The organism is Micromonospora sp. WMMD712 (assembly GCF_029581295.1).
Lineage (GTDB): Bacteria > Actinomycetota > Actinomycetes > Mycobacteriales > Micromonosporaceae > Micromonospora > Micromonospora carbonacea.
In genome coordinates this window covers 2,233,339-2,348,681 of sequence record NZ_CP120743.1, presented here as the reverse complement: position 1 = coordinate 2,348,681, position 115,343 = coordinate 2,233,339, and the positions used below count along the sequence as shown (strand labels likewise).

Sequence of the window (115,343 nt, the reverse complement as noted above, 5' to 3'; positions counted from 1 at the left end):
GTGGTCAAGACCGCCGAGGGGGCCGTCTACGCCCAGCCGCAGCCGGAGCAGCCGATCGCCGCCGACGGCTGGTTCAGCCTGCTCGGGCTCGGCTTCGGCGTGCTCGCCGCGCTGGGCCTGTGGGTGCTGCTGCGGCGGCGGCGCGGCCCCGTCGGGCTGCTCGCCGGTGCGGCCGGTGGCCTCGGCGCGGCCCTGGTGGCCTGGCAGGTCGGCCGGCGGGTGGGCCTGTCGGCGTACGAGCGGCTGCTGGCGACCGCGCCGGACGGGGAGGCGTTCACCAAGCCCGCCGACCTGCGCGCCGGTGGCCTGCACCGGCTGTTCGACGTGCTGCCCCTGCCGTACGGCAACCTGCTGCTGCCGGCGTTCGGCGCGGCCGTGACGTACACCCTGCTGGCCGGCTGGTCGCGGTGGCCGTCGCTGCGCCCGGAGCCCGAGCCGGACCTGTCCTGGGCCTACGCCGCCCCGCCCGCCACCGGGCCGCAGGTCAGTTCGGGGCCGGCGGACTCGCCAGCTCCGACAGCGGCACCGGAACCGCCCGCACCTGGCGCAGCAGGGTCGCCTCGCGGTTGAGCAGCCGCAGCTCGGCGCGGAGCCGGGCGGCGGTGTCGTCGACCGCGAGCAGCCGCTGCCGGTCGTCGACGGTCAGCATGGCGGTCGCGGCGACCAGGTGGGACAGCACCGTCGGGTCCTCCGGAAGCTGCTCGGAGATGTCCTCCGGGTCGGGGCGGATCAGCCCGAGATATTGCCGGAACACCGCGATCACCCGGGCCGCGAGCAGGTCGGCGGCCTCGTCGGGGCCGCCCGGCTCGGGCAGCCACTCGACCTCGGCCGTCAGGTAGGGCTCGGTGGTCTCGTCGAGCCGCACGACGCGGAACCGCCGCCGCCCCACGGTGACGATGTCGAACCCGCCGTCGGCCAGCTCGGTCACCTGCCGCAGCTCGGCGGTGCAGCCGACCTCGTGCAGCGTGACCCCGCCGACCCCGGGCACGGGCCGCCCCGGCGTGCCGGGGGCGACCTCCCAGCCGGCCCGGATGGCCACCACGCCGAACTCCCGGGGCGCGCCCTCGGGCAGGCCCGTGAGGTGGCGCACGAGGGCCCGGTAGCGCTCCTCGAAGATGTGCAGCGGCAGCACCAGGCCGGGGAAGAGCACCGTCCCGAGGGGGAAGATCGGCAACCGCGCAGTCACGGGATCGAGCCTAGCCCGCCCGCGCCGTCCCGGCGGGGCCCGTCCCGCCCCGCGGCGCCCGCCGGCCCCCGGCGGGGCCGCCCCGGCGGGTCTCCCGGCCGCCCGGCGGCCGGCGTGGCTCGGCTCACCGTCCCGGCGTGCGGGCGGCGCGGGCCGCCGCCGGCCCGGCCGCCTAGACTCGCAGGCGTGTTGAATCGGATCGACCTGCGCGGCGGCGTCCGTGACCCCCGCCGCCTGCTGCCCCGTGCCCAGCTCGACGTCTCCGTGGCGGTCGAGCGGATCCGCCCCCTCGTGGAGGCGGTCCGCGAGCATGGGTACCCGGCGATCCGCGAGGCCAGCGCGCGCTTCGACGGGGTCTCGCCGGAGCGGCTGCGGGTGCCGGCCGAGGCGATCGCCGAGGCCGAGGGGACGCTCGACCCGCAGGTCCGCGCCGCCCTGCTGGAGTCGATCAGCCGGGCCCGCAGGGTGCACGCCGACCAGCGCCGGGTCGACCACACCACCCAGGTGGTGCCCGGCGGCACCGTCACCGAGCGCTGGGTCCCCGTCGACCGGGTCGGCCTCTACGTCCCCGGCGGCCTGGCGATGTACCCGTCGACCGTGGTGATGAACGTGGTCCCCGCCCAGGCGGCCGGCGTCCGGTCGCTGGTGGTGGCCAGCCCGCCGCAGCAGGAGAACGGTGGCCTGCCCGACGCCCGGGTCCTCGCGGCCTGCGCGCTGCTCGGCGTCGACGAGGTCTACGCCGTCGGCGGCGCGCAGGCGGTGGCGATGCTGGCCTACGGCGCGACGGTCGACCCCGACGGCGCGCAGCGCTGCGACCCCGTAGACATGATCACCGGCCCGGGCAACATCTGGGTCACCGCCGCGAAGCGGCTGCTGCGCGGCGTGGTCGGCATCGACGCCGAGGCCGGCCCCACCGAGATCGCGATCCTCGCCGACGACACCGCCGACCCGGCGCACGTCGCCGCCGACCTGGTCAGCCAGGCCGAGCACGACCCCCTCGCGGCCAGCGTGCTGGTCACCTGCTCGGTCGCGCTGGCCGACGCCGTCGAGGCCGAGCTGGCCCGGCAGGTGCCGGCGACCAAGCACGCCGACCGGGTCACCACCGCGCTGACCGGCGAGCAGAGCGGCGTGGTGCTGGTCGACGACCTGGAGGCGGGCCTGCGGGTGGTCGACGCGTACGCCGCCGAGCACCTGGAGATCCAGACCGAGAACGCCCGCGAGTGGGCGCTGCGGGTCCGCAACGCCGGGGCGATCTTCGTCGGCGCGTGGTCGCCGGTGTCGCTCGGCGACTACTGCGCCGGCTCCAACCACGTGCTGCCCACCGGCGGCTGCGCCCGGCACTCCTCCGGCCTGTCCGTGCAGTCCTTCCTGCGCGGCATCCACCTGGTGGAATACACCCACGACGCGCTGCGCGAGGTGGCCGGGCACGTGGTGACCCTGGCCGGCGTCGAGGACCTGCCGGCCCACGGCCAGGCGGTCGCCGTCCGCTTCCCGGGGGAGGGCCGGTGACGACCCTCGACGAGCTGCCGATCCGCGACGACCTGCGGGGCCTGACGCCCTACGGCGCCCCGCAGCTCGACGTGCCGGTGCGGCTGAACACCAACGAGAATTCCTACCCGGTGCCCGAGGCGGTGGTCGACGCGATCGGCAAGGCCCTCGCCGCCGAGCTGCGCGACCTCAACCGCTACCCCGACCGCGACGCCGTGGCGCTGCGCGCCGACCTGGCGGCCTACCTCGGGCACGGGCTCACCGCCGGGCAGGTCTGGGCGGCCAACGGCTCCAACGAGATCCAGCAGCAGCTCCTCCAGGCGTTCGGCGGGCCGGGGCGCACGGCGCTCGGCTTCACGCCGGCGTACTCGATGCACCCGCTGCTGGCGCTCGGCACCGGCACCCGGTGGGTGCCGGCGGAGCGCGGGGTCGACTTCGGGCTGACCGCCGACGAGGCGGTCGCCCAGGTCCGCGCGCACCGCCCCGACGTGGTGTTCCTCTGCTCGCCGAACAACCCGACGGGCACGGCGCTGGACCCGGCGGTGGTCGCCGCAGTCCTCGACGCCGCGCCCGGCATGGTGGTGGTCGACGAGGCGTACGCCGAGTTCGCCCGCCCCGGCACGGTCAGCGCCCTCGCGGTGCTGCCCGGCCACCCGAGGCTGGTGGTGACCCGCACGATGAGCAAGGCGTTCGGCTTCGCCGGCGGCCGGCTGGGCTATCTCGCGGCCGACCCGGCGGTGGTGGCGGCGGTGCAGCTCGTGCGGCTGCCCTACCACCTGTCGGCGCTCACCCAGGCCGCCGCCCGCGCGGCGCTGGCGCACCGCGACGCCCTGCTGGCCACGGTCGAGGCGATCATGGGGCAGCGGGACCGGATCGTCGCCGGGCTGCGCGCCCGCGGTCTGCGGGTCGCCGACAGCGACGCCAACTTCGTCCTGTTCCGGGTCGGCGGCGACCAGGCGGTGGCCTGGCGCGCGCTGCTGGAGCAGGGGGTGCTCGTGCGCGACGTCGGGCTGCCCGGCTGGCTGCGGGTCACCGCCGGCACCCCCGCCGAGACCGACGCCTTCCTCACCGCGATGGAGAGTTTGTGATGAGCCGCACCGCCCGGGTCGAGCGGATCACCAAGGAGACCAAGGTGCTCGTCGAGATCGACCTCGACGGCGCCGGCCGGGCCGAGATCGGCACCGGCGTCGGCTTCTACGACCACATGCTGCACCAGATCGCCCGGCACGGCGGCTTCGACCTGACCGTGCGCACCGTCGGCGACCTGGAGATCGACGCCCACCACACGATGGAGGACACCGCGCTCGCCCTGGGCGCCGCGTTCGACCAGGCGCTGGGCGACAAGGCCGGCATCCGACGGTACGGCTCGGCGACCGTCCCGATGGACGAGGTGCTCGTCCGGGCCGCCGTCGACCTGTCGGGCCGCCCGTACGTGGTGCACGACGAGCCGGCGCTGGCCCCGTACATCGGGCCGGTCTACCCGACCAGCATGACCCGGCACATCTGGGAGTCCTTCGGCCAGGCGGCCCGCATCACCCTGCACGTGGACGTGCTGCGCGCGGCCCGCCCCGGCGGCCGCCCCGACGCCCACCACGTCGTGGAGGCCCAGTTCAAGGCGGTCTCCCGCGCCCTGCGGGAGGCCACGGCGCTCGACCCCCGGTCGGCCGGCGCGATCCCCAGCACGAAGGGCGCGCTGTAGCCGTGGGCGGGGTGCTGCCGACCCTGCTGCTGATCCTCGCCGGGGTGCTGGTCGGCGGGGCGGTCTCGCTGCACCGCCAGGGCGCGACGCGCGGCGCGGTGGTGGTCACCGCGGTGCTGGCGGTGCTGGCCACGGCCGGCGGGGTGCTCTGGCTGCTTCCCGGGGAGGGCTGATGGGCGATCTGGTCAAGCGGGTCGTGGTGCTCGACTACGGCTCGGGCAACCTTCGTTCGGCCGAGCGGGCCCTGGCGCGGGCCGGCGCCGACGTCACCGTCACCGCCGACCTGGCCGCCGCCGCGGCTGCCGACGGCCTGGTGGTGCCGGGCGTGGGCGCGTACGCCGCCTGCATGGCCGGCATCGAGGCGCTCGGCGCGGGCCCGGTCATCGCCGAGCGGGTCGCCGCCGGGCGGCCGGTGCTGGGCATCTGCGTGGGCATGCAGGTGCTCTTCGAGCACGGCGACGAGCACGGCGTGGTCACCAAGGGGCTCGGGCTGCTGCCGGGCGGGGTGACCCGGCTGCCCGCCGCCCGGCTGCCGCACATGGGCTGGAACACGGTGCGGCCCCCGGCGACGTCGGTGCTCTTCGCGGGCCTGCCCGCCGACAGCCGCTTCTACTTCGTCCACTCCTACGGGGTGGTCGACGCGGGCGCGCTGGCGGCGTCGGGCGCGGCGGTGACCACCGCCCAGCACGAGGCGGACTTCGTGGCGGCGGTGGAGCGGGGCGCGCTCTCGGCCGCCCAGTTCCACCCGGAGAAGTCGGCCGACACCGGCGCGGCGCTGCTGCGCAACTGGCTCGGCACCGTGCCCGCCGGTGGCTGAGCGGGGCCCGCGCGGCCGGGGCACCGGGCCGGGGGGAGCGGCGTGAGCAAGGAGCGGGCCCGCCGCCGGGAGGCCCGCGAGGCCCAGTTGGAGCGGGAGCGGGCGGTGCGCCGCCGCCGGGTGGCCCGCCGGGAGCGCCGCCGCGCGGTGGTGCGCCGGCTGACGCCCCGCTGGCCGCGCCGCCGCAGCGGCCGGCTGGCCCGGCACTCCCGGGGCGAGCGGGCGGCGATCGTCGGCCTGACCGGCGTGGCGCTGGTCGCCATCTGGAGTTTCGTCGACGACCTGGCGCTGCGGGTGGTGCTTGTCGTGTTGTTGCTGCTGGTGTTGCCGGCGGCCGTGGTGATCGCACTGGGCCGCCGGTCCTGACGCGCACGTTATCGATCCGAGGAGAAGAGCGTTGAGCCTCACCCTGTTGCCCGCCGTGGACGTCGCCGACGGCCAGGCCGTCCGGCTCGTGCAGGGCGCCGCCGGCAGCGAGACCGCCTACGGCGACCCCCTGGAGGCGGCGCTGGCCTGGCAGCGCGACGGCGCGGAGTGGATCCACCTGGTCGACCTGGACGCCGCGTTCGGCCGGGGCTCCAACGCCGCGCTGCTGGCCGACGTGGTGGGCCGGCTGGACGTGCAGGTGGAGCTGTCCGGCGGGATCCGCGACGACGCGTCGCTGCGGGCCGCGCTGGGCACCGGCGCGGCGCGCGTCAACATCGGCACCGCCGCGCTGGAGGACCCGCAGTGGTGTGACCGGATCTGCGGCGAGTACGGCGACCGCGTCGCCATCGGCCTGGACGTGCGCGGCCGTACCCTGGCGGCGCGGGGCTGGACCCGCGACGGCGGCGACCTCTACGAGGTGCTGGAGCGGCTCGACAAGGCGGGGGCCTCCCGCTACGTGGTGACCGACATCACCAAGGACGGCACGATGCGCGGGCCGAACCTGGACCTGCTGCGCGAGGTCTGCTCCCGCACCGACGCCCCGGTGATCGCCTCGGGCGGCGTCTCGACGCTGGACGACCTGCGCGCCCTGGCCACTCTGGAGCCGGTCGGCGTGGAGGGCGTGATCGCCGGCAAGGCGCTGTACGCGGGCGCGTTCACCGTGCGGGAGGCCCTCGACGTGCTCGCCGCCGCGTGACGGTCACCCGGCTGGGCTCGGGCGGCCCCTGGGAGGCGCTCTACGGCTACTCCCGGGTCGTCCGGGCCGGCGACCGGGCCGTCACGGCCGGCTGCACGGCGACCGTCGACGGCCGGGTGGTGCACGTGGGGGACGCCGCCGCGCAGACCGCGCAGGCGCTGCGGATCGGCCTGGCGGCCCTCGCCGAGGTCGGCGCGGGGCCCGGCGACGTGGTGCGCACCCGGATGTACGTGACGGACCGCGCGCACGCCGACGAGGTGGGCCGGGCCCACAACGCGGTGTTCGGGGCGGTCCGGCCGGCGGCGACCCTGGTCGTGGTGGCCGCCCTGCTCGACCCGGAGCACCTGGTCGAGGTGGAGCTGGAGGCGTACCTCGGCGACCGCTGACCCGGCCCGCCCCGCCCGCCGGGGCGCCGGGCCGGCGGTGGTGCGTGGGGCGGTGGCGGTGAGCCGGGGCACAGTGCGGGCCATTAGGTTGTGCACAACTCAATTGCGCACTATGTTTTCCCCGTGACCGACGATCTGGTGCTGGGACGGCAGGTGTGCTTCGCGCTCTACGCCGCGTCGCGCGCCCTCACCGACGTCTACCGGCCGATCCTCGACGAGTTCGGGCTCACCTACCCGCAATACCTTGTGCTGCTGGTGCTCTGGGAGCGCGGCGACGACGCGCCCACCGTCTCCGAGCTGGGCGCCGCCCTGCGGCTGGACTCCGGCACGCTCTCCCCGCTGCTCAAGCGGCTGGAGGCCGCCGGGGTGCTGGTCCGGTCGCGGTCCGCGGCCGACGAACGGCGGGTGGAGGTGCGCCTCACCGACGCGGGCCGCGCGCTGCGCGAGCGGATGTGCGGCGTGCCGCTGCGGGTGGCGCTGGCCACCGGGCTCACCGAGGCCGAGCTGATCGGGCTGCGCGACACCCTCAACCGGGTCACCGAGACGATCCACCGACAGAAGGAGAAGTGATCGCCATGCAGGTCCTCTACACCGCCAACGCCCGCGCCACCGGCGACGGCCGCGACGGCCACGTCCGCACCTCTGACGGCACCTTCGACCTCGACCTCGCGGTCCCGAAGGAGATGGGCGGCGCGGGCGGCGCGGCGAACCCGGAGCAGCTCTTCGCCGCCGGCTACGCCGCCTGCTTCCACTCCGCGCTGCGCCTGGTGGCGCGGCGGGCCAAGGCCGACGTCACCGGCTCCGTCGTCGACGCCGAGGTGGGCATCGGCGCCAACGGCAGCGGCGGCTTCGGCCTGGCCGTCACGCTCGTGGTGGACCTGCCGGCCGTCCCCCGGCCCGCCGCCGAGCAGCTCGTCGAGCAGGCCCACCAGGTCTGCCCCTACTCGAACGCGACCCGGGGCAACGTCGAGGTCGCCCTCACCGTCCGCGAGGCCCTCGCCGCCTGAGCCGTGGCGCGCGGCGTCGGCGCACCCGTCTGCCGCCGCGCGCCGCGCCCCGCCTGACACAGCCCCGACCAGCGACCGAGAGGACGACCGACACCGTGACCGTCAACCGTGAGATCCACCTCGCCTCCCGCCCCGAGGGGTGGCCGACCGCCGACAACTTCCGGCTCGTCGAGACCGAGGTGCCCACCCCGGGTCCCGGGCAGCTCGTGGTCCGCAACCAGTTCATGTCCGTCGACCCGTACATGCGGGGCCGGATGAACGACGTCAAGTCGTACGTGCCGCCGTTCGCCCTCGACGCCCCGCTCGACGGCGGCGCGGTCGGCGAGGTGGTGGCCGGCGAGGGCAACGGGATCGGCCCCGGCGACACCGTCCTGCACGGCCTCGGCTGGCGGGAGTACGCCCTGGTCGACGCCAGGGGAGCCCGCAGGGTCGACCCGACGATCGCCCCGGTGAGCGCCTACCTGGGCGTGCTCGGCATGACCGGGCTGACCGCGTACGCCGGCCTGCTCGACGTGGCCGCCATGCAGCCCGGGGAGAGCGTCTTCGTCTCCGGCGCGGCCGGGGCGGTGGGCAGCATGGTCGGCCAGATCGCCAAGCTGAAGGGCGCCGCCCTGGTGGTCGGCAGCGCCGGCTCGCCGGCCAAGGTCGAGCGGCTGCGGGCGCTCGGCTTCGACGCCGCGTTCGACTACCACGACGGCCCCGTCGCCGACCAGCTCAGGGCCGCCGCCCCGAAGGGGATCGACGTGTACTTCGACAACGTCGGCGGCGAGCACCTGGAGGCCGCGATCGGCGCGCTGCGCCTGCACGGGCGGGCCGCGATCTGCGGCATGATCGCCCAGTACAACGCCACCGAGCCGCCGGCCGCCCCGCGCAACCTGGCGCAGCTCATCGGCAAGCGGCTCACCCTGCGCGGCTTCCTCGTCGGCGACCACGGCCACCTGCGCGACCAGTTCGTCCAGGAGGTCGCCGGCTGGCTGCACGAGGGCAGGCTCTCGTACGACGAGACGGTCGTCGACGGCATCGCCGCCGCCCCGGACGCCTTCCTCGGCCTGCTGCGCGGCGACAACCTCGGCAAGATGCTGGTGCGCCTGTAAGGAAGGGCCCCTTGTTAACGCTTCCGGTAGAGAAGGGTCCCCTTCTCACCCCGCCCCGGAGCGCGCCGCGGCGCGGAGCCGGAGCCGCCCGCGGAGCCGCGGCGCGGAGTCGGGGCGCGGAGCCGGGCCTGCCCGTCGCCGGTGGTCGGCCTCACGTCGGCGGCCGCCGGGACGGGCGGGGCGATAGGCTTCCCGGCATGACGGTGGCGGTGCGGGTGATCCCGTGTCTCGACGTGGACGCCGGGCGGGTGGTCAAGGGGGTCAACTTCCTCGACCTGCGCGACGCCGGCGACCCGGTGGAGCTGGCGGCGGCGTACGACCGGGCGGGCGCGGACGAGTTGACCTTCCTGGACGTGACCGCCTCCTCCAGCGACCGGGGCACCATGCTCGACGTGGTGCGGCGCACCGCCGAGTCGGTCTTCATCCCGCTCACCGTGGGCGGCGGCGTGCGGCAGGTCGCCGACGTCGACACGCTGCTGCGGGCCGGGGCCGACAAGGTCGGGGTGAACACCGCGGCCATCGCCCGGCCCGAGCTGATCGCCGAGATCGCCGACCGGTTCGGCCGGCAGGTGCTGGTGCTCTCCCTCGACGTTCGCCGCGCCCCGGCCGGCACCACCGCGAGCGGCTTCGAGGTCACCACCCACGGCGGCCGCCGGGGCACCGGGCTCGACGCCGTCGAGTGGGCGCGGCGCGGCGCCGAGCTGGGCGCGGGGGAGATCCTGCTCAACTCGATGGACGCCGACGGCACGAAGGCCGGCTTCGACCTGGAGCTGATCGGCGCGGTCCGCGCCGTCGTCGACGTGCCGGTGGTGGCCAGCGGCGGGGCGGGCGAGGTGGCCCACTTCCCGCCGGCCATCGCCGCCGGTGCCGACGCGGTGCTCGCCGCCAGCGTCTTCCACTTCGGCGAGCTCACCGTCGCCGAGGTCAAGGACGCCCTGCGCGGCTCGGGCCACCCCGTGCGCTGACTGTGAGGCTGCCCAGTCGGTCCGTCGGTGATGGGCTGATGTCGGCAGTGGTGGACGTGACTCCTGCGCTGACCCGCCCCGGCGGCGCCGGGCGATCCGGTCCCGCCCGTCGTGCGGGGCCGGGCCGACGCGGTGGCGCGGCCCCGTGGCGGCCGCCGGGTCGGTCGACGCCCGGCGGCACGCCCCCGCCCGTCAGGGCCGCCCGGAGTGGCCTTCCGGCGAGCGGCGCGGGGCCGGGATCGAGCGGACGGCGTATTCCTGCACGGCGGCGGCGTGCTCGTCCTCGGGGAGGGTCCACTCGGCGCTGCCCGGGGCGTGCCGGCGGCTCAGCACGCCCTGCACGGTGTCGACGGCGGTGGCCAGGCCGGCGCTCGGCCGGGAGCGCCAGAGCCGCTCGCCGTCGGGGGTGAGCCGGAACCAGCCGTCGGTCACGCTCACCAGGCCGGCCCCGACGAGCCGGCGAACTGCGGTCTCCACCTCGTGCCGTTCGGGGATGGCGTGGTTGAGGTGGTCGGCTGTGGAGAGCACGTCAGCGAGCCGGACGCCCTCGGGGCGTCGGGTGGATGCCGACCTGCGGTGCCGGCCGGCACCGTTGGCGATCACCAGCGAAACGAAGATCCAGGCGTCGGTCCAGCGCCATCCGCTCTCCCCCATGCAGGAATGATGCCGTGCGTCGCCCTCGGAGGAAACACCTACTTTTCCGGTACGGGCGTCACCGCAGCTCAGCGCGGTGACGTGGTCACGGTCCGGCGGGGCGTGGCCCGGCGGCCCCCACCTCGACCGGTCCCGCCGGTTGCGCGTCGACGGTGAACGGGGGCAGGAACAGTTGGGTCAGCGGCCCGATGGCGAGGGCGTACGCGACGGTGCCGACGCCGACGGTGCCGCCGAGCAGCCAGCCGAGGGCCAGCACGGTGACCTCGATGACGGTGCGCACCAGCCGGACCGACCGGCCCGGGCGGCGCGCCACGTAGCCGGTCATCAGGCCGTCGCGGGGGCCGGGGCCGAGCCGCGCGCCCAGGTAGAGGGCGGTGGCGGCGCCGTTGGCGACGATCCCGACGACCAGCAGCGTCGCCCGTGCCGCCAGCGGGGCGTCGCCGGGCAGCAGGGCCAGGGTGGCGTCGACCACGAGCCCGATGACCAGCACGTTGCTGACCGTGCCGAGGCCCGGTCGTTGCCGCAGCGGGATCCACAGCAGCAGCACGAGCGCGCCGACGGCGATGGTGACGGTGCCGAACGACAGCCCGGTCCGCCGGGCGACGCCCTGGTGGAAGACGTCCCACGGGTCGAGGCCGAGGCCGGAGCGGATCATCAGCGCCATGCTGACGCCGTAGAGGGTCAGCCCCGCGTAGAGCTGGACCAGCCGCCGGGCGGGCCGGTGCCGCAGATTGCCAATTGCCACCATGCATGCCACCCTAGGTGCCAATCCGGCGATGGGGAGAGCCAATATCGGGAGGGTGGCCATGACGAGCCAGGTGCGGGGGACCCAATTGGCTCGGCTCCTCGGGCAGTGGCACGCGCTGCCCGGCCGCCGCCGCAGCCCGGACTACGCCGCGCTCGCCGGCGCCGTCCGGGGGCTGCTCGCCGACGGCCGGCTGCCCCTGGGGGTGCGCCTGCCGGCCGAGCGGGAGCTGGCCGAGGCGCTGCGGATCAGCCGGACCACGGTGACCGCCGCGTACCGGCAGTTGCGGGAGAGCGGCCACCTGGCCAGCCGCCGGGGGGCGGGCAGCTGGACGATGCTCCCGGGCACGCACCGGGTGGCCAGCACCGGCCTGTGGACCCCGCTGGACGACCGCGACATGATCGACCTCGGGGTGGCCGCGCTGGCCGCCCCGCCCGAGCTGCTGCCCGCCGCCCGGGCCGCCGCCGAGGACCTGCCCCGCTACCTGGGCGGGGCCGGCTACCACCCGACCGGCGTCATCGAGCTGCGCGAGGCGGTCGCCGCCGGCTACACGGCGCGGGGCCTGCCCACCTCGCCCGACCAGATCATGGTCACCAGCGGCACCCAGCACGCGCTGGACCTGGTGCTGCGGCTGGCCCTGGCGCCCGGGGGCAACGTGCTGGTCGAGTCGCCGACGTACCCGAACGCCCTCGCCGCCCTCGCCGCCCGCCGGGCCCGGATCACCACGCACGGCCTGGCCACCGACGCCGCCGGCTGGGACGCCGACCTGCTGTTGGGCAGCCTGCGCCAGGGGCGGCCGAAGCTGGCCTACCTGATCCCCGACTTCCAGAACCCGACCGGGCACCTGATGCCGGCCGAGCTGCGCGAGCGGGTGGTCGCCGCGGCCCACGCCGCCGGCACCGACCTGGTGATCGACGAGTCGTTCGTGGACCTGCCGCTGGACGGCACCGAGCTGCCCCCGCCCGTCGCCACGTTCGACAGGCACTCCCGGGTGATCTCCATCGGCGGGATGAGCAAGCCCTACTGGGGCGGCCTGCGCATCGGCTGGGTCCGCGCGTCCGCCCCGCAGGTGCAGCGGCTCGCCGCCGCCCGGGTCGGGGTGGACATGGCCAGCCCCGTGCTCGACCAGCTCGTCGCGGTCCACCTGCTCGCCGACGCGCCGGCCATCGTGGCCGCCCGCCGCACCCAGCTCGCCGCCCAGCGCGACGCCCTGACCGACGCGCTCGCGCGCCGCCTGCCCGACTGGCGGGTCACCGCGCCGCGCGGCGGGGTGACGCTCTGGGTGGAGCTGGACGGGCCGATCTCCAGCGCGCTGGCCCGTGCCGCCGAGGAGGTCGGCGTACGGCTGGCCCCCGGTCCCCGGTTCGGCCTGGACGGCACCCTCGAACGCTTCCTGCGGCTGCCGTTCACGCTGCCCGCCGCGGACCTCGCGGAGGCCGTCGGGCGGCTCGCGGCGGTCCGCTACGACCTGGACCGCGCCGGCCGCCCGCGCTGGCAGGAGCCGGCCGTCATCGCCTGACCGCCCGCGCTGGCAGGAGCCGGCCGTCATCGCCTGACCGCCCGCGCCCGCGCGGTCCACCGATCCGGCCGAACCCGGCCGCCCGGGCCCCGGGGTTGGGAGACTGCGGGGGTGCGCAGCGGGGGATGGTCGCTCGGTGTGCGACCCGGCGCGCCCGGCTCGCGCACCACCCGGCTGGAGCTCTTCTACGACCTGGTCTTCGTCTACGCGTTCCTGAACGTCACCACGCTGACCGTGTACGACCCGAGCCCCGTCAGCCCGTTCCGCTGCCTGCTCGTGCTGGGGCTGCTGTGGTGGTGCTGGACGGGCTTCGCCGGGCTCGGCAACGCGGTCCGCGCCGACCAGGGTGTCCTACCGCTGGTCGGCTTCGTCACGGTCGCCGCGACCTTCCTGCTGGCCCTGAGCATGCCGGGCGCGTTCACGGACCGCCCCGGGGGGCTGAACGGCCCGCTGGTCTTCGCGAGCTGCTACTTCCTGGTCCGCGCCACGCAGCTCGCGGTCTTCGGCTGGGTGGCCCGGGGCGACCCGGCCCGGCTGCGCCGCTGGGCGCTGCTGGCGGTGCTGCCGGTGGTCGCGGCGGCCCTGCTCGTCGCGGCCGGGCTGGTGCCGCCGCGGATCGCCCACGACGGCACGGCGACGGCCCTGCAACTGGCCTGCTGGGCCGCCGCGCTGACCCTGGAGTACGTGGCCGGGACGATCCTCGGCGGCCCGTACTGGGCGGTGGTGTCGGCCGGGCACTGGGCCGAGCGGCACGCCCTCATGGTGCTGATCGCGCTCGGCGAGTCGATCATCGCGTTGGGGCTGGGTCCGAAGTTCGTCACCGGCCTGCCGCTGACCTGGCCGGTGGTGGTCGCCGCGGTGACCGGCGTCGTCATCGCCGCGGCGCTGTGGTGGGCGTACTTCGACGTCCTGGCGCTCGCCGTCGAGCAGGCGCTGCACCGGGCCCGCGACCCGGTGACGCGGGCCCGGCTGGCCCGCGACGTGTACACGTACCTGCACCTGCCGATCGTCGCCGGGGTGATCTTCTTCGCCGTCGGGATCAAGGACCTGCTCGTCGAGGCGGCGGACCCGACCAAGCCGGACTGGGGCGAGCCGCTGGGGGCGTTGTGGATCCTCGTCCTCTACGGCGGGGTCGGCCTCTACCTGCTCAGCCTCGTCGCCTGCGGGGTGCGGGTGCTGCGGGTGCTGCGCTGGCCGCCGGTGGTCGCGGTGGCGGTGCTGGCCGTGCTGTCGCCGGTGGCCGCCCGGATCGGGGCCCTGCACGCGCTGCTGCTGCTGGGGGTGGTCTGCGTGGTGCTGACGGTGGTGGAGACCCGGGGGGAGGGACGTCGCCGGCACCGGGTCCGCCAGTTGGCGCTGGCGGAGCAGGCCGAGGCCGAGGCCGAGGCGAGCCGGTGGCGCGCCGAGCACCTGTGAGCCGGGCCGCTGCCGTCGCGTGCCGACCGGGCGACCGGCGGCCGTGCCCCGGGACGGTGGGGCACGGCCGCCGGCGGGTCGCCGGCTCAGATCTCGGCGAGGCTGCCCTCGTACATCCGGTCGATCTCGGCCGCGAAGTTGCTCTCCACGCCCCGGCGCTTGATCTTGAGGGACGGGGTCATCTCGCCGTCCTCGATGGTCAGGTCGCGGGGCAGGACGGTCACCTTCTTGATCGTCTCCCAGCGGTTGAGCTTGGCGTTGAGCTGGGCGACGTACCCCTCGACCATGGCCCGGGCCTCGGCGGAGGCGGCGATCTCGGCGTAGCTGCGCCCCTCCAGCGGGCCGCCGGCCGCCCAGCCCAGGATCGCGTCCGGGTCGAGGCTGACCAGCATCGTGCAGTAGTTGCGGGCCTGGCCGATGACGACCGCCTGCGACGTGTACGGGCACAGCGCCTTGAACATGCCCTCGATGTGCGAGGGGGCGACGTACTTGCCGCCGGAGGTCTTGACCAGGTCCTTCTTCCGGTCGGTGATGCGCAGGTAGCCGTCGTCGTCGAGGCTGCCGATGTCGCCGGTGCGGAAGAAGCCGTCCTCGGTGAACGCCGCGGCCGTGTCCTCGGGGAGGTGGTGGTAGCCCCGCATGACCGGCCGGCCCCGGACCAGGATCTCCCCGTCGGTGTCGATCCGGCACTCCAGGTCGCCCATCGCCCGGCCGACGGTGCCGATGCGCAGGCCGCCGGGCGGGTTGACGAAGTTGCCGGCGCTGCTCTCGGTGAGGCCGTACCCCTCGGAGATCGGCAGGTTGGCGGCGGCGAAGAAGGTGGCGATCTCCTTGCTCAGCGGCGCGGAGCCGGAGACCAGCACCCGGATCCGGCCGCCGAGGCGGGCCTGGAGCTTGCTGAACACCAGCTTCTCGGCCAGCGCGTAGCGCAGCCTCAGCCCGGCGGGGACGGGCCGCCCGGCCTGCTCCAGCCCGACCTTCTCCTTGCCGACCCGCACCCCCCAGGCGAAGATCTTCGCCTTCGCGCCGCCGGCGCCCTGCGCGGTGGTGACCGCCTTGTTGTAGACCTTCTCGAAGACCCGGGGCGCCCCGCACATCAGCGTCGGCCGCACGACGGCCAGCAGCTCGACCAGCTTCTCGACCCGGCCGTCGACGTAGGTCGGCAGGCCGACGTGGGTCGCGCCGCAGAGCAGGGTCTTGCCGAACGAGTGGGCCAGCGGCAGCCACAGGTACTGCAGGTCGTCGGTGCGCAGCAGCCCCACCTCGGCCTGCGCGACGCCCTCCCAGCACCACCCGCCGTGCAGCAGCTCGACGCCCTTGGGCCGGCCGGTGGTGCCGGAGGTGTAGATGAGGGTGGCCAGGTGGTCGGGCCCGAGGTCGGCGGTCAGGCGCTCGATCAGCTCCGGGTCGTCGGCCAGGGCCCGGCCGCCGCGCTCCTCCAGCTCGGCGAGGGTCAGCTGCGGCACGGCCGCCGCCGGGTCGGGCGTGCCGTCGAAGAGCACCACGTGGGTCAGGGCCGGTAGCGTCGCACCGGCGATCTTGGCGGCCTGGGCCGGGTTCTCCGCGAACAGCACTCGCGAGCCGGAGTCGGCGACGATGTACGTGGTGTCCTCGGGCTCGGTGGTCGGGTAGACGGTGGTGGTGGCGCCACCCGCGCACATGATGCCGAAGTCGGCGAGCACCCAGTCGAGCCTGGTGCTCGACAGGATCGCCACCGGGTCCTCGCGGCCGACACCGAGCCCGTGCAGCCCCGCCGCGATCGCCCGGGCCCGCTGCCCCACCTGGGCCCAGGTCAGCCAGACCGGCCCGGAGTCGTCGGGGGCGGGGTGGGCGAACGCGGGGCGGTCGGGGGTGGCCGCGACGCGCTTGAGGAACATGTCGGGGATGGAACGGTACGGTACATCGAGAGACATCGCTGTAGCCGCCTTCGGGGGGTGGAGGCGTGACGGGGGTCACGTCGTTTGCGGTTACCGAAGGGTATTGCCTGCACCGCGCATCGGCTAGTCCTCGCGCCGGCCCGCCGACGCGGCGTAGGTCAGATGCCGAGCTGGGCGGCCCGGAGCCGGTCCACCACCGCCGCCGGCCCCTCCACCTGCACCCGCGAGACCCGCTGCCGGCCGGTGAGGAAGAGCGTCAGCTCGCCCGGCGCGCCGACCACCCGCACCCGTGGCCCGCCCCGCCCCGCCGACAGCGCGCCGTGCCCGGGCGCCTGCACCAGCAGGTCGGCCGGGAAGCGGCGCAGCGCCAGCCGGCCGAGCACCGAGGCCCGCCGCCACAGCACCGCGTCCAGCCCGGCCGGCAGGTCGCGCGGGCCCCACCCCGCCCGGGCCCGCCGGACGTCCTCGTGGTGGATGTAGAACTCCATGGCGTTGACCAGCTCGTCGGTGAGGGGATTGCTCAGCGGGCTCCACAGCGGCGGCCGGCGCACCTGCGCCACCAGCTCGTCGAAGGGCCGCGCCGCGACCCGCAGGCGCACCCGTTCGGCGTACCCGCGCAGCGGTGGCAGCGCGATCCCCCCGGCGGCGTCCGGCCGCCGCTCCCGCACGACGAGGTGGGCGGCGAGGTCCCGGACCGACCAGCCCTCGTTGACGGTCGGCGCATCCGGACCCAGGGTCTGCATGAGGTCGGCGAGCGCCTCGCGCTCCGACCGGGCGTACCGCGGCATGGCCCGATCGTAGGCCGGCGCGCCGCCGTCGGCCCGTCGTGGCGGGGACGGCCCCCGACGTGACCGCCGACATACCCGTTCCGGGACAGCGTGGCTGGACCCGTCCGGTAAGGATGAGGGGGATAATGTGCAACTTACGGCGGGGGAGAGCGTGACCAGCAGGACAAGTCGGGACGTGCTCCGCAGGGGGCTGTCCGTGCTCGGCCGGGCGATCCGGGAGCAGCCCCGGATCTTCGCGGTGGCGGTCAGCGGCAGCGTGCTGTTCGGCGGGCTGGTGATCGCCAGCGCGTACGTCGTCGGCGCGGTGGTCGGCGACGTCGTGGTGCCGGCGATCGCGCGCGGGTCGGTGGGCGTCGCCGCCCTCGCCCTCGCCGCCGGGGCGCTGTTCGGCATCAGCGTGCTGCGGGTGGTCGGCATCTTCGGCCGCCGGCTCGGCGCGGGCTACATGCAGTTCCGGCTCCAGGCCGCCTACCGCCGGCAGGTCACCCGCCGCTACCTGGACCTGCCGCTGTCCTGGCACCAGCGCAACGCCACCGGCACCCTGCTGTCCAACGCCAACTCCGACGTCGAGGCGGCCTGGTACCCGATCGCCCCGCTGCCCTTCGCCGTCGGCACCGTGGTCATGCTGGTCGGCGCGATCGCGTCCCTGTTCGTCACCGACTGGGCGCTGGCCCTCGTCGGCCTCGCGGTCTTCCCCGCCCTGTTCGCCCTCAACGTGGTCTACTCCCGCCGGATGGCCCCGCGCCAGGCCCGCGCCCAGCGGCTGCGCGCCGAGGTCAGCGGCATCGCCCACGAGAGCTTCGACGGCGCCCTGGTGGTCAAGACCATGGGCCGCGAGGCGCAGGAGACCGCCCGGTTCGCCGCCCGCGCCGGCGAGCTGCGAGACGCGCTGATCTCCGTCGGCCGGCTGCGCGGCGTCTTCGACCCGATGCTGGAGACCCTGCCCAGCCTCGGCACCCTCGCCGTGCTGGTGGTCGGCGCGTTCCGTCTCCGGCAGGGCGCCATCTCCGTCACCGACCTGGTCAGCGTGGCCTTCCTGTTCACCGTGCTCGCCTTCCCCGTGCGGGCCATCGGCTGGGTGCTGGCCGAGCTGCCGCGCAGCGTCGCCGGCTGGGACCGGGTGCGCCGGGTGCTCGACGCCACCGGCGAGATGCCGTACGGCGACGTCGCCCTCGACCCGGCCGACCCGACGCCGGCCACGCTCGCCTTCGCCGACGTCGGCTTCGCCTACGAGCCCGCCGAGGCGCACCTGCCCGGCGCCGAGGTGCTCGGCGAGGTCACCTTCACCGTGCCCGCCGGGAAGACCGTGGCCCTGGTCGGGCCCACCGGCTCGGGCAAGTCCACCATCGCCGCGCTGGCCGTGCGGCTGGTCGACCCGCACACCGGCACGGTCAGCCTCGACGGCGTCGACGTCCGCCGGCTCACCGCCGCCTCGCTGGCCGGCACCGCCGCTCTGGTCGCCCAGGTGCCGTTCGTCTTCGACGACACCGTGCGGGCGAACATCGCGCTGGACCGGCCCGGCGTCACCGACGACGACGTCTGGGCCGCGCTGCGGCTCGCCGAGGCCGACGGCTTCGTGGCCGCGCTCCCCGAGGGGCTCGACACGATGGTCGGCGAGCGGGGCACCTCGCTCTCCGGCGGGCAGCGGCAGCGGCTCACCCTGGCCCGGGCCCTGGCCGGGCGGCCCCGGCTGCTGGTCCTCGACGACGCCACCAGCGCGGTCGACCCGAGGGTGGAGGCGGCCATCCTCGCCGGGCTGCGCGCCCCGGCCGCCGGCGGCCCCGCCGCCTCGATCCTCGTGGTGGCCTACCGGCGGGCCACCATCGCCCTCGCCGACGAGGTGATCTACCTGGAACAGGGCCGGGTCGTCGCCCGGGGCACCCACGCCGAGCTGCTCGCCACCGTCTCCGGCTACGCCGACCTGGTCACCGCCTACGAGCAGGCCGAGGCCGAGAGCGAGCAGCAGCCCCGCCCGTACGACGAGGTCACCCCGCTGACCTCCGGCCTGGAAGTCGAGGTGGACCGGTGAGTGTGGTGGAGGCCGAGCAACCGGCGGAGAACACCTGGCGCACGCTGCGGCGGGGCCTGGCCCTCTCGCCCGAGCTGCGCACCGGCCTGGCCGGCACCCTCGCCCTGGCGCTGATCTACATGGTGGGCCGGGTCGCCGTGCCGGTGGCCGTGCAGCAGGGCATCGACGAGGGTATCGTCGGCGGGCTCGACCTGGGCGTGGTGTGGACCGTCGTCGCGGCGACCGCCGCCGTGCTGGTGGTGACCACCACCTGCGGCTACCTGATGATGCGCCGGCTGTTCACGGTCAGCGAGACGGCCCTGGCCAACGTGCGCACCCGGGCGTTCCGGCACGTGCACGACCTGTCGATGCTGCACCAGCAGTCCGAGCGGCGCGGCTCGCTGGTCTCCCGCGTCACCAGCGACGTCGACCAGATCACCCAGTTCCTCCAGTGGGGCGGGGTGATCCTCATCGTCAACCTCGGCCAGCTCGCGGTGACGACGGCCGTCATGCTCGCGTACTCCTGGCAGTTGACCCTCGTGGTGCTCGCCGCGTTCGCGCCGGCGGTGCTGGTGATCCGGCAGCTCCAGCGCCGCCTCGCCGGCGCCTACGGGGTGGTCCGGCAGCGGATGGGCACCCTGCTCGGCACGATCGGCGAGAGCGTGGTCGGGGCGCCGGTGATCCGGGCGTACGGGATTGCCGGGCGGACCGCCCGGCGGCTCGACGTGGCGATCGAGGGGCAGCAGCGGGCCCAGCAGCGGGCCATCCGGATCAGCATCATGGGCAGCTCCGTGGGGGAGCTGGCCGCCGGGTTGGCGCTGGCCGGCGTCGTGGTGCTCGGGGTGCTGCTCGGCGTGGACGGCACCCTGTCGATCGGGCAGCTCACCGCGTTCCTGTTCCTGGTGACCCTGTTCATCCAGCCGGTGCAGATCGCCACCGAGGTGCTCAACGAGGCGCAGAACGCGATCGCCGGCTGGCGGCGGGTGCTCGACGTGCTCGACGTCGCCCCGGACGTGGCCGACCCCGGCGAGCAGGGGCGGGACCTGCCGTCGGGGCCCCTGGACATCCGCTTCGCCGGGGTCGGCTTCGCCTATCCGGGCGGGCCGCCGGTGCTGCACGACGTGACCCTGGACATCGCGGCGAAGAGCCGGGTCGCCGTGGTGGGCGAGACCGGCAGCGGCAAGACCACGTTCGCGAAGCTGCTCACCCGCCTGATGGACCCGACCGACGGGGCGGTGCTGCTCTCCGGTGTGCCGCTGACCGAGGTCCGGTTCGCCTCGCTGCGTTCCCGGGTGGTGATGGTGCCGCAGGACGGCTTCCTGTTCGACGCCACCGTCGGGCAGAACGTCCGCTTCGCCCGGCCGGAGCTGACCGACGCGGAGCTGACGGCCGCGTTCACCGAGCTGGGGCTGGCCGACTGGCTGGCCGGGCTGCCGGCCGGGCTGGACACGCCGGTCGGCGAGCGGGGCGAGGCGCTGAGCGTGGGGGAGCGGCAGCTCGTGGCCTTGGCGCGGGCGTACGTGGCGGACCCCGACCTGCTGGTGCTCGACGAGGCGACCAGCGCGGTGGACCCGGCGACCGAGGTGCGCCTCCAGCGCACCCTGGACGCGGTGACCCGGGGCCGGACCACCCTCGCGATCGCCCACCGGCTCTCCACCGCCGAGGCCGCCGACGAGGTGATCGTGGTGGACCGGGGCCGGATCGTGCAGCGCGGGCCGCACGAGGAGCTGATCCGCGACCCCGACTCGGTCTACGGCCTGCTGCACGCCTCCTGGCTGGAGCAGACCCGCTGACGGTCCGGGCGGGCGAACCGGCGGTGCGGTGGACGCGGGGAAGCGCATGGTCTACGGTGCTGATTAGGTAAGCCTAACCTTCGGAGGTGGGTCATGCGCCCCAGTCCCGCCCTGCGCCCCACGCCCGCCGAGACCGTCCGGACGCTGGTCGCCGGCCGGCTCCCGGCCCTGGTGCACCTGGCCCAGCGGCCCGGCCCGTTCCACGTCCGGCACGCCACCGACGTCGACGGGCGGGTGCTGCTGCTCGTCGGCGTGCACAGCGACCTGGCGGCGGCGCTGCCCCGGGGCGAGGGCTCCGACGTCGCCGTGGCGCTGGACGTGCTGGACCTGCCGCCGGCCGCCGGCGCCCCGTCGCTCGGCCGCGCCTGGGTCTCCGGGTGGGCCGCCCCGCTGCACGGCGACGCGGCCCGCCAGGCCACGCTGGACTTCGCCGAGGTGGACCCGACCGGCGACCTGCTCGACGTGGGCACCCGCTTCCGGCTCTACCGCTTCGAGGTGGCCGAGGCCCGGCTGGAGCGCCCCGACGGGCTGCTGCGGATCGACCCCGTGGCGTACGCCGAGGCGGAGCCGGACCCGCTGCACCCGGTGGAGCCGGAGCTGCTGACCGAGCTGGCCGTGCACCACGGCCGGGAGATGGCCGCGTACGTCCGGCGGCAGCTCGGCCTGGTCGAGTCCGGCCCCGACGGCCCGCCCCGCGTGGTCCGCGTCGACCGGTACGGGCTGCTGGTCTCCCTCGGCCGGCCCGGCGCCCGGCGGCGGGCCCGGCTGGCCTTCCCGCGTCCGGTGGCCGACCACCGGGAGCTCGCCCGGCTGCTGCACCCGATGCTCTGCCAGCACCCGCACTCCGCCGCGCCCCGCGGCTGAGCGCCCCGCCGCCCGCTGGGGCGCGGGCTGTGCCGGTGGGCGCGGGCCGTGCTCCGGGAGGTGAGCGGGGCACCCCGCTCTACCGGATGCGTTAACAAGGGGCCCTTTCTTACCCCAGCCCCCCGCGCAGGTAGCGCTGGACGGTGGGGCCCACCGCCGCGACCAGGGTCTCCGCCGGGGCGGAGGCGACCGGCTCCAGCCGCACGACGTGCCGCATGAGGGCCAGCCCGACCAGCTGGCTGGCCACCAGCGACCCGCGCAGCGGCAGCTCGGCCGGGTCGACGTCGAGGTGCTGGAGGATCCGGCGCAGCACCTGGGTGACCAGGAACTCCCGCAGCAGCCGGGCCGTCCACTCGTTGCTCACGGCCGAGCGCAGCAGGGCCACCGCGGCGACGCCGGCCGGGGAGTCCCAGACGCCGAGGAAGGTGCGCACCAGCCGCTCGCCGACGCCGTCGGGGTCGCCGGCCAGCACCCGGGGCAGCAGCTCGCCCGGGTCGAGCGGGGCGCCCATCGCGGCCAGGAAGAGCTGGTCCTTGCCGCCGAAGTAGTGGTGCACCAGCGCCGGGTCGACCCCGGCCGCGGCGGCGATCGACCGGATCGAGGACGCGTCGAAGCCCCGCTCGGCGAACGCGGCGCGCGCCGCGTCGAGGATCGCCCCGCGGGTGCCCGGGTTGCCGGGCCGCCGGCCGGTGCGTCGCGGCGTCGCCATCGTCCCGCCCCGCCCGCGCGTCAGCCGCTGCGGCGGCGCAGGGTGGCCGCGGCCAGCGCCAACGCCAGCACCGCCGCCCCGGCCACCACCCCGAGGTCGCGCCACATGGTGGCCGTCGGCTCGGCGTGCGTGCCGACCTCCTGCAACGCCTCGACGGCGTACGACAGGGGGAGCGCGTCGCTGACCGCCTGCAACCAGCCGGCCATCTCGTCGCGGGCGACGAACAGCCCGCACAGCAGCAGCTGGGGGATCACCACGACGGGCATGAACTGCACGGCCTGGAACTCGGTGCGCGCGAAGGCGCTGCAGAGCAGGCCGAGGGCGACGCCGAGCACCGCGTCGACCACGGCGATCGCGATCACCAGGGCGCTGCTGCCGGCGGTGGTCAGCCCGAACACCCGGTAGGCCACCCCGGCGGCGATCGCGGCCTGGCCGGCGGCGGCGAGGCCGAACGCGATGCCGTAGCCGAAGAGCAGGTCGAGCCGGCCCAGCGGGGTGGTGAGCAGCCGTTCCAGGGTGCCGGAGGTGCGCTCGCGCAGCATCGCGATGCTGGTCACCAGGAACATGATCACGAAGGGGAAGACGCCGAGCATCACCAGGGCCACCCGGTCGAACATGCTCGGCTGGCCGGGCGGGGTGGGCTGGTCGGCGTACATGTAGTAGACGAGGGTGAGCAGCAGGGCCGGCACCAGCACGAGCAGGGCGACGGTGCGCCGGTCGTGCCGCAGCTGGCGCAGGACGCGGCCGGTGGTGGCGGTCAGGATGCGCGCGTTCACGCCGCCGCCCCCTCGCCGGCCGCCCGCCCGGTGCCGCCGGCCGGTGTGCCGCCGGCCGGTCCGGCGGCCGCCTCGCTGGCCCGGATCAGCCGCAGGAACGCCTCGTCGAGGTCGTCGACCCCGGCGGCGGCGCGGACCGCGTCGGGGGTGTCGTCGGCGACGAGCCGGCCCTCGCGGATCAGCAGCAGCCGGTCGCAGCGGGCCGCCTCGTCCATCACGTGACTGGACACCAGCAGGGTCGTCCCGGCGGCGGCGAGGGCGTGGAACCGGGCCCACAGGTCGGCCCGCAGCACCGGGTCCTGCCCGACCGTCGGCTCGTCGAGCACGACCAGCTCCGGCTCGCCGACGAGGGCGCAGGCCAGCGACGCCCGGCTGCGCTGCCCGCCGGAGAGGGCGCCGACGAGCTGGCCGGCGGCCCCGGCCAGCCCGACGTCGGCCACGGCGCGGTCCGCCTCGGCCCGGCCCCGGCCGTGCAGGGCGGCGAAGTAGCGGGCGTTCTCGGCGACGGTGAGGTCGGCGTAGACGCTGGGCGCCTGGGTCAGGTAGCCGACCCGGCTGCGCAGCGCGGGGGAACCCGCCGGTCGGCCGAGGGCGGTCACCGAGCCCGAGCGGACCGTCTGCACGCCGACCACGGCCCGCATGAGGGTGGTCTTGCCGCTGCCGCTGGGCCCGAGCAGGCCGGTGACGGCCCCGCGCGGCACCGCGCAGGTCACGCCGTGCAGCACCCGGCGTCGGCCCCGGTCCACGACCAGGTCGCGGACCGCGATCGCATGGTCCATCGCCACTCCCCTGAGAAGGAATTCATCACCCGATGAACTCCACGGTAGGCGAGGGAGGGCGCCGTCCGCAACGGGCCGCCGCCGGAGCGTCCGCGACGGCGGCGGCGAAAGGTACCCCGGGGCAGGAAAGAGAACCCTCGGGCACTAGCCTTCGGACCGGGCGTCAGCCTTCCGACCGGACAGCCCGTCCGGCATCGGGCATTGCGCCCCGATCGGGCGTACGGCACGATGGCGCGGTGGGTCACGCTGCGTCACCGGAAAGTGGATTCTTCGACGACTGGGCCGCCCGGTTGCGGCAGGCGGCCGAGCGCCCCGTCGTCGGCATCCTGCTGCGGGGCAGCCACGCCCGCCGGGCCGCCACGGCGCACAGCGACGTCGACCTCGACGTGCTGGTCACCGACGCGCCGCCGCCCCGCCCGGCCGGGCCGCCGATCAACGCCCCGTACGCCGCCCGCCGCGCCTACCTGGCCGAGAACGGCGGCCGGCTCACCCACGTCTCGGTGGCGGTCCGCGACGTCCGCTCCTGGCTGGAGCGGCTCGCCCAGCCGGCCGAGTGGGCGTTCGGGCTGCCGGTCACCGCGCCGATCCGGCTGCTCTGGGCCGACGAGCGGTGGCGGGCCCGCATCGACCTGCCGGTGCTCTGCCAGCCCGCCGACGAGCCGCGGCTGGAGGAGCTGATCGCCACGCTCGGTAAGGTCGCCGGGGCCCGGGCCCGGGGCGACCACCTCGGCGTCCGGCTGGCCGCCGCCGACCTGGCCCGGCTCTGCCCGTCCGTGCTGCGGCTGGCCAACCCGTCGGTGCGGGTGGTGTCCCGCCGGGCGGCGTTCGCCGCCGCCCTCGACCTGCCGGTCGCCCCGCCCGGATACCGCGACGACATGCTGCTCTGCCTCGGCGTGCGCCCCGGCTCCGTCGGCCAGCTCTGGGCCGCCGCCGGGCGGCTGGTCACCGGCACCGTCCCGCTGGTCCGCCCGTACGCCGAGGAGATCGCCGCCGGCGCCGGCGCGGACCTCGCCGAGGCGCTGTCCGACGGGCGGCTGGACCGCTACCTCGCGCAGCTCACCGGCGGGCCCGGGCCGGCGCGGGCCTGCGTGCCGGGCCCGACCCCCCTCGCCCGGCGGGAGCCGTCGCCGGTGCCCGCGCCGCGTGCGGGAGAATGGGTGACTGTGCCCGTACCTGACGCGCCGGTGACCGGCGCCAACGCCCGCAAGACCCCGGCGGCGACGCCCGGCCCGGCCCGCCCGTCCCGGCTCGACCCGGCCGTCGCCGCGCGGCTGCGCCGCACCCCCGACGGCCTGGTGGCCGCCGTGGTGCGCCAGCACGACACGGGCGAGGTGCTGATGGTCGCCTGGATGGACGACGAGGCGCTGCACCGCACCCTCACCACCGGGCTGGCGACCTACTGGTCGCGCAGCCGGCAGGAGTACTGGGTCAAGGGGGCCACCTCCGGCCACCTCCAGCACGTCCGCTCGGTCGCGCTGGACTGCGACGGCGACGCGCTGCTGGTCAGCGTCGACCAGGTCGGCGCGGCCTGCCACACCGGCGAGCGCACCTGCTTCTTCACCGAGCTGCCGGTCACCACCAGCGGGGGGCCCGCATGACCGACGGCGTCGTCAGCCCCGACCAGGCCACCTTCGCCGACCTGGCGGCCCGCTGGCGGGTCGTCCCGGTCACCCGGCGGCTGCTCGCCGACGCGGAGACCCCGGTGGGCGTCTACCGCAAGCTGGCCGGCGGCCCGGGCACGTTCCTGCTGGAGTCCGCCGAGCAGGGGGCCGGCTCGGCGGGGATGGCCTGGTCGCGGTACTCGTTCATCGGGGTGCGCAGCAGCGCCACCCTCACCGAGCGCGACGGCGCGGCGTGCTGGACCGGCCAGCCGCCGGCCGGGCTGCCCGCCGGCGGCGACCCGGTGCGGGTGCTGCGCGAGACCGTCGAGGCCCTCGCCGGCCCGGCCTGGGACCCGGCCAGCGGCATGCCGCCGCTGACCGGCGGCATGGTCGGCTACCTGGGATACGACCTGGTCCGCCGCTTCGAGCGGCTGCCCGAGCTGACCGAGGACGACCTCGGCCTGCCCGAGCTGGGCATGATGCTCGCCACCGACCTGGTGGTCCTCGACCACTACGACGGCTCGGCGATCCTGATCGCCAACGCGGTGCTGCCGCCGGCCGACGAGCCGGACCGGGACGCCCTGGTCGCCGCGGCCTACCACCACGCGGTGGGGCGGCTGGACGCGATGACCACGGCGCTGTCCCGGCCCATCCCGCCGATGATCTCCACGGTCGACCGGCCGGCCGTCGGCGACGTGGTCAGCCGCACCGACCCGGGCGGCTACCCGAAGGCCGTCGAGGCGGCCAAGGAGGCGATCCGGGCCGGGGAGTGCTTCCAGATCGTGCTGGCCCAGCGCTTCGAGCGGCCCACCGACGCCGACCCGCTGGACGTCTACCGGGTGCTGCGCACCACCAACCCGAGCCCGTACATGTACCTGCTGCGCTTCGACGGCTTCGACGTCGTCGGCTCGTCGCCGGAGGCGCACCTGAAGGTCAACGCCGGCGCTGACGGTCGACGCCGCGCGCTGCTGCACCCGATCGCCGGCACCCGCCCGCGCGGCGGCACGCCGGACGCCGACGCCCGGCTCGCCGCCGAGCTGCTCGCCGACCCGAAGGAGCGCTCCGAGCACGTCATGCTCGTCGACCTGGGCCGCAACGACCTGGGCCGGGTCTGCCGCCCGGGCACGGTGGAGGTGCCGGAGTTCGCCACCATCGAGCGCTACAGCCACGTCATGCACATCGTCTCGACCGTGGTCGGCGAGCTGCGCCCGGAGCAGACGGCGTTCGACGCGCTGGCCGCGACCTTCCCCGCCGGGACCCTGTCCGGCGCGCCGAAGGTCCGGGCCATGGAGATCATCGAGGAGCTGGAGCCGGTCCGGCGCGGCCTCTACGGCGGCACGGTCGGCTACTTCGGCTTCGGCGGTGACCTGGACATGGCGATCGCCATCCGCACCGCGCTGATCCGCGACGGCCGCGCGTACGTGCAGGCCGGCGCGGGGGTGGTGGCCGACTCCGACCCGGCCGCCGAGGACCGGGAGACCCGCGACAAGGCCGCCGCCGTGCTCGCCGCCATCGCCGCCGCCGAGACGCTGCGGCCCGCCCGGTGAGCGCGGCGGTGCGGCCCGTCGCGGCACCGGGCGGAGGGTGGCCGCGGTGACAGCGCCGGCGACCGGCGGGGAGACCTCCGGGGCCGGCGCGCCGGCCGCGCGGGCGCGCCGCGAGCTGACGTACGCCGTGCTGCTCTGCCTGGCCGGCGCGGGCCTGGCGCTGTGGGCCTCGACCCGGACCTGGGCGGTGGAGCTGGCCGCCCGGCCGGCGCCGCTGCCCCCGGTGCGCGCGGCCCGCACCGGGGCGGGCCTGCTGCCCTGGCTGCCCGCGCTCGCGGTGGTCGGGCTGGCCGGGGGCGGGGCGGTGCTGGCCACCCGGGGGGTGCCGCGCCGGCTGGTCGGCGTCCTGCTGCTGGCGCTCGGCGTGGCCGTGGCTGCCGGCGGCGGCTACGGCCTGGTGGCCGCGTTCGACGGCACGGTGAGCCGGCAGTGGCCGGCGTTCTGCCTGGTCGGGGGCCTGCTCGCCGCCCTCGGCGGCGGCGGTGTCGCGCTGCGCGGCGGGGGCTGGCCGGCGATGGGGGCGCGCTACGAGCGCCCGGCCCGGCCCGGCGTCGGCCCTGCCCCGGCGGAGCCCGCCGCGGCGGGCCCGGTGGCCGGGCGGCGGACCACCGAGGCGTGGGACGCGCTGGACCGGGGCGAGGACCCGACGGCCGACTGACCGGCGCACCGTTCGCCCGGCGAATGGACCGCCCGGCGCACCGGACGCCCGGCGAACGGACTGACCGGCGAGCCGGACGCCCGGCGAAGGGGCTGACCCGCGAACCGGCCGACCGGCGACCTCGCGGCCTGGTCCGGCCGGCGGAGCCGGCGGCCGGGGTCAGCCGACCGGCTGGCGGTCCGGCGTCGCGGCGCGGGCGGCGGCCAGCTCGGCCACCAGCCGGTTCAGCTCGGCGCGCTGGTCGGCGCGGGCCCGGTCGGCGCAGACGGCCTCCCAGGCGTTGCCGCGCGCGGTGCGCACCCGGGCGTCGCCCACGACGGCCCGCTCCAGGGTGTGCACCACCCCGACGGCCAGCGACGCCACGGTGCGGGAGATGGTGGTCAGTCCGATGGTCGGGTTGGGCCCGGCAGTGCTCATCTGGTCACCCCACACGAGATCGTTCCGACGGCGCGGGCGGCGGCTCGCCGCGACCGCCCGATGGGCCGTGGGCAGGCCCCTCGTCGAGTCTGCCCGAGTCCCACGGTGCCCGGTTCACGTTTCGCCGTGGTCACCGCCACGTCAACTGTCCGCCGGGTCCGGCCACCTGGGCAGGGCCGTTCAGCCTTGAGCTTCGTCACAACATCGACCGGCGTGCGCGCGGCCGCGCCGCCGGTGGGCGCGCGGGCCGCCGGCCGGTCGCGCCGGTGTCGACGGGCGACGTGCGCCCGGCGCGCCGCCGACGGACAATGATCCGATGAAGATGGGCGATCATCGATGGCCTGGCGGGCGGTGGCGTCACCGCGATCGATGTGTCAGGTCGCGCTCGGTGATCCACCGTTCACCGGAAGTCGGCCATTATGCCGCAGCCCATCTCGTGAGGCGCGCCATACCCCCGGCACGTGCTGCCAGGTGGCGCCCCCTAGCATCGGCCCATGACACCCGGAGAGGGGAGTCCGTTGGTGACTGCTGAGCATGCGCACGCGGAGGGGGACGGGGCCGGTCCGGCGGCGTCCGGAAGCGTCCTCGACGAGATCCTGGCCGGCGTCCGCGAGGACGTCGCCCGACGGCAGGAGCAGGTTCCGCTGGAGCGGATCCGTGAGCTCGCCGCCGCCGCGCCGCCACCGCTGGACGCGTACGCGGCCCTGCGCCGCCCCGGCGTGGCGGTGATCGCCGAGGTGAAGCGCTCGTCGCCGTCCAAGGGCCAGATCGCCGAGATCGCCGACCCGGCCGTTCTCGCCGCCGACTACGCCGCCGGGGGCGCGCGGGCCATCAGCGTGCTCACCGAGGGGCGCTGGTTCGGCGGCTCGCTGGACGACCTGGCCGCCGTCCGGGCCGCGGTCAAGGTGCCCGTGCTGCGCAAGGACTTCGTCGTCTCCAGCTACCAGGTGCACGAGGCCCGCGCGCACGGCGCGGACCTGGTCCTGCTGATCGTGGCCGCGCTGGAGCAGAACGCGCTGGTCGGGCTGCTGGAGCGGATCGAGTCCCTCGGCATGTGCGCGCTGGTCGAGGTGCACACCGAGGAGGAGGCCGACCGGGCCATGGAGGCCGGCGCGCAGGTGATCGGGGTCAACGCCCGCGACCTGCGTACCCTGGAGGTCGACCGGTCGGTGTTCGAGCGGATCGCCCCCGGCCTGCCCAGCAACGTCGTCAAGATCGCCGAGTCCGGCGTGCGCGGCCCGCACGACCTGATCCGGTACGCCTCGGCCGGCGCCGACGCCGTGCTGGTCGGCGAGGGCCTGGTCACCCAGTCCAGCCCCCGCGAGGCGGTGGCCGCCCTGGTCAACGCCGGCAACCACCCGGCGACGCCCCGTCCGGCGCGCTGAGCCGCGCCGGGCTCCCGCCCGGCGCGCCGAGCAACCCGGGGCGAGAAGTCAGCAGCGAGAGGACACCGCCATGAGCGCCACCGAACCGGCCCCGGCCGGTCAGCTCCCCGACGCCGCCGGTCACTTCGGCCGGTTCGGCGGCCGGTTCGTCCCGGAGGCGCTCGTCGCGGCGCTCGACGAGCTCGACGCCGCCTACCGCAAGGCGATGTCCGACGAGTCGTTCCGCGCCGAGTTCGACGCGTTGCTGCGCGACTACGCGGGCACCCCCTCGCTGCTCTACCCGGCGCACCGGTTCTCCGCCCAGATCGGCGCGCGGGTGCTGCTCAAGCGCGAGGACCTCAACCACACCGGCGCCCACAAGGTGCGCAACGTGCTCGGCCAGGCGCTGCTGACCAAGCGGATGGGCAAGCGGCGGGTGATCGCCGAGACCGGCGCCGGCCAGCACGGCGTGGCCACCGCGACGGCCGCCGCCCTGTTCGACCTCGAATGCGTGGTCTACATGGGCGAGGTCGACACCGAGCGGCAGGCGCTCAACGTGGCCCGGATGCGGATGCTCGGCGCCACCGTCGTCCCGGTCACCACCGGCTCGCGTACCCTCAAGGACGCGATGAACGAGGCGATGCGGGACTGGGTCGCCAACGTCGACGAGACGCACTACCTCATCGGCACGGCCGCCGGGCCGCACCCGTTCCCCGAGCTGGTCCGGGACTTCGTGCGGGGCATCGGCGTCGAGGCCCGCGCGCAGTGCCTGGAGGCGACCGGCGCGCTGCCCGACGCCGTCGCGGCCTGCGTCGGCGGCGGCTCCAACGCGTTGGGCATCTTCCACGCCTTCGTGCCCGACGAGGGCGTGCGGCTCTACGGCTTCGAGGCCGGCGGGGAGGGCGTGGACACCGACCGGCACGCGGCCAGCATCACCGGCGGCACCTCCGGGGTGCTGCACGGCGCGCGCACCTACGTGCTCCAGAACGCCGACGGGCAGACCATCGAGTCGCACTCCATCTCGGCCGGTCTGGACTACCCGGGCGTCGGGCCGGAGCACGCGTGGCTGCACGACAGCGGCCGGGCGAACTACCTGCCGGTGACCGACGCCGAGGCGATGGCCGCGTTCGAGCTGCTCTGCCGCACCGAGGGGATCATCCCGGCGATCGAGAGCGCGCACGCCCTCGCCGGCGCGCGCAAGATCGCCCCGGGGCTCGCCGCCGAGCTGGGCCGGGAGCCGGTCATCCTGGTCAACCTCTCCGGCCGCGGCGACAAGGACGTGCACACCGCCGGCGAATACTTCGGCATCCTCGACAAGGAGCAGTGACTCGTGAGCCGCATCGGGGTCGCGTTCGACAAGGCCCGGGCCGACGGGCGGGCCGTGCTGGTGGGCTGCATGCCGGCCGGCTTCCCGACCGTCGAGGGCAGCATCGCGGCCATGAAGGCGATGGTCTCCGCCGGCGTGGACGTCATCGAGCTGGAGATCCCCTACTCCGACCCGGTGATGGACGGCCCGGTCATCCAGAAGGCCAGCGACATCGCCCTGGCCGGCGGCGTGCGCACCGCGGACGCGCTGCGCATCGTCGAGGCGGTCGCGGCCACCGGCGCGCCGGTGGTCACCATGACCTACTGGAACCCCATCGAGCAGTACGGCGTCGACGCGTTCGCCCGGGACCTCGCGGCGGCCGGCGGCACGGGCCTGATCACCCCCGACCTGATCCCCGACGAGGCCGACGAGTGGCTGGCGGCCTCGGACGCGCACGGCCTGGACCGCACCTTCCTGGTCTCCCCGTCGTCGACGGACGCGCGGCTGCGGATGACCGCGGAGCACTGCCGGGGCTTCGTCTACGCCACCGCCATCATGGGCGTCACCGGCGCCCGGTCGCAGACCTCGGAGGCCGCGCCGATCCTGGTCTCCCGGCTGCGCGAGGTGACCGATCTGCCGGTCGGCGTCGGGCTCGGCGTCGGCACGGGCGCGCAGGCCGGCACCGTCGCCGGGTACGCCGACGGCGTGATCGTCGGCAGCGCCCTGATCCGCTGCCTGCTCGACGCGCCCGACCCGGCCGCCGGCCTGACCGCCCTGCGGGCGCTGAGCGCCGAGCTGGCCGAGGGCGTCCGCCACCCGCAGCGCTGACCCGCCCCGCCCAGCGCCGCCCCGCCCGCCCTCCGCCGCGCCGCTCCGCCCCGCCCGGCTCGCCGCCACCCCACCCCCACCCCCGCCGCCACCCCACCCCCACCCCCGCCTCCGCCCTCCGCCGCCCCGCCCGGCACCGCTCGCGCGCGCCGTGCGGGGTGAGAAGGGGACCCTTCTCGACCCCAGGCGTTAACAAGGGGCCCTTCCTTGCACCCGGCCCGGGGTGCCGCCGGGGCGGTGGGCGGCGGTAGCGTGTGCAACCGTGACCCTCGTCTCCACGATCCCCCAGGCGGTCCTGCCGAGCCCCAGCACGGCCGTCTGGCAGCTCGGCCCGCTGCCGCTGCGGGCGTACGCGCTCTGCATCATCGCCGGCATCGCGGTGGCCTGCGTGGTGACCGAGCGCCGGCTGCGCCAGCGCGGCGTCGCCCCCGGCGCGGTGCTCGACATCGCCGTCTGGGCGGTGCCGACCGGCATCATCGGCGCCCGGATCTACCACGTGATCACCTCGCCGGAGAAATACTTCGGCGCGGGCGGCGAGCCGCTCAAGGCGTTCGCCATCTGGGAGGGCGGCCTCGGCATCTGGGGCGCGGTGGCGGGTGGGGCGCTCGGCGCGTGGCTCGCGGCCCGCCAGCTCGGCATCCCGTTCGCGGTGGTGGCCGACGCGCTCGCCCCGGGGCTGCCGCTCGCGCAGGCCGTCGGCCGGGTGGGCAACTGGTTCAACAACGAGCTCTACGGCGGCCTGACGACCCTGCCGTGGGGGTTGCAGGTGCACGACATGGATCCCCGCAACCCGGGCCACGCCAAGGTCGTCGACGGCGAGCCGGTGCTGCTGCCGGGGCTCTACCATCCGGCGTTCCTCTACGAGGCGCTGTGGAACGTCGGCGTCGCCGCGCTGGTCCTCGTCCTCGACCGGCGGCTGCGCCTGGGCCGGGGGCGGGCGTTCGCGCTCTACGTCATGGGCTACACGGCCGGCCGGTTCTGGATCGAGCTGATGCGCACCGACGAGGCCAACCACATCCTCGGCCTCCGGCTCAACGTCTGGACGGCCGCGCTGGTCTTCGTCGGGGCGCTGGTCTACTTCCTGCGCGTGCGCGGGCCCCGGGAATACCTCGTCCCGTTGGGCGGCCCCGCCCCGGCTCCGGTCCCGACGACCGGGGGCGACGTGTCCCAGGTCGACCTGTCCGAGCGGGAGGCCGGCGCGCGGGCAGCCGCCCCGGCGGGTTACCGGGTGGTGAGCGAGGAGCAGTTCCGCGCGTACGAGGAGACCGGGGCCGTCCCCGACGACCCCACCGCGACCGGCGACGCCGACGGTGGGGCGGCCGGGCCCGACGGGGCGGGCGACGAGGCGGCCGGGGCCACCGGCTCCCGCGCCGCCGACCGCGAGAGCTGAGCGGGAGGGCCGGCATGCGTACCGCGGTGGTGGTCGGCGCCGGCATCGGCGGCCTGGCGGTCGCCGGCGCGCTGGCCCGGTCCGGCTGGCAGGTCACCCTCCTGGAGCGCGCCGACCGGGTCCGCCCGGACCCGACGGCCGTCGTGCTCTGGCCCAACGGGGTACGCGCGCTGCGCGCCCTCGACCTCGGCGCGGGGCTCGACGCGATCGCCACGCCGCTGCCCGACGGCGGCGTGCGCCGCCCCGACGGGCAGTGGCTGGTGCAGCCCCGCCCCACCCCGGCCGACCGGATGCCCGTCGTGGTGCACCGGGAGGACCTGCACGACGCGCTGATCGCCGGCCTCGGCGAGCGGGTGGAGCTGCGCACCGGCGTGTCGGTGCGCACGGTGCGGGCCGAGCCGGGCCAGCGCCCGTCGGTCGGCGACGGCCGGCAGCGCTTCGAGGCCGACCTGGTCGTCGCGGCCGACGGCACCGACAGCGAGATCCGCCGGCAGCTGGCCCCCGAGTCCCGGGTGGTCAGCTCCGGCTGCGCCGCCTGGCGGGCGGTGATCCCCTGGTACCGCGCGCCCCGGCTGCCGGCCGACGCGCCCGTGGGCGGGGAGACGCTGGGGGCCGGGTACCGCTTCGTGGCCGTCTCGCTGGGCGAGCGCGGCTCGTCGGGCGCGTCGAGCCGGGGCGGCATCTACTGGGTGGCCACCGCTGCGGGCGCGCCCCGCCCGGAGCCGCCGGAGACCCAGCTCACCCTGCTGCGCCGCTGGTACGCCGGCTGGCCCGCGCCGGTCGGCGAGCTGCTCGACGCCACCGACCCGGCCGACCTGGTGCAGCAGGAGATCCGCGAGCTGCGCCCGCTGCCCCGCTCGTACGGCTTCCCGGCCGGGCCGGGCGGGGTGGTGCTGCTCGGCGACGCCGCGCACGCCATGCCCCCGCACCTCGGCCAGGGCACGTGCCTCGCCTTCGAGGACGCCGCGACCCTCGCCTCGCTGCTGCGCGAGTCGCGCCTGCCGGACGCGGTCGCCGCGTACGACCGGCTTCGCCGGCCCCGCGCGGCGACGGTGGTGCGGCAGACCCGCCGGATGTCGGCGGTGCTCCAGGCGCGGGGCCGGCTCGCCCTGCGGGCGCGCGACGCCGCCCTCGGCGCGATCAGTCCCCGCCTGCTCTCCGGCGCGGCGGCCTCCGCCGCGCAGTGGCGTCCCCCGTCCTGACGGCCCAGGGCCGGCGCGGCCCGACGGCGCGCCCCCGCCGGCCGGCCCGGCGTCAGATGATCGCGGCGGGCTCGGCGATGCAGGCGGTGCCGATCCGGCGGAAGCCGACCCGCACGTAGACGCGGGCGATGTCCTCGCTGCCGGCGGAGAGGAAGACCAGGTCGGTGCCGGCGGCGCGCAGCGCGTGGGCGAGGGCGGCGGTGACCGCCGCGCCGAGCCCCCGGCGGCGGGCGGCCGGCAGGGTCGCCACCCCGGCGATCTCGGCGGTGTCGCCGACCCGCATCGCCATCCCGCTGGCCAGCGCCCCCTCGCCGGGGGCCTCGGCGAGCGCGGACAGCCGTCGGCCGTCGGCGATGCGCGCCCGCTCCTCCTCCAGCGCGGCCACGTCCAGCTCGGTGATCGCCGCGTCCCGCTGCGCCGGGCCGGCGTCGCCCCGGGCGGTGCCCGCGGCGGCGAAGCCCACGACGGCGACCGCCCGGCGGGCGGCCACGTCGGCGGCGAGGCCGGGGGAGGCCGCGTCGAGCAGGCGCACCGGCACGGCGGCGAAGCCGCCCGGGTCGGCCAGGGCGGCCGGGTCGAGGACCATCAGCGGGGCCTCCAGGACGGTCAGCCCGGCCGCGCGGGCCACCGCGAGCAGGTCCGGGTTGCGCTCGTGCACCCACTCGAACGCCTCCGGCAGGCCGAGTTCCCGCTGCCGCTGGCGCACTGCGGTAATGTCGGCCACGGAGGGCGGCCCGGCGGCGTCGAGGCGGGGCCGCGCGTAGAACGGCCATCCCTCGCCTTCCCGGACGAACAGGACGAGGGGGCCGTGCTCCTCCGCGCGGGCCACGTCGCGGGGCACGGCGTCGTAGAACCGCTCCAGCCGGTCGAACGTCTCGGTCGTCTCAGCGCGTACGTGATCCACCGCGCGAGACTACCTTCCCAGGATCTGGAAGTGTGATCAATCTGAACTGGCCTTGCGCGCCCACCCCTAACGTAGACTCAATAGACCCATAAGGGCCGACGTCGTCCCGACCATGATCCAACCTGAGTGACGACAGGAGGCCCGGTGGCCTTTCCGTACCCTCTCAGCCAGCAGTCGGCCCCGCCCGCGGCCGGGCTGTACGACCCCGCGCACGAGCACGACGCGTGCGGGGTGGCGTTCGTGGCGGACCTGTACGGCCGGCGCTCCCACTCGGTCGTCGCCAACGGTCTCGGCGCGCTGCTCCGGCTGGACCACCGGGGCGCCCGGGGCGCGGAGCACAACACCGGCGACGGCGCGGGCATCATGATCCAGGTGCCGGACGCTTTCCTGCGCGAGGTCGTCGACTTCCCGTTGCCGCCCGCCGGGGAATACGCCACCGGCCTGGTCTTCCTGCCGACCGACGACGACGCGGAGGCGCGCGCCCGCCGGGTGCTGGAGAAGTACGCCCTGGTCGAGGGCGCCGAGGTCCTCGGCTGGCGGGACGTGCCCACCGACCCGAGCGGCCTCGGCGAGACCGCCCTGGCGGCGATGCCCCGGGTGCGGCAGGTCTTCCTGGCCGCCCGCCGGCTCACCGACACCCCCGCCGGCCCGGCCGGCTCGCCGCTGTCCGGCCTCGACCTGGACCGGGTGGCGTTCTGCGTCCGCAAGCAGGCCGAGCGGGAGACCGCCGAGCGGGGCGTGCCGGCCTACTTCCCGTCGCTGTCCTGCCGGACCATGGTGTTCAAGGGGATGCTCACCCCCGACCAGCTCCCCGAGTTCTTCCCCGACCTGACCGACGGGCGGGTCGACAGCGCCATCGCGCTGGTGCACTCCCGGTTCTCCACCAACACGTTCCCGTCGTGGCCGCTGGCCCACCCGTACCGGATCATCGCCCACAACGGCGAGATCAACACGATCCGCGGCAACCGCAACTGGATGCAGGCCCGCGAGGCGCTGCTGCGCAGCCCGAACCTGCCCGGCAACATCCGCCGGGTGTTCCCCGTCTGCACCCCGGCGGCCTCCGACTCGGCGAACTTCGACGAGGTCCTGGAGCTGCTGCACCTGGCCGGGCGCAGCCTGCCGCACGCCGTGCTCATGATGATCCCCGAGGCGTGGGAGAACGACCCCGACATGCGCGCCGACAAGCGCGCCTTCTACCGGTTCCACGCGAGCCTGATGGAGCCGTGGGACGGGCCGGCGTCGGTCGCGTTCACCGACGGCGAGGTCGTCGGCGCGGTGCTGGACCGCAACGGGCTGCGCCCGGGGCGCTGGTGGCGTACCGCCGACGGCCTGGTGGTGCTCGGCAGCGAGGCGGGCGTGCTCGACCTCGACCCGGCCACCGTGGTCGCCAAGGGCCGGCTCCAGCCGGGCCGGATGTTCCTGGTCGACACCGTCGCCGGCCGGATCGTCTCCGACGACGAGATCAAGACCGAGCTGGCCGCCGCCCAGCCGTACGCGGAGTGGCTGCACGCCGGGCTGATCGACCTGGGCGACCTGCCGCCGCGCGAGCACATCGTCTACACCCACGACTCGGTGCGCCGCCGCCAGCAGACCTTCGGCTACACCGAGGAGGAGCTGAAGATCCTGCTCGCCCCGATGGCCCGCACCGGGGCCGAGCCGCTCGGCTCGATGGGCACCGACACCCCGATCGCCCCGCTGTCGACCCGGCCGCGGCTGCTCTACGACTACTTCCACCAGCTCTTCGCCCAGGTCACCAACCCGCCGCTGGACGCCATCCGCGAGGAGCTGGTGACCAGCCTCCAGCACACCATCGGCGCGGAGGGCAACCTGCTCGACCCGGGCCCGGCGAGCTGCCGGCAGATCGTGCTGCCCGGCCCGGTGATCGACAACGACGAGCTGGCCAAGATCCTCTCCATCGACGAGGACGGCGACCTGCCCGGCTTCAAGGCCGTGCGGGTCTCCGGGCTCTACCGGGCCCGCGACGGCGGGGCCGGGATCAAGGCCCGGCTCACCGAGATCTGCCGGCACGTCTCCGAGGCGATCGAGGACGGCGTGCGCATCCTGGTGCTGTCCGACCGCGACTCCAACGCCGACCTCGCCCCGATCCCGTCGCTGCTGCTCACCGCCGCCGTGCACCAGCACCTCGTGCGCGAGCAGACCCGCACCCAGGTGGCGCTGGTCGTCGAGTCCGGCGACTGCCGCGAGGTGCACCACGCGGCCGTGCTGATCGGCTACGGCGCGGCGGCCGTCAACCCGTACCTGGCCTTCGAGTCGGTCGAGGACATGATCGCCACCGGCGCGCTGACCGGCGTCGAGCCGGCGAAGGCGGTGCGCAACTACGTCAAGGGGCTCGGCAAGGGCGTCCTGAAGATCATGTCCAAGATGGGCATCTCGACCGTGTCGTCGTACTGCGGGGCGCAGGTGTTCGAGGCCGTCGGCCTGGACGCCCGCCTCGTCGAGCGCTACTTCCGGGGCACCCCCAGCACGATCGGCGGGGTCGACCTGCACGGCGTGCACGCCGAGGTGGCCGCCCGGCACTCGCTGGCCTGGCCGGCGCCGGGCGCGGCGGCGACCGACCGGCTGGAGGTCGGCGGCGAATACCAGTGGCGGCGCGAGGGCGAGCTGCACCTGTTCAACCCGGAGACCGTCTTCCTGCTCCAGCACGCCACCCGCAGCCGCCAGTACGACGTCTTCCGGCAGTACACGGCCAAGGTCGACGAGCTGGCCGCGAAGGCCGGGTCGCTGCGCGGGCTGTTCACCCTGCGCACCGGCGTCCGCCCGCCCGTGCCGCTGGACGAGGTCGAGCCGGCCAGCGAGATCGTCAAGCGGTTCGCCACCGGCGCGATGTCGTACGGGTCGATCTCCGCCGAGGCGCACGAGACCCTGGCCGTCGCGATGAACCGCCTCGGCGGCAAGTCCAACACCGGCGAGGGCGGCGAGGACGTCGACCGGCTGCACGACCCGGCCCGCCGCTCGTCGGTCAAGCAGATCGCCAGCGGCCGGTTCGGCGTGACCAGCGAATACCTGGTCAACGCCGACGACCTCCAGATCAAGATGGCCCAGGGCGCGAAGCCCGGCGAGGGCGGGCAACTGCCCGGCAACAAGGTGTGGCCGTGGATCGCCCGCACCCGCCACGCCACTCCCGGGGTCGGCCTGATCTCCCCGCCGCCGCACCACGACATCTACTCGATCGAGGACCTGGCGCAGCTCGTCCACGACCTCAAGTGCGTCAACCCGGCCGCCCGGGTGCACGTCAAGCTGGTCAGCGAGACCGGCGTCGGCACCGTAGCGGCCGGCGTGGCCAAGCTCAAGGCCGACGTCATCCTCATCTCCGGCCACGACGGCGGCACCGGCGCGTCCCCGCTCAACTCGCTCAAGCACGCCGGCACCCCGTGGGAGCTGGGCCTGGCCGAGGCGCAGCAGACCCTGCTGCTCAACAAGCTGCGCGACCGGGTCACCGTGCAGGTCGACGGCCAGCTCAAGACGGGCCGGGACGTGCTGGTCGCGGCGCTGCTCGGCGCGGAGGAGTTCGGCTTCGCCACCGCCCCGCTCATCGTCGAGGGCTGCGTGATGATGCGGGTCTGCCACCTCGACACCTGCCCGGTCGGCATCGCCACCCAGAACCCGGTGCTGCGCGAGCGGTTCACCGGCAAGCCGGAGTTCGTGGAGAACTTCTTCCTCTTCCTCGCCGAGGAGGTCCGGGGCTACCTCGCCGAGCTGGGCCTGCGCTCGATCGAGGAGGCGATCGGGCAGACCGAGCTGCTCGACGTCGTGCCGGCCATCGACCACTGGAAGGCCCACGGCCTCGACCTCGGCCGCGTCCTGCACCTGCCGGAGCTGCCGGCCGACGCCGCCCGGCGCGGCGTGCGGGCCCAGGAGCACGGCCTGGAGCTGGCGCTGGACAACGAGCTGATCGCCCTCGCCCAGCCGGCGCTGACCGACGGCACGCCGGTGCGGGTCGAGGTGGCGGTGCGCAACGAGCACCGCAGCGTCGGCGCGATGCTCGGCGGCGAGGTCACCCGCCGCCGCGGCGGGGCCGGCCTGCCCGCCGACACCATCGAGTTCCTGCTGCGCGGCACCGCCGGGCAGTCCTTCGGCGCGTTCCTGCCCAGCGGGGTCACCCTGCGGCTGCACGGCGACGCCAACGACTACGTCGGCAAGGGGCTCTCCGGCGGCCGGCTCGTCGTCCGCCCGGACGCCGCCGCGCCGTTCGTCGGCGGCGAGGCCGCGCCGGGGGAGCGGGCCGAGGACCAGATCATCGCCGGCAACACCATCCTGTACGGGGCCACGGCCGGCGAGGTCTTCCTGCGCGGCCGGGTCGGCGAGCGGTTCGCCGTGCGCAACTCGGGCGCGGTGGCGGTCGTCGAGGGCGTCGGCGACCACGGCTGCGAGTACATGACCGGCGGCACGGTGGTGGTGCTCGGCGAGACCGGGCGCAACTTCGCCGCCGGCATGTCCGGCGGCACCGCGTACGTGTGGCGGCTCGACGAGCGGCGGGTCAACACCGAGCTGGTCGACCTGTCCCCGCTCAGTGACGAGGAGTCCGACCGGCTGCACGAGCTGGTGCACCGGCACTTCGCCGAGACCGGCTCGGCGGTCGCCGAGGCGCTGCTGAAGCGCTGGCCGGAGGCGGTGGAGGAGTTCACCGCGGTGGTGCCCCGGGACTACCGCCGGGTGCTGGAGATCATGCGGGCCGCCGAAGCCGCCGGCCACGACGTCGACGACGCGGTGATGAGCGCGCTGAGCGCGCCGGCCGCGCCGGTGCCGCCCGCCACGCGGGTGGTCGCCCAGGAGGTGGCTCGTGCCTGACCCGAACGGTTTCCTGCGCTACGACCGGCGGCTGCCCGCGCGCCGGCCGGTGCCGGTGCGGATCACCGACTGGCGGGAGGTGTACCCGCCGGCCGGCGAGACGCTGATCCGCGAGCAGGCCACCCGCTGCATGGACTGCGGCATCCCGTTCTGCCACGACGGCTGCCCGCTGGGCAACCGCATCCCGGACTGGAACGACCTGGTCCGCACCGGCGGCTGGGACGCCGCGGTGGAGTCGCTGCACGCCACCAACAACTTCCCCGAGTTCACCGGCCGGCTCTGCCCGGCGCCCTGCGAGGCCGCGTGCGTGCTCGGCATCGGCGGCGGGCAGCCGGTCACCATCAAGCAGGTCGAGGTGGAGATCGCCGACGCGGCGGCGCGGGCCGGCCTCGCGCCGCGTCCGGCGGCGGCCCCGACCGGCCGGTCGGTCGCCGTGGTCGGCTCCGGGCCCGCCGGCCTGGCCGCGGCCCAGCAGCTCGCCCGCGCCGGCCACGCCGTGACGGTGTACGAGCGCGACGACGCGATCGGCGGGCTGCTCCGCTACGGCATCCCCGACTTCAAGCTGGAGAAGCAGCACATCGACCTGCGGCTGGCCCAGCTGGAGGCCGAGGGCGTCACGTTCCGCACCGGCGTGGACGTCGGCGTCGACGTGACCGCCGAGCAGCTGCGCGAGGCGCACGACGCGGTGCTGCTCGCCTGCGGCGCGTTGCAGGGCCGGGACACCCCGGAGACGCCGGGGCGGGCGCTGCGCGGCGTGCACCAGGCGATGGCACACCTGGTCGCCGCGAACCGCGTCGTCGCCGCCGCGGGCGAGGGCCGGCCGGCCCTCGCGGTGCTGCCCGACGGCACCCCGATCGACGCCGCCGGCAAGCACGTGGTGATCATCGGCGGCGGCGACACCGCCGCGGACTGCCTCGGCGTGGCCCACCGGCAGGGCGCGGCCGGCGTACACCAGCTCGACCTGTACCCCGAGCCGCCGCACGCCCGCGACGCCGCGCGCGACCCGTGGCCGACCTGGCCGTGGATCCTGCGCAACTACCCGGCGCACGAGGAGGGCGGCGAGCGGGTGTTCGCCGCCGCCGTGCAGGAGTTCGTGGACGACGGCACCGGCCAGGTGCGCGCCGTGCGCATCGCCGAGGTGACCGTCGAGAAGCAGGACGGCCGGCGGATCGTCACCGCGGTGCCCGGCTCGGAGCGGGAGCTGCCGGCCGACCTGGTGCTGCTGGCGATCGGCTTCGAGGGCACCGAGGAGCAGCCGCTGCTGGCGCAGTTCGGGGTGGCCCGCAACGCCCGGGGCGCGATCGACGCCCGGCCGGACTGGCAGACCGACGCCGACGGCGTCTTCGTCGCCGGGGACATGCACCGGGGCGCGTCGCTGATCGTCTGGGCGATCGCCGAGGGGCGGGCGGCGGCCGCCGCGATCCACTCCTACCTGGGCGGGGTGGGCGAACTGCCCGCCCCGGTCGACCCGGCGCGGCAGCCCCTGGCCGCCCGCTGACGGCCCCGCTCGGCGGGCCGGGACCTGGTGTCCCGGCCCGCCGGCGTGTCAGTGCAGCAGTTCGTGGGCCTCGTGGACCTTCGCCCACGACTTCGGCTTGACCGGGGCGGCCGGGGCGGCGGCGCGGGCCGCCGATCCGCCCGCCGTCAGCTCCGGGCGGCCCGTGGTGAACAGCCAGGTCGTGAACAGGGCGTCGAGGTCCTTGCCGGAGACCTGCTCGGCGAGGGCCTGGAACTGCGCGATCGTGCCGTTGCCGTGGCGGTGGGCGGCGGTCCACGCCGGCAGGATGCGGAAGAACGCCGCGTCGCCGACGGCCAGCCGGAGCTGGTGCAGGGTCATCGCGCCCCGGTCGTAGACCGCGTCGTCGAAGACGTTGTTCGCGCCCGGGTCGCCCGGCGGCACCTGCCAGAACCCGTCGTCGGCCGGGTAGCTGGCGTAGGTGAAGTCGAACCACTCCTGCGCGGTGCCCTCGCCCTGCTCCTCCGACCAGAGCCACTCGGCGTAGCTGGCGAAGCCCTCGTTGAGCCAGATCTGGCTCCAGTCGGCGACCGAGACCGAGTCGCCGAACCACTGGTGGGCGTTCTCGTGCACGACCACGTAGGTGTTCGACCCGCGCCGCCAGAAGCCCGACCCGTACACCGAGCGGGTCTGCGTCTCCAGGGCGAAGCCGATGCTGTTGGCCGGCGCGGCGACGCCGCCCTGCGCCTCGAACGGGTACGGCCCGAAGATCCCGCTCTCCCAGTCGACGATCTCGGCGGTGCGTTCGATGCTGGCCCGCGCGGCCGGTCCGAGCGAGCCCAGCGTGGTGCTGTACGCGTTGACGACCGGCAGCCCGTTCGGCGCGGTGTCGGTGACGATGTCGTAGTCCCCGATGGCGAGGAACGCGAGGTACGTCGCGCCCGGAGTGGCGCTGCGCCAGCCCCAGCGCGTCCGGTTGCCGGGCTCGGCCAGCGGGGGCCGGGGCTGCACGCCGTTGCTGACGACCTCGACGCCGGTCGGCACGGACACGGAGACGTCCCAGGTGGCCTTGTCGCTGGGGTGGTCGTTGCTCGGGTACCACCACCAGGCCGACTCGGGCTCGTTGACGGCCAGCGCCCCGTCGGTCGTCTTCGTCCAGCCGGTCCAGCCGTCGACGCGGGTCTGCGAGGGCACACCCGCGTACTGCACCACGATGGTCAGGGACTGGCCCGACACGATCGGGCGGGGCGCGGTGACCACCAGCTCGTGGGCGCCCTCGCGGGCGAAGACGGCCGAGTAGTTGTTGACCTTGACCGACTGGACGCCCAGCACGAAGTCCAGGTTGAACCGGGTGAGGTCCTGGGTGGCCCGGGCGAGGATCGTGGTGGTGCCGGAGAGCTGGTCGGTGGCGGGCTCGTAGCGCAGCCGGATGTCGTAGTGGTCGACGTCGTACCCGCCGTTGCCGTAGTCGGGGAAGTAGCTGTCGCCCAGGCCGGGGCTGCCGGGCCCGGGGGCGGCCGGGGCGGCCGCCGGCCGGCCCCAGCCCGATCGGGCGGCGGCGTGGCCGGGTGTGCCGGCCGCGACCGCGCCGGCGGTGGAGACGGTCAGGGCGGCGATGGCCGCCGCGAGAACGCGTCGCACGGAATGGACTCCCTCCGTCGGGTGTACGCCGGCCAACCTAATCGACAGATGTAAACGGGTGTGTCCCGGCGGCCGGTCCACGCCCTATTCCCTCGATGGAAATGTTTCGATAGCATTACCGACCAGTAACCACCACCCCTGGGCCACGCGCGCGGTTCCGAGGACCCACCACCCCTGCCCCCGCGGAGGTTCCCCATGCCCCACCGCCCGCTGGTCCGCGCCCTGACCGCGCTGACCGCACTGCTCGCCGCGACCCTCGGCGCGGCGGCCGCCCCCGGCGTCGCCCAGGCCGCCCAGGCCGCGAAACCCGCCCGAGCCGCCGCCGCGGTCAACTACGTGGCGCTGGGCGACTCCTACTCCTCCGGCGTCGGCGCCGGGCCGTACGACCTGTCCACCTGCCTGCGCAGCGACAAGTCGTACGCCCCGCTCTGGGCCGCCGCCCACCAGGTCGCCAGCTTCGCGTTCCCCGCCTGCGGCGGCGCGGTCACCGCCGACGTGATCAACAAGCAGGTGAACGCGCTGAGCGCCAGCACCACCCTGGTCACCATCACCATCGGCGGCAACGACGCCGGCTTCGTCGACGTCATCACGAGCTGCCGGTTCGGCAGCACCAGCACCTGCGAGGGCGCGGTGGACGAGGCCAGGGCGTTCGCCACCACCGAGCTGCCCGGCCGCCTCGACCGCACCTACGCGGCGATCCGCGCCAAGGCCCCCAACGCCCGGCTCGTGGTGCTCGGCTACCCGCGCCTGTTCGAGACGACCTCCTGCGGCGCGCTGGCGATGAGCGCCTACAAGCGCACCATCATCAACGAGGCCGCCGACCTGCTCGCCTCGATCACCGCCGGCCGGGCCGCCGCGGCCGGGGCCACCTTCGCCGACGCCCGCCCCTACTTCGCCGGACACGGCGTCTGCGCCGCCGTGCCGTGGATCCACGACGTCACCGGCGTCATCGAGGCGTACCACCCGAAGGCCGACGGCTACCGGCTGGGCTACCTGCCGGCGCTCACCGCCGTCACCGGCTGACCCCGCGCCCTGCGGAGACGGCCGGCGGCCGGCGGGCCCCGCCTCAGGCCCCGCCGCCGGCCCACCACCGGCCCCGCCGGCCGCCCCGGCGGGGCCGGTGCGCGCGCCGTCGCGGCGGACTGTCCGACGCCGCCGCGCGTCCGTTAGGGTTCGCTGGACCAGACGGCCATCGCGCGTGGGGGGCAACAGAGGGTGGGCAGGCTCGCGTCGGCGTACGGTCAGGCGGTCGCCGCCCATCGGCAGGCCCGCGAGCGGCTCGACCGGGCCCGCCGGTCGCTCGGCGCGCCCGGCCCGGCCGCCCCCACCGCCGCCGACGTCGTCGCCCGGCTGGCCGCCGTGGGCGGGCGGCTCGCCGCCCCCGCCCCCGGGGTCACCGCGCTGACCGGCGCGCCCGCCCCGATCCGCGTCGGCGAGGCGACCACCCTGGACGGTGGCTTCCCCGTGCTCGTCCCGCTCGGCGGCGGCTGCCACCTCACCGTCGACGCCGACGCCCGTGACCCGCGCGTCGGCGAGCTGCTGCGCGCGGTGGTGCTGCGGCTGCTCGCCACCGCCCCGCCCGGCACGGTCCGGGTCGCCGGGATCGACACGGTGGCCTTCGGGGCCACCTTCCTGCCGCTGCGCCCGCTGCTCGACGCCGGGGTGCTCGCCCCGACCGCCACCACCGCCGCCGAGGTCGCCGCGCTGCTCGACTCCGCCGAGCGGCACGCCCGGGCCGCCCAGGCGGCCGACCCGGCCGCCCGCGAGCTGCTGGTGCTGGTCGTCGCCGCCGCGCCCGGCCCCCGCGAGCTGGCCCGGCTCGCCGCGCTCACCCACGCCGGGGCGTCCGCCGCGGTCTGCGTGCTGCTCGCCGGCCACCGCGCCGCCGCCGGCCAGCAGGGTCCCGCCGGCTCCGACGCGCCGCCGCCGGGCGCGGCCACCGCGCTGCGCCTGATGCAGCGGTACGCCCACGTCGGCGATCCGCCCGGGCACCCGTTCAGCGCCGACGGCTCCGGGCTGGCCGCCCCCGTCGTCCTCGACGGCGACCTGCCGCCGGCCACCGTGGCCGCCCTCGCCGCGCACCTCGCCCCCGCCGCCCGCCGCGACACCTCGCCCGCCTTCGCCGACCTGCTGCCGGCCCGCCGCTGGGCGGCGACCAGCGCCGCCGGCCTGTCCACCGTGGTCGGCCGGGCCGGGCGGCAGCCGGTCACCGTCGCCTTCGACGACGCCACCCCGCACTGGCTGGTCGCCGGCCGCACCGGTGCCGGCAAGACGGTGTTCCTGCTCGACGCCCTCTACGGGCTGGCCGCCCGCTACGCCCCCGACCAGCTCCAGCTCTGGCTGCTCGACTTCAAGGAGGGCGTCAGCTTCACCGAGTTCGTGCCCACCGAGCGGGACCCGTCCTGGCTGCCGCACGCCCGCGTCGTCGGCATCGAGAGCGACCGGGAATACGGCCTGGCCGTGCTGCGGGAGCTGCGCCGGGAGCTGAACCGGCGGGCGACCGTCCTCAAGCGGCACGGCGTCACCAAGCTCGCCGACCTGCCCCGCGACGCGGCGGTGCCCCGGATCGTGGCGGTCGTCGACGAGTTCCAGGTGCTGCTCGCCGGCACCGACGCCGTCGCCCGCCAGGCCGTCGACCTGCTGGAGGAGCTGGCCCGCAAGGGCCGCTCGTACGGGGTGCACCTGGTCCTGGCCAGCCAGTCCACCGCCGGCATCGAGTCGCTGTACGGCCGCGCCGAGGCGATCTTCGGGCAGTTCCCGCTGCGGGTGGCCCTGCCCGGCGGCGGGGGAGTGCTCGACGCGCTCAACACCGCCGCCGACGCGCTGCCGATCGGCGCGGCCGTGCTCAACACCGCCGCCGGTGCGGCCGGAGCCGACACCGTGGCCCGCTTCCCCGACGCGTACGCGGCCCGCGCCGAGCTGGCCCGGCTGCGCCACGAGCTGTGGCGCGAGCGGCCGGCCGGCTCGGGCGCGCCCACCGTCTTCCGGGGCTACGATCCGGCGCGGGCCGACGACGATCCGGCCCTCGCCGCCCTGCGCCCCGGCGGCGGGCCCCCGGTCGCCCTGGTGGGCCGCGTCGTCGACGTGGCGAACAGCCCCGCCTCGTTCACCCTCGACGCCACCCCGGGCCGGCACGTGGCCGTGGTCGGCACCTCGACCGTCGGCGCGGAGGTGCTGCGCGCCGCCGCGCTGGGCCTCGGCCGGCAGCACGCCCCCGGCGGGGCCCGGTTCCTGCTCGCCGGGCTGGTCGCCGCCGTCGACCCGGTGGTCGACGCGACCGCCGAAGCGCTCGCCGCCGCCGGCCACCCGGTGCAGCGGCTCGACCCGGCCGCCCTGCGCGACCGGATCGCCGCCCTCGCCACCGACCAATCGGCCGGTGGCCGCACCTACCTGGTCGTCTTCGGCGCGGACGCGGCCTCGGCCGCCCTCGCCGGCACCGACCCGACCACGTTCCGCTCCGGCCTGGACGACCTGCGCGCCCTGCTGCGCGAGGGCCCCGGCCACGGCGTGCACCTGCTGGGCTGGTGGCGGGGGCTGCGCCGGCTCGCCGACGACCTCGGCGGGACGCACCACCGAGACGACGTCGCCTGCCTGGTCGCGTTGAACGTCCCCGGCGCGGAGCTGGGGCTGCACCTGGGCGAGCACGACCTCGCCTACACCCCGCGTCCCGACCGGGCGCTGCTGGTGGACCGGCACGACCAGCGCACCCGGCTGATCGTGCCGTTCACGGGGCCGGGACACGAGATCGACGAGGAGCGCTGAGCCGTGGCCACCTTCGCCGAGTACGCCGCCCTGGCCCGGCAGCTCGCCGACCAGCGCCGCGAGACCGACCGGGACGCCGTCGCCGCCGACCGCCACCGTTCGGCCCTGCGCGCGACGCTCGACCAGCTCACCCGACGCCTCGACGCCCAGTCCCACCGCCTCGACCAGCTCGGCCGGGCCGCCGGCGTCACCGCCGACCCGCCGGCCGCCCCGGGCGCGCGCCCCGCCTCGCCGACGGTGTCGCCGGCAGGGACCGGGGCGGGGGCGTCCGGCGGGCGGGCCGGTGGGTCGCCGGAGCCGGGGACGGCGGGGGCCGGCGGCGCAGCCGCCGCGCCGGGGCGGCCGGGCGTCGGGGCGTACCCCCAGGGCGCGACGACGACCGGCGCGGTGGTGGCGGTGCCGGCGGCGGCCGGGGTCCCCGCGCCCCGCGCCGGGGGCGTCGACCCGGGCGCGGAGCTGACCGAGGCGCGGCGGCTCGCCGACGAGGCCGACCGGCTGATCGGCCTCACGGAGACCGTCGGCCGTCGGCCGCCGCTGCTGCCGGCGTGGTCGCCGCTGGCGCGGGCCCTGGCCGTCTACGCGGCGTGCGCGGCTGCCGGCGTCGTGCTGGCGATGGTGCTGCTGGGCGTCGCGGGCGTGGTGGCCAGCCCGGGGGCCGTCTACGTGGCCACCTGCGGCGCGCTGCCCGTGCTCTGCTTCGTCGCCGGCTACCTCGTGCTCGGCCGGTGGGGGCGGCCGGCGCTGGGCGCGGACGGGCCGCCGCCCCGGTTCGTGCCGCTCGGCTTCGTGACCTGCGTGCTGCTCATGCCGCTGGCCTACTGCGGCTACCTGGTGCTGTTCCGCCTGCTGCGCTGAGGCCGGCCTGGGTTTCGCCTTGCGCGGGCGGTCAGCCGTCCAGGGCCAGGCGGGCCACCTCGGCCGCGCACCCCCAGGACAGGGTGACCCCCGCGCCGCCGTGCCCGTACGCGTGCACCAGCCGGCCCCCGGCGGGGCCCGCCGGCTCGACCGCGACCCGGGGACCGCCGTGCCGGGCCGGCCGCAGCCCGACCCGCTCGCCGAGCACCGGCGCGTCGGCAAGCTCCGGCACGAGCGCCACGCACCGCCGCCGGATCGCCGCCGCGGTCTCCGGGTCGGGCCCGGTGTCCCACACCCCCGGCTGGTACGTGCCGCCGAGCACCACGTCGTGCCGGCGCGGGTGCACGTAGGTGATCCCGGCCGGGTCGTCCTCGTCGCGCACCGACGTGGTCAGCCCCGGGTTCGCCACCAGCACCAGGTGCCCGCGCACCGGGTGCACGGCCGGGTCGGCGGCGAGCCGTCCGGCGGCCAGCCCGGTCGCGTTGACCACCGTCGGGGCGACGTCGAACGCCTCGGCGAGGTCCCGCACCCGGTGGCGCAGCACCCGCCCCCCGCCGGCGGTGACGCGCCCGGCCAGCCATCCCAGGTACGGCGTCATCTCCACCGCCGGCGCGGTGAACCGCAGCACCGCCGTGTACGGCGGCTCGGCCGCCCCGGCCACCAGGTCCCCGGTGGCCGCCGCCCACCACGGCGGGCCGTCGTAGCGGTGGCGCAGCAGCATCCGCGTCGGCCGGGCCACCACCCCCGGCGCGCCCGCCCCCGCCTGGCGGGTCAGCTCCGCGTGGGTCTCGCCCGCCCAGCGCAGCACCCGGGGATCCGCGTCGGTGTGCGTCGGGTACCACACGGCGGCGGCCACCGTCGACACCGTGTCCGCCGGGTCGTCCGCCGCCAGCACGGTCACCCGCGCGCCCCGCTGCTGGAGGGTCACGGCGGCGGTCAACCCGATGATCCCGCCGCCGACCACCACCACGTCCGCCGTCTCCGTCATCGCCGGCTCCCTCCCTCGTGGCCCGCCCGGTGTCGTGCCGTGGCCTCGGATCGTGCCGCGCCGGCCGGGACCACGTCCAAGACGGAACCGGGCGGGCGGCGATAAGCGGCGCTTATGATCCGGGGATGGACGCCTGGTCGGACCTGCGCCGGCTGCGCTACTTCGCCGTGCTCGCCGAGGAGCTGCACTTCACCCGGGCCGCCGCCCGCCTGCACATCGCCCAGCCGGCGCTCAGCCAGCAGATCCGCGCCCTGGAACGCCAGCTTGGCGTGCCGCTGGTGCACCGCACCAGCCGGGGCTGCACGCTGACCGAGGTGGGGCGGCGGGTGGCCGCCGAGACCGCCCGGCTGCTCGCCGACGTCGACGCCGGCACCGCCCGCATCAGGGATCTGGTGCAGGGCCGGGGTGGGCGGCTGCGGCTCGCGTACACCCGGTCGGCGCGCGGCGGTCCGGTGGACGCCCTGGTGGCCCGGTTCCGCACCGCCCACCCCGACGTGGAGGTCGTCGCCGAGACCGCCTGGACCGCGCCGAACGTCGCCGGGCTGCTCGCCGGCCGGCTCGACGCGGCGTTCGTCCGCCCACCGGTCGACGAGCCGGCGCTCGCCTGCCGCACCGTCGACACGGAGGAGCTGCTGCTGGCCCTGCCGGCGGGGCACCCGCTGGCCACCGGCCGCCGCCGGATCACCCGGGCTGAGGTGGTGGACCTGCCGGCCGTCATGTGGCCCCGCGCCAACGGCCCCGGCATGTTCGACCGGACCATCGCCCAGGTGTGGCCGCACGGCGGCTTCCGGCTGGTCCGGCAGGAGCCCGACGACGAGCAGTTGCTGCGCGCGGTGGCGCAGGGCGACGTGGTCGCGGCCGTGCCCGCCGGTCGCGCGCGGGCGTTGAAGGTGCCGGGGGTACGCCTGCGTCGGTTCGCCGCGCCGACCCCCACGGTGGACGTCGGCCTCGCCTGGCACCGCGACACCACCAACCCGGCCGTCCACGCCCTCGTGGCGCTCCTGGACTGACGCTTCGATGGAGACCCTGGACAGCTGTCGTCCGCTGTGGACGATGATTGTCCAAGATTCGGCGTGAGCGCCGGATCGGGCGAGGGGAGGCGTCGATGAGCGGAGACCTGGGCGGGTTCCTGATCGGGTACGTGCCGGCGGGGGTCGACGGGGAGGTGTCCGACTTCGCCAGCGAATGGGAGGGGGTGCGCTTCCGGACCCGGGTGTGGGAGCGGCAGGTGGCGGAGGGCTGGCGCGTCGACCTGCGGGTACACGTCCTGCGCGGGGGCCGGCTGGGCACGCTCGACGAGCTGCGGGACTTCCTCGCCGACTACCACGAACGGGACGCGGCGACGTGGCCACTCACCGAGTTCACCGAGGGCGGCGTGACCGGCCTCGTCGGCGACGGCGAGGCGTTCCGGCTGGTCGAGCCCGGGGTGGCCGTCGATGTGCGCGCCGACCCGGAGCAGGTGCCCGAGCCGGAGCTGCGGGCCGTGGCGGCGGGGGTCCGACCCGCTGCCACCCCGGAGCGCACCTCAGGCTGATCACTTTCCGTGAGAAGTGCGGGGCTGCGTGCGGCGGCGCACGGTGCGTGACTCTTCGTGAGGACCCGTCGACCGCGCAGGACTTCCCGTTCCTCCTTTGCTCTGCACCCACTCGCGCAACACTGCAATCCAGCTCTGCACATAGCGTTTCGTGGATCAATGCGGGGTCGAGCGACAGGCTACCGCGCGTGACTGTTGCGCATGCGGGTGCAGAGCAAAGGGTTTCGCACGGGGGTGTGGGCGCCGAGCTGCTGTGGTCACATTCCGCAACGGCCGACGGCCATCCCCGTCCCGACCGTCCGGGGTCGGCTGGTCGCGGGCCGGGATCGTGAGTTGTGAGTCGTGGGCCGCGTGGGTCGTGGGCGGCGGGTCGTGGCTGCTGGGTGTGGGTTGCGAGTGGTGGCCGTGGGGCGGCGCGGCGGGGTCAGCCGGGCAGGTCGGCCAGGCAGGTCAGCCAGAGCTGGTAGCCCGCAGGTGCGCTCCCGGCGGCCTCCCGCGTCAGCCGCAGCTCCTCCAGCGCCCGGTCGGCGTCACCACGTTCCGCCGCCGCGCGGGCCAGGTCGAACCGGTCGGTGACGAAGGCCGACAAGCGCCGGAGGTGGTCCGCCGCCGCCGCGGCCCGGGCCTGCAACTCGTCGGCCGGGCGCTGGCCCGCGTCGCCCTGCCCGGCGGCGGGGAGGCCCACGGCGGTCGGCGTGGGGATCGCGTGGACGCTGTCGTCCTCCCGTTGTGGGGGATGGCCGTGGCGGATCGCGCCGAGCCCGGCCAGGGCCGTCAGGTCGCTGAGCACCTGGTCGCACAGGAGCGCGGCGACCCGGTCGAGGGTGTGCCCCACCTGGTCGGGAGCGCCCTCGGCGAGCTGGCCGTCGAGCTCGGCGGTCAGGCAGGTGAGCTGTTCGGACACCCCGGCCAGGCCCTCCGCCAGGAAGGCGATCTCGTCTTCGAGCCGCTCCAACACCTCGTCGGCGGTGCTGAGAAGGCTGTCCCGCATGGCTCTCCCGGTCGTGTCGGTCCACAGTGATCGCGAAGAATCCTGACTCATCAACGGATGAAGATCGTCGATAGTTCTCGTGAGTTTCTGTCGGATACCCGATACGTCGGCGGTGGGCGAATATGGGCATCTCCTCATATCCTGTCGTGTTCACCGTCGACTATGGACGTGGAGAGTCGTGGATCCTCGGCAGGTACGCCGCTTGGCGGAGCAGTCCGCCAACTTCGGGTTCTTGAAGGACCATCCGCTGCTGGTCTGGTATGGGGCCGGCGCGGAGCTGTTGGTCTACGTCGACGCGCAGTCGGCGATGTTCAAGGCCCGCGCGTTCGGGGACGTGCTCGCTCGTGACCTGGTGCGACGCACGCAGGTCACCCCGGTCAAGGACAGCTTCTTCCACCAGGTGCAGGCCCTGCACACCGCAGGCGCGCTCACCGCAAAGGTGTACGCCGCCTTCGACCGTCTGCGGGACACCGGCAACCGGGCCGTGCACGATCACCTGGGGGAGGTCCGCGAGGCGCTGGAGTTGCTGCGTACCTGCTTCGAGCTGGGCGTCTGGTATCACCGGGCGTTGACCGACGACCGCACGCCGTTCGGCTTCGTGCCGCCTACCCCGCCATCGGCCCAGGTCTCCGCGTCGGTCGCCGAAGGGCTACGGGCCGAGATCGAGCGGTACAAGCGGGAGCTCGCCGAGACGAAGCTGCTGCTGGACGGGCAGCCGTCGCTGGAGCTGGCGCAGGCCGCGGCGGCATCCGCCGCCGAGCAGGCCGTGCGGGAGGCCGACGCCCGACGCCCGCAGGCCGCCGCGTTGCTGGAAAGCCTGGAGCCGGGCGTCGAGGCGGCGCAGCAGGCGTTCGACAGCGCGAAGCCGGCGAAGGTGTCCGCTGCCAAGAGGGAGGACTTCATCAGCCGCGCCCGCCGCGCCTCCCACGAGCCGCTCAACGAGGTGCAGACCCGCGCCGAGATCGACCGGCAACTCACCGCCGCCGGCTGGTCGGTGCAGAACGGGAGCCACCTCAACCTGTTCGCGGCCACGGGCGTCGCCGTGCGGGAGGTGACCCTGGCCACCGGCCGGGCCGACTACCTGCTCTACGTCGACCAGCGCCTCGTCGGGGTGATCGAGGCCAAGCGGGAAGGCACCGCGCCGCGCGGCGTCGAGGCGCAACTCGACCGGTATCTCACCGGGCTGACCCCCGAGCAGCAGTTCAGCGCCTGGCGGCGCGACGCGCCCCTGCCGTTCGGCTACGTCGCCACCGGCACCGAGACCACCTTCGTCAACGGGCTCGACCCGTTCCCGCGTACCCGGGAGGTGTTCGCCTTCCACCGGCCCGAGACGCTCGCGCGGTGGATGCGGGAGGCGGACGATGAGCCCGCCGCGCCCACCCTGCGGGCCCGGCTGCGCCGGATGCCGGCGCTGGACCGACTCGGCCTGCGCCCGGCGCAGGTCGACGCCGTCGAGGGCCTGGAGCGCTCCCTCGCCGAGGACCGGCCGCGCGCCCTGATCCAGATGGCCACCGGGGCCGGGAAGACGTTCACCGCCGTCACGGCCAGCTACCGGCTGCTCAGGCACGCCCGCGCCCGCCGCATCCTGTTCCTGGTCGACCGCAACAACCTCGGCAAGCAGACCCTGCGCGAGTACGCCGCCTACCAGACCCCCGACGACGGCCGGAAGTTCACCGAGCTGTACGCCGTCGACCGGCTCTCCGGCGCGGGGATGCCCGACTCGTCCAACGTGGTGATCTCCACGATCCAGCGGCTGTACGGGGCGCTGCGCGGCGACGAGCTGCCCGACGTCGACGTCGACGACCGGGCCTACGACAGCTACGACCTGGACGCCCCGGCCGAGGTCGGCTACAACCCGCAGCTGCCGCCGGAGGCGTTCGACCTGATCGTGGTCGACGAGTGCCACCGCTCCATCTACGGCAAGTGGCGGGCGGTCATCGAATACTTCGACGCGTTCGTGGTGGGGCTGACCGCCACCCCGGTCAAGCAGACCCTCGGCTTCTTCGGCCAGAACCTCGTCTCGGAGTACACCTACGAGCAGGCCGTCGCCGACGGCGTCAACGTCGACTTCGACGTCTACCGGATCAAGACGGAGATCACCGAGCAGGGGCAGAAGATCGAGGCCGGCACCGTCGTGCCGCGGCGCGACCGCCGCACCCGCGCCGAGCGCCTCCAGGAACTGGAGGACGACTTCGCCTACGACGGGCGGCAGGTCGGCCGGTCCGTCATCGCCAAGGGGCAGCTCAAGCTGGTGCTGGAGACCTTCCGGGACCGGCTGTTCACCGAGATCTTCCCCGGCCGCTCCACCGTGCCCAAGACGCTGATCTTCGCCTGCGACGACAACCACGCCGAGGAGATCGTCGCCATGGTGCGGCTCGTCTTCGGCCGGGGCAACGACTTCGCCAAGAAGATCACCTACTCGTCGCGCCGGGACGGCGACAACCCCGACGCCCTCATCCAGGCGTTCCGCAACAGCCCGGAGCTGCGCATCGCCGTCACCGTCGACATGATCGCCACGGGTACCGACGTGAAGCCCCTGGAGTGCGTGTTCTTCCTGCGGCCGGTGCGCAGCGCCACCTACTTCGAGCAGATGAAGGGGCGCGGGGCGCGCACCATCGACCCCGCCGACTTCCAGTCCGTCACCCCCGACGCCGAGGTCAAGGACCGCTTCGTCATCGTCGACGCGGTCGGCGTCACCGAGGCCGACCTGGACGAGGCGGTGCCCCTGCACCGGCACACCGAGCAGCAGATCTCCCTGCGCGACCTGCTGCGCAAGGCCGGCACGCTCACCGCCAACCCCGACGAGGTGGCCACCCTCGCCGCCCGGCTGTCCCGGCTCGACCGGCAGCTCACCGACGACGAGCGCGCGGAGCTGGCCGAGCTGGGCGGCCAGCCCCTCACCGGCATCGTTAGCGGCCTCGTCGAGGCCGTGGCCCCCGAACAGCTCAACCCGGCGACCCAGGCCGGGCCGGCGGCCGTACGCGATCTGCTGGCCGGCGCGCTGCGCCCGCTCGCCGCGAACCCGCAGCTGCGCGCCCGCATCCTGGAGATCCGCCAGGCGCACGACATCACCATCGACGAGGTCAACGCCGACCGGCTCGTGTCCGCCGCCGGGGTGCCCGCCGCCGAACGCGCCCGGGTCACCGTGCGGAGCTGGCACGACTACCTGGAGCAGCACCGCGACGAGATCACCGCGTTGCAGGTGTTCTACGAGGGCAAGGGTCGGATCAGCTACGACCAGCTCAAGGAGCTGGCGACGCGCATCGCGCGGCCCCCGCAGGCGTGGACGCCGGAGTCGCTGTGGAAGGCGTACGTCCTGCTGGGCCGGACCGCCGAGCAGCCCGGCCCGCGCGGGGTCACCGACCTGGTGGCCCTGATCCGCTACGAGCTGGGGTTCGACCAGGAGCTACGTCCATATCGGACGTCCATAGAGGAGCGCTTCCGTGGGTGGCTGCTGCGGCAGCAACAGGCGAGGGCTACGTTCACTGCCGACCAGGTGTGGTGGCTGGAGAGGATCAAGGACGTGATAGCGGTCAGCGTGGAGATCACCGCCGACGACCTGGAGGGCGCGCCGTTCACGGAACGCGGCGGCATCGACGGGTACGCGAACGCCTTCGGCGACCGCGCCGAACCGCTGCTGGACGAACTCAACGGGGAGCTTTCCGCGTGACCGACCTGCCAAAGGGCTGGGTGAACGTCAAGTTGGACGACGTGGTGGCCATCAACCCGCGCGCATTTGATCAGTGGCCGGATGACAATGATCTGGTCTCACTGGTGCCGATGGCTTCAGTGGAGGCAGAGACAGGTCGAATTGATGCTAGCCAAGGTAAGCGCTATGGCGAGGTGAAGAATCGGTCACTTACGCCATTCCAGGAAGGTGATGTGCTTTTCGCCAAAGTTACTCCCTGTATGGAGAATGGCAAGATTGCCGTGGCTCGCGGGCTTGCAAGTGGGCGTGCTTTGGGTAGTACCGAACTATTTGTTCTTCGCTCCTTCGGGGCTGTTGACCCTGCTTACCTTTCCTATTTTCTGCTTCAATCGAGCACGCGCAAGAAGGCTCAGGCTGCCATGACTGGGGCCGTCGGGCTCCGACGAGTTCCTCGGTCGTGGCTAGCTGAACTCGACTTGCCCATTCCTCCGCTTGCCGAGCAGCGGCGCATCGTTGCGATTCTTGAGCGGCATCTCCAAACTCTGGCGACAGCCAAGCGGAATCTTCAGTTGGTGGACCGAGGGGGGGAGGCGCTTGTTCGTTCAATTTATGCAGAGATGTATAAGGACCGCGCCGGTGTCGCTGCTCGTTGTGATAATTTAGCGCCGATGAAATCGCTTGCCCGGATCAGGCGGGACGTGTGGAGTCGAGCCAGGCCTGGTGTCCCCTATAAGGAACCAGTCAGCCCTGATCTGGAAGTTGTACCGCCTGCTCCAGCGGGGTGGGAGATATGCAGCCTGGAGGCGGTCACTGATCCTGTCAGGATTATTCGTTACGGCATCCTCAAACCGAGGATTCGAGAGGGTGGTGTGGTGCCCTATGTTGAAGTCAAGGATCTTGCTGGATGTGTTCTAGGCGGGAAGGTTCTGCATAGAACAAGCCGAGAATTGGATGAGCAGTTCTCTGGAGCGCGAATTCGGCCGGGTGACGTGGTGATGGCTGTTCGTGGTTCGTATGAACGGTCGGCGGTTGTTCCGCCGGATTTGATGGCAGCAAATATTAGCCGGGATGTGGCTAGAATATCAGTTCTGCCCGGAGTGAATCCTGCTTTTGTTCACGCATATTTACAAAGTCCGTTCGCGCAGAACTACTTTAAGCGTCACGCACGCGGAGTGGCGGTCAAGGGCATCAACATCTCAACACTCCGTCGACTGCCGATCCTATTGCCGTCGATTGAGGTGCAAACAAGAATCGTGCAGGAGGTAAGCAGTTGCCTGTCGATGGTCGATCGGCTCTCATCGTCAATACAGAATGTGGCTAACCAGGCTGAAGGCCTAAAGAATGCGCTGATGAGTCGGGCTTTTAATGGTCAGCTCGTGCCGCAGGATCCCGACGACGAGCCGGCCTCCGAGCTGCTCGCCCGGATCAAGGCCGAGCGGGCGGCCACCATCCCCAAACAGCGGACGCGCTCTCGACGTACCCCCAAGGAGCTGCCGGCTCCGGCGACCAGGGTGACCGGCGACGACTACCAGCAGGAGACCTTGCCACTGTGAGCACTGTGGATTCGCGCCGCCTGGTGCAGAAGCTCTGGAACTACTGCGACGTGCTGCGCGACGACGGCGTCTCGACGATCGACTACGTGGAGCAGTTGACCTACCTGCTATTCCTCAAGATGGCCGACGAGCGCGCCAACCGGAAGCTGCGGCCGGAGCAGATCGTGCCGAGCGAGCTGAGCTGGCAGACGCTGCTCGACGCCGAGGGCGACGCGCTGGAGGTGCAGTACCGGCGCATCCTCACCGGGCTGGCCCGGGAGGGCGGCACGCTCGGCACGATCTTCCGCAAGGCGCAGAACAAGATCCAGGATCCGGTGAAGCTCAAGCGGCTGATCGTGGACCTGATCGACAAGGAGCAGTGGTCGGGCACCGGCGTCGACGTCAAGGGCGACGCCTACGAGGAGCTGCTGGCCAAGGGCGCGGAGGACGCGAAGTCGGGCGCGGGGCAGTACTTCACCCCGCGCGCGCTGACCGCCGCCATGGTCGACTGCATGCTGCCCACCCCCGACGACACGATCACCGACCCGGCGTGCGGCACGGGCGGCTTCCTGCTCGCCGCGTTCGACCACATCCAGCGCCACCACGGCAGCTCCCTCACCCCGGACCAGCGGCGGCGGCTCGCCAACGGGGCGATCACCGGCACCGAGCTGGTCGACGGCACCGCCCGCCTGGCGGCGATGAACATGCTGCTGCACGGCATCGGCACCCCGAACGGCCCGTCGTTGATCGCGGTTCGGGACGCGCTCAGCAAGGAGCCGAGCCGGCGGGTCACCCTGGTGCTCGCCAACCCGCCGTTCGGCCGCAGCTCGTCGATCCGGATGGTGGGGGAGGGCGGCAAGGCCAGCCGCGAGGAACGCGAGATCGAGCGCGCCGACTTCTGGGCCACCACCGCCAACAAGCAGCTCAACTTCGTGCAGCACATCGCCTCGCTGCTGGAGATCGACGGGCGGGCGGCGGTCGTGCTGCCCGACAACGTGCTGTTCGAGGGCGGCGCGGGCGAGGTCATCCGCCGCCGGCTGCTCAACCAGTATGACCTGCACACCATGCTGCGCCTGCCCACCGGCATCTTCTACGCCGGCGGGGTGAAGGCCAACGTGCTGTTCTTCGAGCGCAAGCGCGCCCGCGAACAGCCGTGGACCGAAAAGCTCTGGGTGTACGACTTCCGCACCAACCAGCACTTCACGCTCAAGCAGAACCCGCTGCGCCGCGAACACCTCCAGGACTTCGTGGACTGCTACCTGCCCGGCAAGGACCGGTCGGAGCGCGTCGAGACCGAGCGGTTCAAGGCTTTCGGGTACGACGAGCTGATCGCCCGCGACAAGGTCAACCTCGACATCACGTGGTTGAAGGACGCGTCCCTGTCCGACGCCGACGCGCTGCTGCCGCCCGAGGTGATTGCGCAGGAGATCGTCGAAGACCTCCAGGCGGCGCTGCGCGAGTTCGCCGCCATCGCCGAAGCCCTGGGAGCCCACACGTCAGGGGCCGGCGATGAGTGACGATATCGAGCTGATCAGTGACGGCGACGGGCTGGCGGTCATCGGGAACCCGAGGGCTGTCGAAGTCTTTCTCGTCTCCGAGGGGCTGCCGGCGAGGGACCTCAAACTGCAACGGCTCGGGCCTGCCCTCAGCGCCGGAGCTGCGGTCGCCCAGGCAGCCTCCGAGGTTGCCGCCAACTCAGGCCGTTGGGTGAAGCTGACCAAGGAGTCTGCGGAGAAGGTCCAGAAGTTCGGGCTGATGCCGAGCAAGACCCCCGGCGTCAGTCATGCGATGGTGGGGCAGCCGGGCTCGATCAAGTCGTGGCTCCAGATCCAGAAAACGCCTAAAGCGATTGCGGGTAACCCGGCGGTTCTGGCTGGCGCTGCGGGCATCATGGCACAGCTCGCGATGCAGCAGACGATGGAGGAGATCACCGACTATCTCGCCAGGATCGAGGAGAAGGTCGACGATGTGCTGCGCGCCCAGAAGGACGCGGTGCTGGCCCGGATGATCGGAGTGGGTCTCGTCATCGAGGAGGTCATGACCGTCCGCGAGGCGAAGAATGGACTGGTCGACGAGGTCACGTGGTCGAAGGTGCAGGGCGCGCCGGCCACGATCGCGGAGACCCAGGCGTACGCGTTGCGTCAACTCGACGCACTCGCGGAGAAGCTGGAGCGGAAGACTGCAATTGGTGATCTCGCCAAGGCGGCCAAGGAGGCAGAGTCCACGGCGCGCGAGTGGCTCGCCGTGCTGGCCCGCTGCTTCCAGTTGCAGGACGCGGTCGCCGTGCTCGAACTCGACCGGGTGCTGGACGCGTCCCCGGGGGAGTTGGACGGGCACCGCCTCGGCCTGAAGGCTGCTCGGGAGGATCGGCTGGCGCTCATCTCACGGTGCACCGAGCGCCTGATGGCCCGCCTGGACGCGGCCGCCGGCAGGGCCAACACGAAGGTGCTGATGCATCCGTTCGACGCTCCGGCTGTGGTGCAGTCGAGCAGCCACGTCTCGGTCGCCATCGTCGACTTCCATGGGCGGCTCGGAATCGAGGGCGACCGACGGTCGCCGGAGGCGAGACGATGGGCGGACGCGGCCATGGAGGTGAGAGACAAGGCGCTCGAGACGGGAGCAGAGGGCGTCGACACCGCCAAGCGCCTCGGCAACGCGACCTTCGACCTGGCCAGGACGGCGACGGGCAAGCTCTCCAGTCTGATCACCGATCGAGCGCCCGGCCAGCGCGGGGGCGACGAGGGCTGAGCGGGCCGACCGTCGGCCCTGTGAACCACCACCGCAACCGTCATCATTGAGCCTCTTCCAAGCTGACGACCACGAGCGACGGCTGCCGTAAGAACGTCCGTACAGTCAAATCGATGGCGGACGCAGTATCGCAATTTCTGCGGTTGTCGGATTATCATGTGGCGGGCCGGCGAGCCGGTTCCGCGCCGTGGCAACCTCCGAAGGGGCTCGAATGACGGCAATCGCCAACCGCCTGAATGGGGCGGTAGCTGACGTGGAAAACGCCAATATTGCACGCATTTACGATTACTATCTGGGAGGGCTCTACAACTTCGCCATCGACCGGCAGAAGGCGGAGCGCATCAAGCTGACGCTGCCCAGCGTCGACCTGCTGGCTCGCGGTAACCGGGACTGGCTGCGCCGATCCGTGCGATATCTGGTGGCGCAGGGGGTGGAGCAGTTCATCGACATCGCGGCGGGTCTGCCGACTGCCAACAATACGCACGAGGTGGCGCACGCGCTCAACCCACGCGCGCGGGTGATTTATGTGGACAACGACCCGTCGGCCGTCATCCACGGCGAGGAAATTCTGGCGAAGGAGCCGCTCGTCGCCATGGCGGAAGCCGACGGGAGGCACCCCGAACAGGTGTGGGCACACCCGGCAGTCCGCGATTTGATCGATTTGTCTCAGCCGGTGGGGATCATCCTGGGTGGGCTGCTCGTGTTCGTACCCGACGAGGATGATCCGAAGGGCCTCGTCGCGGCGTACCGGGACGCCCTGGCGCCTGGCAGTTACCTCGCGATCTCCCACCTCACCGCCGACACGGTGGACGCGGAAACGAGAGCACAGGTCGACCGAATGGTCGCCGCCTACCAGGCCGGGGTCGGCGCGACCCTCCACGTGCGGGACGAGGCGACGTTCGCGTCCTGGTTCGAAGGCATGGAACTGGTGGATCCGGGGGTGACCCTGATGGCGGACTGGCGTCCGGACCCGGGCCTGGACGTGGATGCCCAGACGCCGTCGCGGCAGCTCGGCTACGGCGCGATGGGCCGGATCGCCGGCTGATCCGTGACCGCGCACCCGTGTTCGGCACGCTCGCAGGCCGGGTAGGCGGGGTTGCGGGATGGACCGCGCCCCGCCTGCCCGGTCGGCGTCTGGGCCGGGAGGCTCACTCCGGGGTGTCGTCGTCGGTGGGGCGCGGCTGGCGGTACTTCCTGATCCACTCTTCGACGTCCTCGGCCAGCCACACCTTCATGCCGCGCAGCTCCTGGTAGGGCTTCGGGAAGGTGGGATACCGGGCGAGCTGCTGGAACCGCTGCCGCGACACGCCCAGGCGCTCTGCGATCTCGTAGGGCCCCATCAGGGACCCCGGGCCACGGTCCATGAACCGAACGTAGGGCGGTATCGTCTAGCCAATCGGATATTGCCAGTTGACTAACCTGCTGGCTGGCCGGCATGGTGTTCATATGCGGCGAAGGCTCTCGTACTGGGATTATTTGCTCACCACGGCCGTGACTCTGGCCTGTCGGCACAAGCCCGTGTGGTCGTGGGTTCGGTGGCGGTACGTCTGCGCGTGCGGCAACGAGCTGCCCTGCCGGCACCGCCACCGCCTGCCGATCAGCCACCGGCACTGGCCGCACGGGCCGGAGCCCGAGGAGGGGGCGGGGGACTGGGGGGCGGACCGGTCCGGGGACGACGGTGCGGGCGGCGGCGCGGGTGGGAAGCCGTGAGCGCGGCGCGTGATGTCGCCGATGACTCAGCTCCCTATGCCCCGACCGAAGCCCTGCTGCGGGCCGGGACGCTGCTGCACGTGGCCCGGGCGGCGAGCCCGCAGTTCGTCCAGCCGATCTTCTTCCGGCTGATCCGCGTGCACGCCGACTGGGTCACCTACCACGACTGGACCTGGCTCGACGGCTACCAGATCGACGCGCGGGGCGACGCGGTCGCGCGCCGCTCGATCTTTGTGCAGCCGGCTGGGCTGCGGGTGCTGGCTAGTCTGCCGGCTCCGGCGGGCGGCGGGCGAGCAGGGAGAACGCGTTCGGCAGCCGCCCGGACCAGGCCGCCGCCGTGATTCCGCCCGGCCGCCAGAACGGTTCGGGGTGTTCGGCCAGGTGGAGCAGCTCCAGCCCGGCGGCGAGCACCGCGCCGACGATTTCCCCCAGGGTCCACTGGAATTCCACCGCCCCGTTTCCCGGGAACGTGTCGTTGACGAAGCAATCACCGAAGTAACTCCGGTCGGCCCGGATCCGGGGCTCGTCGGCGTCCCAGCTCCACAGGGCGGCCGCCGGGTGTGCCTCGTACACGAACAGGTGGCCCGCCGGCCGCAGCAGCCGGGCGACGTCGCGCGCCCAGGCGGCCAGGTCCCGCATCCAGATCAGCGCGCCCTTGCCCGTGTAGACCAGCTCCGCGCAGCCGTCGCGCAGCGGAGCGCCGGGGAGTTCGGCGACCACGTACCGGCAGGCCAGACCCAGGGTGGCGGCACGCCGGTGCGCCGCGCCGGTCGTCACCGCGCTGTAGTCGACCCCGATCACCGTACGCGCGCCGGCCGCGACCAGGGCCACGTCGTCGAGGCCGTGGCCGCTCTGTAGGTGCACCACCACCGGCGCGGCGCGCAGCAGCGGGCGCAGCAGCTCGATCTCGGACGGGTGCAGCGACGTGCCCTCCCGCGCCTCGCGCAGCAGGCCGTCGTGCTCCCGGACGTACTTCCCGGCGGCGGTCTCCCAGGCGGCCCGGTTGCGTCGCACGGCGTCGTCCACGGCGAACAGTGTCGATGTCTCCGCCCAATATGGCGAGCGGTTTTCACCTTCCGTCGGAACTCCATTGTCGGCCGTCCCTGACTCCGGTCACGAACCATTGTCGGTAATCTGCTGGCGAGATCCACTATGGACGGGTAACGTGCTGCGTCGTCGTCGGCTCCCGTTCATGGGATCGGCGGCTCTCATCGCACCTGCGCAATTCCTCCGACGGTCGGCCGAGCCGCCCGTCCGATACGCCGTGCCCTTATCCGTTCCCCCTCGCCACCCGTTCCGCGGTGGCGGTCGAGCCGAGGAGCCGCCGTGCGCGACCCGGACGCTGACCCGCACGTCAGACCTGCCGCAGCCGACACACCGGCTGCGCCCGTGACACCCACCGACCCCGCGCCCGCCGCCGGGGGCGGGGGCCCCTCCGGCCTCGCGCAGCGCTTCGCCGCCCGGCCCCCGGGATACCCGAGCGTGCTGGTCTGGCTGCGCGCCGGGGTGCTGCGCGACTGGCGCGGCGTGCTGGGCGCGTTCCTGGCCACCTGGTTCTACGTGCCCGCCGCGCTGCTCCTCGGGGTGTCGTGCGCGATCGTGGCCGGCGTGGCCGGCATCGTCAACGGGGGCGGCAACCTCGGCGAGGTGCTGCCGGAGCCGGTGCGGGACGCCCCACTCGTCGGCTCGCTGCTCGACGCGTTCCTCGCCCGCTCCGGCGGGGTGCTCGGCAGCTTCGTCGGCGTCGCGTTCGGCTTCCTCGCCGGCTTCCTGTTCGTGCTGGTCTGGCCCTGGCTCGACGCGTTCGACGAGCCGGCGAACCTGTTCACCGGCCTGGCCGGGATGGTGGGCGCCGCCGCGCTGATCGGCGTGCTTTACACCCTGTACCGGATCATGTGGGAGCCGCGCCTGCTGGCCGTCTCGGGCGCGCGCCGGCTCAGCCGCCGCGAGGCCGAACGGCTCCAACCCGTCCTGCACGACTGCGCGCGTGCCCTCGGCCTGCCCACCGTGCCCCGGCTGCTCATCGAGGACGACCCGGTGCTCACCAACGCCCGCGCGTACGCCCGGCACGTGGTCGTCACCACCGGCCTGCTCGACGAGCCGGACGAGAACGTCGCGGCGTTGCTCAGCCACGAGCTGGTGCACTGGCGCACCGGCGACGAGGTGACCAGCGCGTTCGTCCGGGGCGTGGCGCTGCCCCTGGTGCTGCTGCACGCCGTGCCGACGTGGCTGATGCGCACCTTCCCGCATCCGGCGACCAACTTCGTGGTGTTCGTCTTCTTCTGGCCCGTGCTGCTCACCATGAAGTACGTGGTGCTGCCGCTGCACTCGCGCGACGTGCGGGCCGCCGAGTACCGCGCCGACGCGGGCGCGGTGCTCGCCGGCCACGCCCAGGGCCTGCGGGACATGCTGGAGCGGCGCAAGTCGTTCGAGAGCGGGCGCAGCGGCTGGGACGAGGCGGTCTGCGCCACGCATCCGGCGTCCGAGCTGCGGCTGGACCGGCTGGAAGCGCTCACCCCGGCGGCTGCCGACGGCGTCGTCGCCGCCCCGGTGACCGCCGAGGGCCTGTTCGGGCGGCCGGGGGCGGTCGCGTCCCCACGGGCGATGCTGGTGGCCGGCGCGCTGGCCCTGGCCTGCGCCTTCGGCGGCACCCTGCTCGGGGTGACGCAGTGGGCCCTGTTCCGCCCGGCGCAGGCCGTCGACGGCTACTTCTCGGCGTTGGCCGACCACGACGCCCGGGCGGCCCTGGAGCTGGTGACCCCCGACGCGCGGTCGGCGGTCGGCGACGTCGACCGGCTCGCCGCGTTGGTCGAGGCGGAGGGCTACCAGCCGCCCGACGACGTGGATGTGCTCTCGGTCGACCGGGACGGCGACGAGGCGACGGCGAAGGTCGAGTTCACCCTCGCCGGCCAGCGGGTGCCGGCCGAGCTGTCGCTGCGCCGGGAGGAGTCGGCGACGCTGGGCCTGTTCCACGAGTGGCGGCTCACCGGCGGGCCGGTAGCGCTGGGCGTCCCCGGTGGGCAGGCGGGCCTGACGGTCAACGGGGTGCCGGTCGAGACGCCCCCGGAGGGGGACACCCTCGCGCTGCTGCCCGGCGTCTACACGGTCGGCGGGCAGAGCACGGTGCTCGCGGAGACCCCGGCGCAGGCCGTCGCCATCGTCCCCGGGATGGACAGCGCGGGCCAGGTGCGGCTGGAGCCGGTGCTGGCCCCGGGCGCGCGGGAGGCGGCCGAGGCGGAGGTGCGCAGGCACCTGGACGACTGCGCGGCGCAGAAGGTGGCGGCCCCGGAGGGCTGCCCCTTCCGCTACTACAACGGCAGCACGGTGAAGAAGATCGCCTGGAAGATCACCGAGTACCCGCGGATCGCGGTGGAGCTGACCGGCCCCGCCACGGCCCGGGTGTCGACCCCGTACGACGCGCAGGGGTCGGTGCTGGCGACCGGCACCAGCGACGGCTACTTCGGGGCCAGCCCGTTCAGCGACGACGACTCGTTCGGCGTCGAGGGCGTCCTGTCGGTGGTCGACGGCAGGATCACGTTCCTGCCCAACGGCGAGTGAAGGAGAGCGACCACGTGACGGAGAGCTCGACGGGGGCGTCGGCCGGGGCGCGGCAGCCGGTGCGGCTGGTGCTGACGCCGCGCGCCGCCCGGCCGCCCCGGGTGCCGCTGCTGAGCTGGATCCACCAGCGCCCCGAGTTCCGCGCCGCCGTGCGCGCCGCCGGGGGCGGGCGCTCCGGCGGGCGGCCCGGGTTCAGTGACGCCGTGATCATCGCGGTGGTGGCGCAGGCGCTGCTGCCGGGGCTGTTCAACCTGTTGCAGAGCTGGGTGGACCAGCAGCGCACCGAGGTGAGCGTCCGGGTGCAGGCGGGGGAGTCCGAGGTGGAGATCCAGGTCAACGGCCGCACGGACGCCACGAAGCTGATCGACCAGGCGACCCGGGCGCTCCGCCAGGCGGCCCAGTCCGGCGAGGCTGCCGGGTCCGGCAAGGCGGCCGGCGAGGTGGGCGCTGGCGGGTAGCCAAGATCATGTCGGGGAGGTGGTGGTATCCACGGGGGATTGATACCGCCACCTCCCCGACACGAAGTCGATCATGAGTTCGGGTCGCCGGAATTCGCGCTGGGCGCGACAATCTGTTACTCATGCGTAACTTTTCATTGACGTGACTGGATTGCCGGCCCCATCATCTTTCCACGATCGATCGGAACGCTCTCGCCTCCACCCGGCCCCCGCCGGGACACCCCCACCAGGAGGTGCAGCCATGCTGCTCCGGAAGATCCTCGTCGCCCTCGCCGCGTCCACCGCCACCGCCGCCGCGCTGGCCGCCCCGTCCCCGGCCGCCGCCCGGGCCGCCGCTGCCGGCAACCCCGTCATCGTCGTCGCCGGGCTCAGCACCCCCGCCCTCGGCTACGAGCCGCTCGCCGCCCGCCTGCGCGCCGGCGGCTTCCGGGTGTCGATCTTCCAGCTGCCCGGCCTCGGCCTCGGCGACATCGCCGACTCCGCGCGGGCCTTCGGAACGTACGTCGACCAGGTGCGCGCCGCCACCGGAGCGGCCCGCGTCGACCTCGTCGCCCACTCCGAGGGCGGCCTGGTCTCCCGCTATCTCATCCGCAACCTCGGCGGCGACACGAAGGTCGGCCGGTACGTCAGCCTCGGCACCCCGCACTACGGCACCTACGTCGCCGACATCGCCAAGTTCCTCGGCCTCGGCAGCTGCCTCGGCATCGTCGCCTGCCAGCAGATGGCCATCGGGTCGAGCTTCCTCACCGCCCTCAACGACGGCGACGACACCCCGGGCGACGTGCGGTGGACGGCCGTGCGCACCCTCCAGGACGAGCTGGTCCGGCCCGTCGACAACGCGACCCTCGCCGACGGGGCCACCAACGTGCTCATCCAGTCGTGGTGCCCGCTGCGGCTCGTCGGGCACCTCGGCCTCGTCCTCGACGGCACGACGTACACCGTCGTGCGGGGCGCGCTCACCGACTCCCCGGTGCGCCCCGACTGCTACGCCCTCTGACTCTGGCCCACGGGCGCCCTCGGGCCCCGCGCGCCGGTTCAGGCCGCCTTCGCGAGGGCCGCGTACTCGTCGTCGGTGAGCTGCACCTGGGCGGCGGCCACGTTCTCCTCCAGGTGCGCCACCGACGACGTGCCCGGGATGGGGAGCACGACCGGCGAGCGCCGCAACAGCCAGGCGAGCGCGAGCTGCGCGGGCGTCGCGCCGTGGTCGGTGGAGATCGCGTCCAGCGGGCCGCCCGGCTTCGCCAGGTTGCCGGTGGCGATCGGGAACCACGGGATGAACGCCAGGTCGTTGCGCTCGCAGTGGTCGAGCACGTCCTCGGCGCTGCGGTCGGCCAGGTTGTAGAGGTTCTGCACCGACACGATCGGCGTGATCCGGCGGGCCTGCTCGATCTGCGCGACGGTCACCTCGGACAGCCCGATGTGCCGGATCTTGCCCTCCTGCTTCAGCAGCGCCAGCTCGCCGAGCTGGTCGGCCAGCGGCACCTTCGCGTCGATGCGGTGCAGCTGGTAGAGGCCGATGGCCTCCAGGCCCAGGTGGCGCAGGCTCAGCTCGCACTGCTGGCGCAGGTACTCCGGCCGGCCCACCGGCCGCCAGTCGCCGGGCCCGGAGCGGGTCAGCCCGGCCTTGGTGGCGATGACCAGGTCGTCGGCGTACGGGTGCAACGCCTGCCGGATCAGCAGCTCGGAGACGAACGGCCCGTACGAGTCGGCGGTGTCGATGAACGTCACCCCCAGCTCGTACGCCCGGCGCAGCACCCGCACCGCCTCCTCCGGGTCCCGCGGGTCGCCCCACACGCCCGGCCCGGTGAGCTGCATCGCCCCGTAGCCGAGCCGGTCGACCTGGAGGTCGCCGCCGATCCGGTAGGTGCCGGAGGCCTTCGCGGGCTGCCTGCCAGCGTCGTCACCCATGAGTCGAACCCCAATCCTGTGCGTGTCGTCCGGTCGATTGTGCTCCCGTACCCGGCCCGCCCGGAGTCAGTCGGCCAGGATCAGGTCGGCCGCCCGCCAGGCCAGCGCCATCACCGGCGCGTTGAGGTACCCGGACACCAGCACCGGCAGCACCGAGGCGTCCACCACCCGCAGCGCGTCGACGCCGCGTACCCGCAGCCGGGCGTCGACGACGTGCTCGTCGGAGGGGCCCATGCCGCAGGTGCCGACGGCGTGGTAGCCGCAGTAGCCCAGCGCCAGCGCCGCCTCGACGATCTCCCGGTCGCCGCGCACGGCCGGGCCGGGCACCGTCTCGGCGGCGATCCGCCCGGCGACCGGCGCGGTGGCGAACAGCTCCCGCATCCGGCGGAACGCGTCCACCAGGACCCGCCGGTCGTGCCCGGTGGCGAAGTAGTTGGCCACGATCCGCGGCGGCGTGCCCGGGTCGGCCGAGGAGATGGCCAGGCTGCCCTCGCTGTCGGGCCGGGTGACCGTGCACAGCCCCATCATCCCCGCCTCCGTCTCCAGCTCCAGCGCGTGACCCGGCCGGGGCGGGGCCGCCGAGAACGGCGCGACCAGCAACTGGGCGTCCGGGTGGTCGACGTCCGGGGCGGACCGGATGTGCGCCCCCACGTCGTGCACCGGCAGGCTCAGCGGGCCCCGCCGGGTCAGCGCGTAGCGCAGCGTGGCCAGGCCCTGCCCGAGCAGGCTGCCCAGCATGTGGTTGTAGCCGCCGTCGCCGACCAGCCGGAACTGCACCGGCGCCGACCGGTGCTCGCGCAGGCCGAGGCCCACCCGGGGGCGGTCGAGCAGCACGTCGACGCCGGCCCGGCGCAGCGTGTCGGCGGGCCCGATGCCCGACACCTGCAACAGCTGCGGGCTGGCGATCGCCCCGGCGGCGAGGATCACCTCCGCCGAGGCCGCGTAGTCGACGGTGCGGCCGCCGCTGCCGGCCCGTACGCCGATCGCCCGGCCGCCGTGCACCAGGATCCGCCGCACGGCCGTGCCCACCGCGACGGTCAGGTTCGGCCGGTCCCGCACCGGGTGCAGGAACGCGTCGGCGGCGCTGACCCGGCGGCCGTCGCGGATGGTCGCCGTGACGTACCCGATCCGCTCGTCCTCGGTGGCGTTGAGGTCGTCGGACCGACGCCAGCCGAGCGCCTGACCGGCGGCGATCACGTCCTCGCAGAGCCCGTCGGTGCCGGTCGCCGTCGACAGCCGCAGCGGCCCGCCGGCCCCGCGCGCGGGCGACGCGCCCAGCGGATGGTCCTCCAGCCGGGTGAAGACCGGCAGCATGGTGTCCCACCCCCAGCCGGGGTTGCCGAGGCGTTCCAGGCCGTCCCAGTCGAGGCGGTCGCCCCGGCCGTAGACCATGCCGTTGAGGGAGCTGGACCCGCCGACCAGCCGGCCGCGCTGCCACACCTCCCGCCGCCCCGGCGCCGCCTCGGCCGGGTAGTGCCAGGCGGTGCGCCGGTCGTCCATCAGCCGGCTGAACGCCTTCGGGATGCGCACGAACGGGCTGCGGTCCCACCCGCCGGCCTCGACCAGCAGCACCCGGGTCGCCGGGTCCGCGCTGAGCCGGTTGGCCAGCACGCACCCGGCCGCGCCCGCGCCCACCACGACGTAGTCGAACTCCTCCACGCGATCCCTCACTCACCACCGGTTACGAGAATCCCTCAGAAGGTAGTGGCTTGATCACTGTGGGGGAAAGGGCGTGGGGGAACGGGCGGCCGGGTCGACGTGCCGCAGCACCACCAGCGCCTGGTCGTCCTCGGCTCCGGCCAGCCTGCCCAGCAGCGCGTCGGCGACCGCCTCCACCGGGGCGTCGCGGACCGTGTCGACCACGCCGCACAGCTCCGCGAGCCCCGCGTCGTACGTCCGCCCGCGCCGCTCCACCAGCCCGTCGGTGTACGCCACCAGCAGGTCACCGGGCCGGAACGGCACCGTCGTCACGGCCACCGGCTCCCGCACCATGCCCAGCGGCAGCGAGGCGGCCGTCTCGATCGGCGTCGGCGTCCCGCCGGAACGCGCGAGCACCGGGTGCGGATGGCCGCCCCGGGCCACCGCCGCCTCGCCCGCGGCCGGGTCGACGACCATCGCCACGCAGGTGCCGAGGAACCCCGCGCCGATCAGGTCGGTCAGCCGGGGGAAGACCTCGCCCAGCGGCACCCCGAGCCGGATCAGCGTGTTCACGATGGTGCGCAGCTGCGCCATGTCGGCGGCGGCCTCGACCTGGTGGCCGACCACGTCGCCGACGACCACGGCCAGCCGGTCGCCGTCGAGCCGGATCAGGTCGAACCAGTCGCCGCCGAGGTGCATGCCGCTGACCGCAGGCCGGTAGCGGGTGGCGACGTCCAGGGTGGGCGGCGCGGTCCGCGCCGAGGTGCGCAGCCGCCCGGCCAGCCGGGTCACCAGGTCGTGCTCGGCGGCGGCCAGCCGGGTCCGCTCCAGGGTCTGTTCGCACAGGTCGGCGACGGTGTCCAGCAGGGCCAGGTCGCTCTCGCGCAGCGGGCGTCGCCGGGGCCAGCCGAACCCGAGCGCGGCGATCGGCCGGCGCTGGGCGTCGAACAGCGGCAGCGCGACCGTGGTCACCATGCCGTGTGCCCCCGCCGTGTCGGTCCCCTCCGGGAACCGGTCGGCGAACTCGGCCCGGTCGTGGATCACCACCCGCTCCCCGGTGCGCAGCGCGGTGGCCAGCGGACGGGGGTCGTCGACCGTCATCTCGTCGTACGCGGCAAGCAGCCCCGCCGGCACGTCCTCGCCCGCCCACAGCCGCAGCCGCCGCCCCTGGCCGGGCACCGCCAGCCCCGGCAGCCGCGCCCCGAGCACGGCGGGCGCGCCGGCGAGGACGACCCCGATCGCCTCCGTGGTGGAACGGGTGGCGCTGAGCCGCGCGGCGAAGTCCGCCATCAACTGCGCCGAGCCGGTCAGCTCGGCCCGCTGCAACGCCTGGCTGACCAGCCCGGCGACCGCGTCCAGCAGGGTGCGCGGCTCCTCGTCGGCGGCCACCGGGTGCGCCCAGCGCACGTCCACCGCGCCGAGCGCGCCGCCGTCGGCGTAGCGCAGCGGGAGGGCGGTCCCGCCGTCCCCGTCCCTCGTGGCGGCGACGGCGACCGGCGCGTTGTGGCGTACCGCGCGGGCCAGCGGGTCGTCGGCGGCCAGGTCCAGCCGGCCGGGCCCGCCGTCGCCGGCCACCTCCAGCACGACCGCGCCCGGGTCGGCCGTCGCCACGCGCAGCGCGCCGGCCCCGAGCAGCGCCGGGGCGGTGCGGCACACCACGTCCACGATCCCCGCCCGGCCCCGGGCGAAGCTCAGCGCGCCCGCGAGCCGGGCGAACGCCTCCGCCTGACGCAGCGTGCGCCTGCGGTCGTCGACCTCCCGGGCCGCCGGGGCGTCGGCCCGCGGCGCGGAGCCGGCGGGCCGGGGCGACGGCACCGGCCGGCCGCCGACGCCGGGCATGCCCCCGCCGGCCGGTGGCTCCGCGGTGGCCGGCGCGTCGGCGGCGCGGGAGGGGCCCGCCGTGGCCGGCGCGTCCGGGGCGTGCGGGCTCACGGTGACCGCCGTGAGGACCCCGCCGGGCGTGCCCGACTCGTCGATGACCGGGCTGTGGGCGAAGGTGAGCCGCCGCCCGCCGGCGGGGCCGTCGCCGCCCGGCGGCGACCACCGCGCCGGGCGGGTGACGGTCGCCCCCGCCAGGACGTCGCGCAGCACGGGGCCGAGCACGTCCCAGCAGCCCGGCCAGACCTCGGCGCCCGGTCGGCCGAGCGCCGTGGGCCCGGCGTCGCCCAGCAGGGGCAGGCACGCGTCGTTGTGCAGCACCACCAGCTCCCCGCCCCAGCACAGCAGGACGGGAACGGGGGAGCGCAGGCAACTGGCCACGGCGGTGCGCAGGCTCTGTGGCCAGGCGTGCACGGGGCCCAGCGGGGTGGCCGCCCAGTCATGGCGGGCGACGCGGACGCCCGTCTCGCCGGCGGCGGCGAAGACGGCCCGCCAGTGCGCGTCGTCCGCCCGTCGCTGGGCCGGCTGCCGGCGGCGACGCACGGGCGGGCCCGGGGCATCGTCGGCCCGCTGCGCGTCGTCCGCCCGCTGCGCGTCGTCCGGCGGCGGCCCGGCGGGCGGGGACGTCGTCCCCCCGCGGCCTCCGCTCGCTGCCCCCGGCACCGTTGCCATCCCCTCGGACCGTACCAGCGGGCCCGGCCCGTCACCCCGGGGCGATCCGGCGGCTGCCGCCCGGCAGTTGCGCCGAGCGGCCCCGGCGGCGGGGCGGCGCGTGCGAGGCTGGGTCGGGGCGGGTCCGCGGGCGGGGCGCGGGCCGGCAGCGGGGCAGGGGGACGCCGTGACCGGGATGCCGCAGGTCGACTTCGCGCTCGACACCTACGAGTGCATCGTGCTCTACCCGGGCCCGTCCGGGCGGGCCCTGCCCGACGAGACGGTCCAGCGGTTGCAGGCCGAGCACACCGAGCACATGCGCGCGTTGCAGCGGCGGGGGATCGTCCTGGTCGCCGGCTCGATCGACGGCCCCGGGCGCGAGCCCGACCCGCCGATCGGCTTCGGCCTGGCCCGCACCGGCTCCGTGGACGACGTGCGCAGCGTGATGGAGGCCGACCCTGCGGTGCAGGCGGGGCTCTACGCGGTCGACGTGATGACGTTCCTCTGCCCGGCCGGGTCGGTGGAGTTCCCGCTCGCCCGCATGCAGAGCTGACCGCCCGGCCCGCCGGGGGCCGCTGTCGTGATCGTGACGGCGGTCACCGGCCGTGCGCTGCTAGCGTCGGCCCCGGCGGCGGGGAGCGCGCCCATGGGAGGTGACACCGGGCGGTAGGATTCCCGGCGCGCGGTCGCCGATGCCCGCCGACACACGACGACTCCGGACGATGCCTCCGGTGCGGTTTCGCCCGATTTCCCTGCCCGGGGCGAGACGCGTCGTCGGATCCTGTTCCGAAGTCCGAAAGGGGTCGGCCCGCAGACCGACCCGGAGGAGAGACTAGCCTGATGGGCGTGACACGCCGCGCGAAGATCGTCTGCACCCTTGGCCCCGCCACCTCGTCACCGGAGCGCATCCGGGGGCTCGTCGACGCGGGCATGAACGTGGCGAGACTCAACTTCAGCCACGGCAGCCACGCGGACCACGAGGCGGTCTACCGACTCGTCCGCGAGGCCGCCGACGCCGCCGGCCGGCCGGTGGCCGTGCTCGCCGACCTCCAGGGCCCGAAGATCCGGCTCGGCCGGTTCGCCGACGGCCCGCACGAGTGGCGCACCGGCGACTCGGTCGTGATCACCGGGGACGAGGTCCTCGGCACGAAGGAGCGGGTCTCCTGCACCTACCGCAAGCTGCCGCAGGAGGTGAAGGCCGGCGACCGGCTGCTCATCGACGACGGTCGGGTGGCCGTCGAGGTCAGCGAGGTCGTCGGCAACGACATCCGCTGCCTGGTCACCGAGGGCGGCCCGGTCTCCAACAACAAGGGCGTCTCGCTGCCGAACGTGGCGGTCAGCGTCCCGGCCCTGTCGGACAAGGACGCCGAGGACCTGCGCTTCGCCCTCGGCCTGGGCGTCGACATGATCGCCCTGTCCTTCGTCCGCTCGGCGGAGGACATCAAGCTCGTCCACAACATCATGGACGAGGAGGGCGTCCGCCGCCCGGTGCTGGCCAAGGTCGAGAAGCCGGAGGCGGTCGACCACCTGGAGGCGATCGTCCTGGCCTTCGACGGCGTCATGGTCGCCCGCGGCGACCTCGGCGTCGAGCTGCCGCTGGACCAGGTCCCCCTGGTGCAGAAGCGCGCCGTGCAGCTGTGCCGGGAGAACGCCAAGCCGGTCATCGTGGCCACCCAGATGCTCGACTCCATGATCGAGAATTCGCGGCCGACCCGCGCCGAGGCGTCCGACGTGGCCAACGCGGTGCTCGACGGCGCGGACGCGGTCATGCTCTCCGGCGAGACCAGCGTCGGTAAGTACCCGGTGCTCACGGTCAGCACCATGGCCAAGATCATCACGACGACCGAGGCCGGCTCGATCGGGGTGCCCCGCCTCCAGCACGACCCGCGCACCCACGGCGGGGCGCTCACCGTCGCCGCGTCCTCGATCGCCCGGGCCATCGGCGCGAAGGCCCTCGTCGCCTTCTCGCAGACCGGCGACACCGTCAAGCGGCTCAGCCGGCTGCACTGCGACCTGCCGCTGTGGGCGTTCACCCCGGTGCCCGAGGTGCGCAGCCAGCTCGCCCTCTGCTGGGGCGTCGAGACGTTCCTGATGCCGTTCGTCGAGCACACCGACGACATGTTCCGCCAGGTCGACCAGGCGCTGCTCGGCCTCGACCGGGCCAACCCCGGCGACTACGTGGTCATCGTCGCCGGCAGCCCGCCCGGCACCCCCGGCTCCACCAACACCCTGCGGGTGCACCAGCTCGGCTCGCTGGTCGACGCGGCGTCCGCGCGGGCGTTGCAGTGACCGACGGGGCGACCGTCGGCCAGGCGGCCGTCGACCAGCTGCTGGAGGTCCTCGACCTCGAACACACCGGCGCGATGGCCTTCCGGGGGATGAGTCCCCCGGTCGGCCCGCAACGGGTGTACGGGGGTCAGGTCGCCGGTCAGGCCCTGGTCGCCGCCGGCCGCACGGTCGCCCCCGAACGGTTCGTCCACTCCCTGCACGGCTACTTCGTCCGCCCCGGCGACCCGGCCGAACCGATCACCTACCAGGTGGAGAACGTCCGCGACGGCCGGTCGTTCTCCGTGCGCCGGTCGGTGGCGCTCCAGCACGACAAGCCGATCTTCTTCATGTCGGCGTCGTTCCAGCGGCACGAGGAGGAGGGGCTCGACCACCACGCCCCCACCCCGCCCGACGTGCCGGCCCCCGACGACGTGCCCACCATGAGCGACCGTCTCGCCCGCTACCCCGAGCGGCTCGGCATCTGGGGGCAGATCCCCCGCCCGATCGACGTGCGCTACGTCGGCGAGCCCGGCTGGGTCCGCCCCGGCGACCGCCCCGCCGACCCCCACCAGCGGGTGTGGATGCGCATCGACGGCAAGCTCCCCGACGACCCGCTGCTGCACGCCTGCGCCCTGACGTACGCCTCCGACCTGACCCTGCTGGACTCGGTGCTGTCGGTGCACGGCGAGGTCTGGGGCCCCGGCGGCGTGGTCGGCGCGAGCCTCGACCACGCCCTGTGGTTCCACCGGCCGTTCCGGGCCGACGAGTGGTTCCTCTACGACTGCTGGAGCCCGTCGGCCTCCGGCGCCCGGGGGCTGGCCACCGGCCGGATGTTCACCACCGACGGCCGGCACATCGCCAGCGCCGTGCAGGAGGGCCTGCTGCGCCGCGTCGGCGGCTGAGGCGGCCCCCGCCCGCGGCGCGGCTGGTCAGAAGCTGCTGACCAGCTTCACGAACGCCTCGTCGATCGTCGCCGGGTCGGTGGCGTCGAACGCCTTGCCGGCGCTGGCCCCGGCGATCCGGTCCAGCGCGGCCAGGTCCGACTCCCGGTCGAACGCCACGCAGAAGACCTTCACCGGCCGGTCCGGGTCCAGCTCGATGTCGGCGAGCAGCCGGTCGAGGTCGTTGTCCTTCGGGTACTCGTTCTTGCCGTCGGTGAGCACCACCACCGCGTTGATCCGGTCCGGGTCGTAGTCGGCGAGCAGCCGGCGGTGCGCGGCGCGGACCGTCGCGTACAACGCGGTGTTGCCGCCCACCCGCAGCCCGGTGAGCCGGCGCGCGAACGCGGCCCGGTCGTACGGGCCCAGCCGGACCTCCTCGCTGTACGGCTTCCCCGGCCGCTGCGGCGTCTCCGACGAGAACGACCACAGCGCCACCCGGTCGGCGGAGTTGAGCAGGCCGACGCCCCGGTCGACGGCGGTGGTGGCCACCTGGAACCGGGTGCGGCTGCCCACCTTGGCGTTCATCGAGCCGGAGGTGTCCACGGCGAGCAGGATGTTCGCCTTCTTGCGCAGCGTGCCCCAGCCGCGCAGGATCGCGTCGACCACCTCGGGCGCCGGCGGGTCGAAGTAGGTCAGTTGCCCGTCCGCGCCGCCCCGGACGGCGGCGGTCAGCGCGTCCGACGCCCGCCGCTCGTGGTCGCGGAAGCCGAGGTCGGCGAAGCTGCGCTGCTGCGGGTCGTCCTGGAGGAAGGCCAGGAAGTCCTGGGCCGCCGCCTGCTGCGCCGCGTCCGCCGAGGGCAGCACGACGTACGGGTGGTCGAGGTTGAACGTGCCCTCGCTGGGGTGCACCGCCACCAGCGGCACCCGCGGCTTCTGCCCCGGGGTGGGGCTGAGCTGCCCCTCGTTGTACTGGTAGACCAGCTCCTCCTGCACCACGACCGCGCTCATGTCCCGGGCCCGCGCGTCGCCGGCCGCGCCCAGGCCCGCCCCGGCCAGGTCCGCCTCGGCGAGGTCGCGCAGCAGGTCCACCGAGTCGTCGCTGTAGTGCGACACGTTCGCCTCGATCCGGCGCACGAACTGGGTCACCGCGGGCTTCGCCAGGTCGGCCTTCGTCAGGTCGCTGGAACGCCGCACGGCCGCGTAGTAGGTGGCGATGGTGGCCGCCAGCCCCGACGTGGACAGGTTCGGGTTGTCCTTGCCGAAGGTGAACCGGCCCCACTCGGGCCGCCCGAAGGCCGCCCAGCCGGCGTCGCCGGAGAGCCCGAGGACGTCCGCCCAGCCGAGCTTGCCGCGCTGGCGCACCAGCTCGCCCTTCTCCAGCGGCATCGCGATGACCAGCGGGCTGTTGGCGATCGACGGGTACCGGCCGGGGGTCTGCGCCGCCCGGCCCGCCTGCTCGTCGAGCAGCCGCAGCCGGCCCGTCCACAGCGACGACGTCGGCAGCCACACCTGCGGGGCCGGGACGCCCGGCTGCCGGCCGGACCAGTTCCCGGCCGCCAGGGCCTCCATCGCCTTGCCCGAGTTGAGCCCGTGCACGGTCACCTCGGCGCAGCGCCCGGCGAAGCGCCGGTCGGCGGCGTTGTACCGGGCGGCGAGCTGGGAGACGAGGTCGGCCTTCTCCGTCGAGGAGTTGACCTCCAGCGCCACGCACCCGGAGCGGTCCGGGCCGGTTGCGGGCCGCACGATCACGTACGCCGCGGCGATGACCGCGAGGCCGGCGACGACGGCCACCGAGTACGGCAGCCACGGCCGGGCGGAACGCTGGCCGGCGGTCAAGGGCTCCTCCAGGGGTACGGGTCGGACGGGGGTTGCGGCGGCGCGCCGCCGCCCTCCCCGGGCGGGGCGGCGGCCGGCGGCAGCGCCGTGGCGACGAGCAGGCGCACGCCGTAGACCACGACGAAGGTCACCGCCCCGACGGCGGCGGCGGTGCCCACGGCGGTGGACGCGACGTATGCCACGGCGCCGCCGACCGCGCCGAGGAAGATCGCCGTGGAGACGCCCCACGCGTCGGTGGACTCCCGGCGCAGCCGCCGCGCCCAGCGCTCGGGCCGCGCACCGTACGCCACCGCCGGCCCGTACGCCGCAGCCGTCGGCTCGTGTGTCGTCTGCCCATATGCCGTCGGCTCGTACGCCGTCGGCTCGTACGCCGTCGGCTCGTACGCCGTCGGCTCGTACGCCGCCGGGCCGTCCGGCTGCTGGGCCGGCTGCCACGCCGCCGTCGGCGGCGGTTGCCAGGCCGCCGGGGCGGGCGGCGTCGGCTGGCGGGGGACCGGCTGGGTGGCCGCCGCGTCGGTGCCCTGTTGCAGGGCCGCCCGGAGCGGCACCGGCGCGCCACCGTGCCCCAGCAGCCGCAGCAGGACCTGGTCGGCCGGCGGCCGGGCCCGGTGGTCCTTGGCCAGGCACTCGGCGACCAGCTCCGCCAGCGGGCCGGAGAAGCCGGCCAGGTCCGGCGGATCGTGCAGCACCCGGTGCAGCACCGCCGCGACCGCCCCGGTGCCGAACGGCGGGCGGCCCGTCGCGGCGTACGCGATGGTGGCCGCCCAGGCGAACACGTCGCTGGCGGGGCCCACCCCGTCGTCGCGGAACCGCTCCGGCGCCAGGTACGCGGCGGTGCCCATGATCCGGCCGGTCACCGTGGCGGTGACGTCGAGCGCCCGGGCGATGCCGAAGTCGATCACCCGGGGGCCGTCCGCGCCGAGGACCACGTTGTCCGGCTTGAGGTCGCAGTGCACCACGCCGGCCTGGTGGATCGCGGCGAGCGCGGTGGCGGTGCCCACGGCCAGCCGGTGCAGGACGTTGCCGGCGAGCGGGCCCCGCTCCTGGACGTGCCGGTGCAGGGTCGGGCCCTCGATGTACTCGCTCACCACGTAGGGCGGGTCGTCGTCGACGTCGGCGAAGAGGATCTGCGCGGTGCAGAACGGCGCGACCCGGCGGGCGGCGTCGATCTCCTTGGCGAACCGGGCCCGGGCGCGCGGGTCGGGCGGCGCGGAGAGGTCGAGCATCTTGACGGCGACCAGCCGGCCCTGCCGGTCGCGGCCCAGGTAGACCACGCCCTGCCCGCCCGAGCCCAGCCTGCCGAGCAGCTCGTAGGGCCCGGCCCGGCCCGGATCCCGTGGACCGAGCGGAGTGGTCTCCGGCATCGCTGTGGCTGCCCCCATCGCCGCTGGCGGTCCCGACCGCGTGGCGTCCGGGCGGTCGGCGTCGATCCGTCGACACGGGTATGGTGCCACGCCCGCGCCACCGTCGGAGCGGGCCGGTGGGCCGGCGGTCCGCCCCCTGGGACGGCGCGTGGGACGCCCTGGCGGCCCCGGTTCCCCCGTTCGGATGAGGGGCGGCAGCCCGGCCGGGCGGGCGGGCGGCTAACCTGACCGGCATGCGTCTCTCCGCCCGGGTCGACTACGCCCTCCGCGCGGCCGCCGAGCTGGCGGCGGTCGCCGACGGCGGGGGCGCCGTGCGGTCCCGCCCGGTGACCGCCGAGCAGATCGCCAAGTCCCAGGAGATCCCGCCGAAGTTCCTGGAGAGCATCCTGTTGCAGCTGCGCCGGGGCGGCGTCGTGCACGCCCAGCGCGGCCCCGAGGGCGGCTACTGGCTGGCCCGGCCCGCCGCCGAGATCTCGCTCGCCGAGGTGATCCGGGTGATCGACGGGCCGCTGGCGCACGTGCGCGGGCAGCGCCCGGAGCAGCTCGGCTACCGGGGGGCGGCCCGCGCTTTGCAGGACGTGTGGATCGCCCTGCGGGCCAGCGAGCGGCAGATCCTCGAGCTGGTCACCGTCGCCGACGTGGCCAACGGCACCCTGCCCGAGCGGGTCAGCGAGCTGGCGGCCGACCCGGGCGCCTGGAGCTGACCCGCGACCCCACCCGTCGCAAGCGTCCCGACATTTAACCGATAGGGACTTGACCCGAGGCCGTCTCGTGCCGCATTGTCGACCAAGTCGATAGGAGATGCCGAAAAGTCAGGGGGCGCTCGTGCGCAAGCTGTTGGTCCTCGCCCTCGTCGGGCTCGTCGCGCAGCTGGTCGACGGTTCGCTGGGCATGGCGTACGGGTTGACCTCGTCGACCCTGCTGCTGGTGGCCGGGGTCGCCCCGGCCGCGGCGTCGGCGTCGGTGCACCTGGCCGAGATCGGCACCACGCTCGCCGCCGGGGTGGCCCACTGGCGGTTCGGCAACGTCGACTGGCGGGTGGTCGCCCGCATCGCGCTGCCCGGCGCGGTGGGCGCGTTCGCCGGTGCCACCTTCCTCAGCTCGATCTCCACCGAGGCCGCGGCGCCCTGGATGGCCGCGATCCTGTTCACCCTCGGCGCGTACCTGCTGGTGCGCTTCTCCCGGCCGCTGCGCGCCAGCCGCGCCGCCGGGCCGCTGCGCGCCCGCTTCCTCGGCCCGCTCGGCCTGGTCGCCGGCTTCGTCGACGCGACCGGCGGCGGCGGGTGGGGCCCGGTCGCCACCCCGGCGCTGCTGGTCTCCGGCCGGATGGAGCCCCGCAAGGTCATCGGCTCGGTCGACACCTCCGAGTTCGTCGTCGCGGGCGCGGCCAGCGCCGGCTTCCTGATCGGCCTCGGCACCGAGGGCTTCCTGCTGCCGACCGTCGCCGCCCTGCTCATCGGCGGCCTCATCGCCGCCCCGATCGCCGCCTGGCTGGTGCGGATCGTCCCCGCCCAGCTCCTCGGCGCGGTCATCGGCGGCGTCATCGTGCTGACCAACGCCCGCACCCTGGTGCGGGCCGGCGAGCTGCCCGGCGGCGTCCAGTGGACGGTCTACGCGTTGCTGGCCGCCGGCTGGGTCGCCGCCGTCGTGCTGGCCGTCCGTGCGCTGCGCCGCACCCGCCGGGCCCGCGCCACGGTCGCGGCGGCCCTCGCCGACCAGCCCGCCGCCGACCAGCACCCCCTGGCGCAGCCCGTGGCCGACCAGGCCGTCGCTGAGCAGCCCGTCGCCGACCAGTCGACCCCGGCCCCGCTGGCCCCGGCTCCGGCCCCGGCCCAGTCGATCCCGACCCAGCCGGTCCAGTCGATCCCGACCCAGCCGGTCCAGTCGATCCCGACCCAGCCGGTCCCGCCGGCACCGGCCCAGCCGGCTCAGCCGACCACCGACCAGCCCGCCGCCGCCCCGGTGGCCGGCTGACGGCTCACCCCGCCGCCGAGGCGATCAGCTCCCAGGCGTCGTCCACGTGGGCCTGCGTGGTCAGCGGCGAGCCGATCGCCAGGCGCAGGGTGAACCGGCCGGCGACCCGGGTGTGGGTGAGGAACACCCGGCCGGTGGCGTTGACCTTCTCCAGCAGCCCGGCGCTCGCCTCGTCGCCGGCGGCGAGCCGGAAGCAGACCAGCGAGAACGGGTGCGGCGTGGCGAGGACGAACCGGTCGTCGGCGCGGACCCGGGCGGCGAACCGGTCGGCGAGCGCCACGTGCGAGCGCACGTGCGCCCGTAGCCCCTCCACCCCGTACCAGCGCAGCACGAACCACAGTTTCAGGGCGCGGAACCGCCGGCCCAGCGGCACCTGCCAGTCTCGGTAGTCGACGACCGCCCCGGAGTCGCTCGCCGCGTTGCGCAGGAACTCCGGCAGCACCGTCAGCGCCGCCACCAGCTCCGCCGAGTCGGCCACCCAGAACGCGTCGCAGTCGAAGCCGGTGAGCAGCCACTTGTGCGGGTCGAAGCAGTACGAGTCGGCGTGCTCCAGACCGGCGTGCGACCAGCGCAGCTCCGGGCAGACCGCCGCCGCGCCCGCGTACGCGGCGTCGACGTGCAGCCAGACGCCGTACTCCGCGCAGATCGCGCCGATCTGCGGCACGGGGTCGACGGCGGTGGTGGAGGTGGTGCCGATCGTGGCCACCACGATCGCGGGCACGTCGCCGGCCGCGAGGTCGGCCCGGATCGCCGTCCGCAGCGCGTCGGGGTCCATGGCGAGGGTCCCGGGGTCGACGGCGACGACCCGCACCCCGTCGCTGCCCAGCCCGGCGATGCGGGCCGCCTTCTCGATCGACGAGTGCCCCTCCGTGGACGTGTACGCCCGGTAGCGGCGGTCGACCCCCACCTCCCGCCAGCGGCCCCCGCTGGCCCGGTGCAGCGCGGCGAGGGTGGCCACCAGCGTCGCCGAGGACGCCGAGTCCTGGATCACCCCGCCGCCGGGACCGGTGGAGCGGAACCGCTCGGGCAGGCCGAGCAGCCCCGCCAGCCAGTCCAGCAGCACCGTCTCCAGCTCGGTGCAGGCCGGCGCGGAGGCCCAGAGCATGCCCTGCACCCCCAGCCCCGAGCTGACCAGGTCGCCCAGGACGCTGGGGCCGGAGGTGTTGGCGGGGAAGTAGCCGAAGAAGCCCGGATGCTGCCAGTGGGTCAGCCGGGGCGCGACCAGCGCGTCCAGGTCGGCCAGCAGCGCGGAGACCGGCTCGCCGTGCGCGGTCGGCCCGGCCGGCAGCGCGGCGGCCACCGCGCCGGGCGGGTCCTGCGAGGTCACCGGGCGCTGCCCGAGGGTGGCCCAGTAGTCCGCGATCCAGTCGACCACCGCGTGCCCGGCGCGGCGGAACTCCTCGGGGTCCATGTGCTCAGCCATCCGACGAGTCGACCAACTCGGCCGGGCGGACGCAAGGGACCGGGACGTTGTTGCGGCGGGGAAAGCGGTGTCCTAGCATCCCAGAGGCGCGAGCCGAACCATGGACGTCGATGCGATGTCCGATCACCGCCGCCAGCGCGGCGGACGCGACCCGGCGGCCAAGGGCAGGCTGCCGGGGCCGACGCGTCGCCGTGCCCGCCCGACCTCCCCCGGAGGCATCCCCGTGCACCTGACCGCATCCCGCCGCACCCTCCTGGCCGCCGCCGTCGCGGCCACCACCCTCGCCGCCGGCGCGCTCGGCACCGTGGCCGCCTCGGCCGCCGCCGCCGGCTGCCGCGTCGACTACAAGATCAGCAGCCAGTGGGGCGGCGGCTTCGGCGCCGACGTCACCGTCACCAACCTCGGCGACCCGATCAACGGCTGGGCCCTCACCTGGTCCTACACCGCCGGCCAGCAGGTCACCCAGGCGTGGAACGCCACCGTCACCCAGTCCGGCGCGCAGGTCACCGCCCGCGACGCCGGCTACAACGCCGCGCTCGGCACCAACGGTGCCGCGAACTTCGGCTTCAACGCCTCCTGGAACGACAGCAGCAACCCCGTGCCGGCGAGCTTCGCCCTCAACGGCACCACCTGCACCGGCGGCACCGCCCCCACCACCACGCCCCCGACGACCGCCCCGCCGACGACCCCGCCGCCGACGACGCCGCCCCCCACCACCCCGCCGCCGACGACCCCGCCCCCCACCGACCCGCCCGCCGGGGCCAAGCAGCTGGAGGACCTCGACCGAGGGCTGATCAGCGTCCGCTCCGGCAGCGGCAACCTCGTCTCCTGGCGGCTGCTGGGCACCGAGACCTCCGGGGTGTCGTTCAACCTCTACCGCGGCTCCACCAAGGTCAACGCCAGCCCGATCACCGGCGCCACCAACTACCTCGACGCCGGGGCGGCGGCCGGCTCCGCGTACACCGTGCGGGCCGTCGTCGGCGGCGCGGAGCAGGCGGCGTCCGCGCCCGCGCTCCAGTTCGCGGGCGGCTACCTCGACGTGCCGTTGCAGGTCCCGCCGGGCGGCACCACCCCCGCCGGGGAGGCCTACACCTACTCGGCCAACGACGCCAGCGTCGGCGACCTCGACGGCGACGGCGACTACGAGATCGTCCTCAAGTGGGACCCGTCCAACAGCAAGGACAACTCGCAGTCCGGCTACACCGGCAACGTCTACGTCGACGCGTACACCCTTACCGGCACCCGGCTGTGGCGCATCGACCTCGGCCGCAACATCCGCGCCGGCGCCCACTACACCCAGTTCCAGGTGTACGACTACGACGGCGACGGCGACGCCGAGGTGGCCATGAAGACCGCCGACGGCACCCGCTCCGGCACCGGCCAGGTCATCGGCTCGTCGTCGGCCGACTACCGCAACTCCAGCGGCTACGTCCTGTCCGGCCCCGAGTTCCTCACCATGTTCGACGGCCGCACCGGCGCCGCGGTGTCCACCGTCAACTACGACCCGCCGCGCGGCACCGTCTCCTCCTGGGGCGACAGCTACGGCAACCGCGTCGACCGGTTCCTCGCCGCCACCGCGTACCTCGACGGCCAGCGTCCCTCGCTGGTCATGGCCCGGGGCTACTACACCCGCGCCGTCGTCGCCGCCTGGGACTTCCGCAACGGCGCCCTCACCAAGCGGTGGACGTTCGACTCCAACTCCTCCGGCAACTCCGCCGCCGCCGGCCAGGGCAACCACAACCTGTCCGTCGCCGACGTCGACGCCGACGGCCGGCAGGAGATCGTCTACGGGGCCGCCACCATCGACGACAACGGCCGCCTGCTGTACTCCACCAACAACGGCCACGGCGACGCCCTGCACGTCGGCGACCTCGACCCGAGCCGCTCCGGCCTGGAGGTCTTCAAGGTCGACGAGGACGGCAGCAAGCCCAGCTCCTACTTCGCCGACGCCCGCACCGGCCAGGTCATCTGGTCCACCCCCGCGTCCGGCGACAACGGCCGCGGCGTCTCCGGCGACATCTGGGCCGGCAGCCCCGGCGCCGAGTCCTGGTCGGCGGCGGTGAGCTACCTGGCCAACACCCGGGGCCAGAACGTCGGCCGCAAGCCGTCGTCGACGAACTTCCTCGCCTGGTGGGACGGCGACCCGGTCCGCGAGCTCCTCGACGCCACGAAGATCGACAAGTACGGCACCTCCGGCGAGACCCGGCTGCTCACCGGCAGCGACGTCGCCGCCAACAACGGCACCAAGGCCACCCCGGCGCTCTCCGGCGACATCCTCGGCGACTGGCGGGAAGAGGTGATCTGGCGCACCGGCGACAGCCGCGCCCTGCGCATCTACAGCACCCCGACCCAGACCGGCACCCGGATCTACACCCTCATGCACGACCCGCAGTACCGCGCCGCGATCGCCTGGCAGAACACGGCCTACAACCAGCCGCCGCACCCGGGATTCTTCATCGGAGACGGCATGGGCAACCCGCCCACGCCCAACATCTACCTGCGCTGACCGCGCTTAGGTAAGGTGGCAGGCACCGGGCCGCAGCCGCGGAATCCGCACAGCTCCGGCCCGGTGCACCACACCGCAGCACCCCCGACCCGTCCCGACCGGGGAGTGCCGTACCACCACCGGAACCAAAGTTACGCGGCGACCGCAACGCACCGGTGACGCCGGTATGAAGATCGTGTTTCGGGCGTTTCCAACCGGGTCCACCCCTACCGGTCCACCGGGCTCACCCCTGCCGGCGCAACCCGCCCGCCACCTTCTCGGCGACCAGCTCGAACGAGCGCACCCGGTCCGCCCCGTCGTACACCATCGACGTCAGCATCAACTCGTCCGCGCCGGTCCGCGCCAGCAACTCCGTCAACTGCCGGCCCACCGTCTCCGGCGAGCCCGTCGCCTGCCCCTCCCGCCGCTGCACCACGAACTCCCGCTCCGCCGCCGTGTACGGGTACGCCGCCGCCTCCTCCGGCGACGCCAACGGCTGCGGCCGCCCCGAACGCAGCTTCAGGAACGCCAGCGCCGACGGCCCCGCCAGCCACTGCGCCCGCTCGTCGGTCTCCGCGCAGATCGTGTTCACCGCCACCATCGCGTACGGCTGCGACAGCCACCGCGACGGCCGGAAGTGCTGCCGGTACAGCGCCAACGCCGGCAGCGTGTGCTGCGCGCTGAAGTGGTGCGCGAACGAGAACGGCAGCCCCAGCAGCCCCGCGAGCTGCGCGCTGAACCCGCTGGAGCCCAGCAGCCACACCTGCGGCTGCTCGCCCCGCCCCGGCGTCGCCACGATCGGGCCCGCGTGCTCGCCGGTGAAGTAGCCCATCAGGTCGGCCAGCTCCCGGGGGAACCCCTCGGCCGACAGCCCCTCCATCGTCCGGCGCAACGCCAGCGCCGTCACCTGGTCGGTCCCCGGCGCCCGGCCGATGCCCAGGTCGATCCGGCCCGGGTGCAGCGCCTCCAGCGTGCCGAACTGCTCGGCCACCACCAGCGGCGCGTGGTTGGGCAGCATCACCCCGCCCGAGCCCAGCCGGATCGTGCTCGTGTGCGCGGCCAGGTGCGCGATCAGCACCGCCGGCGCCGAACTCGCGATCGCCGGCATGTTGTGGTGCTCGGCCACCCAGAACCGCCGGTAGCCCAGCTCCTCGGCCCGCCGGGCCAGCTCGGTGGTGTGCCGCAGGGCCTCGCCGGCCGTGGAGCCGGCGGCGACCGGGGCGACGTCAAGGACTGACAGAGGTACGTCGATCACGGCTGGAACCAACCCCGGCGGCACCCGGATTGTTCCCGTCCGCCCCGCCACTGTCCGCCCCGCCGTCCGGGAGCCGCCCGCCCGCCCCGCCCCGCAGCAGCCCGAGCACGAGCAGGCCCGCCCCGATGCCCACCCCGGCCGCCACCGCGAAGCTCGCCCGCACCCCGCCCACCGCCGCCGCCCGCGTCGCCCCCGCCAGCAGCTCCCGCCCCTCCGGCGGCACCGACCCCAGCAGGCCCGGGGCCCGCCCGCCGGCGACGGCGTGGGCGACCCCCGTCGCGTCGGCGACCCCCCGCGCCTGCAGGACGCCGCGCGCCCCCGCCGCGAAGACACTGCCCAGCGCGGCGATGCCGAAGGCGAACCCGAGCTGCCGGCAGGTGTTCACCGCGCCGGCCGCTATCCCACCCCGCGCCGCCGGCACCAGCGACATCGCCACCGCGCCCAGCGCCGGCGTCGCCAGCCCCACCCCCACGCCGATCACCGCCCCACCCGGCACCAGCACCGGCCAGCCCGCCGCCCCCCGCGCCAGCACCGCCGTCACCGCGCTGCCCACCCCCACGCACAGCAGCCCCCCGCCGATCACCAGGCCCGGCCGCCGGCCGTGCAGCGCCCGCCCCGACACCGCCGACACCACGAACGCCACCACCGACATCGGCAGCCCGGTCAGCCCCGCGCCGACCGGCCCCAACCCCAGCACCGACTGCAACCAGATCATCGAGTACGCCAGCGGCGCGAACGCCGCGAACGTCAGCAGCAGCCCCGCCAGCAGCACCGCCACGAACGCCCGGTCCCGCAGCAGCGCCAGGTCGAACAGGGGCTGCCGGACCCGCCGCTCCACCACGGCGAACCCCGCCAGCAGCACCGCCGCCGCGCCCGCCGACACCCACACCACGGCGTCCGACCAGCCCGCCCCGGCCGCGCGGATCAGCGCGTACGTCGCGCAGCCCGCCGCCACGGCGAACACGACCACCCCGCCGACGTCCACCCGCCCACCCGCCGCCGGGCGGCCCGCCGGCAGCGTCCGCGCGCCCAGCCCGAGCGCGACCGCGCTGACCGGCAGGTTCACGAAGAAGATCCAGTGCCACGACACGCCCTCGGTGAGCAGCCCACCCAGCACCGGACCCACCGCCGCCGACGCCCCCGACACCGCGCCCCACACCCCGTAGGCGGTGCCCCGGTCCCGACCCGCGTACGCCCCGTCGAGCAGCGCGAACGTCGTCGCGAACATCGCCGCCGCGCCGAGGCCCTGCGCCGCCCGCGCCGCGACCAGCGCCCCCGCGCCGGGCGCGAGCCCGCACGCCAGCGACGACGACGCGAACACCACCACCCCCGCCAGGTACGTCACCCGGTGTCCGACCCGGTCGGCCACCGCGCCCGCCCCCAGCACCAGCGCCGCCAGGGCCAGCGCGTACGCGTCGACGACCCACTGCACCGCGCCGAACGACGCGTCGAGGTCCCGCACCATGTCCGGCAGCGCGACCGTCACCACCGTCACGTCGACCAGCAGCATGAACGTGCCCAGGCAGACCGCCGTCAGGGGAAACCATCTGCGCATGCCGACACCCGCGTCTCTCCCGGCCCCGCGCGACCGCCGGTGGGCCGGTGCGCCTCACCCCGTACAACGCGGCCGGCCCGGTCACGTCACCGGCCCATCGGCGCACCCGCCCTGGCCCGCCGGCCGTCCCGCCGGTCCCGCACTCAGCCCGCGCCGCGCACCTGCTCGAAGATCAGGCTCGTCTGGGTGTGCTGCACCGCCGGATCCACCGCCAGATGGTCGAGCACGAAGTCCCGCAACGCGTCCCCGGACGCGGCCCGCACGTGCAGCACGTAGTCCTCCGCGCCCGCCACGTGGAACACCGACACCACCCCCGGCAGCCGCACCGAGCGGGCCCGGAACGCGTCCACCGCCGCCCGCTCGTGCGCCGTCAACCGCACCGACACCAGCGCCTGCAACGGCAGGCCCACCGCCGCCGGGTCCACCTCCGCGTGGAATCCCCGGATCGCCCCGCACTCCCGCAGCGCCCTCGTGCGTGTCAGACAGGTCGACGCGGCCACCCCCACCCGCTCGGCGAGGGCGTTGTTCGGCAGCCGGCCGTCCGCCGCCAGCTCGGTCAGGATCGCGCGGTCGACGTCGTCCAGGGCGGCGAAGGGCCGCACATCATTCGGTGCAACGGGCATCCACCCATCCTGCTCCGAATCACTGCGTAACTGAAGGCCGACTCACAGAATCTTCTGCGGATCTATTGCCTGGATCCGCCACTATGTTCGACGCTTCCGGGCATGCCCAGCGCCGTGGACCCCCGCAACGTCGACACCGCAGCCGTGCACGCCGGCCGCGCCGACCTCGCCGCCCTCGGCGTCCACGCCCCGCCCATCGACCTGTCCACCACCAACCCGCTGCCCTCGGTCGCCACCGGCGGCGAAGCCTACGAACTCCTCGCCACCGGCAACGCCCTCCCACCCGGCGACAGCGCCGTCTACCAGCGGCTCTGGAACCCCACCGTCGCCCGCTTCGAGACCGCCCTCGCCGAGCTCGAAGACACCCCCGCCGCCGTCGCCTTCGCCAGCGGCATGGCCGCCCTCACCGCCACCCTGCTCGCCGCCACCCGCGACGGCAACCGCCACGTCGTCGCCGTCCGCCCCCTCTACGGCGGCACCGACCACGTCCTCGCCACCGGCCTGCTCCACACCGACGTCACCTGGGCCCGCCCCGACCAGGTCGCCGCCGCGATCCGCCCCGACACCGCCCTCGTCGTCGTCGAGACCCCCGCCAACCCCACCCTCGACCTCGTCGACATCGCCGCGCTCGCCACCGCAGCCGGCGACACCCCGCTGCTGGTCGACAACACCGTCGCCACCCCCGTGCTCCAGCGGCCCGCCCGGCACGGCGCCGCCCTCGTCCTGCACAGCGCCACCAAGAGCATCGGCGGCCACGGCGACGTCCTCGCCGGCGTCGTCGCCTGCGACGAGGACTGGGCCGCCCGGCTGCGCCAGGTCCGCGCCCTCACCGGCGCGATCCTGCACCCCCTCGGCGCGTACCTGCTGCACCGCGGCCTGCAGACCCTGCCCCTGCGGGTGCGCGCCCAGTCCGCCGGGGCCGAGAAGCTCGCCGCCTGGCTCGCCCGGCACCCCGCCGTCGCCCGCGTGCACCACCCCGGCCTCGACGACCCCACCGGGCTCGTCGGCCGGCAGATGACCGGCACCGGCAGCCTGCTCGCCTTCGAGGTACGCGGCGGCGCGCCCGCCGCCGCCACCGTCGCCGCCGCCTGCCGGCTGATCACCCACGCCGTCTCCCTCGGCGGCGTCGACACCCTCGTCCAGCACCCCGCCTCGCTCACCCACCGGCCCGTCGCCGGCGACGCCCGGCCCGCCGGCGGGCTGCTGCGCCTCTCCGTCGGCCTGGAGGACCCGGAGGACCTGCGGGCGGACCTGGCGCAGGCGCTCGCCGCGCTCGGCTGACCGCTGCCGCTGCCGCTGCCGGACGCCGACGCCCCGCCCCGGCCGGTCAGGACTTCGGGCCGACGTGCCGGTCCAGCACCGCGACCGCCTCGCGCCGGGCCACGGACAGCGAGTTGGGGCGGTTCATCCGCCAGGCGACGCCGAGCAGGCCCAGCGCCCACTGGCAGAGCCCCATGATGTCGGCGGACTCGTTGCTGAACAGGTAGCGCGGGTAGACGTAGCCCCTGCCGCGCATGGTCACCCGGTTGGTCACCCGGCAGCCGTCGGAGTGGAACAGGCCGCGCGCGAAGTCCCCGGGGCGGGCGGCGACCAGCGCGCGCTGCCAGTCGGCGAGGACGATCGGCCGCTCGTGCTTCTTGCCCGGCCCGTGCTGCGGCAACAGGCACGGCCAGTGCACGCCACTGCTCTCCACCGAGACACACCCGCGTTTGGGGATCCGCTGCACCTTCGCGGCGAGCACGGCGAGCATCGCCTGCTCGCACAGATCGATCAGGCGGGGATAGGCGGCGGTGCAGGCGATGCGGAGAACCGGCGCCTTGCCGGCTATGGCGAGGTGCCCGTCGCCCAGGTAGAGACCGAGCAGGTAGGGGTAGGCGGCGGGGTCTGTCGGATAGCCGACCTCGGGTGAACAGCGGAAGCAACGCTTCGCCGTGCCGACGACGGCCCGCTCGGGACGGTCGACGCACCAGTGCCACACGGTGTTGTAGGGCAACGAGAGGGCCCGGGCCACCGCTCGGATGTTGTAGCCGTTCGCGCGAAGCTCACGGGCCCGAGCCCGCACCTGGGGTGGATGCATGGGACCATGGTCGAACGCCTGTGCGACAGTTTTGGTGCCCCCGGTGGGATTCGAACCCACACTGTATGCAGTTTGAGTGCATCGTCTCTACCGGTTGGACTACAGGGGCCTTCCATGATTCGGCCCTGACAGACTACCCACTACGCTAGGGACGGCGACACCCGGCACGGCGGGTGTCGGGCGCAGACTGGTGGGAGTGGCTCGTGGCCGAGACGCAGACGGATGCCGAGCGCAGGCGGGTGTTGATCGCCGAGGACGAGGCGCTCATCCGGCTCGACCTGGCCGAGATGCTCGTCGAGGAGGGCTACGAGGTCGTCGGGGAGGCCGGCGACGGCGAGACCGCCGTCCGGCTCGCCGAGGAGCTGAAGCCCGATCTGGTGATCCTCGACATCAAGATGCCGATCATGGACGGGCTGGCCGCCGCCGAGCGGATCGCCGGCGCCCGGATCGCCCCGGTGATCATCCTGACCGCGTTCAGCCAGCGGGACCTGGTGGAGCGGGCGCGGGCGGCCGGCGCGATGGCGTACCTCGTGAAGCCCTTCCAGAAGAGCGACCTGGTGCCGGCCGTGGAGATCGCCCTGTCGCGCTACTCGGAGATCGCCGCGTTGGAGGCCGAGGTCGCGGGCCTGACCGACCGGCTGGAGATCCGTAAGACGGTGGAGCGCGCCAAGGGCGCGCTGATGACGACGTACGGCATGACGGAGCCGCAGGCGTTCAAGTGGATCCAGCGCACGGCGATGGACCACCGGATGACCATGAAGGAGGTCGCCGAGCGGATCCTCGCCGAGACGGCCGGCGGCGAGGTCACCCAGCCGGCGTCCTGACGCCCCTCGATCCGTCCGGGGCCGCGGTCGTCGTGGGACGGGCGCGCGGGGTCCCCGGCGTCCCGGTTGATCGATACGATCGGATGCATGCCTCGTCAGCGTCCGCGCCCGGCGTCGGGACCGTCGCGGGCGTTGCGTGTCCTGCTCGGCGTGGCGGCCGGCCTGGCGGTGCTGCTGGCGGGCTGCCGGTCGCCCGAGCGCGCCGCGCCCGCGCCGGGGGGCGGCGCGCCCGCCCCTGAGCCGCCGCGCCCCGACTGGCGGGCGCTGACCCTGCCGACGCCGCCGGGGGCGCCGGGCCGGCTGCTGCTGCGGGACGCGGCGGCGTGCGGCGGGCGCTGGTTCGTGGTGGGCGCGGTCGTCGACGCGGCGGGCGTGACCCGGCCGGCGGCGTGGTCCAGCCCGGTCCCGGCGGGGTCGTCCCCGGCGGCGTCGGCCGCCCCGGGCGGCGCCGGGTTCGCGTGGTCGTCGCTGCGGTTGGCGTCGCGCACCGCGTACGGCGCGGAGAACGTGCTCACGGCGGTCGGCTGCCGTGACGGCCGGCTCGCGGCGGTGGGCGCGAAGAGCGGCGGGGTGCACGGCAATCCCCGGATCAGCACGTGGCGGCAGCTCGCCGACGGCTCGGTGGTGGAGGTGCCGGCCGAGTTCGAGGTGTTCGGCGGCCCCGACGCGGTGAACGTGGGGCGGATCGCGGGCGGCCCGGCGGGGTGGGTGGTCGCGGGCAACCGGGGCACCGGGGCGGCGGCCTGGTCGTCGGCCGACGGGCGGGAGTTCCGGCTGGTCAGCGGCGTCCCCGAGTTGGCGTCGGACGCGGCGGGGCGCACCTGGGCGGCGGACGTGACGGCGGCGGCGTCGGGGTGGGTGCTGGTGGGGTCGGTGCGTGCCCCGGGGCGACCGGGCGGTGACCCGGCGGTGTGGGTGTCGCCGGACGGTGTGGACTGGCGGCGGCTGGTCCTGACGGCCGGGGGCGCGGCGGGTGACCTCCAGCGGGTGGTCCGGGCGGGGGAGCGGCTGGTGGCGGTGGGTCGGCGCGGCGATGCCCTGGCGGCGTGGGTGCGGGACGCGGCGGTCGGTGGCGAGCCGTCCGGCCCGGCGGCCGGCGGCGGGCAGTCGGGCGGCGTGGGGAGCGCCCCGGCGGGGCCGGGCGTGGCGCAGTGGCGGCCGGGCGGGGCGTTGGGGCCGGCGACGGGCGGGGCGGGGCAGGTGGCGGGCCTGGCGGCGGTCGACGGTGGGGTGGTGGCGGTGGTGCTGGCCGCCGCGGGCGCCTCGGCGTGGTTCTCGGCGGACGGCGGGGGGTGGGCGTCGGTGCCGCTGCCGGTGGCGCTGGCGGCGGCGCCGGACCGGTCGGTCGCGGTGGCCGGGGCGGGTGACCGGCTGTTGTTGCTGGTGGACGGCGGTGCCGAGGGGGCGCGGCTGTGGTCGGCGCGGGTGGCGGGCGGGCCCGGCTGAGCGTGCCACCGGTCTGTTTCCGGCGGGTGTCGGATGTCCGATTTCGTCCTTGCGCCGGGGTGTGTGTTACAGCACTTCGGCGGATCTGGCCACTCAACGTAACGGTTAGGTCAACCCCGCTTTCTAGGTCTTACGGCGTGCCCTACCTGTGGGATAACGTCCCGGCCCAGACCGGGTACGCGGTCGGTTCGTCCACCCCCTGCAAGGTCCAATTCGCAAGTCGCGGCGGGTGGTCGGGCCTTCGGACTGAGGAGGGTACGAGCCGTGAGGCAGAAGCTCGCACGGGTGCTGGGTGGCGTGGCCATCAGCGCGCTCGTTATCAGTGGCGCGGCCGCGTGTAAGGCCGACAGTGGCACGGAGGGTGGCAGCGGCGACAAGGCGGCCTGCGACCTCAAGATCGGCTTCTTCGGCCCGCTGACCGGCGACGCCGCGGGTCTCGGTATCCACATGCGCAACGGCACGAAGCTGGCGATCGACCAGTACAACAAGGACAACGCGGACTGCAAGGTCAACCTCGCGGAGTACGACTCGCAGGGTGACCCGGCCAAGGCCCCGGCGCTGGCCCAGCAGGCGGTGGGCGACACCAAGGTCGTCGGCATCATCGGCCCGGCGTTCTCCGGCGAGTCGGAGGTGGCCGACCCGATCTTCGACGAGGCCGGCCTGCCGATCATCACCCCGTCGGCGACCCGCCCGAGCCTGAGCACCAAGAGCTGGAAGATCTTCCACCGGGGCGTCGGCAACGACACCTCGCAGGGCCCGGCGGCCGGCCGGTACATCAAGAACGTGCTGAAGGCCGAGAAGGTCTACGTCGTCGACGACCAGTCGGCGTACGGGGCGGGCCTGGTGGACGAGGTCAAGAAGGTCCTCGGCGCGGTCGCGGGCGAGGACAAGGTCCAGGTCAAGCAGACCAACTTCTCCGCGGTCGTCACCAAGATCGTCGGCAGCGGCGCGACGGTGCTGTTCTTCGGTGGCTACTACACCGAGGCGGGCCTGCTGCTCAAGCAGCTCAAGGGCGCCGGCTGGAAGGGCACGATGGTCGCCGGCGACGGCGTCAACGACGCCAACTTCATCAAGGTCGCCGGCCAGCAGGTCGCCGAGGGCACCGTGCTGACCTGCCCCTGCGCCCCGGCCACCGCGGCCAAGGGCTCCTTCGTGACCGACTACAAGGCGGCCTTCGAGAACGCCGAGCCGGGCACCTACGCCGACGTGTCGTACGACATCACCAAGATCTTCCTCGAGGGCATCAAGGCCGGTAAGTCCACCCGGGCCGACCTGCTCGCCTTCGTGAAGGCCTACAACAAGGCGGGCACCGCCACCGGTGTGACGTACAAGTTCGAGTCCAACGGCGAGTTGGACCCGGCCCAGGTGCTGGTCTGGGCGTTCAAGGTCAACGCGGGCCAGGTCGTCCCCGACATCGAGATCCCGAAGGCCTGACCGGTTCGCCGGTCCCGCCAGGGACACAGACGATGCGGCCGGGAGAGTGGTTCCTCCCGGCCGCGTCGTTTGACCGCACAGTTGGAGCCCCCACTTGAACTTCGATGAGCTGTTCGGGAACTTCCCGGCCCTGACCATCACCGGGCTGGAACAGGGCGCGATCTACGCGCTCGTCGCCCTCGGGTACACCCTCGTCTACGGCGTCCTGCGCCTGATCAACTTTGCCCACTCCGAGGTCTTCATGGTCGGTACGTTCACCGCCCTGTGGACCTGGGAGGCCCTCGGCTACGACCAGAACTCCCCCTCGCCCGCCATCGGCCCGCTGATCCTCGCGCTGGTGGCCGGCCTGGTCGTGGCGGCGGTCGCCTCGGCGGCGACCGCGGTGACCGTGGAACTGGTCGCCTACCGGCCGCTGCGCCGCCGCAACGCGCCGCCGCTGGCCTTCCTCATCACCGCGATCGGCGCGTCGTTCGTGCTCGCCGAGTCCTTCGGCATCGGCACCTCCCGGGCGCCGTTCGGCATGCCGACGCTGATCCCCTCCGAGACGGTCTTCACCGTGTTCGGCGCGGCCGTCACCAACGTCCAGCTGCTCATCCTCGGCGTCACGCTGGCGATGATGGTCGGCCTGGACCAGTTCGTGAACCGCAGCCGGCTGGGCCGCGGCATCCGGGCCGTGGCCCAGGACGCGGACACGGCCGCCCTGATGGGCGTGAACAAGAACCGGGTGATCCTGCTGGTCTTCGTGCTCGGCGGCCTGATGGCCGGCGTCGCGGCGCTGCTGTGGAACGTCCGCTACGGCTACACGAAGTTCAACGTGGGCTTCCTGATCGGGCTCAAGGCGTTCGCGGCGGCGGTGCTCGGCGGCATCGGCAACCTGCGCGGCGCGCTGCTCGGCGGCCTGCTGCTCGGGGTGGCGGAGAACTACGCCGCCGGCCTGTTCGGTGGAGACTGGAAGGACTTCACCGGCTTCGTGCTGCTGATCGTGCTGCTGATGTTCCGGCCCACCGGCCTGCTCGGCGAATCTCTCGGGAGGGCGCGCGCATGACCGCCACCGTGGACAAGGGCCGCGCCCCGGCCCTCAAGGGCCGCTGGGCGGCGATGCCGAAGCAGGTGCGCTGGGCCGCGATCGCGGCGCTGATCGTCCTGCTCTACATCCTGCCGAACCGGTGGTTCTACGAGTACCTCGGCTTCCCCATCGGCAGCGAGTACTTCGCCTTCTACACCACCCGCTCGGACTTCGCGGGCGTGCTGTTCGACACCGCCGTGTTCGTGCTGCTGGCCGTCGGGCTCAACGTGGTGGTCGGCTTCGCCGGCCTGCTCGACCTGGGCTACTTCGGCTTCTACGCGCTCGGCGCGTACACGGTGGCGTTGCTGACCTCGCCGGAGAGCCGGCTGGGGACGAACTGGCCGTGGCTGGCGGCGGTGCCGGTCGCGGTCATGGTCGCGATGGTCTCCGGCGTGATCCTCGGCGGCCCGACGCTGCGCCTGCGCGGCGACTACCTGGCCATCGTGACCCTCGGCTTCGCCGAGATGATCCGGCTCTACGCCGCCCGCAACGAGGGCGTGATGCAGGGCCAGCGGGGCATCCCGGCGATCCCGCACCCGCCGGGCACCGGCTCGGACGGCAAGCCGCTGTTCGGGGTGGTCGACGCCCGGCCCTACTACTGGCTGCTGCTGACCCTGATCCTGCTGGTGATCGTGCTGGTGCGGAACCTGGCCAACAGCCGGGTCGGCCGGGCCTGGGTGGCCACCCGCGAGGACGAGGACGCCGCCGAGGTCATGGGCGTGCCGACGTTCAAGTACAAGCTGTGGGCGTTCGCGATCGGGGCGGCGGTGGCCGGCCTCACCGGGGCGGTCTTCGCCGGCAAGCAGACGTTCATCAACTCGGACCAGTTCGTGCTGGAGAGTTCCATCCTGGTGCTCGCGGCGGTCATCCTGGGCGGCGCGGGCAACATCAAGGGCGCGATCGTCGGCGGCGCGGTGACCTGGTACCTGCCGGAGTGGCTGCGCGGCGCCGGCAGCCTGGTCGGGGTGGAGTTCGACGCGGCCGAATACCGCATCCTCGTGTTCGGTGTGGTCATCATCGTCATGATGATCTTCCGTCCGCAGGGCATCGTGCCCAACCGGCGGCGGGCGGCGGAGTTCGCCGACCGGCGGCAGGAGGCGGTTCCGCAGGAGAAGGTGCCCAGTGAGTGATCCGCAGATGAAGAGCGAGCGCGACGCCAGCAGCGAGCGCGACGTCACCGCCGACGGCCGCAGCACGGTCGGCGTGCCGCCGGAGCCCGGCTCCGGCGTGCCGACGGCGGCCAGCCCGGCCGGGCCCGACGCGGCGGGGCGGGAACCGCTGCTGGAGGTCGACGACGTGACGCTGCGCTTCGGCGGCGTCGTCGCCCTCGACAAGGTCAACTTCACCCTCTACAAGGGGGAGATCCTCGGCCTGATCGGCCCGAACGGCGCCGGCAAGACGACCTGCTTCAACGCGATGACGGGCGTCTACCGGCCCACCGAGGGCGAGATCCGGTTCAAGGGGCAGCGCACCAACGGCAAGCGGCGGTCGTGGATCACCAAGGCCGGCATCGCCCGGACGTTCCAGAACATCCGGCTCTTCCCCGAGATGACGGCGCTGGAGAACGTGATGGTGGGCGCGGACGTCCACCACAAGACCAGCGTCATCTCGGCCATGCTGCGGCTGCCGCGGCACTTCCGGGAGGAGCGGGAGGGCCGGGAGAAGGCCCTTGAGCTGCTGCGGTTCGTGGGCATCGAGCGGCGCGCGAACGACCTGGCCCGCAACCTGTCGTACGGCGAGCAGCGCCGCCTGGAGATCGCCCGGGCGCTGGCCACCGATCCCGCCCTGCTCTGCCTGGACGAGCCGGCCGCCGGCTTCACCCCGGCGGAGAAGGAGGAGCTGCTCGGCCTGATCCGCGAGATCCGGGACAAGGGCACGACCGTGCTGCTGATCGAGCACGACATGCGGCTGGTGATGGGCGTGACCGACCGGATCGTCGTGCTGGAGTTCGGCAAGAAGATCGCCGAGGGGCTGCCGGCCGAGGTCCGGGACGACCCGAAGGTGATCGCCGCGTACCTGGGGGTGCCGACCGATGCTGCTTGAGATCAAGGACCTGACCCTGCTCTACGGGCGCATCCAGGCCCTGCACGGGATCAGCCTGGTGGTCAACGAGGGCGAGGTGGTCGCGCTCATCGGCGCCAACGGCGCGGGCAAGACCACCACGATGCGGGCGATCTCCGGGCTGCGCCCGGTGGCCCGGGGCTCGATCGTCTTCGACGGCACCGACGTCACCCGGATGCGGGCCGACCTGCGGGTGACCCGGGGCATCGGGCAGGCACCGGAGGGCCGGGGCGTGTTCCCGGGCATGACGGTGCTGGAGAACCTGGAGATGGGGGCGTACACCCGCCGGGACCGGGCGGAGATCGCCAAGGACATGGCCATGGTGCTGGACCTGTTCCCCCGGCTGGCCGAGCGGCGCAAGCAGGCCGGCGGCACCCTCTCCGGCGGCGAGCAGCAGATGCTGGCCGTGGGGCGGGCGCTGATGGCCCGGCCCCGGCTGCTGCTGCTCGACGAGCCGTCGATGGGTCTCGCGCCGAAGCTGATCCAGCAGATCTTCGAGATCATCACCCGGATCAACGAGCAGGGCACCACGATCCTGCTGGTGGAGCAGAACGCCCAGCAGGCGCTGTCCCGCGCCCACCGGGGCTACGTGCTGGAGACCGGCCGGATCGTCAAGGAGGGCACCGGCCAGGAGCTGCTGCACGACCCGGCGGTCAAGGAGGCGTACCTCGGCGTGGCCTGACCCGCGCCGCCGACGGCCGGTCGTTCCCCTCGTGGGCGGCCGGCCGTCAGCGTTGCCGGCCGTGCCGGGGCTGTCGTCGTCGTGTGCCGCGCGGCGGGGATGTCAGCCGTACGGGCTAGAGTCGCTGCCGTGACAGCTACGACGCCGCGCCTGCTCCTCGTCGACGGACACTCCATGGCATACCGGGCGTTCTTCGCCCTGCCGGTGGAGAACTTCTCCACCACGACGGGGCAGCCGACAAACGCCGTCTACGGCTTCACCTCGATGCTGATCAACGTGCTGCGCGACGAGCAGCCCACCCACATCGTCGTGGCCTTCGACGTCTCCCGGCAGTCCTTCCGCACCGAGAAATACTCGGATTACAAGGCGGGCCGCAGCGAGACCCCGGCCGACTTCAAGGGCCAGGTCAGCCTGGTCAAGGAGGTCCTCGCGGCGCTGCGCGTGCCGGTGGTGGAGAAGGAGGGCTACGAGGCCGACGACGTCATCGCCACCCTCGCCTGCCAGGCCCGCGACCAGGGCATGTCGGTGCTGATCTCCAGCGGCGACCGGGACGCCTTCCAGCTCGTCGACGACCACGTCACCGTGCTCTACCCGCGCAAGGGCGTCTCCGACCTGGCCCGGATGGACGCCGCCGCCATCGAGGCGAAATACGGCGTGGGCCCGCAGCGCTACCGCGACCTGGCGGCGCTGGTCGGCGAGACCAGCGACAACCTCCCCGGCGTGCCGGGCGTCGGCCCGAAGACCGCCGCCAAGTGGATCAACCTCTACGGCGGCCTCGACGGCGTGGTGGCCCGCGCCGACGAGATCAAGGGCAAGGCCGGCGACAGCCTGCGCGAGCGGCTCGCCGACGTGATCCGCAACTACGAGATCAACCGCCTGGTCTCCGACCTGGAGCTGCCGATCCGTCCCGAGGACGCCCGCTGGACCGGCTGGGACCGCGAGGCCGTGCACCAGGTCTTCGACACCCTGGAGTTCCGCATCCTGCGCGACCGCCTCTACCAGTACCTGGAGGCCGTCGAGCCGGAGGCCGAGGCGGGGTTCGACCTGACCGCCGAGCGGCTCACCGAGCCGGGGGCGGTCGTCGCCTGGCTCGACCGGCACGCCCCCGCCGGCACCCAGGTCGGCGTGGCGGTGAAGACCCCGGCCAAGCCGACCGCCCCCCGCGAGCGCTACGAGCCGCAGCTCGACGCCCTGGCCCTCGCGCTGGCCACCGGCCCGGCGGCGTGGCTCGACCCGACGGCGCTGGCCGAGGCCGACGAGCGGGCCCTGGCGGCCTGGCTGGCCGACCCGGCCCGGCCGAAGGTGCTGCACGACAGCAAGCACGCCCGGCTGGCGTTCGCCGCCCGGGGCTGGTCGCTGGCCGGCGTCGCCCGGGACACCGAGCTGGCCGCCTACCTGGCCCGTCCCGACCAGCGCTCCTACGACCTGACCGACCTGGCGCTGCGCTACCTGCACCGCGAGCTGCGGGTCGACGCCCCCGAGACCGGGCAGCTCACCTTCGAGGGCCTCGGCGACGAGGGCGAGGCCGAGCAGAACCTGATGCTCCAGGCGCGGGCCACCCTCGACCTGGCCGACGCGATCGACGCCGAGCTGTCCCGCGACGGCGAGCAGTCCGCCCGGCTGATGGCGGAGGTGGAGCTGCCGCTGTCGGACGTGCTCGCCGCGCTGCAACGGGTCGGCATCGCCGCCGACCTGGACTACCTGCACGAGCTGGAGGCCCACTTCGCGGGCGAGGTGAAGTCCGCCGCGCAGGGCGCGTACGCCGCCGTCGGGCGGGAGTTCAACCTGGGCTCGCCCAAGCAGCTCCAGGAGCTCCTCTTCGGCGAGCTGGGCCTGCCCAAGACCAAGAAGATCAAGACCGGCTACACCACCGACGCCGACGCCCTCCAGTGGCTCTACGCGCAGAATCCGCTGCCCGTGCTGGAGCACCTGCTGCGTCACCGGGACGTGGCGAAGCTGAAGACGACCGTCGACGGCCTGCTCAAGTCGGTCTCCGAGGACGGCCGCATCCACACCACGTTCAAGCAGACCGTGGCGGCCACCGGCCGGCTCTCCTCCACCGACCCCAACCTCCAGAACATCCCGATCCGCACCGAGGAGGGCCGGCGGATCCGCCGCGCCTTCGTCGTGGGGGAGGGGTTCGAGTGCCTGCTCACCGCCGACTACAGCCAGATCGAGATGCGGATCATGGCGCACCTGTCGTCGGACGCCAAGCTGATCGAGGCGTTCAACTCCGGCCACGACTTCCACGCCGCCACCGCCTCGTCGGTGTTCGGGGTGCCGGTCACCGAGGTCACCGCCGACCAGCGTCGCAAGATCAAGGCGATGAACTACGGCCTGGCGTACGGGCTGAGCGCGTTCGGCCTGTCCCAGCAGCTCGGCATCACCGCCGAGGAGGCGCGCGGGCTGATGGACAACTACTTCGCCGGGTTCGGCGGGGTCCGCGACTACCTCCAGGAGGTCGTGGCCCGGGCCCGGCACGACGGCTACACCTCCACCATCCTGGGCCGCCGCCGCTACCTGCCCGACCTGGTCAGCGACAACCGGCAGCGGCGGGACATGGCCGAGCGGATGGCGCTCAACGCCCCCATCCAGGGCTCGGCGGCCGACATCATCAAGGTCGCCATGCTGCGCGTCGACGCCGGGCTGCGCGAGGCGGGGCTGCGCTCGCGGATGCTGCTCCAGGTGCACGACGAGCTGGTCTTCGAGGTCGCCCCCGGCGAGCGCGACGCCCTGGAGGCGCTGGTGCGTGGCCAGATGGGCGGGGCGTACCCGCTGTCGGTGCCGCTGGAGGTCTCCGTCGGCGAGGGCCGGGACTGGAACAGCGCCGACCACTGACCGGCGCGCCCGGCGGCCGTGCCCCGCGTGCCGGGCTGTGCCGGCGGCGTGCCCCGAGGTGGTGTCGGCGGTCGGGGCCGTGACCCGCTCACCGGAGCGGGTCGTGGCCCCAGTTCATCAGCGACCAGCGCCACCTGGTGTCCCGCACGTCGCCCGCGGGGCGCTGCGCCAGGTGCCGGTGCACGTAGCCGATCACCTTGCGCATGTGCCGGTAGTCGGCCTCGGTCAGCTCGGCGCGCCTGCGGCGCAGCAGGTCGACGATCCGCCGGCCGGACGAGTGCCCCACCGACTCGCCGCCCGCAGTGCCCTTCTTCCGCCAGCCGACGTGCTTCGACTCGTCGCTCTCCAGCCACGTCGACAGCTCGCCGGGCCGCATGTTGACCGCCTCGGTGAACTCCCGGTACGTCTCGCCGCGCCGGTCGTCGTCAGTCCCGCTCACGGCGCAGCACCTCCGGCCGGTGCGCGACGTCGCGCCCCGAGTCGTCGTTGCGGATGCGGTACTGCGGCTGCTCGGGGGACGCGTTCACGGTGTGCCCCCGCACGTGGGTGCGCTCGGTGAGCTTCTCCTCGACCACGCCGTGCGCCCGGCCGCTGTGGCTGGCCCAGGACACGTGGTCGCCCGCGCGGAACTCCCTCTGCTCGGCCATGCGCCTGGCTACCCGGGGCGGGTGCGGCGAAACGGGCCGGGTCAGCCGGAGAGCTCGGCGACCGGCAGCTTGATCTCGAACGGCTCGGCCAGCGCGATCAGCTCCGCGCTGTCGGCGACCAGCTCGTACTGCCGCTCGCCGCCGAGGCTGAGCCGGTCGCTGAGCCGGTACGCGTACACGTGCACCGGGTCCTGCTCGACGCGCCAGTAGAACGGGATGCCGGCGGCGGCGTACTCGGCGGGCTTGGCGAACCGGTCGATCCGCCGGGTGCCGGGGGACACCACCTCCACCGCGAGGACCACGTCCTCGGGCTGGAGCAGGGACCGGTCGGCGCGTACGTCGGCGCGGCGCAGCAGCACGTCCGGCTGCCGGGTGTTCTTCGCGTCCAGCGCGACCCCGACGGCCTGCCTGGCGCGCAGGTGCTCGGGGGCGTGCGCGCGCAGCCACAGCCACAGCAGGCTGGCGATGTCTTGGTGGCCCAGGGTTGGGGAGGGTGTCACTCGGAGGACTCCGTCGACGAGTTCGACGCGGGGGGCGTCGTCCGGCAGGTGGGGCAGGTCTTCCAGCGTGTAGTCGGCACGCTGTTGCCGGATCGGGTCCGGGCACCAGGGGCCAGGTGGTGTCGGGATCGGCTCGGCGCTCACCCGGCCAGCGTAACGCCGCCCGCCGCCCGGGACGTCGCACCGACGGTGCGATCCGCCGGCCGGTCCGCGGCTCGACGCGTCGGCCGCCCCGGCTTCAGCCCGCCGGCTTCTCGGCGACGAAGATGGCCGTGCCGGGGAAGAGCCGGCCGCGCAGCGGGCTCCACTGGCCCCAGATCCCCTCGTGCCCCTCGGGCCATTCCGGCTCCACCAGGTCCACCAGCCGGAACCCCGCGCCGACCAGCTCCCGGATCCGGTCGCCGAGGGTGCGGTGCTGCTCGACGTACGTCGCCGCGCCCGTGCGGTCCTGCTCCACGTACGGGGAGCGGTCGAAGTACGAGTGCACCGCCGTGAGCCCGCCCTGCCCCGGGTCGTCCAGGAAGATCCACCGCATCGGGTGGGTCACCGAGAACACCCACCGGCCGCCGGGGCGCAGCACCCGGAACACCTCGCGCATCACCGCCGCCGAGTCGGCCACGAACGGGATCGCCCCGAAGGCCGTGCACGCGGTGTCGAACGCCGCGTCGGCGAAGGGCAACGCGAGCGCGTCGGCCTGCACCAGCGGCACCCGTACGCCGCTGCGCCCGGCCGCGTCCGCCGCGTGCCGCAGCATGCCGGCGGAGAGGTCCAGGGCCACCGGGCGGGCCCCCTGGGTGGCCAGCCACCGGGCGGCGGCGGCCGCCCCCGCGCCCACCTCCAGCACCCGGCGTCCGGCGAGGTCGCCGAGCAGCCGGGCGTCGGCCTCGCGCAGCCCCTCGGGGCACCAGACGAAGTCCACGTCGCCGAGGAACGCGCCGTGTTCGGCCTGGTAGTCGTCGGCGTCGGAGTCCCACCAGCCGCGGCTGGCCCGCCGGGCGTCGGCGTCGGTCACCGGGCGTCGCAGCACCCCCGGCGCCGCGTCCGGCTCGGCGCTCACGGTGAGGTTGGCCAGGTCGTCGGTCACCGCGGCAGTCTAGTGGTGGCCCCGGCTGCCGGCCCGCTGCGGCGCGGCTACCGGTGGGGGCGGGATGGCCGCCGGGTCCCCGCCCGTAAACCCCCGGTTCGGGCACGAAAGGTGCAGTCCGTCGCGAAAGCGGGCTGGATCACTTCTCCCGGGGCTTGCACGCTGTGGTAATGCGCACGGTAGGCTAGACGATGCGCTCGCGGGTCGCGTGCCTCGGCAGGGAGAAGGCGCGCGGTCGCGGAGTTCCAGACGGAGCCACATCAGGACCTCACTAGTGATCTTCTGTGTGCCCGGCGACGGATCCGCTGGCGCGAACAGGTCACCGCGACACCAGCCTGCTGTGACAACCCATCCGACCGGAGCAACCGCCCACATGACGAGCAGCATCGAGGCCCCCTCGAGCGCCACCCGGGTCACCCACGACGATCTCGGTTCCGAGGAGGCTTTCCTCGCCGCGATCGACGAGACCATCAAGTACTTCAACGACGGCGACATTGTCGAAGGCACCGTCGTCAAGGTCGATCGGGACGAGGTCCTGCTCGACATCGGCTACAAGACCGAGGGTGTCATCCCCTCTCGGGAGTTGTCGATCAAGCACGACGTGGACCCCGCCGAGGTCGTCTCGGTCGGTGACCACATCGAGGCCCTGGTCCTCCAGAAGGAGGACAAGGAGGGTCGTCTGATCCTCTCCAAGAAGCGGGCGCAGTACGAGCGGGCCTGGGGCACGATCGAGAAGATCAAGGACGAGGACGGCGTCGTCCGCGGCTCGGTCATCGAGGTGGTCAAGGGTGGTCTCATCCTCGACATCGGGCTGCGCGGCTTCCTGCCCGCGTCCCTGGTCGAGATGCGGCGGGTGCGTGACCTGCAGCCGTACGTCGGCCGCGAGCTCGAAGCCAAGATCATCGAGCTGGACAAGAACCGCAACAACGTGGTCCTGTCCCGCCGGGCCTGGCTGGAGCAGACGCAGTCCGAGGTGCGCACCGAGTTCCTCAACAAGCTGCAGAAGGGCCAGGTCCGCAAGGGCGTCGTGTCCTCGATCGTCAACTTCGGCGCGTTCGTCGACCTGGGCGGCGTGGACGGCCTGGTGCACGTCTCCGAGCTGTCCTGGAAGCACATCGACCACCCGTCCGAGGTCGTCGAGGTCGGCCAGGAGGTCGAGGTCGAGGTCCTGGACGTCGACCTGGACCGCGAGCGGGTCTCGCTGTCGCTGAAGGCGACCCAGGAGGACCCGTGGCGGCAGTTCGCCCGCACCCACGCGATCCAGCAGATCGTGCCGGGTAAGGTCACCAAGCTGGTGCCGTTCGGCGCCTTCGTCCGGGTGGACGACGGCATCGAGGGCCTGGTCCACATCTCCGAGTTGGCCGAGCGCCACGTGGAGATCCCGGAGCAGGTCGTCCAGGTCGGCTCCGAGGTCATGGTCAAGGTCATCGACATCGACCTGGAGCGCCGCCGGATCTCCCTGTCGCTCAAGCAGGCCAACGAGGGCTTCGTCGAGGGCGAGGAGCACTTCGACCCGACCCTCTACGGCATGGCTGCGACGTACGACGCCGAGGGCAACTACATCTACCCGGAGGGCTTCGACCCGGAGACGGGCGAGTGGCTCGAGGGGTACGACAAGCAGCGCGAGACCTGGGAGAACCAGTACGCCGAGGCCCGTCAGCGCTGGGAGGCCCACACCAAGCAGGTGCAGACCTCCCGGGCCGCCGACGCCGAGGCCGCTGCCAACCCGGCTCCGGCCGTGTCGACCAGCGGCACCACCACCTCGACCAGCACGGCCCCGAGCCGGCAGGCCGAGGAGCCGGCCGGCACCCTGGCCACCGACGAGGCGCTCGCCGCGCTGCGGGAGAAGCTCGCCGGCGGCAAGTGACCCCGTGACGACTCCCCGCCGGGCGCGTTCGACGACGCCCCCGGTCCGGAGCCGCCGCTGACGACGACGGGCCCTGTCCCCGCGATCCGGTTCCACCGGGCCGCCGGGGCGGGGCCCGTCGTCGTTGCCGCCCGCGCTTCCTGTGCCCCGCCGTTCCCTCGCTCTCTGTGCGGCCTTCCGCCTTCCGCCCTCTCCTCTCCGCCCTTCGCCCGCCTGCCTGCCCGGCTGTCCGCCTGCCTGGCTTGCCTGGCCGGCTCCTGGCCGCCCGCCCGGTCGTGCGCCCGGCTGCCCGACAAGATCGTGCTCGATCGGGGATCGAGTGGCCTCGCTCCCGGCCGGAGGCCACTCTTTCCCCGATCGAGTGCTGACGCTGACCAGAAGAGGCGCTGGTCGGAGGCGGCGCTGGCCGGCCAGTGCCCGGGCGGGCGGGGGATGGCACGTCGACTGCCGGTTTGGTGGTGCGGGCGTCGATCCGGTTGACTGTTGCGGTGCTGATGGTGGGACTGACCGGCGGGATCGGCTCCGGCAAGAGCGCCGTCGCGGCCCGGCTGGCCGCGCTCGGCGCGGTGGTGATCGACGCCGACCGGATCGCCCGCGAGGTGGTCGCCCCGGGCAGCGAAGGGCTCAGCGAGGTCGTGGCCGCCTTCGGCGACCGGGTCGTCGGCCCCGACGGGGCCCTGGACCGGGCCGCGCTGGGCGGGCTGGTCTTCGCCGACGAGGCGGCCCGCCGCCGGCTGGAGGCGATCACCCACCCCCGGGTCCGCGCGCGGACCGCCGAGCTGGCCGCCGCGGCGGCGCCCGACGCCGTGGTGGTCAACGACGTGCCGCTCCTGGTCGAGGTCGGGCTCGCGCCGACGTACCACCTGGTGGTCGTGGTGCAGACGGAGGTGGCCGTGCGGCTGGCCCGGCTGGCGCGTGACCGGGGGATGAGCCGGGCGGAGGCCGAGCGGCGGATCGCCGCGCAGGCCGACGACGCGCGCCGGGACGCGGCCGCGGACGTGGTCCTGCGCAACGACGCCACCCTCGACGAGCTGCACGTCCAAGTGGACGGGCTGTGGCGGGACCGGCTGCTGCCGTACGAGGAGAACGTCCGGCTCCGCCGGGCGGCCGAACCCGACGGGACCGCCCTGACCGGCCCCGACCCGACCTGGCCGCAGCAGTACGCTCGGCTGGCCGCCCGGCTCCGGCACGCGCTCGCCCCGGCCGATCCGCGGATCGACCACGTCGGCTCGACGGCCGTCGCTGGCCTCGCCGCCCGGGACGTCGTCGACATCCAGGTGACCGTGCCGAGTCTCGCGGAGGCGGACGGCGCGCTCGCCGAGCGGCTCGCTGCGGCCGGCTTCCCGCGTGTGCCCGGCCAGTGGTGGGACAGCCCCCGCCCGGCGGGCAGCGGCCGCTGGGAGAAGCGGCTGCACGGCAACGCCGACCCGGGCCGCCCGGTGCGCCTGCACCTGCGGCCGGAGGGCTCGCCCGGCTGGCGGTACGCGCTGCTGATGCGCGACCACCTGCGCGCCGACCCCGCCCGGCGGGCGGCGTACCTGACGCTCAAGGGCGACCTGGCGGCCAGCGCGCCGGCCGGGGGGTCCCCCAACGCCACGGCGCGCGACCCGTGGTTCGACGAGGAACACCACCGGGCCGAGGAGTGGGCCGCGCGCACCGGCTGGCGGCCCTGAGCCCGCTGCCGGCCACGGACCGGTCCCGCCGAGGTCAGCGCGGGGCGCGCGCCGGGGCCACCGGCGGCAGCGCCGGCACGGCCTCCGGCGACAGGTCGAGCTGGGCGTACGTGCCGAGCCGGGTGCGTAGCTCCAGCCGGCGCAGCAGCCCGGACCGGTCGATCCAGTAGCGCAGCGGGCCGCGCCCCGCGTCCACCTCGATCACGTCGACGGCCCGGTCGGCGAGGCGGTCCCCGCGGATCCGGCTCGCCGGGCGGGCCGTCCGTTCCGTCGCCGCGCCGGCGCGCAGCGCGGCGGCCAGCAGCAGGTCGATGTCGTCCGCGTCGTCCGCGTCGGGTGGGCGGTGGTGCCAGGCGTACCCGGTGCGCGGCGGCGGCAGCGGCGGCGGGGCGGCCGGGTCGCCGGTGGCGGCGGCGGACCAGATCCCGGCGGCGTCGTAGCGGCGCAGCGTCCGGCCGGGCCACGCGCCGGTGCCGCCGACCGACAGGTACGCCGCCCGGGCCGTCCAGTCGAGCCAGCCGGTGCCGCGCACGGCCCGGCCCGGGGCCACGGGCGCGGTGAGCGTGGCGGCGGCGCCGCCCTGGGCCCGCAGCCGGGTGGCCACCCGGGCCAGCCGGTCCTCCTCGGCGCCGGTGAGCGCCCGGGGCAGCCCCGCGCGGCCACCGAGCGCGGCCACCGGCCACAGCACCGGCCGGTTGGCATGCTGCAACTCCAGCGTCACCGGCACGCCGCCCCGCAGGCGTCCCTCCAGCCGGTGCAGCCGGGCGTCCCGGTCGACCCACCAGCGGGCGGCCCCGTCGAGCGCCGACCCGGCCGGCGGACGGACCGCGGCCGGCAGGCTGATCGCGGGCCCGGGCCAGGCCCCGGCCGGACCCGACGCGCCCGGGGTCGACGCCGCCGGCCCCGACCCGGCCGGCGTGCTCCGTCCCGGTCTCCCCGGCGCGCCCTGCCGCGCCGTCGTCGGGGCGCTCCGTCGCCCGGTCGTCGGTGTCGCGCTTCCCGGCACCGGCCCGGGGGGCGTCGGACCGGGCAGGCGGGACTGGAAGACGTCCACCGGCAGCCCGCCGGCCTCGGCCGGGGCCAGCCACCGGGCGTCGTCGGCCGGGAAGTCCCCGGCCGGCTCGGGCCGGGGCGCGGCGAGCGCGAGGAGCAGGTCGACCGCGGGGCGGAGGGGCCGGGCGGCGGCCACGTCGCCCACCCGCCAGCCGTCGGCCGGCGGCACCAGGGGCGGATACGCCGGGGCGGGCACCGCCGTCGGGTCGGGCCGGGTCAGCAGCAGCCCCGGGACCGCCTGGACCAGCCCGCGGTCCCGGCCGGCCCCGGGCCCGCCCACGTCCAGGTAGGCCAGGGGCCGGGACCAGTCGACCCAGCCCACGACGTCGGTGCGGGCGCCGGCCTCGCCGAGGGTCAGGCGCACGCCGGAGCGGACGTCCCGGTGGTTGGTGACCCGCACCGCGGCGAGGCGCTCCGCCTCCGCCGGGGTCAGCGGCCGGGACGGCTCCGGTGCCGCAGGCACCCAGGTCAGCAGCCCGACGACCAGGGCCGCCGCCGCGGCGGCGGCGACCACCCCCAGCACGACCACGGCGGTGCGTCGCCGCCCGGCGGGCCCGTCCCCGTCCCCGCCGCCGCGTCCGCCCCTGCCCCGGCTCCCGCGGCCCGGCCGGGCGCGGTGCGCGGCGGGACCCCGGTCGCCGCGCCGGCCCCGGACGGGTGCGACGACGAGCGGGAGCGTCGCCGTGGACCGGGCCGGACCCTCGGCGGGCGGGTGCGTCGGCCGGGCGGGCCGGGGCGTCGGCCCGGGGGAGTTCTCCACGCGAGGATGAACGTGCGGCGTGCGGGACAGGTGACGCCCGCCGGTTGCGTGGGGCGCTCGCGGCGGCCGGTCTGCGCCTGCGCGCGACCACGTCGGGTGCGCACGCCGGGTGATGTCCCAGGTGCTGCGACCCCTGTGCCGGGGGCGTGTCGGCCGTCGAGGGCCGAGCCGCCGGCCCGGACGGCCGCCGCGAGCGGCCTACGGCCATACCCTAGCGCGGTGAAATCCGCCACACAATGCGAATATCGAAGCCGATCACGGACCGACGGTAGTCGTGCCGCGCTGTCGGACCCCGGGCGTACGGTGGGTGTCATGGCGCTCGACATTCCCCGGCTCGACGGCCGTTTCCAGGTCGTCAGCGAGTTCCAGCCGGCCGGCGACCAGCCGGCCGCCATCGACGACCTGGAGCGCCGGGTGCGGCGCGGCGACCGCAACACCGTGCTGCTCGGCGCGACCGGCACGGGCAAGAGCGCCACGACGGCCTGGCTCGTCGAGCGGCTGCAGCGGCCCACCCTGGTGCTGGCCCCCAACAAGACGCTCTGCGCGCAGCTGGCGAAGGAGTTCGGCGAGCTGCTGCCGCACAACGCGGTGGAATACTTCGTCTCCTACTACGACTACTACCAGCCCGAGGCCTACATCCCGCAGACCGACACCTACATCGAGAAGGACTCCTCGATCAACGAGGAGGTCGAGCGGCTGCGGCACTCGGCGACGATGTCGCTGCTGACCCGCCGGGACGTGGTGGTGGTGGCCACCGTCTCGGCGATCTACGGCCTGGGCACCCCGGAGGAATACCTCGACCGCGCCGTCCGGGTCGCCGTCGGGCAGGAGCTCGACCGCGACCAGTTGCTGCGCCGCCTCGTCGACATCCAGTACACCCGCAACGACATGGCGTTCCAGCGGGGCACGTTCCGGGTCCGCGGCGACACGTTGGAGATCATCCCGGCGTACGAGGAGCTCGCCGTCCGGGTCGAGCTGTTCGGCGACGAGGTGGAGAAGCTCTACTACCTCAACCCGCTGACCGGCGACGTGGTCCGCGAGGTCGACAGCCTGATGATCTTCCCGGCCACCCACTACGCCGCCGGCCCGGAGCGGATGGAGCGGGCCACCCGCGACATCGAGGCGGAGCTGGCCGAGCGCCTCGCCGAGCTGGAGCGGCAGGGCAAGCTGCTGGAGGCCCAGCGGCTGCGGATGCGCACCACCTACGACCTGGAGATGATGCGGCAGGTCGGCTTCTGCTCCGGCATCGAGAACTACTCGATGCACATCGACGGCCGGCTGCCGGGCAGCCCGCCGCACTGTCTGCTCGACTACTTCCCCGACGACTTCCTCACCGTCATCGACGAGTCGCACGTGACGATCCCGCAGATCGGCGGCATGTACGAGGGCGACGCCTCCCGCAAGCGGATGCTCATCGACCACGGCTTCCGGCTGCCCAGCGCCGCCGACAACCGGCCGCTGCGCTTCGACGAGTTCCTGGAGCGGGTGGGGCAGCTCGTCTTCCTCTCCGCCACCCCCGGGTCCTGGGAGCTGGAGCAGGCCCAGGGCGAGTTCGTCGAGCAGGTGATCCGCCCGACGGGCCTGATCGACCCCGAGGTGGTGGTGAAGCCCACCAAGGGGCAGATCGACGACCTGATGCACGAGATCAAGCTGCGCACCGAGCGCGACGAGCGGGTCCTGGTCACCACGCTGACCAAGAAGATGGCCGAGGACCTCTCCGACTACCTGCTGGAGAACGGCATCCGGGTGCGCTATCTGCACTCCGAGGTCGACACGCTGCGCCGGGTGGAGCTGCTGCGCGAGCTGCGCAAGGGCGAATACGACGTGCTGGTCGGCATCAACCTGCTCCGCGAGGGCCTGGACCTGCCCGAGGTGTCCCTCGTGGCGATCCTCGACGCGGACAAGGAGGGCTTCCTGCGCAGCGGCCGGTCGCTGATCCAGACCATCGGCCGGGCGGCGCGTAACGTCTCCGGCCAGGTGCACATGTACGCCGACAAGATCACCCCGTCGATGGCGGAGGCGATCGGGGAGACCAACCGACGCCGGGCCAAGCAGGTGGCCCACAACGAGGCGCACGGGATCAGCCCCGAGCCGCTGCGCAAGAAGATCCACGACATTCTCGACGACATCTACCGGGAGGCGGAGGACACCGAGAGCTCCCGGGTCGGCGGCGCGGCGCGGCAACTGTCGCGGGGCAAGGCGCCGGTCAAGGAGACCCGCAGCCGCAGCCGGGCCGGCGCGGCCGGTCCGTCGCGGGAGGGGATGGCCCGGGCCGATCTCGCCCAGCTCATCCAGGAGCTCAACGACCAGATGCTGGCCGCCGCCCGGGAGTTGCAGTTCGAGTTGGCCGCCCGCATCCGCGACGAGGTCGCCGACCTGAAGAAGGAGCTGCGGGGGATGGACGCGGCGGGCGTGAAGTGACCGTCGGGCCGCTCCGCGGCGTCGGATGTCGTCGCCGTAAGCAAGCAAGGTATTGCAGCGAGTGATCGATCTGCGTACTCTCCGTCCTGGGGAGGCGGGGATGCCGTTGCCAACGAGTCCGGTGATTCGACGGGCGCGACTCGGAGCCGAGTTGCGCCAACTGCGCAGGCGGGAGGAGCTGACGCTGGAGCAGGTCTGTGACCGGCTGGGTTGGGCGTCCACCTCGAAGCTGTCCCGCATCGAGCTGGGGCAGAGCCGGCCGGATCTTGCCGACGTGCTCGACCTGCTGGACGTCTACCGGGTCGGGCCCGACGAGCGCGACGCGCTGATCGTCATCGCCCGCGACGCGGCGACGGGCCGCGGCTGGTGGAAGACGCTCGGCGGGATGGGGGAGCGGCAGCGGGCCTACGCCGAGTTGGAGGCCGGCGCCGCCACCGTGGTGGAATACCAGCCCGCCGTCGTGCCGGGGCTGTTGCAGACCCCGGCGTACGCGCGGCTGCGGCTCGGGGTCGCCCGGCTGCTGCACCCCGAGGTGGACGTGGAGGCCGACGTGCGGGCCCGGCTCGTCCGGCAGGAGGTGCTGCACCGGCCGGACCCGCCCCGCTACACGGCGCTGCTGGAGCTCGCGGCCTGTGACCCGGGCGGCGTGCCCGACGGCATCTGGCGCGAGCAGCTGCGGCACCTGGTCCACCTGGCGGGCCGGCCGAACGTGACCATCCGGGTGGTCCCGCCGGGGGCGACGGCCGGGGGCGCGCATCCGCTGACCCCGTTCACCCGCTACTCGTTCCCCGACCCGGCCGACCCGCGCACGGTGATGCTGGAAGCCCTGACCACCGATGTGCGGCTGGTTTCCCCGGCGGACCTCGGCTGGTACGACGCGGTGATCGACCGGCTGCTCGACGCCGCGCTCCCGGCGGCGGAGACGGCGGCGCTGTTGGGCCGGCTGGCCGACGACCCGTCGTTGCCGGCCGCGGTCGACCTCGGCGGTCAGCCGTCGGTGCGGTCCCGGCCGGAGGGCGCGGCGCTGCCCCGGCCCCGCCAGCCGCAGGACTGACGGCGCGGCCCTGGCGGCGCGGCCCTGGCGGCGCGGCCCTGGCGGCGCGGCCCGCCGTGTCGCGCCGGGCCCGTTCTCCGGCGGCGGGCGGGCCTGCCGCCGTCGGTGCCGCGTGACCGGCCACATCCGCGCCGCCCCCTTCGGAAGGAAGGGCCCCTTGTTATCGCATTCTGTTGTACAGGGGCCCCTGCTAACCGTGCTCACCCGGCCACTCACCGACCCGGCGCAGCGCGCGAAGCCGCCCCGGAGCCGGTGACCCGCCCGGTGCCGCCCGCGCGGCCACCGGCCCCGGCGACCCCGAGCCCGCCGGGGCCGGCGGCCGCGCGCGAGCGCACGGTAGCCGGGGGGTGTGACACTTCCGCCGGGGCGTGGCCAAGGCCGGGCGGCGTGGGCGAGGGCGTCGGCGCAGGCGGGGCGGGGACCGGTCGGGCCGCAGCGGCGACGCCGGGGCGTCGGCTCAGGCGGGGACGTCGACGAAGTGCTCGACCAGCGGCGGGCCGGCGAAGTGGGGGCCGATCAGCGCCCGCCACTGAGCGAACCGCTCGGTCTCCCGGAAGTTCTCCTCGTGGGCGGCCACGGAGTCCCACTCGACCAGCAGGACGAATCGCGTCGGCGACTCCACGCCGCGGGTCATCCGGACGGAGCGGCAGCCGGGCGTGCCGGCCAGGATCTCGTGCCCCCGCGCGTACGCGGCGGCGAAGTCGTCCTCGTGTCCGGGCGTCACGTCGATGAGCGCAACCTCAAGCACCATGCCGAGAGCCTCGCACGACCCCGGCCGGGCCCGGGCCGCCGGGGTGGCCGTGTCCACCGCAGGGACGGAGACTCGCGCCGGCATCGATGCGAGCTGGTCTCCTAGGACGATCTACGCGTGGTGAGCGACGAACGTGGTGAGCGACCAACGCGATGGGGGACCTGCGTGAAGAGGAGGCCAGAGGGAGGCGAGGCCGGTGGAGAGATCCGTCACTGGGAGCCTGCTGAGAGCCCCGGCACAAAAGCAGGAGATGCGCTCCCGCCTCGCCATGGTGAAGAATGGGCGCGAAGGAGGGGAGTATTCCCCCGCGACGGAGTCGTCAGCACGGTCGACCGCCCCCGGGTGGCGCGACCCGGCTCCGTAGGTTGTCGGCCCGCTCGCGGGTCGGCGACGGAAGAGACCTCCGACAGTCACCAGTGTCCGCGTCGCCACACCCACCCGCCCCGGCGGGCGTACGGTGTGCCCGACGCCGTGTGTCTGCCGGAGGATGGGATTGAACGTGTCCGGATTGGTGTGGGCGGGGACCCTCGTCGCACTGACTGCGGTTCTCGTCGTCGACCTGCTGATCATCGGCCGGCGACCACACGAGCCGAGCGTCCGTGAGTCGAGCCTGTGGGTCAGCTTCTACGTCGGGCTGGCCCTGCTCTTCGGCGCCGGGTTGTGGATCTTCTCCGGTCCCGGGGTGGCCGGTGAGTTCTACACCGGCTGGCTCACCGAGTACAGCCTCTCGGTGGACAACCTGTTCGTCTTCGTGATCATTATGGCCCGGTTCGGGGTGCCCCGGCAGTACCAGCAGAAGGTGCTGCTGATCGGCATCGTGCTGGCGCTGCTCATGCGCGGTGGCTTCATCGCCGCCGGTGCGGCCCTGATCTCCCAGTTCTCCTGGGTCTTCTACATCTTCGGCGCGTTCCTCATCTACACGGCGGTCAACCTGGCCCGGCAGGGCGAGCCGGACGAGGACGAGTTCAGCGAGAACCTGCTGATCCGGTGGAGCCGCAAGGCGCTGCCGATCTCCCGGGACTACGACGGCGCGAAGATGACCACGCACGAGGCCGGCCGGCGGCTGTTCACCCCGATGCTGATCGTCATGATCGCCATCGGCACCACCGACCTGATCTTCGCGCTGGACTCGATCCCGGCGATCTTCGGCATCACCCAGGAGCCGTACCTGGTCTTCACCGCGAACGTCTTCGCGTTGATGGGCCTGCGCCAGCTCTACTTCCTGCTCGGCGGGCTGCTGGACCGGCTGATCTACCTCAGCTACGGCCTGGCGGTGGTGCTCGGCTTCATCGGCGTCAAGCTGGTGCTGGAGGCCCTGGCCGACAACCATCTGCCGTTCGTCAACGGCGGCGACCCGGTGGCCTGGGCCCCGCACATCCCGATCTGGCTGTCCCTGACGGTCATCCTCGGCACCCTCGCGGTGGCGACCGTGGCCAGCCTGATCAAGTCGGCCCGCGACCGGCGGCGCGAGCTGGCGTCGGCGCGCGGCTGACCCGACCACGCGGGCAGGGGCGCTTCCGGCACCGGGAGCGCCCCTTCCGCCGTCCCGGGCGGCTCAGACGCGGTGCGCGCCGACCAGGGTGGCCGTCCGCTCGGCCGGCATCGCCTCCTCCAGGACGCGGCGGCGTCGGTAGCAGGCGTGCAGCATGCGCCGGCCGCCGTCCGGGGCGGCGCTGACGAATCCGATGTGGTGGATCCGCCGGCCGGGGCGGGCGAAGAAGTAGAGGTCGCCGACGCGTTCGGTGCCCAGGGGCAGCGGGGTGGTCGCGCCGGCCTGGTCGGCGGCGTCGCGGGGCAGCACCACCCCGAACCGCCGCCAGGCCAGGTGCACCAGGCCGGAGCAGTCGATCCCGTACGCCGACACCCCGCCCCACACGTAGGCCACGTCGCGCAGCCGGGCGGCGACGGCCAGCACCTCCGCCGGGGACGGGGGCGCGGCGGGCGCCGGCACGAGGTGCGCGTCGGGCAGCCAGAGCGGCCGGTCGTGGCCGGGGGCGCGCACCGGCCGCCAGCCGTCCGCCGGGGGGCCGGCCGGGGTCAGCCGGGTGCCGAGGACGACCCCGGCCACGACCGGCTCGCCGTCCGGGGCGGCGCGCAGGGCGGTGAGCGTCGCGTCGACGACCCAGGGGACGGCCGGGGCGACCAGGTGCGCCGGGGCGTCGGCCGGGTCGGGCGCGGCGTCGGCCGGGGAGCGGGCGGCGTCGGCCGGCGGGGTCGCGGCGTCGGCCGGGCGCGGGGCGAGCTGGGCGGCCGGGAGCCAGCCGGGGTAGCCGCGCGGGTCGAGCCGGGCCGCCGGTTGCTCGACGGCCACGACGTGCGCCCAGCCGTCGGGGCGCAGGGCGGTGACCAGCACCCGTTCGCCGAGCAGGAGCTGACTCAGCACGCACTCGCCGACCTGCTGGTCGGCGTCCATGCCGGAGATCCAGGCGGCGACATCGGCGGGTGCGTCGAGGGCGGGGCGGTCGACGGGGCGCACCGCCTCGGGGCAGGACCAGAGGGTCGCGACCGCGACCCGGACGACGGCCTCGCGGCCCGGTTGCAGCTCCACGTCCACCCCCAGTTCACGGCTTCCCCGCCGCGCCCTCACGACAGCGACCCTAGGAAAGAAAGCGCCACCCATCAACCATCCGGTTGAATCTTTGCTTCAACGGAGGTGATGCCGAGGCCGGGCGCGTCCGGCAGCACCACGGTCGCGCCGTCGTACCGGATGCCGCCCCGCACCGGCGACCAGGCCAGCCACCAGGCGGCGTCGAGGTCGGAGACGGCGCTGGTGCCGTGGGCGGCGACCAGGCTGGCCGCCGCGCCGAGCCCCACCTGACTCTCCATCATCGAGCCGACGACGGTGCCGATCCCGTGCTCGGCGGCCAGGTCCAGCAGCGTGCGGGCGGCGTGCAGGCCACCGCACTTGGCCAGCTTGACGTTGACCATGTCGGCGGCGCGTCGGCGGATCACCTCGACCAGGTCGCGCACGCCGAACACCGACTCGTCGGCCAGGACCGGCAGGCCCACCCGGTCACTGACCCAGGCCAGCCCGTCGAGGTCCCAGCGCGACACCGGCTGCTCCACCAGCTCGACGCCGAGGCCGGCGTCCTCGATGCCGCGAATCACCCGGACCGCCTCGCGGGGGGTCCAACCCTGATTGGCGTCGAGCCGGATGCGCACGTCGGGGCCGACGGCCGCCCGCACCGCCCGGACCCGCTCCAGGTCGCCCGCCGCGTCGGTGCCGACCTTCAGCTTGAGCACGGAGAACCCCTCGCCGCGCCGCTGCCGGGCCGCGGCGGCCAGGTCGGTGGCGTCGCCCGCGGCGAGGGTGACGTCCGTGGGCACGCGCCGGGCCGTGCCGCCGAGCAACCGCACCAGGGGTACGCCGAGCCGGCGCGCGGCCAGGTCGTGCAGCGCGGTGTCCACCGCCGCCTTGGCGGCCTCGTTGCCGGCCACCGCCCGGCGCACCTCGGCGCACCGGGCCACGAGGTCGTCGGCGTCCCGGCCGATCAGCCCCGGGGTGAGCATCTCCCGCACGCACGCCTCGGCCCCGGCCAGCGACGCCCCGGTCACCTGCCACACCTGCGGGGCCTCGCCGAAGCCGGACCGTCCGTCGTCGTCGACGAGTTCCACGATCAGCGTGTCGGTGGTGGTGGTGCGGCGCAGCGCGGTGACGAACGGGGTGTGCAGGGGCGCGGAAAGCCGGTGGGTGCGTACCGCGGTGATCGTCATGTGCGGCACCCTATACGCGACCCGGCGACGACAGGGGAGGCCGAATGGGCGGGCGGGACTGGGAGCTGGTGGGGGCGCCGAACGCGCGCGACCTCGGCGGCATGGTGGGGCTCGACGGCCGCCGGGTGCGGGCCGGCCGGCTGATCCGCACCCCGGCGCTGGGCCGGCTGACCGACGAGGACCTGCCGGTGCTGGGGATGATCGCCCCGGCCTGCGTGGTCGACCTGCGCGACGACTCGGAGATCGCGACGGCCCCGCCGGACCGGCTGCCCGGCGCGCCCCGGGTGGTGCGCCTGCCGGTGTACGACCCGGCGCATCCGGTCTTCACGGCCGTGTCGGAGGTGCTGCTCGGGCACGACCTGCGCGCGGAGACGGCGCTGGCCCTCCAGGGCACCCCGGTGGCGATGGCGGAGATCTACCGGTGGTTCGTCACCGGCGGGGCGGCCCGGGCCGGCTTCGGCGGGGCGGCCCGGCTGGCCGCCGACGCGGGCAACCTGCCGCTGCTGTTCCACTGCTCGGCCGGCAAGGACCGCACCGGCTGGCTGTCGGTCGTGCTGCTCACCGCGCTGGGGGTGGACGAGGCGGCGATCCGGGCGGACTACCTGCGGACCAACGCGCAGACGGAGAGCCTCAAGGAGGTCGTCCTGGCCGCGATGCGGGCCCGCCAGCCAGAGTTGGCGGAGGCGGCGATCCGGCCGCTGATGGAGGTGCGCGGGGAGTACCTGGACGCCGCGTACGCGGAGGTCCGGCGGGTGCACGGCTCGTTCGACGCGTACCTGCGCGACGGGCTGGGGCTGACGGGGGCGCACCTGGCGGCGCTGCGGGACAACCTGCTGGACTGAGCCCCGCCACTGCCGGCCCGCCGTGCCCGGCCCGCCGTTCGCTGGTCACGTGCGGTGACGGCTGCGGGAGGCGTGACCGATCGCGGCCAATCTTTACTCTGCGGCAGGTTGCTGCGACCCGAACAGACCTCATGCGCTCCCTTTGCTCTGCACCCATCGACGCAACACGTCGCTGAGCTGGGGAAATCCCGGTGTCGAGGCGGCGGGCG

The 115,343-nt window shown here is 74.6% G+C and carries 96 protein-coding genes, 1 tRNA gene and 1 pseudogene (1 of these 98 running past the window's edge); 64 read left to right on the top strand and 34 right to left on the bottom strand.

What is annotated here, in order from left to right; all coding sequences use genetic code 11:
* Nucleotides 1-570 carry the 3' portion of a DUF2567 domain-containing protein gene (locus O7633_RS09715; protein ID WP_348776324.1) on the top strand. The gene continues 384 nt to the left of window position 1, outside the view, so only the last 570 of its 954 coding nucleotides appear in the window; its start codon lies beyond the left edge, outside the window; its stop codon occupies nucleotides 568-570.
* Here the strand turns inward: O7633_RS09715 and O7633_RS09710 are convergent.
* Nucleotides 485-1,186, bottom strand: coding sequence for an LON peptidase substrate-binding domain-containing protein (locus tag O7633_RS09710; protein ID WP_074474443.1), 702 nt, complete (start codon nucleotides 1,184-1,186; stop codon nucleotides 485-487). The two genes, O7633_RS09715 and O7633_RS09710, sit on opposite strands and share 86 nt — an antisense overlap.
* A 186-nt stretch (nucleotides 1,187-1,372) precedes the next feature.
* Here O7633_RS09710 and hisD point away from each other — a divergent pair, with 186 nt between their 5' ends.
* The 12 genes from hisD to hisF all read left to right on the top strand — a co-directional run bounded on the left by hisD (nucleotide 1,373) and on the right by hisF (nucleotide 9,765).
* A complete protein-coding gene (gene hisD / locus O7633_RS09705) occupies nucleotides 1,373-2,695 on the top strand; it encodes a histidinol dehydrogenase (protein ID WP_282327439.1) in 1,323 nt (440 codons plus the stop codon).
* On the top strand, nucleotides 2,692-3,762 hold the full coding sequence (locus O7633_RS09700; protein ID WP_282327438.1) for a histidinol-phosphate transaminase: 1,071 nt from the start codon (nucleotides 2,692-2,694) through the stop codon (nucleotides 3,760-3,762). The genes hisD and O7633_RS09700 overlap by 4 nt, the downstream gene beginning before the upstream one ends.
* The gene (hisB, locus tag O7633_RS09695; protein WP_282327436.1) at nucleotides 3,762-4,373 is read left to right on the top strand and encodes an imidazoleglycerol-phosphate dehydratase HisB; all 612 of its coding nucleotides are present in this window, start codon (nucleotides 3,762-3,764) and stop codon (nucleotides 4,371-4,373) included. The genes O7633_RS09700 and hisB overlap by 1 nt, the downstream gene beginning before the upstream one ends.
* 2 nt (nucleotides 4,374-4,375) lie before the next feature.
* A complete protein-coding gene (locus tag O7633_RS09690) occupies nucleotides 4,376-4,546 on the top strand; it encodes a hypothetical protein (protein WP_176734836.1) in 171 nt (56 codons plus the stop codon).
* The gene (gene hisH, locus O7633_RS09685) at nucleotides 4,546-5,190 is read left to right on the top strand and encodes an imidazole glycerol phosphate synthase subunit HisH (protein WP_282327431.1); all 645 of its coding nucleotides are present in this window, start codon (nucleotides 4,546-4,548) and stop codon (nucleotides 5,188-5,190) included. The genes O7633_RS09690 and hisH overlap by 1 nt, the downstream gene beginning before the upstream one ends.
* A gap of 42 nt (nucleotides 5,191-5,232) precedes the next feature.
* Entirely contained in the window at nucleotides 5,233-5,556 is a 324-nt protein-coding gene (locus O7633_RS09680) for a hypothetical protein (RefSeq protein ID WP_074474438.1), read from the top strand.
* A gap of 31 nt (nucleotides 5,557-5,587) precedes the next feature.
* Nucleotides 5,588-6,313, top strand: coding sequence for a bifunctional 1-(5-phosphoribosyl)-5-((5-phosphoribosylamino)methylideneamino)imidazole-4-carboxamide isomerase/phosphoribosylanthranilate isomerase PriA (gene priA, locus O7633_RS09675; RefSeq protein WP_074474437.1), 726 nt, complete (start codon nucleotides 5,588-5,590; stop codon nucleotides 6,311-6,313).
* The gene (locus O7633_RS09670) at nucleotides 6,310-6,699 is read left to right on the top strand and encodes a RidA family protein (protein ID WP_074474436.1); all 390 of its coding nucleotides are present in this window, start codon (nucleotides 6,310-6,312) and stop codon (nucleotides 6,697-6,699) included. Before priA ends, O7633_RS09670 begins: the two co-directional genes overlap by 4 nt.
* A 123-nt stretch (nucleotides 6,700-6,822) precedes the next feature.
* Nucleotides 6,823-7,269, top strand: coding sequence for a MarR family transcriptional regulator (locus O7633_RS09665; protein ID WP_043967344.1), 447 nt, complete (start codon nucleotides 6,823-6,825; stop codon nucleotides 7,267-7,269).
* Between the two features lie 5 nt (nucleotides 7,270-7,274).
* Nucleotides 7,275-7,706 carry an organic hydroperoxide resistance protein gene (locus O7633_RS09660; RefSeq protein ID WP_282328507.1) on the top strand — a complete coding sequence of 144 codons (432 nt, stop codon included), beginning with the start codon at nucleotides 7,275-7,277 and terminating at the stop codon, nucleotides 7,704-7,706.
* A 95-nt stretch (nucleotides 7,707-7,801) separates the two neighbouring features.
* Nucleotides 7,802-8,800: an NADP-dependent oxidoreductase gene (locus tag O7633_RS09655; RefSeq protein WP_282327427.1), complete on the top strand. Its 999-nt coding sequence runs from the start codon at nucleotides 7,802-7,804 to the stop codon at nucleotides 8,798-8,800.
* A gap of 197 nt (nucleotides 8,801-8,997) precedes the next feature.
* Nucleotides 8,998-9,765: an imidazole glycerol phosphate synthase subunit HisF gene (gene hisF / locus O7633_RS09650; protein ID WP_278128141.1), complete on the top strand. Its 768-nt coding sequence runs from the start codon at nucleotides 8,998-9,000 to the stop codon at nucleotides 9,763-9,765.
* Between the two features lie 192 nt (nucleotides 9,766-9,957).
* On the opposite strand, the gene O7633_RS09645 is transcribed toward hisF, so the two are convergent.
* On the bottom strand, nucleotides 9,958-10,419 hold the full coding sequence (locus O7633_RS09645) for a hypothetical protein (RefSeq protein WP_278128139.1): 462 nt from the start codon (nucleotides 10,417-10,419) through the stop codon (nucleotides 9,958-9,960).
* Nucleotides 10,420-10,504: 85 nt separating this feature from the next.
* Nucleotides 10,505-11,167, bottom strand: a complete 663-nt coding sequence (locus O7633_RS09640; protein WP_282327425.1) for a hypothetical protein — start codon at nucleotides 11,165-11,167, stop codon at nucleotides 10,505-10,507.
* A gap of 58 nt (nucleotides 11,168-11,225) precedes the next feature.
* Here O7633_RS09640 and O7633_RS09635 point away from each other — a divergent pair, with 58 nt between their 5' ends.
* Nucleotides 11,226-12,683 (top strand): PLP-dependent aminotransferase family protein, encoded by a 1,458-nt coding sequence (locus tag O7633_RS09635; RefSeq protein ID WP_278128135.1) that lies wholly within the window; start codon nucleotides 11,226-11,228, stop codon nucleotides 12,681-12,683.
* Nucleotides 12,684-12,794: 111 nt separating this feature from the next.
* Nucleotides 12,795-14,099: a low temperature requirement protein A gene (locus O7633_RS09630; protein WP_282327423.1), complete on the top strand. Its 1,305-nt coding sequence runs from the start codon at nucleotides 12,795-12,797 to the stop codon at nucleotides 14,097-14,099.
* A gap of 86 nt (nucleotides 14,100-14,185) precedes the next feature.
* Here O7633_RS09630 and O7633_RS09625 read toward each other — a convergent pair whose 3' ends face one another.
* Together O7633_RS09625 and O7633_RS09620 are read right to left on the bottom strand one after the other, a co-directional pair.
* Entirely contained in the window at nucleotides 14,186-16,012 is a 1,827-nt protein-coding gene (locus O7633_RS09625) for a long-chain fatty acid--CoA ligase (protein ID WP_278128132.1), read from the bottom strand.
* A gap of 122 nt (nucleotides 16,013-16,134) precedes the next feature.
* A complete protein-coding gene (locus O7633_RS09620; RefSeq protein ID WP_178065830.1) occupies nucleotides 16,135-16,764 on the bottom strand; it encodes a TIGR03085 family metal-binding protein in 630 nt (209 codons plus the stop codon).
* A 151-nt stretch (nucleotides 16,765-16,915) separates the two neighbouring features.
* Here O7633_RS09620 and O7633_RS09615 point away from each other — a divergent pair, with 151 nt between their 5' ends.
* The 3 genes from O7633_RS09615 to O7633_RS09605 all read left to right on the top strand — a co-directional run bounded on the left by O7633_RS09615 (nucleotide 16,916) and on the right by O7633_RS09605 (nucleotide 21,429).
* A complete protein-coding gene (locus O7633_RS09615) occupies nucleotides 16,916-18,793 on the top strand; it encodes an ABC transporter ATP-binding protein (protein ID WP_178065829.1) in 1,878 nt (625 codons plus the stop codon).
* Nucleotides 18,790-20,565, top strand: a complete 1,776-nt coding sequence (locus O7633_RS09610; RefSeq protein ID WP_282327419.1) for an ABC transporter ATP-binding protein — start codon at nucleotides 18,790-18,792, stop codon at nucleotides 20,563-20,565. The genes O7633_RS09615 and O7633_RS09610 overlap by 4 nt, the downstream gene beginning before the upstream one ends.
* 111 nt (nucleotides 20,566-20,676) lie before the next feature.
* Complete coding sequence (locus O7633_RS09605) at nucleotides 20,677-21,429, top strand: DUF2470 domain-containing protein (protein WP_282328506.1); 753 nt, start codon at nucleotides 20,677-20,679, stop codon at nucleotides 21,427-21,429.
* A 109-nt stretch (nucleotides 21,430-21,538) separates the two neighbouring features.
* Here O7633_RS09605 and O7633_RS09600 read toward each other — a convergent pair whose 3' ends face one another.
* Genes O7633_RS09600 through O7633_RS09590 form a run of 3 tightly spaced genes read right to left on the bottom strand, consistent with a single transcriptional unit; the run spans nucleotide 21,539 to nucleotide 23,693 of the window.
* Nucleotides 21,539-22,138 (bottom strand): TetR family transcriptional regulator, encoded by a 600-nt coding sequence (locus tag O7633_RS09600; protein ID WP_278128126.1) that lies wholly within the window; start codon nucleotides 22,136-22,138, stop codon nucleotides 21,539-21,541.
* A 20-nt stretch (nucleotides 22,139-22,158) separates the two neighbouring features.
* Nucleotides 22,159-22,914 carry an ABC transporter permease gene (locus O7633_RS09595; RefSeq protein ID WP_282327418.1) on the bottom strand — a complete coding sequence of 252 codons (756 nt, stop codon included), beginning with the start codon at nucleotides 22,912-22,914 and terminating at the stop codon, nucleotides 22,159-22,161.
* The gene (locus O7633_RS09590; RefSeq protein WP_282327417.1) at nucleotides 22,911-23,693 is read right to left on the bottom strand and encodes an ABC transporter ATP-binding protein; all 783 of its coding nucleotides are present in this window, start codon (nucleotides 23,691-23,693) and stop codon (nucleotides 22,911-22,913) included. Before O7633_RS09590 ends, O7633_RS09595 begins: the two co-directional genes overlap by 4 nt.
* 32 nt (nucleotides 23,694-23,725) lie before the next feature.
* On the opposite strand from O7633_RS09590, the pseudogene O7633_RS09585 reads away from it, so the two are divergent.
* The 4 genes and pseudogenes from O7633_RS09585 to O7633_RS09570 all read left to right on the top strand — a co-directional run.
* Nucleotides 23,726-24,652: pseudogene (locus tag O7633_RS09585) on the top strand (hypothetical protein); the annotation flags it as partial.
* Nucleotides 24,653-24,856: 204 nt separating this feature from the next.
* Nucleotides 24,857-25,291, top strand: coding sequence for a phosphoribosyl-AMP cyclohydrolase (gene hisI / locus O7633_RS09580; protein WP_246384707.1), 435 nt, complete (start codon nucleotides 24,857-24,859; stop codon nucleotides 25,289-25,291).
* Nucleotides 25,288-26,841 (top strand): anthranilate synthase component I, encoded by a 1,554-nt coding sequence (locus O7633_RS09575; RefSeq protein ID WP_282327416.1) that lies wholly within the window; start codon nucleotides 25,288-25,290, stop codon nucleotides 26,839-26,841. Before hisI ends, O7633_RS09575 begins: the two co-directional genes overlap by 4 nt.
* 46 nt (nucleotides 26,842-26,887) lie before the next feature.
* The gene (locus O7633_RS09570; RefSeq protein WP_282327414.1) at nucleotides 26,888-27,499 is read left to right on the top strand and encodes a Trp biosynthesis-associated membrane protein; all 612 of its coding nucleotides are present in this window, start codon (nucleotides 26,888-26,890) and stop codon (nucleotides 27,497-27,499) included.
* Between the two features lie 159 nt (nucleotides 27,500-27,658).
* On the opposite strand, the gene O7633_RS09565 is transcribed toward O7633_RS09570, so the two are convergent.
* Nucleotides 27,659-27,916 carry a hypothetical protein gene (locus O7633_RS09565; protein ID WP_178065821.1) on the bottom strand — a complete coding sequence of 86 codons (258 nt, stop codon included), beginning with the start codon at nucleotides 27,914-27,916 and terminating at the stop codon, nucleotides 27,659-27,661.
* 521 nt (nucleotides 27,917-28,437) lie between these two features.
* Here O7633_RS09565 and trpC point away from each other — a divergent pair.
* The 5 genes from trpC (at nucleotide 28,438) to O7633_RS09540 (ending at nucleotide 34,006) form a co-directional block, all read left to right on the top strand.
* A complete protein-coding gene (trpC, locus tag O7633_RS09560; protein WP_278128121.1) occupies nucleotides 28,438-29,301 on the top strand; it encodes an indole-3-glycerol phosphate synthase TrpC in 864 nt (287 codons plus the stop codon).
* Between the two features lie 70 nt (nucleotides 29,302-29,371).
* Nucleotides 29,372-30,607: a tryptophan synthase subunit beta gene (gene trpB / locus O7633_RS09555; RefSeq protein ID WP_282327412.1), complete on the top strand. Its 1,236-nt coding sequence runs from the start codon at nucleotides 29,372-29,374 to the stop codon at nucleotides 30,605-30,607.
* 3 nt (nucleotides 30,608-30,610) lie between these two features.
* On the top strand, nucleotides 30,611-31,414 hold the full coding sequence (gene trpA, locus O7633_RS09550) for a tryptophan synthase subunit alpha (RefSeq protein ID WP_178065819.1): 804 nt from the start codon (nucleotides 30,611-30,613) through the stop codon (nucleotides 31,412-31,414).
* A gap of 262 nt (nucleotides 31,415-31,676) precedes the next feature.
* Complete coding sequence (lgt, locus tag O7633_RS09545) at nucleotides 31,677-32,804, top strand: prolipoprotein diacylglyceryl transferase (protein ID WP_282327407.1); 1,128 nt, start codon at nucleotides 31,677-31,679, stop codon at nucleotides 32,802-32,804.
* A gap of 14 nt (nucleotides 32,805-32,818) precedes the next feature.
* Nucleotides 32,819-34,006: an FAD-dependent monooxygenase gene (locus O7633_RS09540; RefSeq protein WP_282327406.1), complete on the top strand. Its 1,188-nt coding sequence runs from the start codon at nucleotides 32,819-32,821 to the stop codon at nucleotides 34,004-34,006.
* A gap of 52 nt (nucleotides 34,007-34,058) precedes the next feature.
* On the opposite strand, the gene O7633_RS09535 is transcribed toward O7633_RS09540, so the two are convergent.
* Nucleotides 34,059-34,910, bottom strand: coding sequence for a GNAT family N-acetyltransferase (locus O7633_RS09535; RefSeq protein ID WP_282327405.1), 852 nt, complete (start codon nucleotides 34,908-34,910; stop codon nucleotides 34,059-34,061).
* 144 nt (nucleotides 34,911-35,054) lie between these two features.
* On the opposite strand from O7633_RS09535, the gene gltB reads away from it, so the two are divergent.
* Nucleotides 35,055-39,719 carry a glutamate synthase large subunit gene (gene gltB, locus O7633_RS09530; protein WP_282327404.1) on the top strand — a complete coding sequence of 1,555 codons (4,665 nt, stop codon included), beginning with the start codon at nucleotides 35,055-35,057 and terminating at the stop codon, nucleotides 39,717-39,719.
* Nucleotides 39,712-41,217, top strand: a complete 1,506-nt coding sequence (locus O7633_RS09525) for a glutamate synthase subunit beta (protein ID WP_282327403.1) — start codon at nucleotides 39,712-39,714, stop codon at nucleotides 41,215-41,217. Before gltB ends, O7633_RS09525 begins: the two co-directional genes overlap by 8 nt.
* Before the next feature lie 48 nt (nucleotides 41,218-41,265).
* Here the strand turns inward: O7633_RS09525 and O7633_RS09520 are convergent, their stop codons facing one another.
* Nucleotides 41,266-42,816, bottom strand: coding sequence for a M1 family metallopeptidase (locus O7633_RS09520; RefSeq protein ID WP_282327402.1), 1,551 nt, complete (start codon nucleotides 42,814-42,816; stop codon nucleotides 41,266-41,268).
* Nucleotides 42,817-43,011: 195 nt separating this feature from the next.
* On the opposite strand from O7633_RS09520, the gene O7633_RS09515 reads away from it, so the two are divergent.
* From O7633_RS09515 to O7633_RS09505, 3 genes are all read left to right on the top strand, one after another.
* Nucleotides 43,012-43,839 (top strand): SGNH/GDSL hydrolase family protein, encoded by an 828-nt coding sequence (locus O7633_RS09515; RefSeq protein WP_282327401.1) that lies wholly within the window; start codon nucleotides 43,012-43,014, stop codon nucleotides 43,837-43,839.
* Nucleotides 43,840-44,031: 192 nt separating this feature from the next.
* On the top strand, nucleotides 44,032-46,578 hold the full coding sequence (locus O7633_RS09510) for an FtsK/SpoIIIE domain-containing protein (protein WP_282327400.1): 2,547 nt from the start codon (nucleotides 44,032-44,034) through the stop codon (nucleotides 46,576-46,578).
* Between the two features lie 3 nt (nucleotides 46,579-46,581).
* On the top strand, nucleotides 46,582-47,433 hold the full coding sequence (locus tag O7633_RS09505; RefSeq protein WP_282327399.1) for a hypothetical protein: 852 nt from the start codon (nucleotides 46,582-46,584) through the stop codon (nucleotides 47,431-47,433).
* Nucleotides 47,434-47,464: 31 nt separating this feature from the next.
* Here the strand turns inward: O7633_RS09505 and O7633_RS09500 are convergent, their stop codons facing one another.
* Nucleotides 47,465-48,421, bottom strand: coding sequence for an FAD-dependent oxidoreductase (locus O7633_RS09500; protein WP_282327398.1), 957 nt, complete (start codon nucleotides 48,419-48,421; stop codon nucleotides 47,465-47,467).
* 125 nt (nucleotides 48,422-48,546) lie between these two features.
* On the opposite strand from O7633_RS09500, the gene O7633_RS09495 reads away from it, so the two are divergent.
* A complete protein-coding gene (locus O7633_RS09495) occupies nucleotides 48,547-49,431 on the top strand; it encodes a LysR substrate-binding domain-containing protein (protein WP_282327397.1) in 885 nt (294 codons plus the stop codon).
* A gap of 95 nt (nucleotides 49,432-49,526) precedes the next feature.
* On the top strand, nucleotides 49,527-49,955 hold the full coding sequence (locus tag O7633_RS09490) for a hypothetical protein (protein ID WP_282327396.1): 429 nt from the start codon (nucleotides 49,527-49,529) through the stop codon (nucleotides 49,953-49,955).
* 424 nt (nucleotides 49,956-50,379) lie between these two features.
* On the opposite strand, the gene O7633_RS09485 is transcribed toward O7633_RS09490, so the two are convergent.
* A complete protein-coding gene (locus O7633_RS09485; RefSeq protein WP_278128089.1) occupies nucleotides 50,380-50,946 on the bottom strand; it encodes a hypothetical protein in 567 nt (188 codons plus the stop codon).
* A 202-nt stretch (nucleotides 50,947-51,148) separates the two neighbouring features.
* Here O7633_RS09485 and O7633_RS09480 point away from each other — a divergent pair, with 202 nt between their 5' ends.
* The 5 genes from O7633_RS09480 to O7633_RS09460 all read left to right on the top strand — a co-directional run bounded on the left by O7633_RS09480 (nucleotide 51,149) and on the right by O7633_RS09460 (nucleotide 59,920).
* The gene (locus O7633_RS09480) at nucleotides 51,149-54,616 is read left to right on the top strand and encodes a DEAD/DEAH box helicase family protein (RefSeq protein ID WP_282327395.1); all 3,468 of its coding nucleotides are present in this window, start codon (nucleotides 51,149-51,151) and stop codon (nucleotides 54,614-54,616) included.
* Entirely contained in the window at nucleotides 54,613-56,148 is a 1,536-nt protein-coding gene (locus tag O7633_RS09475; RefSeq protein ID WP_282327394.1) for a restriction endonuclease subunit S, read from the top strand. The genes O7633_RS09480 and O7633_RS09475 overlap by 4 nt, the downstream gene beginning before the upstream one ends.
* On the top strand, nucleotides 56,145-57,644 hold the full coding sequence (locus tag O7633_RS09470; protein WP_282327393.1) for a class I SAM-dependent DNA methyltransferase: 1,500 nt from the start codon (nucleotides 56,145-56,147) through the stop codon (nucleotides 57,642-57,644). Before O7633_RS09475 ends, O7633_RS09470 begins: the two co-directional genes overlap by 4 nt.
* Nucleotides 57,637-58,875 carry a hypothetical protein gene (locus O7633_RS09465; protein WP_282327391.1) on the top strand — a complete coding sequence of 413 codons (1,239 nt, stop codon included), beginning with the start codon at nucleotides 57,637-57,639 and terminating at the stop codon, nucleotides 58,873-58,875. The genes O7633_RS09470 and O7633_RS09465 overlap by 8 nt, the downstream gene beginning before the upstream one ends.
* A gap of 211 nt (nucleotides 58,876-59,086) precedes the next feature.
* Nucleotides 59,087-59,920, top strand: coding sequence for an SAM-dependent methyltransferase (locus tag O7633_RS09460; RefSeq protein ID WP_282327390.1), 834 nt, complete (start codon nucleotides 59,087-59,089; stop codon nucleotides 59,918-59,920).
* Between the two features lie 103 nt (nucleotides 59,921-60,023).
* Here O7633_RS09460 and O7633_RS09455 read toward each other — a convergent pair whose 3' ends face one another.
* Nucleotides 60,024-60,239: a hypothetical protein gene (locus O7633_RS09455; RefSeq protein WP_282327389.1), complete on the bottom strand. Its 216-nt coding sequence runs from the start codon at nucleotides 60,237-60,239 to the stop codon at nucleotides 60,024-60,026.
* 342 nt (nucleotides 60,240-60,581) lie between these two features.
* Here O7633_RS09455 and O7633_RS09450 point away from each other — a divergent pair, with 342 nt between their 5' ends.
* Nucleotides 60,582-60,926 (top strand): hypothetical protein, encoded by a 345-nt coding sequence (locus tag O7633_RS09450; RefSeq protein WP_278128085.1) that lies wholly within the window; start codon nucleotides 60,582-60,584, stop codon nucleotides 60,924-60,926.
* Here O7633_RS09450 and O7633_RS09445 read toward each other — a convergent pair.
* Nucleotides 60,847-61,611, bottom strand: a complete 765-nt coding sequence (locus tag O7633_RS09445; protein WP_278128083.1) for a class I SAM-dependent methyltransferase — start codon at nucleotides 61,609-61,611, stop codon at nucleotides 60,847-60,849. The two genes, O7633_RS09450 and O7633_RS09445, sit on opposite strands and share 80 nt — an antisense overlap.
* A 363-nt stretch (nucleotides 61,612-61,974) precedes the next feature.
* On the opposite strand from O7633_RS09445, the gene O7633_RS09440 reads away from it, so the two are divergent.
* The 3 genes from O7633_RS09440 to O7633_RS09430 all read left to right on the top strand — a co-directional run bounded on the left by O7633_RS09440 (nucleotide 61,975) and on the right by O7633_RS09430 (nucleotide 65,598).
* Entirely contained in the window at nucleotides 61,975-64,143 is a 2,169-nt protein-coding gene (locus O7633_RS09440; protein ID WP_282327387.1) for a M48 family metalloprotease, read from the top strand.
* A gap of 14 nt (nucleotides 64,144-64,157) precedes the next feature.
* Nucleotides 64,158-64,601 (top strand): hypothetical protein, encoded by a 444-nt coding sequence (locus O7633_RS09435; protein WP_278128080.1) that lies wholly within the window; start codon nucleotides 64,158-64,160, stop codon nucleotides 64,599-64,601.
* Between the two features lie 241 nt (nucleotides 64,602-64,842).
* The gene (locus tag O7633_RS09430; RefSeq protein WP_282327385.1) at nucleotides 64,843-65,598 is read left to right on the top strand and encodes an alpha/beta fold hydrolase; all 756 of its coding nucleotides are present in this window, start codon (nucleotides 64,843-64,845) and stop codon (nucleotides 65,596-65,598) included.
* Between the two features lie 38 nt (nucleotides 65,599-65,636).
* Here the strand turns inward: O7633_RS09430 and O7633_RS09425 are convergent, their stop codons facing one another.
* The 3 genes from O7633_RS09425 to O7633_RS09415 all read right to left on the bottom strand — a co-directional run bounded on the left by O7633_RS09425 (nucleotide 65,637) and on the right by O7633_RS09415 (nucleotide 70,697).
* Nucleotides 65,637-66,509 carry an aldo/keto reductase gene (locus O7633_RS09425; protein ID WP_282327383.1) on the bottom strand — a complete coding sequence of 291 codons (873 nt, stop codon included), beginning with the start codon at nucleotides 66,507-66,509 and terminating at the stop codon, nucleotides 65,637-65,639.
* Nucleotides 66,510-66,575: 66 nt separating this feature from the next.
* Nucleotides 66,576-68,180 (bottom strand): GMC family oxidoreductase N-terminal domain-containing protein, encoded by a 1,605-nt coding sequence (locus tag O7633_RS09420; protein ID WP_278128075.1) that lies wholly within the window; start codon nucleotides 68,178-68,180, stop codon nucleotides 66,576-66,578.
* A 42-nt stretch (nucleotides 68,181-68,222) separates the two neighbouring features.
* Nucleotides 68,223-70,697: a GAF domain-containing SpoIIE family protein phosphatase gene (locus tag O7633_RS09415; protein ID WP_282327378.1), complete on the bottom strand. Its 2,475-nt coding sequence runs from the start codon at nucleotides 70,695-70,697 to the stop codon at nucleotides 68,223-68,225.
* 175 nt (nucleotides 70,698-70,872) lie between these two features.
* On the opposite strand from O7633_RS09415, the gene O7633_RS09410 reads away from it, so the two are divergent.
* From O7633_RS09410 to O7633_RS09400, 3 genes are all read left to right on the top strand, one after another.
* Nucleotides 70,873-71,229 carry a YciI family protein gene (locus O7633_RS09410; RefSeq protein ID WP_221487087.1) on the top strand — a complete coding sequence of 119 codons (357 nt, stop codon included), beginning with the start codon at nucleotides 70,873-70,875 and terminating at the stop codon, nucleotides 71,227-71,229.
* Between the two features lie 287 nt (nucleotides 71,230-71,516).
* Nucleotides 71,517-72,965 carry a pyruvate kinase gene (gene pyk / locus O7633_RS09405; RefSeq protein ID WP_074474391.1) on the top strand — a complete coding sequence of 483 codons (1,449 nt, stop codon included), beginning with the start codon at nucleotides 71,517-71,519 and terminating at the stop codon, nucleotides 72,963-72,965.
* Nucleotides 72,962-73,846: an acyl-CoA thioesterase II gene (locus O7633_RS09400; protein WP_074474390.1), complete on the top strand. Its 885-nt coding sequence runs from the start codon at nucleotides 72,962-72,964 to the stop codon at nucleotides 73,844-73,846. Before pyk ends, O7633_RS09400 begins: the two co-directional genes overlap by 4 nt.
* A 27-nt stretch (nucleotides 73,847-73,873) precedes the next feature.
* On the opposite strand, the gene O7633_RS09395 is transcribed toward O7633_RS09400, so the two are convergent.
* Both O7633_RS09395 and O7633_RS09390 read right to left on the bottom strand, forming a co-directional pair.
* Entirely contained in the window at nucleotides 73,874-75,661 is a 1,788-nt protein-coding gene (locus tag O7633_RS09395; RefSeq protein ID WP_282327376.1) for an extracellular solute-binding protein, read from the bottom strand.
* On the bottom strand, nucleotides 75,658-77,025 hold the full coding sequence (locus O7633_RS09390) for a serine/threonine-protein kinase (RefSeq protein WP_282327373.1): 1,368 nt from the start codon (nucleotides 77,023-77,025) through the stop codon (nucleotides 75,658-75,660). Before O7633_RS09390 ends, O7633_RS09395 begins: the two co-directional genes overlap by 4 nt.
* A 233-nt stretch (nucleotides 77,026-77,258) precedes the next feature.
* Here O7633_RS09390 and O7633_RS09385 point away from each other — a divergent pair, with 233 nt between their 5' ends.
* Entirely contained in the window at nucleotides 77,259-77,729 is a 471-nt protein-coding gene (locus tag O7633_RS09385; RefSeq protein ID WP_074474387.1) for an Rrf2 family transcriptional regulator, read from the top strand.
* Nucleotides 77,730-77,850: 121 nt separating this feature from the next.
* Entirely contained in the window at nucleotides 77,851-78,999 is a 1,149-nt protein-coding gene (locus O7633_RS09380) for a sulfite exporter TauE/SafE family protein (RefSeq protein WP_282327372.1), read from the top strand.
* A 4-nt stretch (nucleotides 79,000-79,003) separates the two neighbouring features.
* On the opposite strand, the gene O7633_RS09375 is transcribed toward O7633_RS09380, so the two are convergent.
* Nucleotides 79,004-80,422, bottom strand: coding sequence for a pyridoxal-dependent decarboxylase (locus tag O7633_RS09375; RefSeq protein WP_282327370.1), 1,419 nt, complete (start codon nucleotides 80,420-80,422; stop codon nucleotides 79,004-79,006).
* Between the two features lie 223 nt (nucleotides 80,423-80,645).
* Here O7633_RS09375 and O7633_RS09370 point away from each other — a divergent pair, with 223 nt between their 5' ends.
* A complete protein-coding gene (locus tag O7633_RS09370) occupies nucleotides 80,646-82,928 on the top strand; it encodes a cellulose binding domain-containing protein (protein WP_282327368.1) in 2,283 nt (760 codons plus the stop codon).
* A gap of 223 nt (nucleotides 82,929-83,151) precedes the next feature.
* On the opposite strand, the gene O7633_RS09365 is transcribed toward O7633_RS09370, so the two are convergent.
* From O7633_RS09365 to O7633_RS09355, 3 genes are all read right to left on the bottom strand, one after another.
* Nucleotides 83,152-84,162 (bottom strand): LLM class flavin-dependent oxidoreductase, encoded by a 1,011-nt coding sequence (locus O7633_RS09365; protein WP_282327367.1) that lies wholly within the window; start codon nucleotides 84,160-84,162, stop codon nucleotides 83,152-83,154.
* Nucleotides 84,134-85,717: an MFS transporter gene (locus O7633_RS09360; RefSeq protein ID WP_282327365.1), complete on the bottom strand. Its 1,584-nt coding sequence runs from the start codon at nucleotides 85,715-85,717 to the stop codon at nucleotides 84,134-84,136. The genes O7633_RS09365 and O7633_RS09360 overlap by 29 nt, the downstream gene beginning before the upstream one ends.
* Before the next feature lie 143 nt (nucleotides 85,718-85,860).
* A complete protein-coding gene (locus O7633_RS09355; RefSeq protein WP_074474382.1) occupies nucleotides 85,861-86,340 on the bottom strand; it encodes an Lrp/AsnC family transcriptional regulator in 480 nt (159 codons plus the stop codon).
* Nucleotides 86,341-86,442: 102 nt separating this feature from the next.
* On the opposite strand from O7633_RS09355, the gene O7633_RS09350 reads away from it, so the two are divergent.
* Nucleotides 86,443-87,621, top strand: a complete 1,179-nt coding sequence (locus O7633_RS09350) for a PLP-dependent transferase (protein WP_278128056.1) — start codon at nucleotides 86,443-86,445, stop codon at nucleotides 87,619-87,621.
* Nucleotides 87,622-87,667: 46 nt separating this feature from the next.
* On the opposite strand, the gene O7633_RS09345 is transcribed toward O7633_RS09350, so the two are convergent.
* Both O7633_RS09345 and O7633_RS09340 read right to left on the bottom strand, forming a co-directional pair.
* Nucleotides 87,668-88,417, bottom strand: coding sequence for a transcriptional regulator (locus O7633_RS09345; protein ID WP_278128054.1), 750 nt, complete (start codon nucleotides 88,415-88,417; stop codon nucleotides 87,668-87,670).
* Nucleotides 88,418-88,449: 32 nt separating this feature from the next.
* Nucleotides 88,450-88,526, bottom strand: a tRNA-Leu gene (locus tag O7633_RS09340).
* Nucleotides 88,527-88,620: 94 nt separating this feature from the next.
* On the opposite strand from O7633_RS09340, the gene O7633_RS09335 reads away from it, so the two are divergent.
* The 8 genes from O7633_RS09335 to polA all read left to right on the top strand — a co-directional run bounded on the left by O7633_RS09335 (nucleotide 88,621) and on the right by polA (nucleotide 98,768).
* On the top strand, nucleotides 88,621-89,241 hold the full coding sequence (locus O7633_RS09335; protein ID WP_074474379.1) for a response regulator: 621 nt from the start codon (nucleotides 88,621-88,623) through the stop codon (nucleotides 89,239-89,241).
* Nucleotides 89,242-89,328: 87 nt separating this feature from the next.
* Complete coding sequence (locus tag O7633_RS09330) at nucleotides 89,329-90,687, top strand: hypothetical protein (RefSeq protein ID WP_278128053.1); 1,359 nt, start codon at nucleotides 89,329-89,331, stop codon at nucleotides 90,685-90,687.
* A gap of 264 nt (nucleotides 90,688-90,951) precedes the next feature.
* Complete coding sequence (locus O7633_RS09325) at nucleotides 90,952-92,121, top strand: branched-chain amino acid ABC transporter substrate-binding protein (protein ID WP_278128052.1); 1,170 nt, start codon at nucleotides 90,952-90,954, stop codon at nucleotides 92,119-92,121.
* 94 nt (nucleotides 92,122-92,215) lie between these two features.
* On the top strand, nucleotides 92,216-93,166 hold the full coding sequence (locus O7633_RS09320) for a branched-chain amino acid ABC transporter permease (protein ID WP_278128051.1): 951 nt from the start codon (nucleotides 92,216-92,218) through the stop codon (nucleotides 93,164-93,166).
* Nucleotides 93,163-94,317: a branched-chain amino acid ABC transporter permease gene (locus O7633_RS09315; RefSeq protein WP_278128049.1), complete on the top strand. Its 1,155-nt coding sequence runs from the start codon at nucleotides 93,163-93,165 to the stop codon at nucleotides 94,315-94,317. The genes O7633_RS09320 and O7633_RS09315 overlap by 4 nt, the downstream gene beginning before the upstream one ends.
* On the top strand, nucleotides 94,310-95,230 hold the full coding sequence (locus O7633_RS09310) for an ABC transporter ATP-binding protein (RefSeq protein WP_278128047.1): 921 nt from the start codon (nucleotides 94,310-94,312) through the stop codon (nucleotides 95,228-95,230). The genes O7633_RS09315 and O7633_RS09310 overlap by 8 nt, the downstream gene beginning before the upstream one ends.
* Nucleotides 95,220-95,930 (top strand): ABC transporter ATP-binding protein, encoded by a 711-nt coding sequence (locus O7633_RS09305; RefSeq protein ID WP_074474374.1) that lies wholly within the window; start codon nucleotides 95,220-95,222, stop codon nucleotides 95,928-95,930. Before O7633_RS09310 ends, O7633_RS09305 begins: the two co-directional genes overlap by 11 nt.
* Nucleotides 95,931-96,059: 129 nt before the next feature.
* Nucleotides 96,060-98,768, top strand: a complete 2,709-nt coding sequence (gene polA / locus O7633_RS09300) for a DNA polymerase I (protein WP_282327362.1) — start codon at nucleotides 96,060-96,062, stop codon at nucleotides 98,766-98,768.
* Nucleotides 98,769-98,856: 88 nt separating this feature from the next.
* Here the strand turns inward: polA and O7633_RS09295 are convergent, their stop codons facing one another.
* The 4 genes from O7633_RS09295 to O7633_RS09280 all read right to left on the bottom strand — a co-directional run bounded on the left by O7633_RS09295 (nucleotide 98,857) and on the right by O7633_RS09280 (nucleotide 100,942).
* Nucleotides 98,857-99,207 carry a DUF3140 domain-containing protein gene (locus O7633_RS09295; RefSeq protein ID WP_278128045.1) on the bottom strand — a complete coding sequence of 117 codons (351 nt, stop codon included), beginning with the start codon at nucleotides 99,205-99,207 and terminating at the stop codon, nucleotides 98,857-98,859.
* Nucleotides 99,194-99,415 carry a DUF2945 domain-containing protein gene (locus tag O7633_RS09290; RefSeq protein ID WP_074474371.1) on the bottom strand — a complete coding sequence of 74 codons (222 nt, stop codon included), beginning with the start codon at nucleotides 99,413-99,415 and terminating at the stop codon, nucleotides 99,194-99,196. Before O7633_RS09290 ends, O7633_RS09295 begins: the two co-directional genes overlap by 14 nt.
* A gap of 41 nt (nucleotides 99,416-99,456) precedes the next feature.
* Nucleotides 99,457-100,059 carry a Uma2 family endonuclease gene (locus O7633_RS09285; RefSeq protein WP_282327360.1) on the bottom strand — a complete coding sequence of 201 codons (603 nt, stop codon included), beginning with the start codon at nucleotides 100,057-100,059 and terminating at the stop codon, nucleotides 99,457-99,459.
* Between the two features lie 94 nt (nucleotides 100,060-100,153).
* Nucleotides 100,154-100,942, bottom strand: a complete 789-nt coding sequence (locus O7633_RS09280; protein WP_141723748.1) for a class I SAM-dependent methyltransferase — start codon at nucleotides 100,940-100,942, stop codon at nucleotides 100,154-100,156.
* A 430-nt stretch (nucleotides 100,943-101,372) separates the two neighbouring features.
* Between O7633_RS09280 and rpsA the strand changes: the two genes are divergently transcribed.
* Nucleotides 101,373-102,866 carry a 30S ribosomal protein S1 gene (gene rpsA, locus O7633_RS09275; protein ID WP_074474370.1) on the top strand — a complete coding sequence of 498 codons (1,494 nt, stop codon included), beginning with the start codon at nucleotides 101,373-101,375 and terminating at the stop codon, nucleotides 102,864-102,866.
* Nucleotides 102,867-103,354: 488 nt separating this feature from the next.
* Nucleotides 103,355-104,539, top strand: a complete 1,185-nt coding sequence (gene coaE, locus O7633_RS09270) for a dephospho-CoA kinase (RefSeq protein WP_282327358.1) — start codon at nucleotides 103,355-103,357, stop codon at nucleotides 104,537-104,539.
* Nucleotides 104,540-104,573: 34 nt separating this feature from the next.
* Here coaE and O7633_RS09265 read toward each other — a convergent pair whose 3' ends face one another.
* On the bottom strand, nucleotides 104,574-106,352 hold the full coding sequence (locus O7633_RS09265; RefSeq protein ID WP_278128039.1) for a hypothetical protein: 1,779 nt from the start codon (nucleotides 106,350-106,352) through the stop codon (nucleotides 104,574-104,576).
* Nucleotides 106,353-106,664: 312 nt separating this feature from the next.
* Between O7633_RS09265 and uvrB the strand changes: the two genes are divergently transcribed.
* A complete protein-coding gene (gene uvrB, locus O7633_RS09260; protein ID WP_178065788.1) occupies nucleotides 106,665-108,773 on the top strand; it encodes an excinuclease ABC subunit UvrB in 2,109 nt (702 codons plus the stop codon).
* Between the two features lie 100 nt (nucleotides 108,774-108,873).
* Nucleotides 108,874-109,827: a helix-turn-helix transcriptional regulator gene (locus O7633_RS09255; RefSeq protein ID WP_282327356.1), complete on the top strand. Its 954-nt coding sequence runs from the start codon at nucleotides 108,874-108,876 to the stop codon at nucleotides 109,825-109,827.
* A 457-nt stretch (nucleotides 109,828-110,284) separates the two neighbouring features.
* Here the strand turns inward: O7633_RS09255 and O7633_RS09250 are convergent, their stop codons facing one another.
* Entirely contained in the window at nucleotides 110,285-110,578 is a 294-nt protein-coding gene (locus O7633_RS09250) for an antibiotic biosynthesis monooxygenase (RefSeq protein ID WP_278128036.1), read from the bottom strand.
* Between the two features lie 493 nt (nucleotides 110,579-111,071).
* On the opposite strand from O7633_RS09250, the gene O7633_RS09245 reads away from it, so the two are divergent.
* A complete protein-coding gene (locus O7633_RS09245; RefSeq protein ID WP_278128034.1) occupies nucleotides 111,072-112,070 on the top strand; it encodes a TerC family protein in 999 nt (332 codons plus the stop codon).
* Between the two features lie 63 nt (nucleotides 112,071-112,133).
* Here the strand turns inward: O7633_RS09245 and O7633_RS09240 are convergent, their stop codons facing one another.
* Both O7633_RS09240 and O7633_RS09235 read right to left on the bottom strand, forming a co-directional pair.
* A complete protein-coding gene (locus O7633_RS09240) occupies nucleotides 112,134-113,165 on the bottom strand; it encodes an NlpC/P60 family protein (protein ID WP_282327352.1) in 1,032 nt (343 codons plus the stop codon).
* 32 nt (nucleotides 113,166-113,197) lie between these two features.
* Nucleotides 113,198-114,292 carry a dipeptide epimerase gene (locus tag O7633_RS09235; RefSeq protein ID WP_282327350.1) on the bottom strand — a complete coding sequence of 365 codons (1,095 nt, stop codon included), beginning with the start codon at nucleotides 114,290-114,292 and terminating at the stop codon, nucleotides 113,198-113,200.
* Between the two features lie 44 nt (nucleotides 114,293-114,336).
* Here O7633_RS09235 and O7633_RS09230 point away from each other — a divergent pair, with 44 nt between their 5' ends.
* On the top strand, nucleotides 114,337-115,134 hold the full coding sequence (locus tag O7633_RS09230; protein ID WP_282327348.1) for a tyrosine-protein phosphatase: 798 nt from the start codon (nucleotides 114,337-114,339) through the stop codon (nucleotides 115,132-115,134).
* Nucleotides 115,135-115,343: the final 209 nt, after the last annotated feature.

Coding starts and splice junctions, on each gene's coding strand:
- O7633_RS09635 (WP_278128135.1), top strand. CDS start 11,226: ATGACGAGCCAGGTGCGGGGGACCCAATTGGCTCGGCTCCTCGGGCAG.
- O7633_RS09645 (WP_278128139.1), bottom strand. CDS start 10,419: ATGGGGGAGAGCGGATGGCGCTGGACCGACGCCTGGATCTTCGTTTCG.
- O7633_RS09330 (WP_278128053.1), top strand. CDS start 89,329: ATGCCTCGTCAGCGTCCGCGCCCGGCGTCGGGACCGTCGCGGGCGTTG.
- hisH (WP_282327431.1), top strand. CDS start 4,546: ATGGGCGATCTGGTCAAGCGGGTCGTGGTGCTCGACTACGGCTCGGGC.
- pyk (WP_074474391.1), top strand. CDS start 71,517: ATGGGCGTGACACGCCGCGCGAAGATCGTCTGCACCCTTGGCCCCGCC.
- O7633_RS09590 (WP_282327417.1), bottom strand. CDS start 23,693: ATGGACCATGCGATCGCGGTCCGCGACCTGGTCGTGGACCGGGGCCGA.
- O7633_RS09620 (WP_178065830.1), bottom strand. CDS start 16,764: ATGCCGCGGTACGCCCGGTCGGAGCGCGAGGCGCTCGCCGACCTCATG.
- uvrB (WP_178065788.1), top strand. CDS start 106,665: ATGGCGCTCGACATTCCCCGGCTCGACGGCCGTTTCCAGGTCGTCAGC.
- O7633_RS09255 (WP_282327356.1), top strand. CDS start 108,874: ATGCCGTTGCCAACGAGTCCGGTGATTCGACGGGCGCGACTCGGAGCC.
- O7633_RS09540 (WP_282327406.1), top strand. CDS start 32,819: ATGCGTACCGCGGTGGTGGTCGGCGCCGGCATCGGCGGCCTGGCGGTC.
- O7633_RS09290 (WP_074474371.1), bottom strand. CDS start 99,415: ATGGCCGAGCAGAGGGAGTTCCGCGCGGGCGACCACGTGTCCTGGGCC.
- O7633_RS09425 (WP_282327383.1), bottom strand. CDS start 66,509: ATGGGTGACGACGCTGGCAGGCAGCCCGCGAAGGCCTCCGGCACCTAC.
- O7633_RS09660 (WP_282328507.1), top strand. CDS start 7,275: ATGCAGGTCCTCTACACCGCCAACGCCCGCGCCACCGGCGACGGCCGC.
- O7633_RS09515 (WP_282327401.1), top strand. CDS start 43,012: ATGCCCCACCGCCCGCTGGTCCGCGCCCTGACCGCGCTGACCGCACTG.
- O7633_RS09235 (WP_282327350.1), bottom strand. CDS start 114,292: ATGACGATCACCGCGGTACGCACCCACCGGCTTTCCGCGCCCCTGCAC.
- O7633_RS09565 (WP_178065821.1), bottom strand. CDS start 27,916: ATGAGCACTGCCGGGCCCAACCCGACCATCGGACTGACCACCATCTCC.
- O7633_RS09350 (WP_278128056.1), top strand. CDS start 86,443: ATGCCCAGCGCCGTGGACCCCCGCAACGTCGACACCGCAGCCGTGCAC.
- rpsA (WP_074474370.1), top strand. CDS start 101,373: ATGACGAGCAGCATCGAGGCCCCCTCGAGCGCCACCCGGGTCACCCAC.
- O7633_RS09485 (WP_278128089.1), bottom strand. CDS start 50,946: ATGCGGGACAGCCTTCTCAGCACCGCCGACGAGGTGTTGGAGCGGCTC.
- O7633_RS09385 (WP_074474387.1), top strand. CDS start 77,259: ATGCGTCTCTCCGCCCGGGTCGACTACGCCCTCCGCGCGGCCGCCGAG.
- O7633_RS09390 (WP_282327373.1), bottom strand. CDS start 77,025: ATGCCGGAGACCACTCCGCTCGGTCCACGGGATCCGGGCCGGGCCGGG.
- O7633_RS09465 (WP_282327391.1), top strand. CDS start 57,637: ATGAGTGACGATATCGAGCTGATCAGTGACGGCGACGGGCTGGCGGTC.
- O7633_RS09305 (WP_074474374.1), top strand. CDS start 95,220: ATGCTGCTTGAGATCAAGGACCTGACCCTGCTCTACGGGCGCATCCAG.
- O7633_RS09345 (WP_278128054.1), bottom strand. CDS start 88,417: ATGCATCCACCCCAGGTGCGGGCTCGGGCCCGTGAGCTTCGCGCGAAC.
- O7633_RS09250 (WP_278128036.1), bottom strand. CDS start 110,578: ATGGTGCTTGAGGTTGCGCTCATCGACGTGACGCCCGGACACGAGGAC.
- hisF (WP_278128141.1), top strand. CDS start 8,998: ATGACGGTGGCGGTGCGGGTGATCCCGTGTCTCGACGTGGACGCCGGG.
- O7633_RS09410 (WP_221487087.1), top strand. CDS start 70,873: ATGCCGCAGGTCGACTTCGCGCTCGACACCTACGAGTGCATCGTGCTC.
- O7633_RS09355 (WP_074474382.1), bottom strand. CDS start 86,340: ATGCCCGTTGCACCGAATGATGTGCGGCCCTTCGCCGCCCTGGACGAC.
- hisB (WP_282327436.1), top strand. CDS start 3,762: ATGAGCCGCACCGCCCGGGTCGAGCGGATCACCAAGGAGACCAAGGTG.
- O7633_RS09375 (WP_282327370.1), bottom strand. CDS start 80,422: ATGGCTGAGCACATGGACCCCGAGGAGTTCCGCCGCGCCGGGCACGCG.
- O7633_RS09575 (WP_282327416.1), top strand. CDS start 25,288: ATGACCGACGGCGTCGTCAGCCCCGACCAGGCCACCTTCGCCGACCTG.
- O7633_RS09460 (WP_282327390.1), top strand. CDS start 59,087: ATGACGGCAATCGCCAACCGCCTGAATGGGGCGGTAGCTGACGTGGAA.
- O7633_RS09625 (WP_278128132.1), bottom strand. CDS start 16,012: ATGTCTCTCGATGTACCGTACCGTTCCATCCCCGACATGTTCCTCAAG.
- O7633_RS09495 (WP_282327397.1), top strand. CDS start 48,547: ATGGACGCCTGGTCGGACCTGCGCCGGCTGCGCTACTTCGCCGTGCTC.
- O7633_RS09360 (WP_282327365.1), bottom strand. CDS start 85,717: ATGCGCAGATGGTTTCCCCTGACGGCGGTCTGCCTGGGCACGTTCATG.
- O7633_RS09640 (WP_282327425.1), bottom strand. CDS start 11,167: ATGGTGGCAATTGGCAATCTGCGGCACCGGCCCGCCCGGCGGCTGGTC.
- O7633_RS09455 (WP_282327389.1), bottom strand. CDS start 60,239: ATGGACCGTGGCCCGGGGTCCCTGATGGGGCCCTACGAGATCGCAGAG.
- trpB (WP_282327412.1), top strand. CDS start 29,372: ATGAGCGCCACCGAACCGGCCCCGGCCGGTCAGCTCCCCGACGCCGCC.
- O7633_RS09600 (WP_278128126.1), bottom strand. CDS start 22,138: ATGGCGACGCCGCGACGCACCGGCCGGCGGCCCGGCAACCCGGGCACC.
- O7633_RS09490 (WP_282327396.1), top strand. CDS start 49,527: ATGAGCGGAGACCTGGGCGGGTTCCTGATCGGGTACGTGCCGGCGGGG.
- O7633_RS09230 (WP_282327348.1), top strand. CDS start 114,337: ATGGGCGGGCGGGACTGGGAGCTGGTGGGGGCGCCGAACGCGCGCGAC.
- O7633_RS09430 (WP_282327385.1), top strand. CDS start 64,843: ATGCTGCTCCGGAAGATCCTCGTCGCCCTCGCCGCGTCCACCGCCACC.
- O7633_RS09415 (WP_282327378.1), bottom strand. CDS start 70,697: ATGGCAACGGTGCCGGGGGCAGCGAGCGGAGGCCGCGGGGGGACGACG.
- O7633_RS09500 (WP_282327398.1), bottom strand. CDS start 48,421: ATGACGGAGACGGCGGACGTGGTGGTGGTCGGCGGCGGGATCATCGGG.
- O7633_RS09315 (WP_278128049.1), top strand. CDS start 93,163: ATGACCGCCACCGTGGACAAGGGCCGCGCCCCGGCCCTCAAGGGCCGC.